Consider the following 115,343-nt stretch of genomic DNA (forward strand, 5'->3'; position numbering starts at 1 on the left):
CGAGGCGATTTAAGCCGGAACCAAGCCTCGCTTTAAACCCGCAGCCACGCCCTTGTCACCGTTCCTGAACGCACAGGGGAAATCGATCTACAGGTGAACGGAAAAAATATCGACTAACATTTATCGTCCCAGGACAGGCTCAAAGGATGATTAGGATACGAGCTAGTTCTGAACTGTAGAGAGCTTATCCTTTCTCTGCCTCCACCCCTCCCATCCTCCCCCAAATTAACCCGGAATGATGAGTGATAAAGCCTTATGCTGTGGCAAGGTGGCGTCATTTTTAAGCGATGGGAAAGTTACTATGTTGAATGCCTGGCACCTGCCGGTAACACCGTTTATCCAGAAACGGGAACAAAGCCTTGTCATCACTCTATGGCTGGCGGGGGATGACCTGCCGGAAAAAGTGATTCTGCGCGGCGAAAAAGATAACGAAGAGATTTCCCTGGCCATGACGCGCCAGAAACACGCGCCCCTGGAGGGCGTTGTCGCCTGGAAAGTCACCCTTGATACTGCCGAAGGGCAGCCGCGCCGTCGCTATAGTTTTAAGCTGCTCTGGCAGGACCGACAGCGCTGGTACACGCCCCAGGGCTTTCAGAAGACACCGCCGGCTCGTCTGGAACAGTTCGCTTTTGATACGCCGGATGATGGCCCGGACTGGGTGCAGGATCAGGTGTTTTACCAGATCTTCCCGGATCGTTTTGCGCGAGGATCGAATCGCCAGCCGGGGCAGGATAACGTTTATTTTCATCATGCGGCCGGGCGGGAGATCGTCCGCCGGGAATGGGATGAGCCTTTAACCGGGGAGGCCGGAGGGTCGACCTTTTACGGGGGCGATCTTGACGGCATCAGCGAGAAATTGCCTTACCTGAAGAAGCTCGGCGTGACGGCGCTTTATCTGAACCCTGTTTTCACCGCGCCCAGCGTGCATAAGTACGACACTCAGGATTACCGTCAGGTGGACGAGCAGTTTGGCGGTAACGCCGCTTTCCTGCGGCTGCGGGAAAACACGCGCAGGCAGGGGATGAAACTGATGCTGGACGGCGTCTTTAACCACAGCGGCGATACGCACGCCTGGTTTGACAGGCATCAGCAGAACGGCAGCGGCGCCTGCCATAACCCGCAGTCACCGTGGCGCGACTGGTACAGCTTCTCCGACGAGGGGCTTGCGCTGGACTGGCTGGGCTATTCCAGCCTGCCTAAGCTGGATTATCGCTCGGCTACTCTGGTGGACGAAATCTATCGCGGCGAGCAAAGCATTGTGCGGCACTGGCTGCGCGAGCCCTGGGGCATCGACGGCTGGCGTCTCGATGTGGTGCATATGCTGGGTGAAGCGGGCGGGGCGAAAAATAACCTGCTGCACGTCAGCGGCATTACCCGGGCGGCAAAAGAAACAAAAGCGAATGCTTACGTCCTGGGCGAGCACTTTGGCGATGCCCGGCAATGGCTGCAGGCCGATGCCGAAGATGCCGCCATGAACTATCGCGGTTTTACTTTCCCGCTGTGGGGATTTTTAGCAAACACCGATATCTCCTACGAGCCGCAGGATATTGACGCCCAAACCTGTATGGCGTGGATGGAAGAGCATCGTTCGGCGCTTTCCCATCAGCAGCAATTGCGGATGTTTAACCAGCTCGACAGCCATGATACCGCCCGATTTAAGTCGATTCTTGGTAAAGATGTTGCCCGCTTGCCGCTGGCCGTTATCTGGCTGTACGCCTGGCCCGGCGTGCCCTGTATTTATTACGGCGATGAGGTGGGGCTGGATGGCAACAACGATCCTTTCTGCCGCAAGCCTTTCCCGTGGAAGCAGCAGGATCAGGACTCAGACCTGCTGGCGCTCTATCAGCGTTTAGGCAAACTGCGTAAGCAAAGCCGGGCGCTCCGCCAGGGCGGCTGCCGGGTTATCTATGCGGAAGGTGATGTTGTGGTATTTGTTCGTGCTTATCAAAACGAGCGCGTGCTGGTGGCTATAAACCGCGGCAGCGAGGTTCAGGTAACGCTGCCGTGGGATGCCCTGCTGAGCGGCAGGGCCTGGACGCAGCTCGAAGGCGAGGCCGGTCTCGATAACCGTGAATTGACCCTGCCTGCCGTCAGCGCTGCCGTCTGGCGTAGCCTGTAGCCTAAAGCTCCGGCGGGTAGCTATTTAGCTATTCGCCGGGAGCTGATAAAGCGAATTCACTAAATCCCCTTCGATGATCTTCTCTCGCCACCAGCGAGCGGCCAGGCCTTCGCCACGGTTGTGCCAGCCGATGTAGGTCACGTCCGTCTGGCGGAACGATACAACCGGTTTTTCAATCAGTTTGCCGCTGTTCAGGAGCGGCTGGGCGATATGGCGGGGTAAAAATCCGCAGGCCAGACCGGCGACCAGAATCGCGACCTTACTGGGGAAGTCGTACACCACCACGCGCTCTTGCTCTTCAATGTAATTGGTATTGATGGGATGACAGTAGCGCGCCGTATCACCGATGATGGCCGCACGATGTCGGCAAACTTCGTCGCTGGAAAGCACGTGTTCAGCTTTTGCCAGCGTGTGACCTGGTGAGACGACAAAGACGTTGTCGAGCGTGCCCAGCATCTTGTAGGAATACTCAGAGGAGGTGGGCGGCTCGTTAATCGCGCCGAGAATAATGTGGGCGCCGTTATGGGTCAGCTCTTCCCATGCGCCAGCCAGCGTATGGTGGGTAAAATTGAGCGTGGTTTGCTGACCGAGGGCGTAGAACTCGTTCATCAGCGGCAGCAGCAAATGAAACGGAAACGATCCGTCCAGGGCGATGGTGAGCGTTTTTTCCCAGCCGGAGGTTGAGCGCAATGCCTGGCTTTCCAGATCCTTCGCAGCGCTGAGCACCATGCGCCCTTTTTCCAGCACGATCCTACCGGTGTCGGTGAATTTGGCTCTGTGCCCCGATCTGTCCAGCAGTTTGATATTCAGATCGTTTTCCAGCTTCTGCACCATATAACTCAGCGCTGCGGGGGTTTTAAACAGCGATTCAGCGGCGGCGGCAAAACTTCCGTGCTTGTCTAAAGCATCAAGAATAAGCAGAACATCTAAATTCACACGCATAGCGATAGTCCATTCAGGCCTTTTTCCCGCCAGAGTCTAGCACCAAAAAATTAAATAAGACGTTAGAAAATTCCGGCTATCAACCCTGCGCCTGTATGCAGAGAATAAGGGCGTCATCCAGAGATGGATACCTTAATAACTCATTGATAGCTGAGGGAATAAAATGTCTATTCGTGAATTGATTGACCCAAAAAACTCTGCCCTTATTTTTATCGATCACCAGCCGCAAATGGCTTTCGGCGTGGCGAATATCGATCGCCAGACCCTGAAAAATAACACCGTGGCGCTGGCGAAGGCGGGCAAAATATTTAACGTACCGACGATTTATACCTCCGTCGAAACCAAAAGCTTCAGCGGCTATATCTGGCCTGAATTGTTGGCCGTTCACCCTGAAATTAAGCCGATTGAGCGCACCTCGATGAATTCCTGGGAAGATAAAGCGTTTGTTGAGGCGGTGAAGGCAACCGGCCGTAAAAAGCTGATTATTTCTGCGCTGTGGACCGAAGTATGCCTGACCTTCCCGGCGCTGATGGCACTGGAAGAAGGCTTTGAAGTTTATGTGGTGACCGACACTTCTGGCGGGACTTCTGTGGATGCCCACGAGCGCGCTATTGACCGCATGGTACAGGCCGGTGCCGTGCCGGTGACCTGGCAGCAGGTCCTGCTGGAGTACCAGCGCGACTGGTCACGCAAAGAGACTTACGACGCGGTGATGAGCCTGGTTCGTGAGCACAGCGGGGCTTACGGCATGGGCGTCGACTACGCTTACACCATGATTCACGGCGCGCCGGAACGTAAAGCCTGATGAATCACTCCCGGAGCGGGTTCACCGCTCCGTTTTCTCTCCCCATTCTGACTCAGGAATTGCGGCATGGCCGACAACAATACCGTTACGCTGGTGATAACCCACGCAATCCGGCCCGGCGAGGCCGCTCGCTACGAGCAGTGGCTGGAAAAAATTATGCCGACCGCCGCCCGTTTCCCCGGCCACCTTGGGGTACACGTGATTCGCCCCACAACCGGGAACGACACCTATAACGTGGTGATTCGTTTCGACACGCTCGAGCATCTCAATGCCTGGACTGATTCCCCTGAACGCCATCGCCTTGTGGAAGAGATTAAATCCTCTCTCGCCGACGATGACAAAGTGCAGGTGCACACCGAAACCGCCTTCTGGTTTACCCCGGAGAGTGCCACGGTGAAGCGCCCGCCGCAGTGGAAGCAGTTCTTGATTACTTTACTGGTTATCTTCCCCAGCACCAACCTTGTGCCGTGGGTGACGGGCATGCTGTTCCCTGGTTTGCGCGGCACGCTCCCCGGACACCTGCTTAACGATGCCTGCGTGGTGGCGCTGGTGGTCTGGCTCTGGATGCCAATGGTGACGAAGCTGTTTGCCGGTTGGTTAAAAAAAGCATGATTTCTCAGGAGTACCTGATTATGTCTCAACATGCCTCACTGATTTTGACTAACGGCCAATTCCACACGCTGGATAAAGAGAATCCTCTGGCCGAAGCGGTAGCGATTAAAGACGGTAAAATTCTGGCGGCGGGCACCACCGCGTATGTGATGAGCTTTGCCGGAGAAGGCAGCCAGATGGTCGATTTGAAAGGCCACACGGTTATCCCCGGCCTGAACGATTCGCACCTGCACCTGATCCGGGGCGGCCTGAACTACAACCTTGAGCTGCGTTGGGAAGGCGTGCCTTCGCTTGCTGATGCCTTACGGATGTTAAAAGAACAGGCGCTGCGTACGCCATCCCCGCAGTGGGTTCGCGTGGTGGGCGGCTGGACAGAGTTCCAGTTTGCCGAACGCCGTATGCCAACCATCGAAGAGCTTAACGAGGCCGCGCCGGATACGCCGGTGTTCGTTCTGCATCTGTACGACAGAGCTTTGCTCAACCGCGCGGCCCTGAAAGCCGTAGGCTACACCAGAGAGACGCCGAATCCGCCGGGCGGAGAAATCGTTCGTGACGGCAACGGCAATCCTACGGGGATGCTGGTGGCGAAGCCTAACGCGATGATTCTTTATTCCACCCTGGCTAAAGGGCCGAAGCTGCCGCTGGAACTGCAGGTGAACTCTACGCGGCAGTTTATGCGCGAGCTGAACCGCCTGGGCGTGACCAGCGCGATCGATGCGGGCGGCGGTTTCCAGAACTACCCCGAGGATTACCAGGTCATCGACGAGCTGCACGGTAAAAAGCAGATGACGGTGCGCATTGCCTATAACCTGTTTACCCAGCGCCCTCAGCATGAGCTGGAAGATTTCGAAAAATGGACCGATATGCTGACGCCGGGGCAGGGGACTGATTTCTATCGCGCCAACGGGGCCGGTGAGATGCTAGTGTTCTCGGCGGCGGACTTTGAAGACTTCCTGCAGCCGCGCCCGGATCTGCCGGACGGCATGGAGCAGGAGCTTGAGCGCGTGGTGCGCCATCTGGTTGAACACCGCTGGCCGTTCCGCCTGCATGCAACCTACAACGAGTCCATCAGCCGCATGCTGGACGTGTTCGAAAAGGTGGACCGCGATATTCCGTTCAACGGCCTGCACTGGCTGTTTGATCACGCGGAGACGATTACCGAGCGCAATATAGACCGTGTTAAGGCGCTGGGCGGTGGGATCGCGGTCCAGCATCGTATGGCCTTCCAGGGGGAATATTATGCGGAGCGTTACGGGCTGGAGGCGGTAAAACAAACGCCACCGGTGGCGAAAATGCTTGCCGCAGGCGTGCCCGTAGGCTTGGGCACCGACGCCACGCGCGTGGCCAGCTACAACCCTTGGACGGCGCTTTACTGGCTAGTGTCCGGGCGCACGGTGGGCGGTATGCAGATGTACGACGAGAATAACCGTATGTCCCGCGATGTCGCCCTTGAGCTATGGACCGCCGGCAGCGCCTGGTTCTCTAACGAGCAGGGTAAGAAAGGGCGGATTCAGGCGGGACAACTGGCCGACCTGGTCGTGCTGTCTCAGGACTACTTCAGCGTGCCGGAAGAGGCAATCAAGGGTATTGAATCGGTAATGACCGTAGTGGATGGGAAAGTGGTTTACGCTACCGGCGCCTTTACTCCTCTGGCTCCGCCTGCCATTCCTGTTCTGCCTGACTGGTCACCAGTGGTGACCGTGCCGGGGCATTACCGTTCCGCCCCGCCTGCGGCGGCAAAAGTGGGGATGATGGCAGCGGTTCATCAGTGCTGCGGCAGCTGTAGCGTCCACGGGCATCAGCACGAGGTGGCACGGAACTCCTCGATTCCCGTTGGCGATGAGACGGCGTTCTGGGGCGTGATGGGCTGTTCCTGCTTCGCCTTCTGACAAAAACAAAAAAGGCCGCATTCGCGGCCTTTTCTTCGAGCTTGCTTAGCGATTACAGCTTAGCAACGTTCTCGCTCAGGTACTTAGCCACGCCGTCCGGAGACGCGTTCATGCCTTCTTTCCCTTTTTCCCACTGAGCCGGGCACACTTCGCCGTGCTCTTCGTGGAACTGCAGCGCGTCAACCATACGCAGCATTTCGTCGATGTTACGACCCAGCGGCAGATCGTTCACAACCTGGTGGCGAACGATACCGGCTTTGTCGATCAGGAAGGAGCCGCGCAGCGCAACGCCAGCTTCCGGGTGTTCGATACCGTAGGCTTGCTGGATTTCACGTTTGATATCAGCAACCATCGCGTATTTCACTTCGCCGATGCCGCCTTTATCAACAGGGGTTTTACGCCACGCGTTGTGCACGAACTCGGAGTCAAAAGATACACCAACGACTTCTACGCCGCGCTTCTGGAATTCTTCGTAACGCTTGTCGAACGCGATCAGTTCAGACGGGCACACGAAGGTGAAGTCCATCGGCCAGAAGAAGACCACGGTAGCTTTACCGTTGGTGTGTTTTTTGAAGTTGAAGTTTTCAACGATTTCGCCATTGCCCAGGACGGCAGCAGCGGTAAAGTCAGGGGCTGGACGAGTAACCAGGACCATATGTACTCCTGTTAATTTTGTTAAAGTGAATGTTAACGCAACGGGGGGAGTATAGGGGCTCCATTCCATGTAGCTCAATGGCATCTTGCCAATCAATCAGATAGGTTTTGGCTATCAAAAAGACGCATATATTGATGCCGGTAACCAAGATAGCCCTTTTTAGAAAAAGGGCAAGTTGTTCTAACGTGAACCGGGAACGATCACAAACTTTTTTGTTCGGCCATCGCCATCATGCGCGGGTAGAACTGCCAGAACAATTCCTCCAGCCGATCATAATGGGCGTCGAGATCGTGCCAGGAGTCTCGCAAGGCATCGAGTTTTGGTCTACGGCTCGCCATCCCGTTGAGAACGTTAGCAATAAAGTCCATGTCCTGGTAGCGTTCCAGCCAGCGTTCACGCCATAAATAGTTATTGAGGTTAATGAAACGCGGCGGCGTGTCGGCAAGCCTGGGCTCAATTTGCCCGCGTGCATAGGCGACAAAATCTTCAAGCTCGATATCCGGGCAGACTTTATCCCAGTGACGTGACAGGAAGTGGTCCCACATAACGTCCAGCGAAATAGGCGAAACGCGCCGCGTTTTGGGGCCAAACCAGCCTCGGGCGAGAGCGACCTCCGGCAGGCCGTCCGTGAGGGCATCCACCCGGCGGTGCATATAAATGCCGGCCACGACTTCGGGCGAAAAGCTGTCGTCCGGGTTGCCGCGCACGAAATCCGCCAGCAAATTTCCCAGCAGTGAACTTTGGGCCAGATGGGCAAGATGCAGGTGGGCGAGAAAATTCATCGAATAGTTATTCCATTTATGGCTTTAAAACGGCCTGAGCGGGGTAAACGTGTTGCAGGGAAAGCCCCCTGCCACTAGACTAAGCCGCCTGTTTTTAAGTCTGAGTGCTATACCATGCGCGTTGCTGATTTTTCCTTTGAACTGCCTGAATCCCTGATTGCTCATTATCCGCAAGCCGAGCGCAGCAGCTGTCGTTTGCTGTCTCTGGACGGGCCGACGGGCGCGCTGACGCATGGCACTTTCACCGATTTACTCGACAAGCTCAACCCCGGCGACCTGCTGGTGTTCAATAACACCCGCGTTATCCCGGCTCGTCTGTTTGGCCGTAAAGCCAGCGGCGGGAAAATTGAAGTTCTGGTCGAGCGTATGTTGGATGATAAACGCATTCTGGCACATATTCGCGCTTCTAAAGCGCCAAAACCCGGCGCCGAGCTGCTGCTGGGCGATGATGAAAGCGTACACGCCACCATGGTTGCACGCCACGATGCGCTGTTTGAAGTTGAGTTTAACGACGAACGCGCCGTGCTGGATATCTTAAATAACATCGGCCATATGCCGCTACCGCCGTACATCGACCGACCTGATGAAGAGGCCGACCGCGAGCTTTATCAAACGGTTTATAGCCAGAAGCCGGGTGCCGTTGCCGCGCCAACGGCGGGCCTGCACTTTGACGAGCCGCTGCTGGAAAAGCTGCGTAATAAAGGCATAGATATGGCGTTCGTCACGCTGCACGTTGGCGCTGGGACGTTCCAGCCGGTGCGCGTCGACAGCATTGAAGACCACATCATGCACTCTGAGTATGCCGAAGTGCCTCAGGATGTTGTGGACGCGGTGCTGGCCTGCAAAGCTCGCGGCAACCGCGTTATCGCGGTAGGGACAACGTCGGTACGTTCGCTGGAAAGCGCCGCTCAGGCGTCGAAAAACGATCTGATCGAGCCGTTCTTCGGCGATACCCAAATCTTCATCTACCCGGGCTATCAGTACAAAGTGATCGACGCGCTGGTGACGAATTTCCACCTGCCAGAGTCTACGCTGATTATGCTGGTCTCGGCATTTGCCGGATATAAAAACACAATGCACGCCTACCATGAGGCGGTGAAAGCGGAATATCGCTTCTTTAGCTACGGCGATGCGATGTTTATTACCTGCAATCCGCAGGCGATAAACGAACGCCCGGGGGAGTAATTTCCCCTCACCCTGACCCTCTCCCCAAGGGGGAGAGGGGATAATAAAGGGTCAACCTCTCTCCTGGGGAGAGGGAATAATGCAGGTCTTATTTTCTCCCTCTCCTTTCCAGGGAGAGGGTTGGGGTGAGGGTCAAACCTCCCCAATATTCCGCCGTGAGCCCCGCCCGCGGCGTTCATTTATTCACCAGACTGTTTCTCTGGTGCTGGAGGAAATGTGAAATTTGAATTAGATACCACCGACGGCCGCGCACGCCGCGGTCGCCTGGTCTTTGAACGTGGCACCGTCGAAACCCCGGCCTTCATGCCGGTGGGCACTTACGGCACCGTAAAAGGAATGACGCCGGAAGAAGTTGAAGCCACGGGCGCGCAGATTATCCTGGGCAACACCTTCCATTTATGGCTGCGTCCTGGCCAGGAAATCATGAAGCTGCACGGCGACCTGCATGATTTTATGCAGTGGAAAGGCCCAATCCTCACGGACTCCGGTGGTTTCCAGGTGTTCAGCCTTGGCGACATCCGTAAGATCACCGAAGCGGGCGTACACTTCCGCAACCCGATCAACGGCGATCCGATTTTCCTCGATCCTGAAAAATCCATGGAAATTCAGTACGATCTGGGTTCCGATATCGTGATGATCTTCGACGAATGTACGCCTTACCCGGCGGACTGGGATTATGCGAAGCGCTCCATGGAGATGTCCCTGCGTTGGGCCCAGCGTAGCCGCGATCGCTTTGATTCTCTTGAGAATAAAAATGCGCTGTTCGGTATTATTCAGGGCAGCGTTTACGAAGATTTACGAGATATCTCGGTAAAAGGTCTGGTAGAGATCGGCTTTGATGGCTACGCTGTCGGCGGCCTGGCGGTAGGAGAGCCGAAGGAAGACATGCACCGTATTCTGGAGCACGTCTGCCCGCAAATCCCTGCCGACAAACCACGTTACCTGATGGGCGTAGGTAAACCGGAAGACCTGGTTGAAGGGGTACGCCGCGGTATCGACATGTTCGACTGCGTCATGCCAACTCGTAATGCGCGTAACGGTCACCTGTTCGTGACGGACGGCGTAGTGAAAATCCGCAATGCTAAGCATAAAGATGACACCGCACCGCTCGATGCCGAGTGTGATTGCTATACGTGTCGCAATTATTCACGTGCCTACTTGCATCATCTTGACCGTTGCAACGAAATACTGGGCGCGCGTCTCAATACCATTCATAACCTGCGCTATTACCAGCGTTTAATGGCTGGTTTACGCAAGGCCATTGAAGAGGGTAAATTAGAGCACTTCGTGACGGATTTTTACGAGCGGACAGGTAAGCCGGTTCCACCTTTGAACGTTGATTAATTTAATAATGAGGGAATTTTAATGAGCTTTTTCATTTCTGATGCGGTAGCTGCAACAGGTGCTCCATCGCAGGGTAGCCCGTACTCTTTGATTCTTATGCTGGTGGTGTTCGGTCTGATTTTCTATTTTATGATCCTGCGTCCGCAGCAAAAGCGCACCAAAGAGCATAAAAAACTGATGGACTCCATCTCCAAAGGTGATGAAGTGCTGACCAACGGTGGTCTGGTTGGCCGCGTGACTAAAGTAGCTGAAACTGGCTACATTGCTATCGCGCTGAACGATACCACCGAAGTGGTTATCAAACGTGATTTCGTAGCTGCCGTTCTGCCGAAAGGCACCATGAAGGCGCTGTAATTTTCGTTTTCCCTAAGGGAACTACACGTGTTAAACCGTTATCCTTTGTGGAAGTACATCATGCTGATCGTCGTGCTGGCGATTGGCCTGCTGTATGCGCTTCCCAACCTGTATGGTGAGGATCCGGCCGTTCAATTAACTGGCGTGCGCGGTGCCGCCGCCAGTGAACAAACGCTGATCCAGGTCGAAAACACCTTAAAACAAGAAAAAATCACCGCTAAGTCTGTGGCGCTGGAAGAGGGCGCTATTCTCGCTCGCTTCGACTCTACCGATACCCAGCTGCGTGCGCGTGAAGCGCTGATGAGCGTGCTGGGCGACAACTATGTCGTGGCGCTTAACCTTGCTCCTGCCACTCCTCGCTGGATGTCGACTATCGGTGCGAACCCGATGAAGCTTGGCCTTGACCTGCGCGGTGGCGTTCACTTCCTGATGGAAGTGGATATGGACACAGCGCTTGGCAAACTCCAGGAACAAAATATCGATGGCCTGCGCAGCGATCTGCGTGACAAGGGCATTGCCTACACTAACGTGCGTAAAGCGGACAATTACGGCGTAGACATCGTCTTCCGTGATTCGAGCGCACGCGACTCCGCAAGAGATTACCTCTCCTCTCGTCATCGCGATCTGGTGTTCTCTAACCAGGGTAGCAATACGCTGCGTGCCGTGATGAGCGATGCTCGCCTGAGCGAAGCGCGTGAATACGCGGTACAGCAGAACATCAATATCCTGCGTAACCGTGTGAACCAGCTTGGCGTAGCCGAACCGCTGGTACAGCGTCAGGGTGCTGACCGTATCGTGGTTGAACTGCCGGGTATTCAGGACACCGCTCGCGCGAAAGAAATTCTGGGTGCGACCGCGACGCTGGAATTCCGTCTGGTTAACACGAATGTGGATGCCTCTGCTGCAGCCTCTGGCCGCGTGCCGGGTGACTCCGAAGTGAAGCAGACTCGCGAAGGTCAGCCGGTTGTGCTGTACAAGCGCGTGATTCTGACCGGTGACCACATCACAGACTCCACGTCCAGCATGGATGAATACAACCAGCCACAGGTAAACATTTCCCTGGACAGCGCTGGCGGTAACATCATGTCTAACTTCACAAAGGACAACATCGGTAAGCCGATGGCGACCCTCTTTGTGGAGTACAAGGACAGCGGTAAGAAAGACGCGAATGGCCGTTCTGTTCTGATGAAAGAAGAAGAAGTTATCAACGTGGCGAACATTCAGTCTCGCCTGGGTAACAGCTTCCGCATCACCGGGATCAGCAACCCGAATGAAGCCCGTCAGCTGTCTCTGCTGCTGCGTGCCGGTGCGTTGATCGCGCCAATTCAGATTGTTGAAGAACGTACCATCGGTCCAACGCTGGGTCTGGAAAACATCAAGCAAGGCCTGGAAGCATGTCTGGCGGGTCTGGTGGTGTCCATCATCTTCATGCTGTTCTTCTATAAGAAGTTTGGCCTGATCGCGACCACGGCACTGCTGGCTAACCTGGTGCTGATTGTGGGGATTATGTCTCTGTTGCCGGGCGCAACGCTGACCATGCCGGGTATCGCGGGGATCGTCTTAACCCTTGCGGTTGCGGTGGATGCCAACGTGCTGATCAACGAGCGTATCAAAGAAGAGATCAGCAACGGTCGTACGGTCCAGCAGGCGATTGATGAAGGCTACAAAGGCGCGTTCAGCTCCATTTTTGATGCCAACATCACCACGCTTATCAAAGTTATTATCCTGTATGCCGTAGGCACCGGGGCAATCAAAGGCTTTGCTATCACCACCGGTATTGGTGTCGCAACCTCGATGTTTACCGCAATTGTCGGGACTCGTGCCATTGTGAACCTGTTGTACGGCGGCAAACGCATCAACAAGCTGTCTATCTGAGGAGTGCGTTGTGGCACAGGAATATACTGTTGAACAATTGAACCACGGCCGTAAAGTCCACGACTTTATGCGCTGGGATTACTGGGCCTTTAGTATCTCCGGTATCCTGCTGATCCTTTCCGTCGTCATTATCGGCGTGAAAGGCTTCAACTGGGGTCTGGATTTTACGGGCGGAACGGTAATCGAAATCGGGCTGGAAAAACCAGCCGATCTTGATGCGATGCGTGCTTCCCTGCAGAAAGCAGGCTTTGAAGAGCCGCTGGTGCAGAACTTTGGCAGCAGCCGCGACATCATGGTGCGCATGCCGCCTGCCAAAGGTGAAGCAGGTGGTCAGGTGCTGGGCAGCAAGGTTGTGAGCGTGATTAACGAAGCAACCAACCAGAATGCCGCAGTGAAACGTATTGAGTTTGTTGGCCCGAGCGTCGGTGCCGATTTGGCTCAAAACGGTGCGATGGCGCTGCTGGTGGCGCTGATTTCCATCCTGGTTTACGTCGGTTTCCGCTTTGAGTGGCGCCTGGCAGCCGGTGTGGTTATCTCGCTTGCGCACGACGTGATTATCACGATGGGCGTGCTCTCGCTGTTCCACATCGAGATTGACCTGACTATTGTCGCGTCGTTGATGTCGGTTATTGGCTACTCGCTGAACGACAGCATCGTGGTTTCGGACCGTATTCGTGAAAACTTCCGCAAAATTCGTCGCGGGACGCCTTACGAAATCTTTAACGTCTCCCTGACCCAGACGCTGCACCGTACCTTGATCACCTCAGGCACCACGTTAGTGGTTATCCTGATGCTGTATCTGTTTGGTGGGGCACTGCTGAAAGGCTTCTCCCTGACGATGCTTATCGGTGTGACCGTCGGTACGGCTTCTTCTATCTACGTCGCCTCTGCGCTGGCGTTGAAGCTGGGCATGAAGCGCGAGCACATGCTGCAGCAAAAGGTAGAGAAAGAAGGGGCGGATCAGCCGTCCATTCTGCCGTAATAGCGTTTAGCGTTTGATGAAACCGCAGCCTTCGTGCTGCGGTTTTTTTTCATCCGGTGTTTTTCTCCTGACAGTATGCTGTCAGGAGGGGGTCAGTAGACTCGTGGTTACTGACAACACAGGAGAAAAACAATGAGCACACTCATCAACTGGTTTGAGATCCCCGTTTCCGATATGGAACGTGCGGTCGCTTTTTACCAACGAGTACTGAACGCTGAATTTCGCCGCGAGACGATGGCCGGCGTGGAAAATGCTGTATTTTCGTATGACCAACCTGCCACCGGCGGCGCTTTGGTGAAGGGAGATCGGTTTATCCCCTCAGATAAAGGCGCGGTGATTTACCTGTATACGCCCGATATCACCCTGGCATTGCAGCAGGTAGAAGCGGCGGGAGGCCGTCTGGACTTTGGTCCTCAGGTGCTGCCGTATGATATCGGCACGATTGCGTTAATGATTGATAGTGAGGGGAATCGGGTGGGGTTGCATCAGCCTGTTTAAGCCTCAATACTTAAAAACGCCTGCCGTTTTGGCAGGCTAATTTTTCCCGGAAACCCATGAGCCGAAGAGCCGACCGATTATTTCAGATAGTGCAAATCCTGCGCGGCAGGCGCCTGACAACGGCTGCACAGCTTGCCGAACGGCTGGAAGTCTCAGGGCGAACTATCTACCGAGACATTCAGGATCTCTCTCTATCCGGCGTGCCGATCGAGGGGGAGGCGGGCTGCGGCTATCGCCTGCTCGCCGGGTACGATCTTCCTCCGCTGATGCTGACGACAGGAGAGGTGGAGGCGGTGATTGCGGCGTTAAGAATGGTGCAAACCTGGAGCGGAGAATCGCTGGCCAAATCTGCCGAGTCCGTGCATGAAAAACTCCTCGCAGTGCTCACTCCGGAAAAGCGCCGGGTTGCCGAACGCAGTCGTATCATTTCGCCTAATTTTAATAAATTCCCGCAGGTGAAAGCCCGATTCGATCTGCTTCATGCCGCCATCGACAAATGCCAGATTGTTCATCTGCTGTACGAAGATGAAAAAGGGGAATTGACGGAGCGGGATATCCACCCACTGGGGCTGTCATTTTGGGGAGAGGTCTGGCTGCTGGTGGCCTGGTGCGAGGCACGGAATGATTATCGTAGCTTCAGGCTGGATCGCTGTCGGGATATTCATTTAACCGGGAATGTGTTTCAGGAGCGCCACGATCGTTCTCTGCAGGCTTTTATTACCCTTCAAAGGGCTAAAGGTTACCTGCCTGAGAAATAAAAAACCGGCCAGCGGGCCGGTTTTTTACAGGTGGTGGCGATTAGAAGTTGTAACCTACCACGAAGTAGCCACCCCAGCCGGTTGCGCGAACGGTTTCAGTCATCCAGTTCAGCTGGGTGCCGTCGTTCCACTGGCCGCCGTTATGGAAGTAACGGGCAACGATTGAGTAATGCAAGTGATCATAGTTCAGCGACAGGATGTGGCTGGAAGCGATGGAGTTGCTGGTACGCTGCTTCAGACCGTTAGTGCCGTAGTCGCTGTCTTTGCCCAGATCTGAACCCCAGTCAAAGTTGGTGAAACCGATATAGCTCAGGTTACCGCCCCACAGGGAAGTAATCGGCACGAAGTATTTCACCTTGAAGCGGTAGCCATCCCACTCGTTTTCGTTGGTCGCTTTATAGTTCTGCCACTGGTACTTGGCATACACGTTCAGGGACAGACTCATCGGCAGGCCGGTATCGATGTCGGTACCCAGACCCATGTACCAGGTGCTTTGGCGACCCGTTGCGTTGCGGCCCATGTCGTAAATGTAGTTGTTCGCGAAGTACCACTCTTTGAACGGACCAAAGCTCAGATCGGTCCCGGTCAGCTTATCGATGGAGAAGCGAGGTTCGATTTCCATAAACAGTGGGGAACCGTGGTTCCAGATGCCTTTCGCCTGGGTGTTACCGCCGAAGAAGACTGGCGCATCCATATAGCCGTAGAAATCGAACCAGTCTTTTTTGGCGAACGCTTCGTATTCCAGGTAGGTATCGTTACGCAGCTGCGGCCCGAAACGGGTGTGGTAGCTGCCGACAACGTTAACGCTCTGGTGCCACCAGTCGGAGAGGTATTCGCTGTTTTTTGCTTCTTCTGCGCTGGCAGAGAAAGAGCTGGAAAGCGCCAGAACGGTGCCGGCTGCCAGAATAATTTTTTTCATATTTTTAGCCACTGTTTACGTAATTTTGGTGCGATGCGGATGTGAGATGTCATCCCTGGCCGCCGGTCTCAGGGGAAGGACCATTGCAGCGCGACTATTATAGAAATCCCTGCTCACAAAAATATGTTCTATTTCACATTCTTCTCATATGCGTAATCGATTGCGTTCACGTTTGCGCACATTAAAAACGGCGTGATTGTACCTGCTTCGTCAAATTACGCAAACGTATGCCGGGTTGTTACATCTAAGTGTGACGCGGATCACGATAAAGACAGGGTGATAATAGGGGTTTTGCTTCACATATTGTGCGAGGCGTGTGAAAGAGTGTGACAAGCTCCCTCGCCTGGCAAGGGAGTTAAAGGCTATTGCGCTGGCGCTGGCCGTGCGGCAGAAACCGGCTGAATATCGTGTACCCGTACAAATCCTAATTGATCGGGCGTGATGCCGGACAGGCGCAGCGGAATCGACACATCGCTGGGGGCAAGGATGCTGGCCGGGGCGTCTATTTGCTGAGTCTGCACGTTAACTTCCTGGAAGCTGTCGGTGGTGCCCTGGATCTGCCCCCATTCTACTTTACCGCTGAATGCCGGCAGCGGATCGTTAGACTCCCCCTGAATCAGCAGGGTGGCACGGGTCCCGTTGGCTTCGGCCGCAATGTTGGTCAACGACATTTTCAGGTTACCAATCTGACTGTTAAGACGCGCGGCCGTGTTTGAACCTGGCAGCAGGTAAACGCCGCTAGTGGACTTCGCGTTCAGGGCATTTTGCTGAGTAAGCTTTACCGTTTGCTGGCTAAGTTTGGTCATTTCCTGATTTAACGAACCAATTTGACTGCGCATCTGACGCATTTCAGTTTGCTGGGCGCAAGCGGTCAGGCTCATCAGACTTGAAACCAGGATGATTCTTAAGTAAGTCTTTGTCATGGTTAGTTTTTCCTTGTTAAGGTTCGCTGATTTAAGCGTAGTTCTTCGTGCTTGAAAAGTCATATTTGATGTCGCGAGGTCGGTGCTGTCTTTGTACTCCCGCAACTTCGCGGTAAACTATTGTTCATCTTTATAATCCCAGCAGGAAACGCTATGCATTGCCCATTCTGTTTCGCCGTGGACACCAAAGTTATCGACTCTCGCCTGGTGGGGGAAGGTTCTTCCGTTCGTCGTCGGCGCCAGTGCCTGGTTTGTCACGAGCGCTTCACGACTTTCGAGGTTGCGGAGCTGGTGATGCCGAGAGTTGTGAAGAGCAATGAGGTACGCGAGCCGTTTAACGAAGACAAACTGCGCAGCGGTATCCTGAAAGCGTTGGAAAAACGTCCGGTCAACTCTGACGACGTGGAAATGGCCATCAGCCATATTAAGTCGCACCTTCGAGCAACTGGCGAACGTGAAGTCCCGAGTAAACTCATTGGCAACCTGGTGATGGAGCAGCTCAAAAAGCTGGATAAAGTCGCCTATATTCGCTTCGCTTCGGTCTACCGTAGCTTTGAAGATATCAAAGAGTTTGGTGAAGAAATCGCCCGTTTACAGGATTAATGCCGATGTCCCTTGATGAACAGTTTATGGCTCGTGCGCTGGAGCTGGCTAAGCGCGGGCGTTTTACTACTGCACCGAACCCGAATGTCGGCTGTGTGATTGTCAAAGACGGCAAGATTGTGGGCGAAGGGTTCCACTTTCGCGCCGGTGAACCTCATGCAGAAGTTCACGCTTTACGTATGGCAGGCGAGGATGCCCGGGGCGCAACGGCTTATGTCACGCTAGAACCTTGCAGCCACCATGGCCGCACGCCACCGTGCTGCGATGCTTTAATTGCCGCAGGCGTATCTCGCGTTGTTGCCGCCATGCAGGATCCCAATCCGCAGGTTGCCGGACGAGGCCTCTATCGTCTGCAGCAGGCGGGTATCGAAGTCAGCCACGGCTTAATGATGAACGAGGCCGAAGCGTTGAACCGTGGGTTCCTCAAGCGTATGCGCACCGGTTTTCCGTTTATCCAGCTTAAACTCGGCGCCTCGCTGGATGGCCGTACCGCAATGGCGAGCGGTGAGAGTAAGTGGATTACTTCTCCACAAGCGCGTCGCGACGTTCAACGCCAGCGTGCACAAAGTGCCGCTATTCTCTCAAGCAGCGCAACCGTGCTGGCAGATAATCCGTCATTAACGGTTCGCTGGGATGAACTGGATAGCGCCAGCCAGGCCATCTATGCTCAACAGGATTTGCGTCAGCCGATTCGTATTGTAGTTGACCGCCAAAACCTCGTGACACCGCAGCATCAAATTGTCGCTAACCCAGGTCAAACCTGGCTTGCCCGCAGCCATGCCGATGAGCAAAACTGGCAAGAAGGCGTTGAGCAACTGCTGGTGCCTGAACATAACGGCCATCTTGATTTGGTGGTGCTAATGATGCAGCTTGGCAAACGCCAGGTGAATTCTGTCTGGGTGGAGGCAGGGGCGACACTTGCCGGCGCCCTATTGCAGGCAGGCCTGGTGGATGAGCTTATTGTCTACGTCGCGCCAAAATTATTAGGCAATGATGCCCGCGGATTGTGCGAGCTTCCTGGCCTTGAAAAACTTGCTGATGTGCCGGAGTTCAGCTTTAGCGAAGTCCGCCAGGTCGGCCCTGATTTGTGCCTGCATTTGACGCCCATTTACGGACGCCAGTAAAACGTAAGCAGTCACGAAAAGATTATGATAAAATCCGCCCCCCTGCGGGGCTAAACAGAACCCGTAAAGGAAGATTATGAACATTATTGAAGCTGCCGTTGCTACTCCTGACGCTCGCGTCGCCATCACCATCGCGCGTTTTAACAACTTCATCAATGACAGCCTGCTGGAAGGTGCTATCGACGCCCTGAAACGTATCGGCCAGGTGAAAGACGAAAACATCACCGTCGTTTGGGTGCCGGGCGCTTACGAGCTGCCGCTGGCCGCTGATGCGCTGGCGAAAACCGGTAAATACGATGCCGTTATCGCGCTGGGAACCGTGATTCGCGGAGGCACTGCACACTTCGAATACGTTGCCGGCGGTGCCAGCAACGGTCTGTTAAGCGTAGGCCAGGACAACGGCATTCCCGTTGCCTTCGGCGTGCTGACCACTGAAAGCATTGAACAAGCCATCGAACGTGCTGGCACCAAAGCCGGTAACAAAGGTGCAGAAGCTGCACTGACCGCGCTTGAAATGATTAATGTATTGAAAGCCATCAAGGCCTGATTTTTTGTAAGGGGAAATCCGTGAAACCTGCTGCTCGTCGCCGCGCCCGTGAGTGTGCCGTCCAGGCGCTCTACTCCTGGCAGTTGTCTAAAAACGACATCGCTGATGTCGAATACCAGTTCCTGGCGGAACAGGACGTCAAAGACGTTGACGTTGTCTATTTCCGCGAGCTGCTGAGCGGCGTGGCTACTAACAGCGCGTATCTGGATGGGCTGATGAAGCCTTACCTGTCCCGTCTGCTGGAAGAGCTGGGTCAGGTGGAAAAAGCGGTACTGCGCATTGCGCTGTTTGAACTATCCAAACGTGACGATGTGCCGTACAAAGTGGCCATCAACGAAGCGATTGAGCTGGCGAAAACCTTCGGTGCCGAAGACAGCCACAAGTTCGTTAACGGCGTTCTCGACAAAGCCGCTCCAGCTATCCGTCCCCACAAGAAGTAATCTCCTGGCCGGGTTTTCCCGGCCTTCTTTTTTCTGCAACTGACATTCCTGAGGTATCACGCATGGCATGCGGTGAGTTTTCCCTGATTGCCCGTTACTTCGATCGCGTAACAAGTTCTCGTCGTGATGTGGAAGCCGGTATTGGCGACGACTGTGCGTTGCTGTCGGTACCCGAAAAACAACTGCTGGCGATCAGCACCGATACGCTGGTCAGCGGCAATCACTTCCTGCCGGATATCGATCCGCGCGATTTGGGCTACAAAGCACTGGCGGTGAATTTAAGCGATCTGGCCGCAATGGGCGCAGATCCGGCCTGGCTTACGCTTGCAATAACACTCCCTGAAGTGGATGAAGCGTGGCTGGAGGCATTCAGCGACAGTTTGTTCGAGCAGCTGGATTATTACGATATGCAGCTGATTGGCGGCGACACAACCCGTGGCCCACTTTCCTTGACGTTGGGCATTCACGGCATGATCCCTGCTGGACGGGCGCTCAAGCGCAGCGGTGCGAAGGCCGGAGACTGGATTTATGTCACCGGCACGCCGGGTGACAGCGCGGCTGGCCTGGCAATTTTGCAGCAACGTCTGCAGGTTGCGAATGCGCAGCATGCTGATTATCTGCTCAAGCGACATTTGCGCCCAACGCCGCGTGTTTTGCACGGCCAGGCGCTGCGAGATCTGGCTAACAGCGCTATCGATCTGTCAGACGGCTTGATTTCCGATCTCGGCCATATCCTGAAGGCCAGCGACTGCGGGGCTCGTATCGATCTCGATTTGCTGCCGTATTCCGAAGCGTTGCGCGAGCATGTCGAACCAGAGCAGGCCCTGAAATGGGCGATGTCCGGCGGCGAAGACTATGAGCTGTGCTTTACCGTGCCGGAGCTAAACCGTGGCGCGCTGGAAGTGGCTATCGGCAATCTGGGCGTGCCTTATACCTGCATTGGGCAGATTGTTTCTGCGTCTGAAGGGCTGCAGTTTACCCGCGAAGGGAAGCCGGTGACGCTTGAGATGAAGGGTTACGACCACTTTTCGTAATGGATGGTCATGACCCTCACCCAACCCTCTCCCTAAAAGGGAGAGGGAGCAAAACCCCAGCTGATAACGTTGACCAGCAAGGGGAGGGCATTATTTATATCCCGCCACGGGATGGCGCTGATAAAGCGTCTCCAGCTCGGCAATCTCCTGCGGTTTCAGCGTTAAATCTACGGCACCCAGTAAATCATCCAGCTGTTCCTGCCTTGATGGGCCGATAACAGGCGCGGCGATACCCGGTTTGCTGAGCAGCCATGCCAGCGCGACCTGCGCGCGTGAAGCGCCTTTATCGGCCGCGACGTTTGCCAGCCGTTCAGCGATAAGCGCGTCGTTTTCGTTATTCGTCTGGTACAGCGATTTCCCAACTTCATCTGAGACAGATCTTGCCGTGGTATCTCCCCACGGACGAGTCAGCTTGCCGCGCGCGAGCGGGCTCCAGGGGATCACCGCAATTTTTTCTTTGTAGCACAGCGGCAGCATTTCCAGCTCTTCTTCGCGGTAAATCAGGTTGTAATGATCCTGCATGCTAACAAAGCGCGCCCAGCCTGCCTGAGACTGCAAAGCCAGGGCCTGTGCGAACTGATCGCTGCGCATTGAAGAGGCGCCGATGTAGCGTGCTTTACCGGCCTTAACCACATCGTTAAGCGCCTCAAGCGTCTCTTCAATGGGCGTATCGTAGTCCCAGCGGTGGATTTGCAGCAGATCGACATAGTCGGTGCCGAGGCGTTTCAGGCTGTCGTCAATCGAACGCAGGATCTGTGGACGGGAAAGGCCCTGAGGCAAATCGCCAACTTTGTTGTAAACCTTCGTGGCAACCACAACGTCCTGGCGGCGGGCAAAATCGCGCAGCGCGCGACCCAAAATCTCTTCGCTGCTGCCGTCGGAGTAATTATTCGAGGTATCGAAGAAGTTAATCCCTTTATCCAGCGCGTGGCGGATAATTTCCCGGCTGCTCTCTTCGGGGAGCGTCCATGCGTGGCTGCCGCGATCGGGTTCGCCAAAGGTCATGCAGCCGAGGCAAAGACGAGAAACCTTAAGGTCGGTGGTGCCTAACGGGGTGTATTGCACGATGTCGCTCCTGCTTATGTTGTAGGGTTATCCTAAAAGCATAGCAGGCCGTACACGTCATACTTCAAACCACAGCGGTGTTGGCGGCGCTCTCATACCCGAATCACTTACCTGAGTAAGCTCATCGGGATATGTTCACTTGCCGTCGTGCTGTGGATTGAATTATTTAGTGTACGGATGAAGTTAACTTACCCAGCTCCGAATCTTAGCTTCGATCCCGGTGGCATCGAGGCCAATCGCGGCGCGTGCTTCTTCCTGGGTGCCCTGAGGAATGAAGAAATCAGGCAGGCCGAGGTTGAGTACGGGAACTGGTTTACGGTGCGCCATCAGCACTTCGTTCACGCCGCTGCCAGCCCCGCCCATAATGGCGTTTTCTTCAATCGTTACCAGTGAATCGTGGCCTGCAGCAAGCTCCAGAATCAGGGCTTCATCCAGCGGCTTAACAAAACGCATATCGACAAGCGTGGCGTTCAGCGCTTCGGCGGCGGCGGCGGCTTCAGGCAGCAAAGTCCCAAAGTTCAGCAGCGCAATTTTTTCGCCTTCGCGTTTCACTATCCCTTTACCAATCGGCAGTTCAGAAAGCGGTATCAGCTCTGCGCCGGTACCCGTGCCACGTGGATAGCGTACGGCGCTTGGGCCTGCGCTGTAGTGGTAGCCGGTATGCAGCATCAGGCGGCATTCGTTTTCATCGCTCGGGGTCATGATAACCATGTCCGGGATGCAGCGCAGGAAGGAGATATCAAAGGCGCCCTGGTGCGTCTGGCCGTCAGCGCCAACAATCCCGGCGCGGTCGATGGCAAACATCACCGGCAGCTTTTGAATGGCCACGTCGTGAATCACCTGGTCGTAAGCGCGCTGGAGGAAGGTGGAGTAAATAGCGACAACCGGCTTGTAGCCGCCGATCGCCAGGCCCGCCGCGAAGGTCACCGCGTGCTGCTCGGCAATCGCCACGTCAAAATACTGGGAAGGATACTGACGCGAAAACTCCACCATGCCGGAGCCTTCACGCATGGCCGGGGTGATGGCCATCAGCTTGTCATCGTGGGCTGCGGTTTCGCACAGCCAGTTGCCAAAAATCTTCGAGTAGCTCGGCAGGCCACCGGTGCTTTTCGGCAGCGTTCCGCTCTGAGGATCGAACTTCGGCACCGCGTGGAAACTGATCGGATCTTTTTCGGCTGGCGCGTAGCCACGCCCTTTTTTGGTCATGATATGCAGGAACTGCGGGCCTTTCAGGCTGCGCATGTTCTTCAGCGTATTCACCAGGCCAATCACATCATGGCCATCTATTGGGCCGATGTAATTAAAGCCGAGTTCTTCAAACAGCGTACCCGGCACGACCATGCCTTTGATATGTTCTTCGGTGCGCTTCAGCAGCTCTTTAATCGGTGGTACGCCGGAGAAGACCTTCTTGCCGCCTTCGCGCAGTGTCGAATAAAGCTTGCCGGAAAGCAGCTGCGCCAGATGGTTGTTCAGCGCGCCTACGTTCTCGGAAATCGACATCTCGTTATCGTTAAGCACGACCAGCATGTCCGGGCGAATATCGCCCGCGTGGTTCATCGCCTCGAAGGCCATACCGGCGGTGATTGCGCCGTCGCCGATCACGCAGACGGTTTTACGGTCTTTCCCTTCCTTTTCTGCAGCAACGGCGATCCCGATGCCTGCGCTAATGGAGGTGGAAGAGTGGCCCACGCTCAGCACGTCGTACTCGCTTTCCGCGCGCCACGGGAACGGATGCAGGCCACCTTTCTGGCGAATGGTGCCAATCTTATCGCGGCGGCCGGTCAGAATTTTGTGTGGGTAGGCCTGGTGGCCTACGTCCCAGATGAGTTGATCAAACGGCGTGTTATAGACATAGTGCAGCGCCACGGTCAGTTCGACCGTGCCGAGGCCGGAGGCAAAGTGCCCGCTGGAGCGGCTTACGCTGTCGAGCAGATAACGGCGCAGCTCATCGCAAAGCTTAGGTAAGCTCTCTTTAGGCAGCACTCGCAGATCCGGGCTGGCATCCACCAGAGCGAGGGTCGGGTATTTGGCGATATCAAAACTCATCAGAAATCTAAACTCATCGTTGTTATACGTTATTTATCACGGTGGATAATGTAGTTGGCTAACGCTTCCAGTGCCGCCGTGTCCAGCGACAACTCAGCAAGCTCGGCCAGAGCCTGCAGTGCTTCCTGATAAAGATCCTGCGCTTTTGCCTGCGCCTGTTCAAGCCCCAGCAGCGCCGGATAGGTACTTTTGCCCAACTGCTGGTCGGCGCCCTGGCGTTTGCCCAGGGTGGCTGTATCGCCGATCACGTCCAGAATGTCATCCTGAACCTGGAAAGCGAGGCCGATGCTTGCGGCATAGCGATCCAGAATCGGCAGGGCTTTCCGGCCTGCTTCACCGGCACTCAGCGCACCCAGGCGAACGGCGGCGCGAATCAATGCCCCGGTTTTATGGCGGTGAATACGCTCCAGGGAAGCCAGGTCTACTTGCTTGCCTTCGGCTTCTAAATCCAGCGCCTGGCCGCCACACATCCCGGCAACGCCGCTGGCGGTTGCCAGTTCTGAAACCATGGCTAAGCGATCGGCAATCTCAACGCCCGGCATTGGCGCATCACTCAGTATAGAAAATGCCAGCGTTTGCAGGGCATCGCCAGCCAGAATGGCGTTCTCTTCGCCAAATTTAATGTGGCAGGTTGGCTGACCGCGACGTAAATCATCGTTGTCCATCGCCGGTAAATCATCGTGGATCAGGGAGTAAGCGTGAATACATTCCACGGCAGCGGCTGGTGCATCCAGCGCTTCGTCCGCTACGCCAAACATTTCGCCGGTGGCGTACACCAGGAATGGACGCAGGCGCTTGCCGCCCAATAGTGCGCCATAGTGCATCGCTTCAACCAGTGGACTGTTCTGAAACGGCAGTGGCGCCAGAAAACGCGCAATAGCGTCGTTAACCCGCACAACATGGGCCTGAAGCTGTTGATTAAAATCCATATTACTCGGCGTCCGGGCTAAAGGGAGTCAGAGGGGCGTCTTCGCTGTCGCTCAGTAAGATCTGTACGCGCTGCTCTGCCTGCTGGAGTTTCACTTGCCCCTGGCGAGCCAGCTGCACGCCGCGCTCAAATTCGTTTAACGCCTCTTCAAGGGCGAGATCGCCGCTTTCCAGACGAGTAACTATTTGTTCCAGTTCGACCAGTGCGGTTTCGAAGCTGGCCGGAGATTCGGTTTTTTTCGGCATGGTGAATGTCTGACTCTGTTTTTATTCGACGCCGACATGGTAGCGGAGTCAATGTGATTATCAAGCAGGCTCGTGCAAGTCGGTTAAGGTGCGCAGTCTTTGTGGGATGGTGGTATACTTCCGCGCCTCGGATGCAGGTGGCATTACGCCGCTGCAAGTACTTCTTTTTATGCCCGCGTGCTGCGCAGTCAGCCCGGCTGACTAAACGAACCCTTACCGCCATGAAGTTTATCATTAAATTGTTCCCGGAAATCACCATCAAGAGCCAATCTGTGCGCATTCGCTTTATTAAGATGCTCACCGGGAATATTCGTAACGTTTTAAAACACTACGATGAGAGCCTGGCGGTTGTTCGCCACTGGGACAACATTGAAGTTCGCGCCAAAGATGAAAACCAGCGTATCACCATTCGTGAAGCGCTGACCCGCATTCCGGGTATCCACCACATTCTTGAAGTTGAAGATGTGCCGTACACCGACATGCACAATATCTTTGAGCAGGCGCTGGAACTGTACCGCGACAAGCTGGAAGGCAAAAGCTTCTGCGTGCGCGTCAAACGCCGTGGGAAACATGAATTTAGCTCCATTGAAGTTGAGCGCTACGTTGGCGGCGGCCTGAATCAGCACATCGAATCCGCGCGCGTTAAGCTCAACGATCCGGACGTGACGGTTAACCTTGAGATCGAAAACGATCGCCTGCTGCTGGTTAAAGGCCGCTATGAAGGCATCGGCGGTTTCCCTATCGGAACTCAGGAAGACGTACTGTCGCTGATTTCCGGTGGTTTTGACTCCGGCGTTTCCAGCTATATGCTGATGCGCCGCGGCTGCCGCGTGCATTACTGCTTCTTTAACCTTGGCGGTGCCGCGCACGAAATCGGCGTTAAGCAGGTGGCTCACTACCTGTGGAACCGCTTCGGCAGCTCTCACCGCGTGCGCTTCGTCGCGATCAACTTTGAGCCAGTGGTCGGCGAGATCCTCGAGAAAGTGGAAGATGGCCAGATGGGCGTGGTGCTGAAACGTATGTTTGTGCGTGCCGCCTCCCAGGTTGCCGAGCGCTATGGCGTTCAGGCTCTGGTGACCGGCGAAGCGTTAGGCCAGGTGTCCAGCCAGACGCTGACCAACCTGCGCCTGATCGATAACGTTTCCGATACGCTGATTCTGCGTCCGCTGATCTCTCACGATAAAGAGCACATCATCGATCTGGCGCGCGAAATCGGTACCGCGGATTTTGCCCGCACCATGCCGGAGTACTGTGGCGTAATCTCGAAAAGCCCAACCGTAAAAGCGGTGAAGGCGAAGATTGAAGAAGAAGAGCAGAAGTTCGACTTCTCTATTCTGGATCGCGTGGTTGCGGAAGCGACCAATATCGATATTCGCGATATTGCGACCCAGACCCAGCAGGAAGTGGTGGAAGTCGAAACGGTTAAAGCGTTTGGGCCAAACGAAGTGCTGCTGGACATCCGTTCTAACGACGAAGTGGACGAGAAACCTTTTATGCAGGAAGGCGTTGAGGTTGTGGCGCTGCCGTTCTACAAGCTGAGCACTAAGTTTGGCGATCTCGACCAGAGCAAAACCTACCTCCTGTGGTGTGAGCGTGGCGTGATGAGCCGCCTGCAGGCGCTGTACCTGAGCGAGCAGGGCTTTAAGAATATTAAGGTGTACCGCCCGTAAAGGACTGACCCTCACCCCGGCCCTCTCCCTAAAAGGGAGAGGAACACCGTTCTGGTTCCCTCGCCCCTTTGGGGAGAGGGTTAGGGTGAGGGGCTATTACTGATAATCCCTGAAGCTATAAATCCCTGCCGCCAGCACCAGCTGCTGCGACACTTCATGAGCCTTCTCGCGGCTCACCAGCAGGTCGATAATCTTCAACGCAAAATCAATCGCGGTTCCCGGCCCCTGGCTGGTGAGCAGATTAACTCGTGGGTCCCAGACAACGCGTTTGTCCTGCCATTGTCCTTCGGGAATCGTGTCCTTCAGGCCTGGAAAACCGGTCATGTTGCCTATCGGGAACAGCTCGTGCGGGACCAGCACCGTCCCGGCAGCCGCGCAAATCGCCGCCACAATACGGCCAGATAGATGAAACTGACGCACGGTCTCAACCAACAGCGGGCTATCGCGGAAGCATTCGGCACCTTTCAGGCCGCCGGGGAGCACCACGATGTCGAAGTCTCCATCGGCCACTTCAACCAGAGGCGCATCCGCCAGTAATTTCACGCCGCGTGAGCAAACAATTTTCAGGTCGCCGTCGGGGGCTACGCTTGCCGTCGTCACCTTGATTCCGGCGCGAACCAGCAGGTCAATAGTGGTGACCGCTTCGGTCTCTTCAGTGCCAGGTGCCAGGCAGACCAGCGCTTGTGCGCTCATATTCATTCTCCTTACGTTTAACCTGCTCATAGAGGCGGGCATTCACCGGCACAGGGACGCCGTGAGCTCTCGCTCTGCGCAGCAGATAGCCGGTGATATAGTCAATTTCCGTGTGGCGCTCCAGGCGGATGTCCTGCAGCATCGATGAGGTGTTTTCTGCCGTGCTTTCAATGACCTGCCCGACATAATCTAACAGGCTTTCGGGCGAGGTATGGTGGCCCTCACGCGTCATTACCTGCGCGACTTCTTCACAAATGCTGGCAATTTCTTCTGCGTGGTTTTTCAGTTCGCCGTTAGAACAGTCGTACAGCGCGGTCAGTGGGTTAATTACGCAGTTTACCGCAAGTTTGTTCCAGCTCGCCGGCTGGATATTATTGTGCCATGCGACGTCCGGCAGCGCGGCATGCAGCATATCTGCAAGGTAGCTGTAGTCGCTGGCTTTAGCGTTACCTGGGCCGATGTGGGTGATGCCGGAAGCGACGTGAACAATCACATTCCCGTCTCTTTTTGCCGCCTGAGTGGTTAACCCGAGCAACAACGGTTGGGGCAGCCCGCTTAGCTCATCCAGCGTTCCCATCCCGTTATGCAGCAGCAATATCGGGCAGCTTGAAGGTAGCTGGGTGGCAAGCGTGCGCACGGCATCGGAAACCTGCCACGCCTTAAGCGTCACTAACAGGAGATCGCTGGTCGCGAGAAATTCGGGATCGTTAGCCGTGAAGGACTCGTTAAAGACGCTGCCATCGGTGTGATCGAGCAGATTGACGTGGCAATACGGCTGCGGCACACGCAGCCAGCCCTGAAGCTCATGCCCTTGCTTGTGAAGTGCGGTCAACCAGAGCTGACCCAGCGCACCGCAACCCAGCACGGTAATTTTCATTATTGCCTCCCCATTCGCTCACTACGCGAATGCTAAACTTACTTTCTATTATAGCGTTATCGGCTTTCCGGCTCTTTAACAGGTTGTTTTGCGCAGCCCAGCGGGTATTATGCAACGCAAACCAGAGAGGGAGAAAACACATGCCATCTTTTGATATCGTTTCTGAAATCGACCTGCAGGAAGTGAACAACGCGGTAGAGAACGCCGAGCGCGAGCTGGCGACCCGTTTTGACTTCCGTAACGTGCCGGCGAGCTTTGAGCTGAATGAAAAAAATCAGACCATTAAAGTCGCCAGCGAATCTGACTTCCAGGTAAACCAGCTGCTGGACATCCTGCGCGCCAAGCTGCTGAAGCGCGGCATCGAAGGCAGCTCTATTGATGTGCCTGAGGAGTTTGTTCACAGCGGCAAAACCTGGAGCGTGGAAGCTAAGCTGAAACAGGGTATTGAAGCAAGCGTTGCTAAGAAAATCATTAAGCTGATTAAAGACAGCAAGCTAAAGGTTCAGACCCAGATCCAGGGCGAAGAGATCCGCGTGACGGGTAAAGCTCGCGATGATTTACAGGCCGTGATGGCGCTGATTCGTGGCGGTAATCTGGGGCAGCCGTTCCAGTTTAAGAACTTCCGCGACTGACGATTTGAGGGGCGTTTACGCCCCTTTCACCACCTGCTCAATTTCATATCTGTTCGTCAGCTTGCTGTCGATTTTCACATACGCGCTGCGTTCTTCCGGAATGATGTTCGCTTCGCTAACGCCTGGCTGAGCCAGCAGTCTTTCCCGTAAATTCTCGTCATTCACGCTGCTTTCCGGTAGCTCAATACGCAGGCTACTGACGTACGGCGGCTCCTGCATTGTCCAACTGACGAATAGCCAGACCATTGCGAGCACCGCGCCCGCCAGGAAGACGGTTTGTGAATCAAACAGCCCGTTAAGCCAGCCGCCGAGCGACCCGCCGATAGCCACGCCGATAAACTGGCTGGTGGAGTAGATACCCATTGCGGTGCCTTTGTAGCCCGCCGGGGATTCTTTGCTGATAAGCGAGGGCAGAATGGCTTCCATCAGGTTAAATGCCAGGAAGAACAGCTGCACGCCAATCACCAAATCCCAGAAATGCGGGCCGGCGCCCCAAAGCACGATCTCGGCAATTAGCAGGACCGCTACGCAGCCAACAAACACGTGCTTCATGCGGCGTTTAACTTCGGCATAGATGATAAACGGCACCACCGAAACAAACGAAATCAGCATGGTGCAAAGGTACACTTTCCAGTGCTGAGCTGCTGGGAAACCGGCCTGCTCAAGCTGGCCCGGCAGGGCGACAAAGGTGGACATCAGCATGATATGCAGGCACATGATGCCGAAATTCAGCTTCAGCAGCTTCGGCTCCATCATCACTTTGCGGAAGCAGCCTTTGACCATCCCCGACTCGCGGTTTAGCACGTGCGTTTCGGTATTCGGGACCAGCCAAATCGTAATCAGAATGCCGCAGGTGGCTAAGACGGCAATCATCCAGAACAGCGCCTGCAGGCCAAGCGCCTGAGTAATTATCGGGCCGAGCACCATCGCGATAGCGAACGTCACGCCGAAGCTGACGCCGATAAAAGCCATCGCTTTGGTGCGGTTCTGTTCACGTGTTAGATCGGAGAGTAACGCCATGACAGCGGCGGCGATTGCGCCAGAGCCCTGCAGCGCACGGCCTAAAATTACGCCCCAAATGGAGTCGCTTAGGGCGGCAATAACGCTGCCGAGCACAAAGATAGCCAGCCCACCGACGATCAGCGGCTTGCGGCCAATACGGTCAGAAAGCAGGCCAAACGGGATCTGGAAGACGGCCTGCGCGAGGCCATAGATGCCAATAGCAAGGCCAATCAGCGCTTCACTTGCGCCCTGCAGCGCCATACCCCAGGTGGTAAGAACCGGCAGTACCATAAACATGCCCAGCATGCGCAGGGAAAAGACGGTGCCTAAACCCCACGTCGCACGCAGCTCGACGGGCGTCATTTTGTAATCGTTCATTACCACCTCAGATAAAAAGTCGGCCTTAGTGTAGTGCGAGGGCAGGGGAGGGTAAATCGTTAGTTATTTAACAGATATTACAGGGCGGGTGCTTTGATGATACTGATAAAAAAGGGCACCGAGGTGCCCTTTTATGCTTTTCGCGACTTACCAGACGTAAGTCAGCAGATTATGTGAGTCTGGCACCATAAAATCGACCGACATCATGACGCTCAACGAGGTAATGGCCACGATAGAGAAGATGAACAGCTTGCGCGCCCAAACTTTATCGTCTTCCACTTTATAGCCCCGCAGCGCCATGCCCAGCCACCAGACGCTGACCGCCGCGGCGACGATCAGGTATTTGTATCCGGCATAACCGCCCAGAGAAAGCATCAACGTTGCCACCGCAAAAGCGATGATGTACAGCGTTATATGGTTCTTGGCGACGGAAATGCCTTTTACCACCGGCAGAACCGGGATGTTGGCGGCCTGGTAATCTTTAAAGCGGAAGATGGCAATCGCGTAGGAGTGCGGCATCTGCCACAGGCTAAAGATAGCCAGCAGGATAGCGGCGCCGGTGTCGAACTCGTTGGTCACGGCGCAGTAGCCGATAACCGGAGGAGCCGCGCCGGACAGGCTGCCGATGAGCGTGCCGTAGACCGAGTGGCGTTTCATGTAGAGGCTATACACCCCGACATACACCACGAAGCCCATTACGGCCAGCCACATCGCCAGCGGGTTAGCACCAAACCACAGCAGCATGAAGCCAGCAATACCCAACACGGTGGCGTACACCAGCGAAATTTTCGGTGAAATCAGGCCCTTAACCAGCACCCGATTCTTCGTTCTCTCCATCTTCTGGTCGATATCGCGGTCGATAAAGTTGTTATAGACACAACCCGATGCGACCACCAGTGATACGCCAACCAGCGTATAGAGGAACAGTGGGTAATTAATGCTGCCCTTCGAGGCCAGTAAAAATCCCCCAATGACAGAAATTAAATTACCGAAAATAATTCCTGGTTTCGTTACTTGCAGGTATTGCTTAATCATACATGCCGCTCTTAGTGAACCATCATGTTCAGGTTGAGGTTCCACATAATCCAGATCGAGCCGACCACCAGAATGGCAATAATCAGCACCGTAAAGGCAAAGGCCACCAGGTTCCAGCGCTCACTCGAAGAGGTGTTCAGATGCAGGAAGCACACAAGGTGCACCAGAATCTGGACAACTGCAGTCACCAGGATCACGGCAAGCATAGTGCCGTGAGAGGCCGTGCCTTCCATGACAATCCAGAACGGGATAGCCGTCAGGATGATAGACAGGATAAAACCTGTCATGTAGGTCTTCACGCTACCGTGGTGGGCGCCGCTGTGTTCAGTTGAATGACTCATTACATCGCCCCCATCAGATAGACTACAGAGAATACGCAGATCCAAACCACGTCAAGGAAGTGCCAGAACAGGCTCAGGCACATCAGACGCGCACGGTTGGTGCTGGTCAGGCCGCGACGGGAAACATGAATCATCATGAATGCCATCCACACCAGACCGGAAGTCACGTGCAGACCGTGGGTGCCAACCAGCGCGAAGAACGCTGACAGGAAGCCGCTGCGATCCGGGCCGAAGCCTTCTTTGATCAGGTGATGGAATTCATAGATTTCCATCGCAACGAAGCCCGCACCGCACAGGAAGGTCAGCGCCAGCCAGGAGATAACCTGGCTTTTGTTGCCTTTGTTCATGGCGATGATCGCCATGCCGTAGGTGATGGAGCTCACCAGCAGCAGGGCGGTTTCAACGGCCACGAACGGCAGTTCGAAGATGTCTTTCCCTGCCGGGCCACCTGCGGTGCCGTTCACCAGAACGGCATAGGTCGCGAACAAGCAACAGAACAGAATGCAGTCGCTCATCAGGTAGATCCAGAAACCAAAGACTTTATTGGTTCCTGCATCGTGGTGCCCGTGCTCCGCGGCGTGGGCGTTATTTACAGTCTCAGTTGCCATTTTTCAGCCCTGCTTTGGTGAGTTCTTCGAAATGCTGATTTTCCAGTTTTTCGACTTCAGCCACCGGAACATAGTAATCCACATCTTCGTCGAAGCTTTTCGCAATCCAGGTGATAACGATGCCGGCAAAGCCAACAATCGCCAGCCACCAGATGTGCCAGATCATGGCAAAGCCAAACACGGTGCTGAATGCAGCGATGATGATACCGGCTGCGCTGTTGCGCGGCATATGAATCTCTTCATAGTGCGCAGGCTGTTTGTACGCTTCACCTTTCTCTTTCATCTCCCAGAATGCATCACGCTCGTGAACGTGTGGCAGGTGGGCGAAGTTATAGAACGGAGGCGGAGAAGAGGTTGCCCACTCCAGCGTACGGCCACCCCATGGGTCACCGGTCAGATCGCGGTTCTGCTCGCGGTCACGGATAGAGACGTAGAACTGAATCAGCTGGCACAGAATGCCCAGAGCGATCAGCGCTGCACCACAGGCTGCAACAACCAGCAGGGTGTGGAACTGTGGATCGATCTGCTGGCTCAGACGACGGGTCATGCCCATGAAGCCCAGCACGTACAGCGGCATAAATGCCACGAAGAAACCGATAATCCAGAACCAGAAGGCGCGTTTGCCCCAGGTTTCGTTCAGCGTGAAGCCGAACGCTTTTGGCCACCAGTAGGTCAGACCTGCGAAGCAACCGAAGACCACGCCGCCGATGATAACGTTGTGGAAGTGCGCGATCAGGAACAGGCTGTTGTGCAGCACGAAGTCCGCGCCCGGCACCGCCAGCAGAACACCGGTCATCCCACCGATAGAGAAGGTGACGATGAAGCCAATGGTCCACAGCATCGCAGAGTTAAAGACGATGCGGCCCTGATACATGGTGAACAGCCAGTTGAAGATCTTCACCCCGGTCGGGATGGCGATAATCATGGTGGCAATACCGAAGAAGGCGTTTACGTTCGCACCGCTGCCCATGGTGAAGAAGTGGTGCAGCCAAACGATGAACGACAGAACGGTAATCGCGATGGTCGCCCACACCAGAGAGGTGTAACCAAACAGACGCTTTTTAGAGAAGGTTGCAACCACCTCAGAGAACACGCCAAACACCGGCAGCACCAGGATATAAACTTCCGGGTGGCCCCATGCCCAGATGAGGTTGATGTACATCATCATGTTGCCACCCATATCGTTGGTAAAGAAATGGGTGCCAAGGTAGCGGTCAAGGGTCAGCAGTGCGACGGTCACGGTGAAGATTGGGAACGCGGCGATAATCAGTACGTTAGTACACAGCGAAGCCCAGGTGAACACCGGCATTTTGAACATAGTCATACCTGGGGTACGCATGTTCAGAATGGTCACGAAGAAGTTAATACCTGTCAGTGTCGTACCGATACCGGACAGCTGGAGACTCCAGATCCAGTAATCGACCCCGACGCCCGGACTGTACTCAATTCCCGATAGCGGTGGATAAGCTACCCAACCGGTCTGTGCGAACTCGCCCACGCCCAGTGACAGGTTAACCAGCACCACGCCGACAACGGTGAACCAGAAGCTCAGGTTGTTCAGGAATGGGAAGGCAACGTCACGTGCGCCAATCTGCAACGGCACAACCAGGTTCATCAGGCCGATAACAAAAGGCATCGCCACGAAGAAGATCATGATAACGCCGTGGGCGGTAAAGATCTGATCGTAGTGGTGAGGCGGCAGGAAGCCTGCTTCGCCCGCGGAGGCGAGCACCTGCTGGCTACGCATCATGACCGCATCGGCAAAGCCGCGCAGCAGCATGACGATAGCGACGATAACGTACATTACGCCAAGGCGTTTGTGGTCAACGGAGGTTAGCCACTCTTTCCATAAATATTCCCACTTACCGAAGTAAGTGATAGCCGCAAGCAGCGCCAGTCCCCCGACGATGATTGCCGCAACCGTAACCATGACAATTGGCTCATGGTACGGGATTGCATCCAGTGTAAGTTTTCCGAACATCGTATTATTCCTCGGCCCCTTAGTGAGAGGTTTCCGCGTGACTCATGTCCATGCCTTCCATACCTTCCATGCCTTTCATATCGTCATGGGAAGCCTGTTCACCTTCCGGCTTGGCCATGTGCATGCTCCCGTGTCCCATAAATTTGTTAATAACGTCTTTAAACAAATCAGGTTTAACACTGGAGAAGTATTCGACTTTGTTGTATTCGCTTGGCGCGGCCAGTTTCTCGTAGGTCGCCATATCGTTCATGGCTTCTGGAGACTGTTTCGCTTTAGCAACCCATTGGTTGAAGGTGTCCATGTCCGGCGTGGCGATAGCCTTGAACTTCATGCCGGAGAAACCTTTACCGCTGTAGTTTGACGAAATACCGTCGTAGGTGCCGGCTTCATCTGCAATCAGGTGCAGTTTGGTCTGCATGCCTGCCATTGCGTAGATTTGGCTACCCAGGCGCGGAATAAAGAAGGAGTTCATCACCGAGTTAGAGGTGATTTTGAATTCCACTGGGGTATTGGCCGGGAAGGCGATTTCATTCACCGTTGCGATACCCTGCTCCGGATAGATGAAGAACCATTTCCAGTCCATGGCGATAACTTCGATGGTCACCGGCTTGGCTTCATGTTCCAGCGGGCGGCTAGGTTCAAGAGAGTGAGTGGTTTTCCAGGTCAGTACCGCGAGGAAGATAACGATAAGGATAGGAATCGTCCAGACTACAGCTTCCACTTTGTTCGAGTGCGACCAGTTAGGGCTGTATTTGGCGTCCTTGTTGGATGCCCGATATTTCCAGGCAAAACCGATAGCCATTGCAATTGCAGGGATAACGACAATCAACATCAGGCCGATGGCCGTCAGTATCAGTGAACGTTGTTCCAGTCCGATCTGTCCTTTGGGATCCAGGAGTGCAGAATCACAGCCACTGAGTAAAAATGCGCCTGCGATTAATGACAACCATCCCAAACTTTTATTGTATTTCCTGAGTCTCATTTAACGACCTCAATTCCAGGGAGCTCTATTGTCGTTTAAAGTGTGCCGGCATTTTACGGGAAGGTTACATTACTGTAAACATGAATGGCTCAGTGTCAGTAGGGTGTTACTGGGTTCTGCCTACGATGTCACACAGAATGCAACAAACTGTAAAATCTAGCGTTGGTGCGTGGGGGCCGCAGGTTATAACGAAAACCTATGTTGGCGGAAATAGTCCGGGGAAATGAGTATAACCAGCCAAATTGAAATACATTTAATTAACAATGCGGCATCATTTGTCACATATTACCAACAAATATTAATTTCTCACCGGGCTGAATCGTTAAGGATAATCTTTTAATGCTTATTGAACAAAGTAATTAAAGAAAACTGTATTTAATTACGATAAATAGTCCTCGACGGTAACACTTAACGACCTGAGTAATTAATAGACAATAAAAGTAACTATCCGGTATTAATTACTTCATCTTAATGACAAACATCGATGAATACGGCGGGATTGAGGGCGCTGAATATCCATCACTCTTCACAGGGATAAGGTAATGACAGGACACGTATCACCCATTATTGGCATCGATCTTGGCACCTCCAATAGCGCAGTCTCCTGGTTCAGCGAGGGCGCAGCGACGCTGGCTTTAGGCCAAAAAGGTGAGCGCTTAACGCCTTCCGTTGTTGGGCTTGATGATGAAGGGCATCTGCTGGTAGGCGAGGCGGCAAAGGCTCGACTGGTTAGCCATCCTCATCTGACGGTTGCCAGTTTTAAGCGCTATATGGGCACCGAGAAAGTTTTCACCCTCGGCAAACAGTCATTTCGTGCCGAAGAGCTTTCCGCATTAGTGCTGCGAAAATTAAAAGCCGATGCCGAAGTTGCGCTTGGTTGTGAAGTCACGCGTGCGGCTATTACCGTTCCGGCTTATTTCAATGACTCCCAGCGCAAAGCAGTTAAAGCCGCAGGGCAAATGGCCGGACTCGAGGTTGAACGCCTCTTAAACGAGCCTACTGCGGCAGCACTGGCCTACGGATTAGCCGACAGCCGCGAGCAAAAATTCCTGATCTTCGACTTAGGCGGCGGTACATTTGATGTTTCCATCGTGGATATGTTCGAGGGCGTGATTGAAGTTCGTGCCAGCAGCGGCGATGCCTGGCTTGGCGGCGATGATTTTACCGAAGCCCTGCGCCAGTGGATGCTGAGCTGCTATCCCCAGCTGACGCTGGATAACCCAGAGCTTGCCGCTGACCTGACCCGCCAGGCCGAATCCCTGAAACAGCAGCTCAGCAGTCAGGACAGAGCCAGCGCGAAGCTGGTTCATGCAGGGGAAGAATTTAGCTGGGATCTCAACGAAGAGACTTTCCAGAAGTGCTGCGGCGCGCTGCTGTCCCGCCTGAAAAAACCGGTTGTTCAGGCGCTGCAGGATGCGCAATTCGACGTTGCGCAACTCGATCACGTTATTCTGGTGGGCGGCGCAACGCGAATGCCTCTGGTACGCCAGTTGGTGACCCGAATGTTTGGTCGCTTCCCGCGTAATGAACTGAATCCCGATGAAGTTGTGGCGCTGGGGGCTGGCGTTCAGGCCGGGCTTATTGCAGAAGACAAAGCCCTGGACGACGTGGTGCTTACCGACGTCATGCCTTACTCACTGGGTATTGCCGTATCGCGTCGAAACGGCGACAGAGTCGAAGAAGGCTTTTTCTCGCCGCTGATCGAGCGTAATGCTTTTGTGCCGGTAAGCGTGATGCAGACCTTCAGCACCATGAACGACAACCAGCGGCAGATAGATATTGAGGTCTACCAGGGGGAATCGCGCAAAGTCAGCGACAACCTGCTGCTGGATAGCATGTCGATTAAGATCCCGACGCGCAAAGCGGGAGAGGTGAGCGTGGATGTACGCTTCACCTATACCCTCGACGGCATTCTGGAAGTGGAATGCAAGATTAGCGGCGAGCAAAGCGCCTCGACAATGGTGATTGAAAAAGCGCCGGGCACGCTCAGCGCCGAGGAAATTGCGAAGCGTTTAAAACAGCTTGATGCCCTTAAACAGCATCCTCGTGATGTGCCCGAAAACCGCCAGCTGGCTGCCGAGGCGTCAAAACGCTATGAGCAGACGCTGGGAGACAGACGCCAGATTATCGATCATTACGCCACGCAATTTGAACAAGCGCTGGACCGCCAGGACCTGCGAATTATTGCCGCCGCGCGGGACGAACTGCGTCGGGTGCTAGACCAGCTTAACGACGGACTGTAAACATGGCGACGATATGGGATGTGCTGGGCATTGAGCCCACAACGGATGAACGTGAAATTCGTCGCGCTTATGCCCGCGAGTTAAAGCTGCGACGGCCGGACAAAGATCCGCAGGGCTTTCAGGCGTTGCGCGAGGCGTTTGATAGTGCCAAACGCTATGCCAGTTCTACGCGAGAAACGCTCTGGATAGACGCGCGGGATACCGTGTTAGTCGATGAGCCTGGCCCTGAGTTTATTGAGGAAGACACCCCGCCTTCTACACAAGCTGAAGTGTCGGAGGAAGGCTGGAATAGAAATGAACTCTGGCAGCAGGCGCAGGTGTTCGCCGCGCTGTTACTCAGGGATGAAACCACGGGTTTTGGCGAGTTACACCACTACCTTGAGCAAGAGATTCCCGATTCACTGACGGCCGGGAAAACTTTTAGTCTGATGCTTGCCGAAGCGCTCAGCGAGCAGCCCTGGCTTTACCGCAGCCTGTTGAATGAAGTCTCTTCGATTATGGGCTGGCAGATTGATAACTACCGCTCATCTCAACTGCCTGACTGGCTGATACATGCTCTCGACGTCCAGATTGCCAATACCGAGCAAGAAAACTACTGGTTAATTCTGAGCCGGCAATACGATGGCGGTATGCTGGCCCAACTTAAATGGCGATTGTTAACAGAAAAGGGTGCCGGCATCCCCTGGTGGGCGTGGCTGGTACCGGATTTTATTCAGCAATTAAGAAATCAGGTTATCGAGGTGCGGCAGCGGTTTCCTTTATTACAGGAGCGGCTTAACCCTGCCCTGCTCGAGGCGGTTGATAAACCCAGACTGGTGCTCAGTTGGGAAACCATTATTACCGTGGTTTTCTGGGGGTATACGGCCTGGTTACCGGGTCATGAGTCGTTGAAAATGGCCGCGCATGCCGTGGCTATGTTGGGGGTTGTGGCTCTCTATCTCTGGGGATATCCGGCTTTAATGCGCCTTTGTAGGCAGCACCCGGGGCGATTAGAGAGGGTTGAGTCCTACTTTTGGCTGATTTCGTTAGTTATTCTGTTTTCCCCCTTTTATAAACTGTTCCATCACTTGTATTACTTAGATAACAAAGCCAGTTCAGGTCTGACGCGTGTGCTGATGGTGGCGGCTATTTTGCTGGTTCCACTGGGTTTTACTCTGTGGGAAAAACGTAGCCGCTGGAGGACGCTTCCGCAGAGCATTGTGAAGACTATTATCGTTTTCCCTGTCAAAGTCATTCGCGACCTTCCGCCGTTGGTTAATGTGCTGGCTGCGATATTGCTGCCCATGCTTTACGGCATCATTATCGAAATGGTCTATTTCATAAAATAAAAAAGCCCCCGGTATACGCCGGGGGCTTTCACATCAAGCGCCGTGCATCAGAACATCAGCACCATCCACGGATAGCTGATAAGCATCAGCGAACACAGGAAGATGGCGCCAAAGATGGTGCCCATTCGCCAGTAGTCTTTGGTTGGCAGGTAGCCGCTACCGTAGTAAATCGGGCTTGGGCCGGTGCCGTACGGAGTAATGATCCCCATCACGCCCAGTGACGTCACCATCATCAGGCAGAAGACCGGCATATTAATCCCCGGAATAGACGCGGCAATGGTCAGGGTCGCTGGCAGCAGGGCGGTGGTGTGCGCCGTGGTGCTGGCAAAAAGATAGTGCAGCAGGTAGAACGCCACCAGCAGCATCACCGCCGATACCTGTGGGTCGAAGCCGTGCAGCAGGGCGGCACCTTCTTTCCCCAGCCAGGCGATAAAGCCCACGCGTGCCAGACCATCGGCCAGCGCCACCAGGGTGGCAAACCAGGCAAAGGTATTCCAGGCTGGTTTATTGCTGATAATGTCGTTCCAGTTCAGCACGCCGGTCCACAGCATCAGGATGATAACCAGCAGGGCAGCCATCGCTGGCTCAATCCACGCGGCGGCAAAAATCCACATCAGCAGGGCGCTACACACGAACAGCAGCAGCAGGATTTCGTTGCGCGACAGTTTGCCCAGTTTTTCCAGCTCTGCGGCGGCCCATTTCGGCACTTCGTCATTCACCTTCACTTCCGGCGGATAGAACCAGTAGGCCAGCAGCGGCATGGTAAGGATCAGCAGCACGCCCAGCGGCAGGAAGGCCAGGAACCACATCCCCCAGGAGATCTCGAAGCCAATGATGCTTTTCACCAACGCCAGCGCCAGCAGGTTTGGTGCCAGCGCGGAGAGGAACATCGAGCTGGTGATACAGGCGGCGCTGATTGCGACCCACATCAGGTAAGAGCCAATTCTGCGCGAGCTTGGATCGTTCGGCAGAGAGCCATAAAGCGGCGGCAGGTTGGCAATAATCGGGTAGATGGTACCCCCGCTGCGTGCGGTGTTAGACGGCGTGAACGGGGCGAGCAGCAGGTCGGCGAAAGTTATTGCGTAGCCCAGCGTCAGGCTGCGTCGGCCCAGATACTTCACCAGAATCAGCGCCAGTCGACGGCCAAACTGCGTTTTGTCGTAGCCAGCGGCAAACATAAAGGCGCCGAAGATCAACCACACGGTGGAGTTGCTAAAGCCGCTGACCGCCCACTGGAAGGACTGGCTGGCAAGCTTAAATTTAGGATCAGCCAGCTCGGCCGGGCTGAACAACAGCCACTGGCTGAACAGCGCAATAACCACGATGCCCGTCAGCCCGATAACTGCCCCAGGTAACGGTTCGAAGATCAGCCCGACAATCACGCCGACGAAAACGGCAAAGAAGTGCCATGCATAGGGTTCTAGCCCCGCAGGAACCGGAAGCAATAATATAATGATGCTGATCAGGATCGGTAAAAATAGCAGTATCAAGCGCTTTTTATTCCCCGCATCTGGAGGCGGTGCTTTCGCTGTCGCGCTTATTGTTGAGGTGTTAGTCATAGCCTGTGCCTTAGAGTTATCATGATGAATTCGATTAATATTCCCTGCAAAACCTGTTTCCCGACTTTTATTTCCACCTCATCTTTTATAGGCAGAATTTTATGCATTCATGATAGTTTTTTTAACCGGTGCAAATCTGACCGCTCATCGCACCCGATCCCAGCCCCCATATAACCTTATATTTATTGAGTGATAAGCGATTGTTTCTTTAATCCTTCATCATACTGAAACAATGGGGGATTATCCCTTCTTTTGCGTTCCTATTGGCCGTGCCAGGTATTTGATTTTGGTTTCTGTATAGCAAAAAGCCAACGTTTTTATTTAACTAAAAAATTCGCATCATTTATATCCATAGTCTTTAGGTGGTTAAAGATCAAATCGTAACCTGATGTAAATAAGCCGCTTCGTTGATTGCCACCGACTATTCAGCATAAGCAAAGCGATATAAACCTTTTGTTATTTATGGTTATTATTTGTATTTGCTTTTTTTAAGGCGTTGACTAACATTCGAAAAATATATTCCGCAAAATTGCCGTTTCTGTTCCCTAATTCAAATTACGTTACTCCCTGATAATTGTGTTGCCTGCCGGGGCTATTCATTGAGTGCCGGACAATGTCGACCTCACCTGCTGGAATGATAAAGAATGAACTCCAAAACTCCGATCCTGAAGCCACTCACCTTGCCCAACGGCGCGGTGCTGAAAAACCGCCTGATCATGGCGCCTATGACCACCTGTACCGGTTTTTACGACGGTAGCGTGCCGAGTGATTTGGTTGAGTATTACCGCGAACGTGCGGGTACCATCGGCACCGTTATCGTCGAATGCTGCTTTATCGATCCTAAAGGCCCCGCTTTCCCCGGCGCGCTGGCTATCGACAGTGACAACAAAATTCCTGGCCTGGCGCGAATTGCCAGCGCAATTAAATCCCGGGGTTCTAAAGCCATTCTCCAGATTTATCACGGCGGCCGAATGGTTGAGCCGGAGCTGATTGGCGGCAAGAAGCCCGTCGCGCCAAGCGCCATTGCCGCGCCGCGTGAAGGGGCCACGACGCCAGAAGCCCTGACCGCTGAAGAAGTGGATGTGATGATCACCAAATTTGGTGACGCCGTGAACCGTGCCATTAAAGCCGGGTTTGACGGTGTGGAGATCCACGGTGCAAACACCTACCTGATCCAGCAGTTCTATTCACCAAACTCCAACCAGCGTGACGATAAATGGGGCGGTAGCCGCGACAACCGCGCTCGCTTCCCGCTGGAAGTGCTCGAAATCACCCACAAAATGGCCAGCCGCTTCGCCGATGCTTCCTTTATTATCGGTTACCGCTTCTCGCCGGAAGAGATTGAGGTACCGGGCATTCGCTTTGACGACACCATGTACCTGCTGGAAAAGCTGGCGGAAAGGGGCGTGGATTACCTTCACTTCTCCGTGGGCTATTTCAAGCGCGCTTCGATAGTCGATACTAAAGACCCGACTATGCTGATCAACAAGTATCTGACCATGCGTTCTGAAACGCTGGCGAAAGTGCCGGTTATCGGGGTGGGTGGGGTTGTTAACCGCAGCGATGCCGAAGAAGCGCTGGGCCTGGGTTACGACCTGATTGCCGTCGGTAAAGCCTGTATTGCCTATCCGGACTGGGCCGATCGCATCCTGAAAAACGAAACGCTGGATCTGTTCATCGACAGCACCAGGCGCGAAGAGTTGTTGATCCCCGAGCCGCTTTGGCGCTTCTCGCTGGTCGATGCCATGATCCGCGACACCAGCACCACTGGCCGCAAATACAAAGCCGGGGTCTTCCAGGAAAAAGTGGAGGCCGAAGCGCTCAAACTCAAAATCAGCGTCACCCTCGACACTGACCGTATCACCGACATTACCCTGGTGCAGGATGATTCGGTGGATGTTGATTTCACTCCAAGCTTCGAGATCCTGCGTTCTCGCATGCTGGTGGCCAACAGCCCGTATGTTGATGCGGTGACCGGGGCAACGGCGCAAAGTGAGGCCCTGAAGAAAGCGGTATCACGCGCGATGACTACCTCCAGCAAAGAGCACGTTATCGAAGAAGGCGGCAATCCGGACGCGCCGCAAAGCTACGACGTGGCGGTAATCGGCAGCGGCGGTGCAGGCCTGGCGGCGGCGATTCGTGCCTCTGATGCCGGCGCCCGCGTGGTGATTATTGAGAAGATGCCAACCATCGGCGGGAACACCATTAAAGCCTCCGTGGGCATGAACGCCGCGGAAACTCGCTTCCAGGCGATGAAGGGCATCAAAGACAGCAAAGAGCTGTTCTACGATGAGACGCTGAAAGGCGGTAAGTTCAGAAACAATACCGAGTTGCTGAAAGAGTTCGTCGAGCGCGCGCCTGGCGCCATTGACTGGCTGGCAAGCCTGGATATCGTTCTGAACGACATCACCATCACCGGCGGGATGAGCATCGATCGTACCCACCGTCCTGCAGATCGTTCGGCGGTAGGCGGCTTCTTAATCAGTGGTCTGGTGAACAACGTTAACCAGCGCAGCATTGACGTTCTGCTGGATACCACCGTGGAAGAGATCCTGCATGAAAACGGCGTGGTAACCGGGGTTAAAGTCGCTAACGAATATAACGAACACCATATTCTGCTGGCGAAAAGCGTCGTTGTGGCCACCGGCGGCTTCAGCGCCAACCGTAAAATGGTGGTCCACTACCGTCCTGAGCTGAAAGGCTTTGTGACCACCAACCATAAAGGTGCAACCGGGAGCGGTATCGCTCTGCTGGAGAAGATCGGCGCAGGTACGGTGGACATGGATCAGATCCAGATCCACCCGACCGTGGAGCAAACCACTTCTTATCTGATCTCCGAGTCCATTCGCGGCGGCGGGGCTATCCTGGTTAGCCAGGAAGGGCAGCGTTTCTTCAACGAACTGGAAACGCGTGACAAGGTTTCGGCGGAGATCATCGCCCTGCCTGAAAAGAGCGCCTGGATCCTGTTTGATGAGCAGGTACGCCAGAACAACAAAGCGGCGGATGAATACATTGCCCGCGGGTTTGTGATAAGCGCCTCAACGGCGGAAGAGCTGGCGGTGAAGCTGAATATGGATGCTCACGCGCTGCAGCAAACGCTGGATCGCTACAACGGCTTTGTGAAACAGAAAAAGGACGAGGACTTTGGGCGTACCACCGGGATGCGTTTCCCGCTGGACACCGGGCCTTACTACGCGATCCGCATTGCGCCGGGGGTTCACCACACGATGGGCGGTGTCACTATTAACACCAGCGCAGAAGTGGTAACCGAACAGCATCAGGTGATTCAGGGCGTCTGGGCTGCGGGTGAAGTGGTGGGCGGTATTCACGGTGCCAACCGCATCGGCGGTAACGCGGTCGCCGATATCATCATCTTCGGTACGCTCGCCGGGCAAAACGCGGCGGCACACGCGCTGACTTAAGGCGATAAAAAAGCCGGCAGGGATAACCTTGCCGGCTTTCTCAGCCCGGTTTTTTTATTCTTATCAGATAAGCGCCGTTTTGCGCAGGGCGAGGAAGTCCAGCACGCCGCCAAACAGAATCCCACCGATGGCGAACAAAGCGCCCCATTCCAGAAGCTGTAAATCAAACGCCCACTCGGTTAACCCCAGCGCATTACAGATAATCACTACCAGCCATGCCGCCAGCAGCAGGCAGCCAAAGCTTAGAGTACGCAGCGCCAGGCGATAGGCCGGAGCAAATTCACTGCGCGACATAAAGGTTTCGGTTTGTTGAGTGAATTCCAGCGTGCTTTTGCACACCAGCAGTAAAAGGATCCCCGGCACCGCCGCAACGACCGAAAACAGGTAGAAGGTTGGCCAGCCGTGCGCCTCTACAAACCAGCCGGCAATCGGGCCGACATAGACGCGCCCCACGGCGGACAGCGCAGAAAGCAGCGCAAACTGGGTGGCGGAAAATGACTTATTGCACAGCGTCATCAGCAGCGCCACGAAGGCTGCAGTGCCCATGCCGCCGCAAAGATTCTCGAAGAACACCGCGCTCGCCATGGTAATCATGTCCTTATCCGTTACCGACAGCAGCCAGTAACCGGCGTTGGACACGCCCTGCAAAATGCCAAAAATCAGCAGCGCGCGGAACAGCGTCAGCTTTTGCATCAGCATTCCGCCAAGCAGCGCCCCGATAATGGTGGCACACAGCCCAAGGGTTTTATTCACCATACCCACTTCACCGGCATCAAAGCCGACGCCGCGAATCAGAAACGTCGTAGTCAGGCTCATGGCAAAGGCATCGCCCAGCTTATAAAGCACGATCAGCAGCAAAATTAGCCAGGCGTTGTTGCGGCCAAAGAAGTCACGCAGCGGCTCAACGACGGCGCGTTCCAGGCTTTTAGGCACCGGGATTGCGTTCGTTGGTTCAGGCGCTAAAAAGGTGGCGATAATGCAAGGTACCAGCAGGGCTGCCATCAGCCAGTAGGTTGCCTGCCAGCCTAAATAGCGGTCCGCAATCCATAGCGCAAGGCCGCCGGAAACCAGCATCGCCAGACGGTAGCCCAGCACGCTGATGGCGGCGCCGGTGCCGCGCTCTTCGGCAGACAAAACGTCGGTCTTCCAGGCATCAAAGACGATATCCTGAGAGGCTGAACAGAAGGCGATGATCACCGCCAGGGCAGCCATCCAGCGCAGCTGAGAGGTGGGTTCAAGGAACCCCATGGCGGCAATCGCCACCAACAACAGAATTTGCGTAATTAACAGCCAGCCGCGACGACGCCCGAGCAGCGGCGGGGTGTAGCGGTCCATTACCGGCGACCAAAGAAACTTAAAGACGTAGGCCTGGCCCACAAGCGAGAAGAAACCGATGGTTTTCAGGTCGATATTTTCGACGGTCATCCAGGCCTGAAGCGTGCCTGAAGTCAGGGCTAAAGGCAGACCGGACGCAAAGCCCAGAATCAGTAAAATGGCTGATTTCGGCTGCTGAAAGATGCGCAGATAATGATTGGACATAGGGGAATTGTACAAACTCTGTTGTTGGCCCGCGTGAGCAGGCCAACGGGGTAAAAATTAACGAGCGTTCTGCTTAACGAAGTCGTGAACGCTGGTGTCCTGAGCCATATCCGCAATGGTATCGGTCAGCACGGAGTTAACCGCGTCAGCGATATTTTTATTGGTAGCCTGGAACGCGCCTTCGACGTTATAGCTGGAGCGGTAGTTCTTGGTCATCTTGTTGCCGTTCTTCGCGGTCGCAATGATGGAGATATCCGCTTTGGTGGCGATGTTGTAGCGCACGTTACCCTGGGAAACGTCGGCGTACAGCTGGTTAACGATGATCTGCAGGTCAACCGGGCTGTTCGGCCCAATCATATAACCGCGAGCGGTCATCTGCTTCTCCAGCACTTCCTGCAGCAGGAAGCGCAGATCGCGGGATGGCGTCAGCGTGACAAGCTGATTGTCGCGGGTCACTTTCGCCAGCGCCTGGCTGGTACGCTGATCGGCACCGTTGATGCTTAGCGTAACGCCCATCAGGCTTGGATCCTGCTGTGGCAGGGTGATTTTTGGCGACACTTCAATAGTGGTTGGCGGTGTTGCACAGCTGGCCAGCATAAACATGGCAACCAGCGGGAAAAGTAATTTTTTTAACATGTTCGCTTTCTCAATGTACTCAAAGGGCAGGCTGATAAAAAATCACGCCATCATAACACTGCGGCCGTTCAGGGGAAGTGCTTAACGCACGGAATTTCATCGCGTTGCCATTTTTCCGGGCCTCAGCAAAACCTTCTGACACTTTTCATTCGGTTTAGTGCCTTAACCCTATGAACGTTCTGATTACCGGGTGAGGAACCGCCCGCGAAAGTTAAATTTTTGTTGTGTTCAAAGCAAAATCTGGCTAAAAGCGGCTAACATTTAAAGGGATGAGTGGCATCTCTACGTTGTCGAGGAGAAAGTTCATGCTGATACGCGAGCAGATAGAAGAGAAGTTAAAAGCCGCCTTTACCCCCGCGTACCTGGAAGTCGTGGATGAAAGCTATCGTCACAATGTCCCGGCGGGCTCTGAAAGCCATTTCAAGGTGGTGCTGGTTAGCGATCGTTTTACCGGCGAGCGCTTTTTAAACCGGCACCGTATGATTTATGGCACGTTGAGTGAGGAACTGGCAGGCCCGGTACACGCGCTGGCGCTGCATACCTATACCGTAAAAGAGTGGGAAGGTCTGCAGGACACGGTGTTTGCCTCCCCAAACTGCCGTGGCGCGGGCAGCATCGCTTGATTTACCGCTAAGCGTTTGCAACTAAGGGAACTTTTCCGTTATGTTGCGGTATGTATACTGCGTTTCCAAAAACGGCCTGCGGGCCGTTTTGTTTTGTCTGCCTCTTCAAGAGAGCGGGCAAAAAAGAATAAATGACAAAGAAGTGTGAAAAAGGCCGCAGCCGAGCGCTATTGCCGTTCTCGACTCACCCCAGCGATGCCGCTATAATGCTGCGTCTTATTTTTTGAATGTCTTCGGGATGATTCTGACGACAGGGAATGTGTTTCTGATTCAGAGAACATCCTGGTTCTGTGAAGCCAGCCGGGCTTCCAGAGTTGACCGAGCACTGTGATTTTTTGAGGTAACAAGATGCAAGTTTCAGTTGAAACCACTCAGGGCCTTGGCCGCCGTCTCACGCTTACCATCGCTGCAGACAGCATCGAAACCGCTGTAAAAAGCGAGCTGGTCAACGTGGCTAAAAAAGTACGTATCGACGGCTTCCGTAAGGGTAAAGTGCCGATGACCGTAGTTGCTCAGCGTTATGGCGCATCTGTACGCCAGGACGTGCTGGGTGAACTGATGAGCCGCAACTTCATTGATGCGATTATCAAAGAGAAGATCAATCCGGCTGGCGCACCTAACTACGTGCCGGGCGAATACAAACTGGGCGAAGACTTCACCTACGCGGTAGAGTTCGAAGTGTACCCAGAAGTTGAGCTGCAGGGTCTGGAAGCCATCGAAGTTGAAAAACCGGTTGTTGAAGTGACCGACGAAGACGTTGATGCCATGCTGGACACCCTGCGCAAGCAGCAGGCGACCTGGAAAGACAGCGACGCTGCAGCGACCGCAGAAGATCGCGTCACCATCGATTTCACCGGCTCCGTTGACGGCGAAGTGTTCGAAGGCGGTAAAGCCTCTGACTTCGTGCTGGCAATGGGTCAGGGTCGTATGATCCCTGGCTTCGAAGACGGCATCGTTGGCCACAAAGCGGGCGAAGAATTCACCATCGAAGTGACCTTCCCTGAAGAATATCACGCTGAAAACCTGAAAGGGAAAGCAGCGAAGTTCGACATCGTGCTGAAGAAAGTTGAAGCACGCGAGCTGCCAGAATTCACCGAAGAGTTCATCAAGCGTTTCGGCGTTGAAGATGGTTCCGTTGCTGGTCTGCGTACCGAAGTTCGTAAAAACATGGATCGCGAACTGAAAGGCGCGGTGCGTAACCGCATCAAGTCTCAGGCAATCGACGGTCTGGTTAACGCTAACAACATCGACGTGCCAGCTGCGCTGATCGACGGCGAAATCGACGTTCTGCGTCGCCAGGCTGCACAGCGTTTCGGTGGCAACGAGAAACAGGCTCTGGAACTGCCACGTGAACTGTTCGAAGAGCAGGCTAAACGTCGCGTTGTTGTTGGCTTGCTGCTGGGCGAAGTGATTCGTACCCACGAGCTGAAAGCTGACGAAGAGCGTGTTAAAGGTCTGATCGAAGAAATGGCTTCTGCCTACGAAGATCCGACTGAAGTCATCGAGTTCTATGGCAAAAACAAAGAGCTGATGGACAACATGCGCAACGTTGCGCTGGAAGAGCAGGCTGTTGAAGCCGTTCTGGCTAAAGCGAAAGTGTCCGAAAAAGCGACCACTTTCAGCGAGCTGATGAACCAGCAGGCATAAGTGCTTTTGGCTAATTAGCCAAAAACCGCTGTATCAGGCCCGTCACCTTTTGGTGGCGGGCTTTTTTTATTGCTAAATCACACGATAAGCCATCAATAAATCCCTATTTCAGGGTTAGCGTAACAACAAAAGGTTGTTATGCTTGAAACAGGGCAAATCATCCCCATTATTCGGGTGAGGTTCCATTAACAATCCCTGACTGACTCCGTCCAGAATCGGCGCAAGGAACATAGTCAATATCCTGCGTCTCAAGTAGAATCAGTACAGTAGGCTTAATTACTCCAGGAGACGGACATGTCATACAGTGGCGAACGAGATCAATTAGCACCCCATATGGCCCTGGTGCCGATGGTTGTTGAACAAACATCCCGCGGCGAACGTTCATACGATATCTATTCTCGTCTGCTTAAGGAGCGCGTCATCTTCCTGACCGGTCAGGTAGAAGATCATATGGCTAACCTGATTGTGGCGCAGATGCTGTTTCTGGAAGCAGAAAACCCGGAAAAAGATATCTATCTTTACATCAACTCTCCGGGTGGCGTAATTACGGCCGGGATGTCGATTTACGACACCATGAAGTTTATTAAGCCGGACGTCAGCACCATTTGTATGGGCCAGGCTTGCTCTATGGGTGCATTCCTGCTGACCGCTGGGGCAAAAGGTAAGCGTTTCTGCCTGCCTAACTCCCGCGTCATGATTCACCAGCCGCTGGGCGGCTATCAGGGCCAGGCGACGGATATCGAAATCCACGCTAAAGAGATCCTGAAAGTAAAAGCACGTATGAACGAACTGATGGCGGAACATACGGGCAAATCGCTTGAACAAATCGAGAAAGACACCGAGCGCGATCGTTTCCTCTCCGCAAGCGAAGCGGTAGAGTACGGTTTAGTTGATTCGATCCTGACTCACCGTAACTAATGCCCGAAGCTTTGGGCCGCTATACTATAGTCAAAGTAGCGGCCTGACTTAACGCTTCACTACCGGCTGCGCCGTAGAATGGCACTTGTGCTACCGGTGGTAGCACACAGAAAAGAGAAGAGGTTTTACTGATGACAGATAAGCGCAAAGACGGTTCAGGCAAACTGCTGTACTGCTCTTTTTGCGGCAAAAGCCAGCATGAAGTGCGCAAGCTGATTGCCGGGCCGTCAGTGTATATCTGCGATGAGTGCGTCGATTTATGTAACGACATCATTCGCGAAGAGATTAAAGAAGTTGCGCCGCATCGTGAACGCAGTGCGTTGCCAACGCCGCACGAAATTCGCCACCATCTTGACGATTATGTCATCGGCCAGGAGCAGGCAAAAAAAGTGCTGGCGGTGGCGGTTTACAACCACTACAAACGTCTGCGTAACAGCGATACGTCCAACGGCGTTGAACTGGGTAAAAGCAACATTCTGCTGATCGGCCCGACCGGTAGCGGTAAAACGCTGCTGGCAGAAACGCTGGCTCGCCTGCTGGATGTGCCATTTACCATGGCGGACGCGACCACGCTGACCGAAGCAGGTTACGTGGGCGAAGACGTTGAAAACATCATTCAGAAACTGCTGCAGAAATGCGACTACGACGTACAGAAAGCCCAGCGCGGCATCGTGTACATCGATGAGATCGATAAAATTTCCCGCAAATCTGATAACCCGTCCATCACCCGCGACGTTTCCGGTGAAGGCGTGCAGCAGGCGCTGCTGAAACTGATTGAAGGCACCGTGGCTGCCGTTCCACCTCAGGGCGGCCGTAAGCATCCGCAGCAGGAATTCTTGCAGGTTGATACCTCCAAGATTCTGTTTATCTGCGGCGGCGCATTTGCTGGCCTGGATAAAGTTATCGCTAACCGCGTGGAAACGGGTTCCGGTATCGGCTTTGGCGCAACGGTAAAAGCGAAATCTGAAAAAGCGAGCGAAGGCCAGCTGCTTGGCCAGGTAGAACCAGAAGATCTGATCAAGTTTGGTCTGATCCCTGAGTTTATCGGCCGTCTGCCGGTGGTTGCTACGCTCAGCGAATTGAGCGAAGACGCGCTGATTCAGATCCTGAAAGAGCCGAAAAATGCCCTGACGAAGCAGTATCAGGCATTGTTCAATCTGGAAGGCGTAGAGCTGGAATTCCGTGATGAAGCGCTGGATGCCATTGCCAAGAAAGCGATGATCCGTAAAACCGGTGCTCGCGGCCTGCGTTCCATCGTGGAAGGCGCGCTGCTGGACACCATGTACGATCTGCCCTCTATGGATGACGTGGAAAAAGTGGTCATTGACGAGTCCGTCATCGCTGGCCAGTCCAAGCCGCTATTAATTTATGGTAAGCCGGAAGCGCAACAGGCATCCGGTGAATAATTCGCCAGAATAACCAGTCAGTTAATAAGAAAATGGGGGATTTTATCCCCCATTTATTTTTCCTGCATTCCCACAGTTGAATGTCCGGGAAACAGCCCCATATACTGATTTACTTGTTGGTGGAGCGGAAGCGTTCACCAAATCACCTGGCGGACATTAAACTAAGAGAGAGCTCTATGAATCCTGAGCGTTCTGAACGCATTGAAATCCCCGTATTGCCGCTGCGCGATGTGGTGGTTTATCCGCACATGGTTATTCCACTGTTTGTCGGGCGTGAAAAATCCATTCGCTGCCTGGAAGCTGCAATGGACCATGATAAGAAAATCATGCTGGTGGCGCAGAAAGAGGCTTCGACGGATGAGCCAGGTGTTAACGACCTGTTCACTGTAGGTACCGTTGCTTCAATTCTGCAGATGCTGAAACTGCCGGACGGCACGGTAAAAGTGCTGGTTGAAGGCCTTCAGCGCGCGCGCATCACCAAGCTGTCTGACAACGGCGAGCATTTCTCAGCACAGGCTGAGTACCTGGAATCGCCGGCGATTGAAGAGCGCGAGCAGGAAGTGCTGGTCCGCACCGCAATCAATCAGTTTGAAGGCTACATCAAGCTGAACAAAAAAATTCCGCCGGAAGTGCTGACGTCGCTGAACAGCATCGACGATCCTGCACGTCTGGCCGATACCATTGCCGCCCATATGCCGCTGAAGCTGTCGGACAAGCAGTCTGTGCTTGAAATGTCCGATATCAACGAGCGTCTTGAATACCTGATGGCGATGATGGAATCGGAAATCGATCTGCTGCAGGTTGAGAAACGCATTCGCAACCGCGTCAAAAAGCAGATGGAAAAAAGCCAGCGCGAGTACTATCTGAATGAGCAGATGAAGGCCATTCAGAAAGAACTGGGCGAAATGGACGACGCGCCTGATGAAAATGAAGCGCTGAAGCGCAAAATTGACGCGGCGAAAATGCCGAAAGAAGCGCGTGAGAAAACCGAAGCCGAGCTACAAAAGCTAAAAATGATGTCGCCGATGTCTGCGGAGGCCACCGTTGTGCGCGGCTACATCGACTGGATGGTTCAGGTTCCGTGGAACGCCCGCAGCAAGGTCAAAAAAGATCTGCGTCAGGCGCAGGAAATCCTCGATACCGACCATTACGGCCTGGAACGTGTGAAAGATCGTATTCTGGAATATCTCGCAGTCCAGAGCCGCGTGAACAAGCTGAAAGGGCCAATTCTTTGCCTGGTTGGGCCGCCGGGGGTGGGTAAAACCTCGCTGGGCCAGTCCATCGCCAAAGCCACAGGCCGTAAATACGTGCGTATGGCGCTGGGCGGCGTGCGTGACGAAGCGGAAATCCGCGGTCACCGCCGGACTTACATCGGTTCTATGCCGGGTAAACTGATTCAGAAGATGGCAAAAGTCGGGGTGAAAAACCCGCTGTTCCTGCTGGATGAAATCGACAAGATGTCTTCCGACATGCGCGGTGACCCTGCATCTGCTCTGCTGGAAGTGCTTGATCCAGAACAGAACGTGACTTTTAACGATCACTATCTGGAAGTGGACTACGATCTCAGTGACGTAATGTTTGTGGCGACCTCTAACTCCATGAACATCCCGGCACCGTTGCTGGATCGTATGGAAGTGATTCGCCTGTCGGGTTATACCGAAGACGAAAAACTGAACATTGCCAAACAGCACCTGTTGCCGAAGCAAATTGAGCGCAACGCCCTGAAAAAAGGCGAGCTGAAGGTGGATGACAGCGCCATTGTTGGCATTATCCGCTATTACACTCGTGAAGCAGGCGTCCGTAGCCTCGAGCGTGAAATCTCCAAGCTTTGCCGTAAAGCGGTGAAACAGCTGCTGCTCGATAAATCGCTCAAACACATCGAAATCAACGGCGATAACCTGAAGGATTACCTTGGGGTACAGCGCTTTGATTACGGCCGTGCCGACAGTGAAAACCGCGTAGGCCAGGTGACCGGACTGGCGTGGACGGAAGTGGGCGGCGACCTGCTGACCATCGAAACCGCCTGCGTACCGGGTAAAGGTAAGCTGACTTATACCGGTTCTCTCGGTGAAGTCATGCAGGAGTCCATCCAGGCGGCGCTGACCGTTGTCCGTGCTCGTGCGGAAAAACTGGGTATCAACGGTGACTTCTACGAAAAACGTGATATTCACGTTCACGTACCGGAAGGGGCGACGCCGAAAGACGGCCCAAGTGCAGGTATCGCAATGTGTACCGCGTTGGTGTCCTGCCTGACGGGAAACCCGGTTCGCGCCGATGTGGCAATGACCGGTGAAATTACCCTGCGTGGCCAGGTGTTGCCGATTGGTGGCCTGAAAGAGAAGCTGCTGGCAGCGCATCGTGGCGGCATCAAAACCGTGCTTATCCCGGACGACAACAAGCGCGATCTGGAAGAAATTCCGGACAACGTGATTGCTGACCTGACTATTCATCCTGTGAAGCGTATTGAGGAAGTTCTGGCCCTCGCGCTGCAGAATGAGCCTTCTGGCATGCAGGTGGTCACCGCAAAATAGTGACCTGACGCAAATACAGTCAATAAAATTAGGGCTGGTAAGTGAATTGTCACTTGCCAGCTTTTTTTTGTGTCGCTAATTTAGTTGCTGGCTGAGCTTATCGTCCACAACTCCTGTTGTAAGGGCATGACGAGCCTGTTATAACTGCTGCGCGGTCGCACCTGAGGGATATCAGGTGCGATATAAATTATAAAGAGAGGAAGAGAAGAGTGAATAAATCTCAACTGATAGACAAAATTGCCGCAGGTGCTGATATTTCTAAAGCCGCGGCTGGACGTGCGTTAGATGCTGTTATTGCTTCTGTTACTGAATCTCTGCAGTCCGGGGAAGACGTAGCACTGGTAGGTTTTGGTACCTTTGCTGTTAAAGAGCGTGCTGCCCGTACTGGCCGCAACCCTCAAACCGGTAAAGAAATCACCATCGCCGCAGCAAAAGTACCAGGCTTCCGTGCTGGTAAAGCGCTGAAAGACGCTGTTAACTGATTTATTAGCCCCGACTGACTGGGGTAGATGGTGTCAGGTATCGCAGGGGCGCATCGTTTGATGTGCCTTTTTTATTGCCTGAAGCCGAATTTTACGCAGGTGTTGATGATTTGCAGCGGGTTTCTTGTCACAATACGCCTTTGCGCGCAGCACAGGGCAGCTTGAATCATTAAGGATGCCAGCTTAGCGCCTGCGCAGGTTTACCAAGTCATACTACAGCGGAGTGTTGTTACACCATGATGGACAATTTACGAGCGGCGGCTAACCATGTCGTGCTCAAGATCATTCTGGGTTTGATTATCTTGTCATTCGTTCTGACTGGCGTAGGTAGCTACCTGACTGGCGGTAACAATAATTATGCCGCAAAAGTAAATGGCCAGGAGATTGCGCGTGGTCAGTTCGAAAACGCGGTGGCGAACGAGCGTAATCGCCAGCAGCAACAGCTGGGCGATCAGTTCTCCGTTCTCGCGGGTAACGAAGGCTACATGAAGCAGATGCGTCAGCAGGTGCTCAACCAACTGATTGATGAGGCGCTGCTCGATCAGTACGCCAAACATCTGGGCCTCGGCATCAGCGACGAGCAGGTGAAAATGGCGATCTTCAGCCAACCTGCCTTCCAGAATAACGGTAAGTTCGATAACGCTCGCTATAACGCAATCATCGGCAACATGGGATTAACTGCCGACCAATATGCACAAGCGCTGCGCAATCAGCTCACCACCGACCAACTGATTAAAGCCGTGGTCGGCACCGACTTTATGCTCAACGGCGAAACCGACGAGCTGGCGGCATTGGTCTCCCAGCAGCGCGTCGTGCGCGAAGCCACAATCGACGTGAAAGCGCTGGCCGCGAAGCAAGACGCTACCGAGCAGGAAATCAACGCCAACTACGAGCAGAACAAAAACCGCTACATCACCCCTGAACAGTTTAAAGTCAGCTACATCAAGCTGGACGCCGCTTCCATGCAGGAAGAGGCCAGTGATGCGGACGTACAGGCATACTACGACCAGCACAAAGATGAATTCACCCAGCCGCAGCGCAACCGCTACAGCGTGATTCAGACTAAAACCGAAGACGAAGCGAAAGCGATTCTCGACGAGCTGAACAAGGGCGGCGATTTTGCCGCGCTGGCTAAGGCGAAGTCTGCTGACATTATCTCTGCCCGTAACGGCGGCGACATGGGTTGGCTGGAAGCGTCCACTACGCCTGACGAGCTGAAAAATGCCGGCCTGAAAGAAAAAGGCCAGCTGTCCGGCGTCGTTAAATCCTCCGTTGGCTTCCTGATTGTTCGCCTGGACGATATCCAGCCTGCCGTTGAAAAACCGCTGGCGGAAGTCCGCGACGGCATCGTGGCTAAAGTGAAGCAGGAAAAAGCCGTTGATGCTTACTATGCACTGCAGCAGAAAGTCAGCGATGCCGCGAGCAACGACAACGAATCTCTGGCAAGCGCCGAGAAAGTTGCCGGTGTTAAAGCGGTTGAAACCAGCTGGTTCGGCCACGACAACCTGCCTGAAGAACTGAACTTCAAACCGGTTGCCGATGCTATCTTCAGCGGTGGTTTGGTGGGTGAAAATGGTTCACCGGGCAGCAACTCCGATATCATTACCGTCGATGGCGACCGTGCTTTTGTGCTGCGCGTCTCCGAGCATAAAACCGAAGCGGTTAAACCTCTGACTGAAGTGCGTGACCAGGTTATTGCCGCCGTGAAGCAGCAGAAAGCGGAGCAGCAGGCGAAACTGGATGCCGACAAACTGCTGAGCGCGCTGAAACTGGGCAAAGGCGCTGACGAAATGAAAGCGGCGGGCCTGAGCTTCGGTGAAGCGAAGACGCTGAGCCGTACCGGGCAGGATCCTATCAGCCAGGCCGCCTTTGGGTTGCCTCTGCCGGCGAAAGATAAGCCGAGCTTTGGCGTCGCCAATGACATGCAGGGCAACGTAGTACTGCTGTCGCTGGATGAAGTGAAAGCGGGCTCAATGCCGGACGAGCAGAAAAAAGCGATGGTGCAGGGTATCACTCAGAACAATGCCCAGATTGCTTTCGAAGCGCTGATGTCCAACCTGCGTAAAGAAGCGAAGATCAAACTGGGCGATATCATCGACCGGCAGCAGTAACCCTCGCAAATTTTTGCAACGCAGTGTAATTCCTGAAGGCCGCTTTCGCGGCCTTTTCCACATTTAAAACCTGGCATTTGTTCCTGATTTTTATCCTCGTTATGGTGACTGGGCTGTCAACACACATGGAGGACACAGCATGACATCAGGAATCAAAGCATTTTCACTTTCACTCGTTCTGGCCGGTTTACTCGGCTGTGCACCAGCGCATGCTGCTACAGAAAAAGCAGGTTCGCCCCCGGCAAGCGCTGCAGCAGTGCAGTCTAAAGCTGCCCCTGCCAAAGCGATGGGGCAAGGGGAGGGGCTGGTGAGTATCAATAGCGCCCCGGCGGAAGAGCTTGCCCAGAAAATGAACGGTGTGGGATTGAAAAAGGCGCAGGCCATCGTCAGCTACCGTGACGAATTCGGCCCGTTTAAAACGTTGGATCAGCTGCAGGAGGTCCCGGGCATTGGCGCATCGCTGGTAGAACGTAACCTGGCTCGCATAAAACTTTGAGTTTACGTGCTCAGGCTTCCACCTGAAGAGGAAAGTTTGCTACGCTGAGTTAGAGGTCATACCAGTTGCTGGTATGGCCTCGCTTACCTTCACCTGATGACAACAAAAACAGTACAAGGGCCTCGCGCTATGCAGACACATATCAAAGTTCGTGGATATCACATGGACGTCTACCAACACGTTAACAACGCTCGTTATCTTGAGTTTCTCGAGGAGGCCCGCTGGGAAGGGCTGGAAAAAACGACGGGTTTCCAGTGGATGACGGAACACAACATCGCTTTCATCGTGGTGAACATCAATATCAGCTATCGCCGCCCGGCGGTGCTTGGCGACCTGCTTCGCATTGATAGCAAACTGCAGCAGATTAACGGTAAAAGTGGCGTGTTGAGCCAGGTAGTGACGCTGGAGCCCGAAGGCGAAGCCGTGGCCGACGCGCTGCTGACTTTCGTCTGCATTGATTTAAAAACGCAAAAGGCCGTTCCGTTAGAAGGTGAATTGCGTGAGAAACTGGAACAGATGATGGGTGCCTAAAATTGCTGGCAAAGAGGGAAAAAGCGTGGTTTTTCCCTCTTTGTGATTATCAGCCGAAAATCAATAAATTGATTTTCCTGTCTTTTTACGAACCGTTCGGTGTTTGTTCTATCAACAGAGATTTGTCACCACGCCGTTATGCCTTACTTCAGGCCAGTTTTTTGCTTCATTGCGGCCATGACCGCGGATTTGTTGGCCAGATAGTGGTTCAGGCCATTAGCACGCAGGTTGCAGGCGGCGCATTCGCCACAGCCGTCTCCCTGAATGCCGTTGTAGCAGGTCAGCGTCTCCTGACGGACTGTTTCCAGACTCTGCCAGTAATCGGCCAGCGCCCAGGTTTCCGCTTTGTCCAGCCACATCAGCGGCGTTTCAAACCGGATGTCTCTTGCCATCCCGAGGCTTACCGCGTGGTTCAGCGCTTTAACAAACTCGTCGCGGCAGTCCGGGTAGCCGGAGAAGTCCGTTTCGCAAACGCCGGTTATCACGGATTCCGCTTCAACCTGGTAAGCGTAAATCGCCGCCAGGGTCAGGAACAGGATATTACGGCCAGGTACGAAAGTACTTGGGATGCCTTTATCCTCAGGGTTGTAACCCGGTACCGGAATGCTGTCTCGCGTCAGGCTACTTACCGCCAGTTCGTTCAGCAGGGTAACGTCCAGGACTTTATGCGCACGTGCGCCAAGCTTCAACGATAGCTTTTGAGCGACGTCGATTTCTGCCCGATGGCGCTGACCATAATCAAAGGTTACGCAGTGGACTTCATCGTATTGCTGTAAGGCCTGGATCAGGCAGGTGGTGGAGTCCTGTCCGCCGCTGAAAACCACGACTGTACGTTTCATTCTCTAATCCTGTCGTTCATAAGAGTGTCTGGAAAAGGGTATGGTAACGCCCCGCCAGGCCGCGAGCCAGCTTCTTCACGCCATTCCCGGCGGTGGGAGCCAGGCTTCACAAAAATCAAACCAGCCCCAGGCATTCAATTCAATGCCGTTCACGCCGGGTGGGGCGCTTATCTGGTAGCGATAATTAAATAGCGGTGTGACTATGGCCTCCCGCATCAGGCCGTGAAAGACTTCTTTCAGGCCTTCATTACGTTCATGAGGATAAGGGTAAGCCTGCACGGCATCCAGCGTGGCCTGCAGGTGGGCGTAATGCCCGGCGCTTAATAAATTTGGCCACAGCACATCGCTACGAAGCCATTGCTCCAGGGTGTATTCCGGGGCCTCACCAATCAGCCTGTCGCCCATCACGATATCTGCCTGGCCTAAATCCCCGCAGCCAGCCCAGGTTTTGGCATCGTGAAAAATCACCGTCAGTTCGCAATCGCGCTCTGCTAAATAGCGCTTGAGCTGAAGGGCCATGGCGTGAAGCTCAACCGGTAAATGGTAAACCAGTGTGAGCTTTTTCGGTAACGCTACGGCTTTGTGTGCACCCCAACCGGGAATTTGCCAGCCAGGAATCATCTCTCGATTGGGGGTGATCAGCTCGCTGTTAAGCGGCAGCGTGGCGATCATCTCCGGTTCCCGGACAATTTGCATGATGGTTCTGGCCTGCGCGGCGCTGAGCCTTCCCTGTGGGCGGATCCCCAGATAGCAGAAGCCCAGGCTGATGCTGCTGCTCACCGGGCGCAGATTCTCCAGCTCATCCTGTTGACCGATGGCGATTTGCACCGGATGCAGGCAGCTTGTACCGAGTGCAGTTTCGAAAAGCTGCGGCGTTATCCAGTATTCAATGGCTTTCAGCAGCGGGTGTTTCAGGTGGTAGCTTTCAAAACTTTCCAGCCGCACCAGATTTGGCTTAAAACTGGCGATGCGGAACGGGCCGCAGCCCAGCTGAGTATCCTGTGGATGCGCCAGGCGGCTGCAATAGCTCGCCAGCCGGTGCGCGAGCCAATAGTCAGGCCGATGCAAAATAAAGCGCAGGCACTGCGCGTGCGGGATCTCGATGCGTTTGACGCTGATAAACAGCCGCCGGAGAGCGGGCAGTTCCAGCAACATCATCAGGCGCTGCTGGAGCTGGTGAGTTTCGACGGGTTCGCCGCTGTGCCAGTGAAGCGTTGAGCGAATAAAAAAGTCCCAGCACAGGCCCTTGTTTGATACTTGCCAGTGATGGGCGAGGTCAGGCTGGGGCTCCGGTCTTTCACGAGTAAAACGCGTGAGGCCGGAAAACACCTGCCCGGCGAGATGCTGTTCGGCCCGGCCCGGCAGAAAACCAGGGGCAACGGGATCGAGAGGGCGGTAATAAGGAATGCGCAGCGTTGGAACGTCGTTTTGCCACTGGCCGCCAAGGAACGGCTGTAATAGCTGGCGTAGCTGTTCCGGCGCAAGCTGGGCCAACTCCAGCGCGTTCTGATGCTGGCCCTTATCGAGAACCTGCTCCATCATGCCGGACCTGACGTTTTCCGGAGAAACCAGAAACGTCAGGTCACCGCGTTTACCGCGGCCAGACTGCGCGCGCCAGCGCAACCAGCCCGCGTCTTCAAGCTGATTAAGCAGCGTCCTGACGTGACGGTCGCTACAAAAACAGCGTTCGGCCAGCTCGGCAACGGTCACCTGCTGCGGTTCCCCGCCGGAAGGCTGCCATAAACGCTGGAACTGATTGAGTCGATTCAGAAGCCGCATAATAAACCCGGAACATTTTTTCCCAAGTATTCACTATTAGTTCCGTATATTCCAGAGGATACTTTTGCCTGTCACGTAACTTCTGGAGTAACCATGGCTCGTCTGGCTGCATTTGATATGGACGGCACGCTGCTGCTGCCCGACCATCACCTTGGGGACGCTACCCTGAACACGCTGAAGCGCCTGCGTGAAGAGCGGCAGATAACTCTGGCTTTTGCCACCGGCCGCCACGAGCTGGAGATGCGCCATATTCTCGGCAAGATCGATCTCGAAGCTTTTCTGATCACCGGTAACGGCACACGCATTCACAGCATGGAAGGTGAATTAATGCACCGTAACGATCTCTCGCCGTGGGCGGTAGAGACGGTATTGCACGGTCACTGGGACACGGAAGCCAGCATGCATGCCTTTAATGATTCAGGTTGGCTCACCAGCCATGAAATCCCGGAAATGCTTCATGCGCACGTATACAGCGGTTTTCGGCCGCATATCGTCGATCTTCGTACTTTACCGGCTCACGAAGTCACCAAGATCTGCTTCTGCGGCGATCATGACGATCTGTGTCGCCTGCGCATTCAGCTTAATGAAGCGCTGGGCGATCGGGCATTTATTTGCTTCTCGGCAATGGACTGCCTGGAAGTGCTGCCGGTGGGCAGCAACAAGGGCGCGGCGCTTGGCGTACTGAGCTCGCATTTAGGTTTCACACTGCAGGATTGCATGGCATTTGGCGACGCGATGAACGACCGCGAAATGCTCTCGGCGGTAGGGCACGGCCTGATTATGGGCAACGCCATGCCGCAGCTAAAAGCGGATTTACCCCATCTGCCGGTTATCGGCCACTGCCGTAATCAGGCGGTCTCGCACTATTTGACGCACTGGCTGGACACTCCACATCTCACCTATTCCCCCGAATATTGAGACCTTACAGCGCCGGGCATTTAGCCCGGTTTTTTTATACCCGTCATACTTCAAGCCGCAGGTGCGTTGACTGCACCCGTTCACCTCAGTCACATAGTTACCTATGCTCCTGAGGATTCACGGTCTTGCCGCCTTCCTGCAACTCGAATTATTTAGGGTATTGATATGAGACGAGCAATTTCAGCCTTAAACGGGGCAAGATCGCCGATATGATCGTTCACCCAGGCAGAGTTGTAGTAGGACTCAAGATAGCGTTCGCCGCTGTCGCAAAGCAGCGTCACGATAGAACCACTCCGGCCTTCCTCACGCATTCTCGCGGCAAGTTGCAGCACGCCCCACATATTGGTGCCGGTTGAGGCGCCCACTTTGCGGCCAAGCTGGGATTCCAGCCATTGCATAGTGGCGACGCTGGCGGCATCCGGAACGCGCATCATCTCGTCAATCACATCAGGAATAAAAGAAGGCTCACAGCGTGGGCGTCCAATACCTTCGATTTTGCTGCCGACATCGCTTTTCAGGCTGCAGTCACGCTGCTGCCAATAATCAAGAAATACTGAATTCTGCGGGTCGACGACCATTAGCTTAGTATCGTGTCCCTGGAAGCGAAGATAACGGCCAATGGTAGCTGAAGTTCCGCCGGTACCCGCGCTCATCACGATGTAATCCGGTACCGGGTGTGGCTCATGGGTCATCTGGCGGAAAATACTGTCGGCGATGTTGTTATTGCCGCGCCAGTCGGTTGCCCGTTCGGCGTAGGTGAACTGATCCATATAATGACCGTTCAGCTCGCGAGCGAGCATTTCCGAAGCGGCATAGATCTCGCAGGCGCTGTCTACAAAATGGCAGCGGCCGCCGTAGAATTCAATTTGTTCAATTTTGCGTTTTGCGGTGCTGGCTGGCATCACGGCGATAAACGGCAAGCCGAGCAGGCGAGCAAAATAGGCTTCAGATACCGCCGTTGAGCCAGAAGAGGCTTCGATAATCGTGGTGCCTTCTTTTATCCAGCCGTTACACAGCCCGTAAAGAAACAGCGAGCGCGCCAGGCGGTGCTTCAGGCTGCCGGTCGGGTGAGTACTCTCATCCTTCAGATACAGCTGAATACCCGGAAAAGCGGGCAAAGCCAGGCGGATAAGATGCGTATCCGCAGAGCGTTGATAGTCGGCATTGATCTCGCTGATGGCGTTGGTTACCCAGGTGCTGGTCATGGAAAATTCTCATTTATCAATTTGTGCTTAGCGTAATCTAAAGTCAGGATAAAAAAGTTGCCATTTTGCCTGTTTAGCGCTTCCATTAGAGAAAATATTTCTCTCTGGTGGTCCTGTGATAGATAAAATTGACCAAAAGCTGCTTGCGATGCTGCAGCAGGACTGTACCCTGTCTTTGCAGGCGCTGGCAGATGCCGTTAATCTGACCACCACCCCGTGCTGGAAACGCTTAAAACGCCTGGAAGACGAAGGCTATATTCGCGGCAAAGTTGCGCTGCTGGATCCGGAAAAACTTGGCCTTGGTCTTACGGCGTTTGTACTGATTAAAACCCAGCAGCACAGCAGCGAGTGGTACTGCAAATTTGTCTCGGTGGTGGAGGCCATGCCCGAAGTCCTGGGGTTCTGGCGCATGGCCGGCGAATATGACTACCTGATTCGGGTTCAGGTGGCTGATATGAAGCGGTACGACGACTTTTATAAGCGGCTGGTGAACGGCATCCCGGGATTAAGCGATGTCACTTCGAGTTTTGCCATGGAACAGATAAAATACACCACAGCATTACCTCTAACTTCCTGATTCCGCACTGTGCGGAACAGTAGCCTCTACTCTTTTGCCCTGGCCGGCAGGCAGCATTTCAGGACTTAAACTTCGTGCGATTATTTGCTCAATTAAGCTGGTACTTCACCCGCGAGTGGCGACGCTATCTCGGCGCGGTGGCATTGCTTATTATCATCGCCATTCTGCAGCTCGTGCCGCCGAAAGTGGTGGGCGTGATTGTGGATGGCGTAGTGCAGCAGCGTCTTTCTTCTCAGCAGGTGCTGATGTGGGTTGGCGTGATGCTGATTATTGCCGTGGTGGTTTATCTGGTGCGCTACGTCTGGCGCGTCCTGCTGTTTGGGGCGTCTTACCAGCTTGCGGTTGAGCTGCGGGAAAATTATTACCGCCAGCTAAGCCGGCACCATCCTGAGTTTTATCTCCGCCACCGCACCGGTGACCTGATGGCGCGCGCCACTAACGATGTCGATCGCGTGGTATTTGCCGCGGGGGAAGGGGTGCTAACGCTGGTGGATTCGCTGGTCATGGGCCTGGCGGTGCTAATCGTCATGTCCACCCAAATCAGCTGGCAGCTTACTCTGCTGGCGCTGTTGCCGATGCCGATTATGGCCGTGGTGATCAAACGCGACGGTGCCCGTTTGCATGACCGCTTCAAAGTAGCTCAGGCGGCATTCTCGGCCTTAAACGATCGCACGCAGGAAAGCATGACCAGCATCCGTATGATCAAGGCGTTTGGCCTTGAAGATCGGCAGTCGGCGCTGTTTGCCGCAGAAGCCCAGGATGCAGGGGCGAAAAACATGCGAGTCGCTCGCATTGATGCGCGTTTCGATCCCACCATTTATGTGGCGATTGGGGCAGCAAACCTGTTAGCCATCGGCGGCGGAAGCTGGATGGTTATCGACGGCACGCTTACCCTCGGGCAGCTCACCAGCTTTGTGATGTATCTTGGCCTGATGATTTGGCCGATGCTTGCGCTGGCCTGGATGTTCAATATTGTTGAGCGTGGAAGTGCGGCCTACAGCCGTATCCGTGCGATGCTGGAAGAAGAGCCGGGCGTGGTTGACGGTGATAAAACGCTGCCGGACGGGCGGGCTGAACTGGTGGCCTCGATTCGCCAGTTCCACTACCCACAGACTGCTCAGCCCACGCTGCAGAACGTCAACTTCACCCTTAAGCCTGGGGAAATGCTTGGCCTGTGCGGGCCAACGGGCTCGGGGAAAAGCACCATTCTCTCTCTGATTCAGCGTCATTTCGACGTGGAAGAGGGGGATATTCGCTACCACGATCTCCCGCTCACGGCGCTGAAAATTGACGGCTGGAGAAGCCGCCTGGCTATCGTTAACCAGACGCCATTCCTGTTCTCTGACACCGTTGCCAGCAACATTGCGCTGGGTAAGCCGGGCGCCACGCAGGAGGAGATTGAGCATGTCGCTCGTCTGGCAAGCGTCCATGAAGATATCCTGCGCTTGCCTCAAGGGTACGACACCGAAGTAGGCGAGCGCGGCGTGATGCTTTCCGGCGGGCAAAAACAGCGCATTTCCATTGCCAGGGCGCTGCTGCTGGACGCCGAGATCCTGATTCTGGACGATGCACTTTCCGCCGTTGACGGCCGTACCGAGCACCAGATTCTGCATAACCTGCGCCAGTGGGGCGAACACCGCACGGTCATTATCAGCGCGCACCGCCTGTCTGCGCTAACGGAAGCCAGCGAAATTCTGGTGATGCAGCACGGGCATATCGCCCAACGCGGCAGCCACGATAACCTGGCGTCTCAGCCGGGTTGGTACCGTGATATGTACCGTTATCAGCAGCTGGAGGCCGCGCTGGACGAGGCCCCGGAGCAGGAAGAAGTCAGGGAGAGCGCCAATGAGTCGTAAACAACAGTGGCCTACCATTAAGCGCCTGCTGGCTTACGGATCGCCGTGGCGCAAACCGCTGGGCGGAGCGATGCTCATGCTTTGGGTCGCGGCTGCCGCGGAGGTTTGTGGCCCGGTGCTGGTGAGCTATTTCATTGATAACCTGGTGGCGAAAAACCAAATGCCGCTTGGCCTCGCGGCCGGGCTGGCGGTGGCTTATATCCTGCTGTCGATTAGCGCCGCGGGGCTGCACTATCTTCAGGCGCTGCTGTTTAACCGGGCGGCGGTAGGCGTGGTGCAAAAACTGCGTACCGATGTGATGGATGCCGCGTTGCGCCAGCCGCTGAGCGCATTTGACACGCAGCCGGTCGGGCAATTGATCTCTCGCGTGACGAACGATACCGAGGTGATCCGTGACCTGTATGTCACCGTTGTAGCAACGGTGCTGCGCAGCGCGGCGCTGATTGGTGCCATGCTGGTGGCGATGTTTACGCTCGACTGGCGTATGGCGCTGGTGGCGATAACCATCTTCCCGGCGGTGATCGTCGTGATGTTTATCTACCAGCGTTACAGCACGCCGATTGTGCGCCGGGTCCGCGGCTATCTGGCGGACATCAACGACGGGTTTAACGAAGTTATCAACGGCATGAGCGTGATTCAGCAGTTTCGCCAGCAGGCCCGCTTCGGCGAACGCATGGGGCAGGCGAGCCGTTCTCACTATCTGGCGCGTATGCAAACCCTGCGGCTCGATGGCTGGCTTCTGCGGCCGCTGCTGAGCCTGTTTTCGGCGATGATTCTGTGCGGCCTGCTGATGCTGTTTGGCTTCACTTCTCGCGGCACTATCGAAGTCGGCGTGCTGTATGCCTTTATTAACTACCTTGGCCGACTGAACGAACCGCTTATCGAGCTGACCACCCAGCAGTCGATTCTGCAGCAGGCGGTGGTTGCCGGGGAGCGCGTGTTTGAGCTGATGGACGGCAAACGCCAGGATTACGGCAACGATAACCGGCCCCTCGCCAGCGGCGCTATCAGCGTCGACAATGTATCGTTTGCCTACCGTGGCGATCGTCTGGTGCTGCAGGACATTAATCTGGAAGTGCCTTCGCGCAGCTTTATTGCGCTGGTCGGGCATACCGGTAGCGGGAAAAGCACCCTGGCCAACCTGATGATGGGCTATTACCCGCTCACAAAAGGGGAAATTCGCCTTGATGGGCGGCCGCTGGACTCCCTCAGCCATGAAACGCTGCGCCGCGGCGTGGCGATGGTGCAGCAGGATCCGGTGGTGATGGCCGATTCGTTCTTTGCCAACGTTACGCTGGGGCGGGATATCAGCGAAGAGTCGGTCTGGCAGGCACTGGAGACGGTTCAGTTGGCCGAACTGGCGCGTGCGCTGCCGGAAGGTATCCATACTCGCCTGGGTGAGCAGGGGAACAATCTCTCGGTTGGCCAGAAGCAGCTACTTGCCCTGGCGCGCGTGCTGGTTGAAGCGCCGCAGATCCTGATCCTTGATGAGGCTACGGCGAACATTGACTCCGGCACCGAGCAGGCTATCCAGCGGGCGCTGGCGGCGGTACGTCAGCACACCACGCTGGTAGTGATTGCCCACCGCCTGTCCACCATTACCGACGCCAACACGATTCTGGTGCTGCATCGCGGCCTGGCCGTGGAACGCGGTACGCACAGCGAACTGCTGGCGCAGCAGGGTCGCTACTGGCAGATGTATCAGCTCCAGCTTGCCGGGGAGGAACTGGCCGCTTCAGCACAGGAAGAATCACTGACGGCCTGATGCACCACAACCATGCAACAGGCCGCATAAAAACCACCGCTTCTCCGCGTTGGTGCAAAACGAAAACGCATCCTGCACTGCAGTGGTGCGTTTTTTCTTTTCAGACTAATCCCGCCCGATCTCGCTCCCTGACCCGGCTTTCCGGTAACCCGCCTGAAACCTGAAAACGTGCTGAATCACGCGGTTTTTTTATTCCTGGCATGGGCTTTGCTTTGCTCTCTACGTGCAGGTAACGACCTAATTCTGAGTGGAGAGAATTTATGAAGCTGGTAACCGTGGTAATCAAACCGTTCAAGCTTGAAGACGTGCGTGAAGCGCTCTCTTCAATCGGTATTCAAGGGCTCACCGTTACTGAAGTTAAAGGTTTCGGTCGCCAGAAAGGCCATGCGGAGCTTTACCGTGGCGCCGAGTACAGCGTCAACTTTCTACCGAAAGTAAAAATTGATGTTGCTATTGCTGACGACCAGCTCGATGAAGTTATCGACGTGATTAGCAAAGCCGCCTACACCGGCAAAATCGGTGACGGGAAAATCTTCGTTGCAGAACTGCAACGCGTTATTCGTATTCGTACCGGCGAAGCCGACGAAGCCGCTCTGTAACTGCTGGCAAGCCTTGATTGGGATGGGAAAAATGAAAAAATTAGCTGCACTCCTTGGTTTAGGCGCCCTGGCATTACTGCCAACGCTCGCCTTCGCTGCGGACGCGCCTGCGGTCGCGGACAAAGCTGACAACGCCTTTATGATGATATGCACCGCGCTGGTGCTATTTATGACCATCCCAGGCCTTGCGCTCTTCTACGGTGGTCTGATTCGCTCCAAAAACGTGCTGTCGATGCTGACACAAATCTCCGTCACTTTCGCGCTGGTTTGCGTACTGTGGGTCGTCTATGGCTACAGCCTGGCATTTGGCACCGGGAACAACTTCTTCGGCAGCTTTGATTGGGTGATGCTGAAAAATATCCAGCTGAAAGCGCTGATGGGCACCTTCTATCAGTACATTCACGTTGCCTTCCAGGGCTCCTTCGCCTGTATCACCGTCGGACTGGTCGTCGGCTCTCTCTCCGAGCGCGTACGTTTTTCTGCGGTGGTGATTTTTGCTGCCGTCTGGCTGACGCTTTCCTATGTGCCGATTGCGCACATGGTGTGGGGCGGCGGTATTCTGGCTACACATGGCGCGCTGGACTTCGCGGGCGGTACCGTGGTGCACATTAACGCCGCTGTTGCAGGCCTGGTAGGTGCTTACCTGGTAGGCAAACGCGTTGGCTTCGGCAAAGAAGCGTTCAAGCCGCACAACCTGCCAATGGTGTTTATCGGCACCGCGATCCTGTACTTTGGCTGGTTCGGCTTCAACGCCGGTTCTGCTAGCGCGGCAAACGAAATCGCAGCTCTGGCGTTCGTCAATACCGTTGTTGCCACTGCCGCTGCAATTCTCTCGTGGGTCTTCGGCGAGTGGGCGCTGCGCGGTAAACCTTCTCTGCTGGGTGCCTGTTCCGGTGCCATCGCTGGTCTGGTTGGTATTACCCCTGCGTGTGGATACGTTGGCGTAGGCGGTGCGTTGCTGATTGGCCTGGTTGTGGGTCTGGCTGGCCTGTGGGGCGTGACGACGCTGAAAAAATGGCTCAACGTTGATGACCCATGTGATGTGTTCGGCGTGCACGGCGTCTGCGGCATCATCGGCTGTATCATGACCGGTATCTTCGCGGCAACGTCTCTGGGCGGCGTAGGTTATGCAGAAGGCGTGACCATGGGGCATCAGCTTCTGGTTCAGCTTGAAAGCGTGGCTATCACCATTGTCTGGTCTGGCGTGGTGGCGTTCATCGCCTTCAAGATTGCTGACCTGACCGTCGGTCTACGCGTACCAGAAGAGCAGGAACGCGAAGGTCTGGACGTCAACAGCCACGGCGAAAATGCTTACAACAACTAATTAGTCATGAGTTCTGAAAACCTCGCCTGGTCGGCGAGGTTTTTTTATTTCAGCGTTAACTACCCGCGATGGCGCATGACGCCTTCCTGAACCGTCGACGCGACCAGCACCCCATCCTGCGTATAAAACTCACCGCGAACAAAGCCGCGAGCGCTCGAAGCCGACGTACTTTCAACGCTATAAAGCAGCCATTCGTTCATGTCGAACGGACGGTGGAACCACATTGAGTGATCGATAGTCGCGACCTGCATCCCCGGCTCCAGGAAACCTACGCCATGCGGCTGTAAGGCGACCGGCAAGAAATTGAAGTCGGAGGCATAGCCGAGCAGGTACTGATGCACACGCAGATCCTGCGGCATGCTGCCGTTTGCGCGGATCCACACCTGGCGGGCCGGCCGATCGACGTGGCCTTTCAGCGGGTTGTGGAACACCACCGGGCGGATCTCCAGCGGCTTCTCGCTAAGGAACTTTTCTTTCGCATGCGGCGGCAGGAATTTCTCCAGCGAGCGGGCGATGTCTGTTTCGGACACCAGCCCGTCCGGTTTCGGTGCTGGGGGCATATCTTTCTGGTGCTCATAGCCAGATTCAGGCGCCTGGAATGACGCGGTCATGTAGAAGATAGGTTTGCCGTTCTGCACCGCAGCGACGCGGCGGGCGCTAAAACTGTTGCCGTCGCGCAGGGTTTCTACGTCATAAACAATCGGTTTTTGGCTGTCGCCTGGGCGTAAAAAATAGCTGTGGAAAGAGTGGACGAGACGGTCTTCCGGCACGGTTTCTTTTGCCGCGTAAAGCGCCTGGCCGACCACTTGCCCGCCGAATACCTGGCGTAAGCCTAAATCCTCGCTTTGGCCACGGAACAATCCCTCTTCGATTTTTTCCAGGTTAAGTAACGCCAATAAATTGCTGAGCGCCTGACTCATAAAATGTCCTCAATAAAAGGGAGATGTGGCAGATTTCCACGATTATAACATGCCCGCAAACGGCGTATTTGATGAGCCGATGCTGGGAACATTCCTGGTTTTGAGCAGAATTCAGTGATCTGTGCCACACTTAAAGCGTTAAGCGCGTTTTTCAGCGGGGTTCGTCCCCGGCGCTACATTGATAATAAGGAGAAAAAATCAATGAAACTTGTGCCTATGTTAAGTGCTTTGGCCATCGCGGCTGCTGTTGCAGGTTGTTCACATAAGAGTGCTGATGTGCCGACTCCTGCGCCGAGTGCGTCCGCCGGGGCTGCATCTGCCCAGCAATCCAACATCGCATTACCTAACGTCTCCGGTACGGCATGGATCCGTCAGCGCGTTGCTCTGCCGCCAGATGCTGTGCTGACTGTCACCGTTTCCGATGCCTCACTGGCCGATGCTCCTTCTAAAGTCATTGCCCAGAAAGTGACGCGTACCGAAGGTAAACAGGCGCCTTTCAGCTTCGTGATCCCGTTCAACCCGGCTGATATTCAGCCGAACGCGCGTATCCTGCTGAGCGCAGCCATTACCGTGGACGGTAAGCTGATGTTTATCACCGATACCTTCCAGCCGGTGATCAACCAGGGCGGGACAAAGGCCGACCTGACGCTGGTACCGGTACAAAATACGGCTATTCCGCTTCAGCAAGGCGGTGGGGCAGCAAGCACGGTGCCGTCAACCTCGCCGACTCAGGTAACGCCATCTTCGGCGGTGCCTGCGCCAACAACGTACTAAAACGAAACGCCCCCGAATGGGGGCGTTTTAATATTTCCAGCGGTAACGGAGCATATCGATATGCCCGTCTCCTGACACCATGACCCCTTCAGAAAGCAGCGCCTGGCGCTGACGCTGGAGATCCGGCCCTGTCAGTGAAATGATACCCTGTCGGTTCACCACCCGGTGCCACGGCAAACGGCTACCTTCCGGCAGGCTCTTAAGCACGCCTCCAACCTGGCGAGCGGCTCTCGGCGACCCGGCAAGCGCGGCAATTTCACCGTAGGTGGTAACGTAACCTTCGGGAATGGCGGCAACAATTTGGTAAACCCGCTGCGGGAAGGAATCGTGATTATCCATAGTGAACTCCTGACAAAATCGCTTCTAAGGATAATCGGCGGTGGGGAAAGCACCAAGTTAAACCGTTGATGCGCAATAAACCAACACCTGACCGCCGCTGGCTTGCAATTGCCGGGGTCTATGTGGATAATGCGCCAGCGCGTTGGATAACAACGCTCTCAATGGGGGCCCTGTTGGTTCTCCCGCAACACTAACTTGTGAACTCGGTCAGGTCCGGAAGGAAGCAGCCGCAGCAGGCGTCGTGTGTGCCGGGATGTAGCTGGCAGGGCCCCCACCCAATTCTGCCGTCGGCAAAAATTTTCCCCTCATAACCTTCTTATGCGTTCCGCTGGCTTATCAGCACATTATTCACGATCCGCAAGAATCAAACCGCCCGATACAGCACCAGTCATTCTTTTCATAACGATATAGTGACTCCGTATGTCCCGGAATTATCCACCTTGTCTCTTCGCCTGGTGGGCAGCTCAGGTAAATACACAGCCCGCATTGCCTGTGCAGCTGGCGTGGGATATCCGCTATACGGAAGGTCATCCCTTCGGCCTGCAAAGCTTTGCGGGTCTGAATCACCCCGAGTGTTGAATGGAATAAAAACAGAAAGTCGGCCATTAGCGCCTGCCTTTTTGTTGGCCAATCAGCGCGGCGCCTATGGCTCCTGCAAGCTGGGCGTCCGGGTGTGTGCGAACCTGCGTGCCTACATAACTTTCCAACATTCGGGTAAACGTATGGCTATGGCTGACGCCGCCGGTAAATAAAACCGGCCCCTCAGAAGCCAGCCGCCCGATAAAATTAGCGCTGCGCCGGGCCATGGCGTTAATGATTCCCGCCAGAATCGCTTCAGGAGGAACGCCCGCAGAGCGCAGGCTTATTACCTCGGATTCGGCAAACACCGTACACATGCTGGTTATGGCATGTGGTTCAACGCCTTCTGTAATGGTATCCAGCGTCTCCACGCTGGCGCCAAGCGTGCGGGATATGACTTCCAGAAAACGCCCCGTGCCTGCAGCGCATTTGTCGTTCATCAGGAAGTCGGTCAGGCTACCTTTTTCATCCAGCTGAATGACTTTACTGTCCTGACCGCCTATGTCGATAACGGTGCGGGTGTCTGGTGCCAGAAAGCGAGCCCCCAGCCCGTGGCAGGAAATCTCCGTCACCTGCTTATCGGCAAAATCGATCAGCTGGCGGCCATATCCGGTGAGGGTCAGAAAAGGGCGATTATCCAGCCCTGCGCTGAGGCGTTCCCAGGCACTGTTTATCGCCTCTGCCGGGCGAAAAGGCGTGGGGCACATAAAGCGGTCAACAATAACGCCATCTACCAGCAGAACGCCTTTTGTGGTGGTTGATCCGGAATCAATGCCTACTGAATAGTTCACCCGTGCTCCTTACAGCATTTCAATAAATGCCGCGACTCGGGTAGCCAGTTGCCCGACATCTGACGTGGAATAATCCGTTTCAATGGCGATGTAGGGGATGTCGTGTCGTTGGCGGACATGCCGTTTAATCGCAAGAGATTCAACGGCATAGGTATGGCAGGCCTGCAGTATAACGTCCACTACGCCGTCCGCCTGGTACTCTTCCACCATCTGGCTAAGTAACGTTAAACGTTGATCGTTGGGGGAAATACAGGAGCAGCCAATGGCGAGATATTTGTTAACCAGCGCGTCGTAAACATCTCCTGTCTCTTCCACGCAGTGCTCGGTGGCCTTCGCTCCGGTGCAGTTTTCAAAGCCGACGACCCAGCCGCCGTTTTCTTCAATGGCGCGGACAACCTTTTCTGCTGCGCCGCCAATGGGGCAGCCGGTGATGAGAATACGAGGACGCGAGTCCAGCCTTTTGCCTTCCTGCCATGCCTGATGAACATGCCCGGTCATCTCATCAAGCTCATCTATCAGTACTTCCTTATCAAAACGGAAGGTGGCGCCATAGACAACTTTCAGGATGTCGCTGCCGCTGAGCGCCGGGGGATTTAGCTGGCCCGTACGGTAGAAATTTGCCAGCGCGCGTCGTTCACGGTTCTTAAGAATAATGGCTTCCCGCAGCGCGGTTTCACTCACCGGTTTACCAAACCGATTCTCAATGGCCTGCTGTAAACGCAGAATTTCAGCTTTCCAGAGTGCCCTGGAAGCGGGGTCATCGACGCTGTTTGGCAGCTGCATGACGTGTACTGCTTTAAATTCCGCCATGTATTCGTACATCTTCTTTTTACCGTCGCAGGTGGTCTCTCCCACTACCAGATCGGAAAAATAAAAGTACGGGCACTTATCCGTTTTGCCAAAACCGTAGCTGCTTTTGATCAGCGGGCAGAGGTTGCGAGGCAGGTCTTTTTCCGCCTCTTCGATGGTTTCATCAGACGTTGAGCAGAGTGAAACCACAACCGCACCAGCCGCGAGGGCAATTTCCTGCGGCATAAAGGTGCAGTAAGTTCCCACCAGCGGAATGCCTTGCTCCTTGAGCTCCATTACCGTGACAAAGCCTTTTTGGCGGGCCTCTGAGAATTGGTTAAAGAGGGTGGGCAGGTTGGTAATCAATGACATGGTTTTTCCTTCCCCGTAACACGGGAGATGATGAAAAGACCACGCATTATAACCATGCTAATTAAGTGGTTATGTGATGGTTAGCAATTAAACATCATTCATTTATCTTCAAGACCGGTGACTATATGTCGGCCTGAACTAGCTCTTCGCCAGCACTGTTTTAGCCCTGCGCTTTTCTCCCCAACCCAAATTGATCCCCGCTGCAGCCAGCAGAATCATTGCGCCGCCGACAAACTGTATCGGGCTCAGGCTGTGATCAAAGACAAAGCGATCCACTATTACCGCCACAATCGGGTAGATAAACGAGAGTGAGGCGGTAATCGACGTCGGCAGCTTCTGAATCGCGCCGTACAGCAGCTGGTACATAATGCCGGTATGAACGATGCCCAACATGGCCACAATTCCCCAATGGGTGAACGTCATGTGTTGCTGGAAATCCACCAGCGGCAGCAGCAGAAGGGTACCCACGGCTACCTGAACCAGGGCGATTTGCTGTGGCGGAACGCCTTTCAGCTGGCGGGTGATAAGCGCCGTCAGGGCATAAAAGAAAGCGGCACCGAGCGCCATTACAATGCCCAGCAGCCAGCCGCCGTTGCCGTCATGGTTTAGCCCGCTCGATAGCACAAGCAGCATGCCGACAAATGACGCACCCAGCCAGAGCCACTTGCTGCGGCTGACTTTCTCTTTCAGGATAAAAACGCCCATCCCCACCAGCATCAGCGGCTGCGTATTGTAGAGTACCGTAGCCAGTCCAATGGACGTTCGTGAATAGGCGGCGAACAGCAGCAGCCAGTTAACAACCAGCGCCACGCCGCCGAGGGCGGCGATCAAAACAACCTTGCGGGTCAAATGGCTGCGCCAGTTGCCGCTCATCAGGCCCAATATGAACAGCGTGATGGTTGCAAAAACGCAGCGCCAGAATACGACGTTGGCGATAGGTTGCTGAGAAATTACCACCAGCGCGCCGATGGTGCCGGAGATGAGCATCGCCGCAATCATTTGCAGGCTGCCGGTTCTTATCTCACGAGTCATTTTGTCTCTCCAGAATAAAGAGCTTTATTTTGAGCACTGTGTTGGGCACATTGAAGTGCTAAAATTAGGTCATTAAATTCTTTTGCCTTTATAAATGAGATAAAAATGAATGATTACCTTCCTGATGATATCGACAGGCATATTCTGACTATTCTTGCGGCAGATGCCCGTATCTCGCTCAAAGTATTGAGCGGAAAAATTGGTCTCTCTTCGCCAAGTACCGCAGAACGGGTCAAGCGGCTGGAGGAACGCGGCGTGATCAACGGCTACACCATGAATGCCAACCTGGAGGCTCTGGGCTACACGCTGCAGGGGCTGGTGCGCATGAAGCCTTTGCCGGGCATGCTGCACAAAGTGGAGAAGATGATTCAGGCGATTCCCGAATGCATTGAATGCGATAAAATTACCGGTGAGGATTGTTTCATTATCAGGCTGGTGATTCGCTCTATCGGGCAACTGGATGAAATCCTTGATGAGCTGGCCGAGTTCGCCCAGTGCAACACTTCTATCGTCAAAAGCACGCCGGTGAAGCGCAGGTTGCCTCCTTTGTAATGGCGTAATCCGGATATATTTTCCGGGTATTTGAATTATGACAGAAATATTAAATTTATCGTGCTGGCTGGATCTTATTTATTCTCTATAGTATTAAACACCAACCTCTGTTTAAGCATTAAGGATTTGCAATGACGACGGCTACGCTGAACGTAAAAATAAGTATCGAGTTAAAAGAGAAGATTCGTCACTATGCGGAAGAAAATAGTGAAACCCTGGCAAGCGTAACGGAGAGACTTCTGTCAAAAGCTTTTGATGATCTCGACGGTGATGTGGGCGTCGACGAAGATGACGTAGACAGCCAGCACACTTCAGAGACTCGCGTAACGCCATTAAACGATCGTGAGATCAAGGCATTGCGTAAACTACTGAAGAAGAAAAAATGAACGCCGGTACGGACAGTACCGCCCACGACTATCAGCAAGCCTGTGAATTATTGCGCTCGGGCTACCTGAAAAAAGTGAAACTGGGCTGGAATATTGGCAGCGATGAGTTTTTCCGCATCGCTTCAGACTGGTGCGATACCGGGGCCAGTATTAAAAAAGAGGGTGAGTATTTCACCATTACCCTAAAAGGGTTTGCCATTCCTCGAATTTCACAGCATTAATTTTTAGCGTCGGCTTATTGCTATTCTGACAGAATATTATTTCCCTCTTTTATTTTAGAGGGAAATAATCCGCGTTCTAAAATACCATTCCCCGTAGACTTTCATTTCTTGTTGCCGCCAGGTGCTGCCATAGCGGCTGCAGCCGCTGGAGCGCCAGCTGCATCTCCTTGGGCTCGAGGCTAAAGGGCAGGCGTAAAAAGCGTTCAAAGGCTCCCTCGACGCCAAACCGAGGCCCGGCGCCGATGCGAATTCCCTGGCTCTCGGCCGCGGCGGCAAAAATTGTGGCCAGCGGCTTCGGTAATTCCACCCACCATGACAGCCCGCCCTCCGGGGGCGACGTTTGCCAGTCCGGGAACAGCGTTTGCATGGTGGCGAAGCTGGTTTCACAGCGTTGGCGAAGCATTTCTCTACGCTGGGGCAAGAACTGCGCCGCATCGTTAAACAATTGAGTGGCAGCCAGCTGCTCCAGCAAAGGCGTCCCTAAATCGAAGGTATTGCGGATTTGTATCAGCGAACTGATGGTTTTGCCCGAAGCCCTTATCCAGCCAAGCCGCAGCCCGCCCCAGAAACTTTTCCCGGCTGAGCCCAGCGAGATGGTGTGTTCCTCGGGGCCAAAAGCGGCCAGGGGAGGAGGGGGCGGCGCGTCAAACCAGAGATCTGCCATTGTCTCATCCACAACCAGCGTTGTGTGGCTGCGGGCGGCAATCTCGTTCACTCGTTGGCGCGTAGTGGCGTCCATACAGCGGCCGGTTGGGTTATGGAAATCTGGAATCAAGTAAGCCAGCCGGGGAGAGGTCTGGGCGATAGTCGCCGCCAGGCCGTCAACGTCCCAGCCGCTGGCGGGCAGGCTGACCGGCACAGGTCGACAGGAGGCGCCGCGAATGGCCGCTAACGCCATCGGGTAAGTAGGATGATCGACCACCACGCGATCGCCCGGGCCGGTGAATAGCCGGAGGATCAGCCCCAGGCCGCTGACGGCGCCGTTGACTACCATGATTTGGTCAGGCGTGGTGGGTAATCCACGGGACGCATAGTGGCGCGCTATAGCTTCTCTCAGCTCCGGCAACCCCTGACTCTCATAGCCGGTAGAGGATAAATGTTCCGGCAGGAAAGTGAGCGCGGTGGAATAGGCCCGATGAATCTCCGGCCCGGCGCTGAGGGCGGCAGTGGACAGATCCAGTACCGGAGCATTGCCGGGCAAAGGGGAAATGGCCGGGCTGCTTTCGGGCAGCATGGTGACGGAGCCTGAACCCTGTCGGCTCAGCAGGTAACCCTCCTCACGCAGCTGCGCCAGCGCGGAGGCGACGGTGGTGCGGCTCACGCCCAGTGCGCCAGAAAGCTCTCTTTCCCCCGGCAGCCTGCTGTCGAGCGGTAAGCGGCCATCCAGGATCAGCAGCCGCAGCCCATCGGCCAACTGGCGATAGACCGGCGAACGGGATGACGCCTGATGCCAGTGGCCCAGCAGGCGTGTTAAAGATGAAATTCCGATTCTGCGCAGCGTCATAGCAGTCCACTTTCTGATAACTGGACCTTAATACTAAGTCCATTTTGCGAGAGGGTATAGCCATAAAAACACAATGAGGATCTTTGTCATGATGGCTCGTCGCCTGCTGCAGCTTTATACCGGCCTGGTTTTTTATGGTATTTCAACCGCGATGTTTGTTCGTGCCGATCTGGGGGCCGATCCCTGGAACGTTTTCCACCTCGGCGTGGCGAGGCTGTTCTCTTTAAATCTTGGCCTGGTGATGATTATCGTTGGCGCGCTGGTGTTGCTGTTGTGGATCCCACTGCGTCAGCGGCCCGGGCTCGGCACCATCAGCAACGTGATAGTTTTAGGGCTGGCGGCGGATGCCACGCTGGCGCTAATGCCGCCGCTGGAATCGCTTCTCGCTCGTTCCGTTTTGCTGGGCGGCGCTTTGGTGGTTAATGCTCTGGCGACGGGCATGTATATCGGCGCGGGTTTTGGCGCCGGGCCACGAGACGGGCTAATGACCGGGATCCATGCCAGAACGGGCTGGTCGGTACGCAGCGTGCGTACCGCCATCGAGGTGACCGTGCTGATTTCCGGCTGGTTGATGGGCGGCAGTTTCGGCGTGGGTACCGTGCTTTATGCTTTAGCCATCGGGCCGCTTATCCAGCTTTGCCTGCCGTGGTTTCGCGTTAAGCCGCGGAATAACGCAGTGACAGTTGCACCGGAAACTACATCCTGACTCTCTGACTGTGCTAAACAGTATCTTCCGCAGAACAAAATTCGCTTAACGGGAGAGAGCATGCGGCACGAGATTGTGAGTAAACCGGCGCTTAACTGGAACAGCTTTCAGCTGGCAGAGATATTAACCCACTGTTTTGAACAGTACGTGGTGCCTTTCCGCCTGGAAGGCGAAACGTTCGGCTGGAGATTTGCTTCTGAAGATTTTTTCCCCGGCGACAGCCTCGTCTGGCTTGATCGTGGGGAACCTAAAGCGATGGCGCTGGTGACACGGCGCGGGCGAACCTGTCGCCTTGCCGCGTTTGCTATTCGGCCGGAGCTTCGCGGGCAAGGGCTTGGCAAAATCTTCATTCAGCAACTGATTGACGAAGCGCGGGCTCGCGGCGATCGGCAGTTTTTTCTGGAAGTGATTCTGGGCAACGAGGGCGGGCTGGCGCTGTATGAGCGAATGGGCTTTGTGCGCCAGCAAACGCTGGTGGGCTTTCACTCCTCTGGCGTTCCCGAAGGTGAGGTTAACGGCGAGCTGCTGGAAGTCGACCCGCTGCAAATGACCCGAAGAATGATGGCCAGCCCCGATGCGCCACTGCCCTGGCTTTGCGCGGCTGAAACGCTGTATAAACTGCCTGGTACGGCTTTTGTGCTGGATGAAGTGGCTTATGCGATGGTGGTTCCTGGTGAGATACCGAAGCTCAGAGGGCTGTTTGTTGAGCCACATGCGCGACGTTCGGGGAAGGCGAAAAAACTGCTGGCTTTACTTCAGCGCCGGTTCCCTGGATTAGTAACTATTCCGAGCCTGCCCGAGGCCGTTGCGCCGTTATTTTTAAGCAGCGGTTTTACTCAGGATACGCTCCAGCAATATGAAATGAAGCTTACTTTATAGATGAGAATAAGTGAGGGCGAAGGCCCTCACCGCGTAGGTTACAGCACGCCCTGAGCCAGCATTGCGTCCGCAACTTTGACAAAACCGGCGATGTTCGCGCCGCGAACGTACTGCGTTTGTTTCCCTTCTCCGCCGTAATCCACGCAGGCCTGATGAATATCAAGCATGATGTGGTGCAGGCGAATATCCACTTTTTCGGCCTTCCAGCTCAGACGGGCCGCATTCTGCGCCATCTCCAGGCCCGAAGTGGCCACGCCGCCTGCGTTTGCCGCTTTGCCTGGTGCAAACAGCACGCCGGCTTCCACAAACAAATCCGTCGCGGCGATCGTGGTTGGCATATTTGCCCCTTCGGCTACCGCCTTCACGCCGTTGGCGATGAGCGTTTGTGCCGCCTCGACGTCCAGTTCGTTTTGAGTTGCGCATGGCAGAGCAATATCAACCGGCACGCTCCACGGCTGCTGGCCTTCCAGATAAGTGAGGCCAAATTCTCGGGCATAATCTGCTACGCGGCCGTCGCGGCTGGCTTTGATTTCGCACAGGCGGGCCAGTTTCTCAGCGGTAAAGCCTGCTTCGTCGACCACGGTGCCGTTGGAGTCAGAGGCCGTGACCACGCGAGCGCCGAGCGACATGGCTTTTTCAATCGCATACTGAGCCACGTTGCCGGAGCCGGAAACCGCCACGCGCATGCCTTCGAAGCCCAGACCGTGACGCTGCAGCATGGCGTCGGTGAAGTAGATCAGTCCGTAGCCGGTGGCTTCAGGGCGGATCAGGCTGCCGCCGAACGACAGTCCTTTGCCGGTAAACACGCAGGCGGTGTTGTTGGAGAGCTTTTTCATCATCCCGGCCATGTAGCCGACTTCACGGCCGCCTACGCCGATATCGCCCGCCGGAACGTCGGTATCCGGGCCCAGATGGCGGTACAGCTCAAGCATCAGCGCCTGGCAAAAACGCATGATTTCACCTTCGCTTTTGCCTTTAGGGTTAAAGTCGCTGCCGCCTTTACCGCCGCCCATCGGCAGGGTGGTGAGGGCATTTTTAAAAGTCTGTTCAAAGCCAAGAAACTTCAGGATCGACAGATTAACGGAAGGGTGGAAGCGCATTCCGCCTTTGAACGGGCCAATGGCCGAGTTGAACTGCACGCGCCACGCCCGGTTTACCTGCACCTGATTGTTGTCATCCACCCAGGCAACGCGAAACTGGATCACGCGCTCCGGCTCGACCAGGCGTTCGAGCAGCGCCTGCTGGCGATATTGCGGATTGCTTTCCAGAAACGGCCACAGCGTGCTCATAACTTCGCGAACCGCCTGAGCGAATTCAACCTGATGCGGGTCGCGTGACTGTACTGAGGTTAAAAAGTCTTCGAGAGATAATGCTTGAGCCATCAGAGGTAACTCCTTGTTGAAGGTCGTGTTGTATGCGTTTTTTGTATGGTTTTTTTTCGACTATAACATTTTCTTATGAACGGGCATCAAGCGATTTTTTCACCAGGATGGCAATAAAGAAGGGAAGCGTTTAGTCAGACTATTTACCCTAAAAAAATCTAAAATCCGGTCTAATAACAGTCAATAAAGCGTGTTCTCTGACTGTTTCTTACCCCTTTGGGAGGCTGGTTAGCCTCCCGGGCAGAGGTTAGAAGTGCGTGTTGACGCTCATGTAATACGTGCGGCCAGACTCGTTGTAAGTCTCGGCGCCCGCGCCATACATATAAGCGTTGGTGGTGGCATTCCCGGTGGTCTGGGCGTTACCCGCGCGCCAGTGGCGCTTATCCAGCAGGTTATCAATGCCGGCGGTTAAGCTGACGTTTTTGGTCGCGTCCCAGGTCGCGCTCATGCCAATGATGCTATAAGGGCTGACCTCGTTGGTGTCGCTGCCGGTGACAGGTTCGCCCTTGTAGTTGTACTTCTTCGGTGCCTGTTTGCCGTACCACGTCAGCGTGCTTTGTAGCGAAATGTCCGGGTGAACCTGCCAGCTCAGCGTGGAGTTAAGCGTATATTCAGGGATGATCGACAGGCGATCGCCAGTTTCTTTGTTTTTGCTTTGCAGCATATAAGTCAGGTTGTTGTTCCAGCTCACGGTCTCCGTCAGCGGCAGATTAATGGTGCCTTCAAGACCTTCCACCACGGCTTTAGGCACGTTGCCCCACTGGTAGATATCGGTCTTCTTACTGTTAGAGGCAATAGGCGAATAACCGGATTCAATCTTATTGTGGTAATCGTTCCGGAACCAGGTGATCCCGGCCTGATAGCCGTCCCGCTTGAACTCCAGGCCAATCTCTTTGTTGACGCTGGTTTCGGCCTTCAGGTCCTCATTCCCCATCAGATAGCACGCCCCGGCACTGGCTGCGCAACCCTGCCCGCGGCTGTAGAGAATGTAGTTCGGGTTGGTCTGATACAGACTTGGCGCTTTATAAGCCCGGGCAATACCAAGCTTAAGCGTTAGATCTTCCACTAACTCCTGGCTCAGGTTCAGCGACGGGCTCCAGTTATTTCCTACGATGGAGTGATGATCAAAGCGCAGCCCCGGCGTCAGAATAGTACTGCTGGTTAACTCCATGTTGTTTTCAGCGAACAGGGAGAAGATCTCCGCTTTAGAGTAAGGGCTACGGCCAGTGGATGAGAGACCCGGAATCGGCCCGCCTTCGCTTAACGACTGGGTGTTAGACGAACCGTCTTTCATGCGCTGCTGGTTCCATTCGCTGCCGACGGTGAGGTTTTGATTCACCAACAGATTAAACGGAATGCTTGCTTCGCTATGCAGCATGACATCGCTGAGATCGATATCCGAGAACTGGTTGTTGGAGAAGATCCCCTCTGTGCCGCCTGCCAGGCCTTCGTTCATGCGCGAGTTGCGGGTGTGTTCGTATTGCACGTACGAGTTAGTGGTGACGCCGTTATCCCAGCCGCCGGTCCAGGTGACGGCATAGTTCTGGCGGTAGAGGCGATTGGTCTCTTTGCCGTAGTTATCCTTCACCAACTGGCTGGTATTCGTATTTTGTGTATCGCCTGAGTAGAGGTTGCCCTGGCGGCTGTAGCCGGTTTCAAACTCCAGCGCCTGCATGGGGGCAAATTCCCAGCGGATCATCCCGTTAAGATCTTTATGGATAACGCCTTCGCGGCCGGCAGGTAGCGTGTTGGCGTAAGATCCGGTCCGCAGGGACTGGTGCCCCTGGTTGATGTCCCAGGCGTCCGCCTGCGTTTTATCGAGGTTGCCGTAGAGGCGGAAGCTGACGTCATCCCCCAATGGCCCCGTCAGGCTGAAGTTGGTGCGTTTGGTCGATCCTTCGTCTTTGTGTTCCGGCGCATTGAAATAGGTATTCCAACTGCCGTGGAACTCGTTACTGCTGCGTTTGGTAATGATGTTCACCACGCCGCCCGCCGCACCATTGCCGTAGCGGGCTGCTGCCGGACCACGCAGGACTTCAATGCGCTCGATCATTTCCGGTGGAACCCAGGATGCGTCACCGCGGGTATCGCGCTCGCCGCGCCAGCCCAGACGAACGGAGTTACGGCTGGTGACCGGTTTACCGTCAACCAGGATCAGCGTGTTTTCCGGCCCCATGCCGCGAATATCGATTTGGCGACCGTTGCCGCGCTGCCCGCTGGTGGAGTTGCCGGTCAGGTTAACTCCAGGCATGGTGCGAATGATTTCAGAGACATCGCGCGCGACCGGGTGTTTCTTTAATTCCTCGGAGGTAATCACCGACACGCCGGGCGCCTGCAGCGTTTGCTGGGCCGCTGTGACCACCAGCGTGTCTTCATTTTCTACGAGGGCCGTCTCTGCCGCCGCCGAAAAGGCAGTGCCGTAGAGGCCCAGACTCACCAGTGTGGCGAGGGAGTACGATAATGTATTGTTCATTATTTATCCTGAGTGTCACCGCCTGCGTCCCGTAAACTCCTTTCCCAAATGAGGAAGGACGCGGCAAAAGTGCCTGGAGTTGAAAGTGCGGAAACACGCTATTGCAAATGAAAATAATTATCAATATCTTTCTCTGTTGACATTTTAAACCAATTAATTCCGCTAATTAATCATCCCTGGTTATCAATCTCCGCGTTAACCATTCACCAACCTGATACTCCACAGTTGACCTGCCGACTTTACTGTTGCGATACATATTTAGGTGATCTCATTAACAAACTCAGGTAAATGCCCCGCGTTTTGCCCCCTTCGGATTGTGAGAACCGCTATTCCAGGCTAGATACAAAATGTAACAACTCTCGGTATCCACTTAGAAAACGGACAAAATTGATGGATAGATTTGGGAAACACCTCGTCTGGGTCGTGCTTGCTTTGATAGGCGCATTCGCCCTCGGCTATATCGCACTGAATCGCGGTGAGCAGATAAATGCGCTGTGGATTGTTATTGCCTCAGTCTGTATCTACCTGATCGCCTATCGCTACTACGGTTTGTTTATCGCTAAACGCGTGCTGACGGTGGATGCCACGCGCATGACGCCGGCCGTGCGGAACAATGACGGCCTTGATTACGTCCCAACGGATAAAAAAGTGCTGTTTGGCCATCACTTTGCCGCCATCGCCGGAGCGGGGCCGCTAGTAGGGCCGGTGCTTGCCGCGCAAATGGGCTACCTGCCGGGCATGCTTTGGCTGCTGGCGGGCGTGGTGCTGGCAGGGGCCGTGCAGGACTTTATGGTGCTGTTTGTCTCAACGCGTCGCAACGGACGCTCGCTGGGGGAATTGGTTAAAGAAGAAATGGGCAACACCGCGGGCGTTATCGCGCTGGTAGCCTGCTTTATGATTATGGTGATTATCCTCGCCGTGCTGGCGATGATCGTGGTGAAGGCGTTAACCCACAGCCCGTGGGGCACGTACACCGTGGCCTTTACCATCCCACTGGCGCTGTTTATGGGCATCTATATTCGCTATTTGCGCCCGGGGCATATCGGCGAAGTATCGGTGATTGGCCTGGTGATGCTGGTGTTTGCCATTATTTCCGGTGGTTGGGTTGCAGAGAGCCCAACCTGGGCTCCGTACTTTGACTTCACTGGCGTACAGCTAACGTGGATGCTGGTGGGCTACGGTTTTGTAGCTTCTGTGCTGCCGGTGTGGCTGCTGCTGGCGCCGCGCGACTACCTCTCCACCTTCCTGAAAATTGGCACCATCATCGGGCTGGCGATCGGCATTTTGATCATGCGCCCGACGCTGCAGATGCCATCATTAACAAAATTCATCGATGGGACTGGCCCGGTCTGGAGCGGGGATCTGTTCCCGTTCCTGTTTATCACCATCGCCTGCGGGGCCGTTTCTGGTTTCCACGCGCTGATTGCTTCCGGCACCACGCCGAAAATGCTGGCGAACGAAAATCAGGCCTGTTTCATTGGCTATGGCGGCATGCTGATGGAGTCCTTTGTGGCGATCATGGCGCTGGTGGCGGCCTGTGTTATCGACCCTGGCGTGTACTTCGCGATGAACAGCCCGATGGCGGTGCTGGCACCTGCGGGCACGGCGGATGTTGTGGCTTCAGCCGCGCAGGTGGTGAGCGGCTGGGGCTTCCATATTACCCCGGAAACGCTAACCACTATCGCCAGTGAAGTCGGCGAGCAGAGCATTATCTCTCGCGCAGGCGGGGCACCGACGCTTGCCGTCGGGATGGCGTACATTCTGCACGGCGCGATGGGCGGGCTGATGGACGTCTCGTTCTGGTACCACTTTGCCATCCTGTTTGAAGCATTGTTCATCCTGACGGCGGTAGATGCCGGGACTCGTGCGGCGCGCTTCATGCTGCAGGACCTGCTGGGCGTGATTTCTCCGGGGCTGAAACGGACGGATTCGCTGCCGGCCAACCTGCTTGCGACCGGGCTTTGCGTACTGGCGTGGGGCTATTTCCTGCATCAGGGCGTGGTCGACCCGCTGGGCGGCATTAACACGCTGTGGCCGCTGTTCGGTATTGCCAACCAGATGCTGGCGGGCATGGCGCTGATGCTGTGCGCAGTGGTGCTGTTCAAAATGAAGAAGCAGCGTTATGCCTGGGTTGCGCTGATGCCGACCGCATGGCTGCTGGTTTGTACTTTAACGGCAGGCTGGCAAAAAGCGTTCAGTTCGGATGCAAAAGTGGGCTTCCTCGCTATCGCCAACAAATTCCAGGCGATGATCGACAGCGGCAATATTCCGGCGCAATACACGCAGTCGCAGCTTAGCCAGCTGGTGTTTAACAACCGCCTGGATGCGGGATTGACCATCTTCTTTATGGTGGTGGTTGTGGTGCTCGGCTGGTTCTCGCTGAAAACTGCGCTCAAGGCGCTGAAGTCTGAGCAACCAACGTCGAGTGAAACTCCGTATGAGCCTATGCCTGAGAATTATCAGGAGATCGTGGCGCAGGCGAAGAGCGTGCATTGATTTTTACCCTCACCCTAACCCTCTCCCTGGAAGGGAGAGGGGATAGATTAGGCTTCTTTATTCAGCCCATCCCCTTTGGGTAAGGGGTTAGGCTGGGTTTCTTTATTCCCCCTTTGGGGAGAGGGCCGGGGTGAGGGGCAACCTGCTGGAGACACTATGTTCGACAATCTAGCCAAAGCCGGGAAATACCTCGGCCAGGCCGCAAAAATGATGATTGGCGTACCCGACTACGACAACTACGTGCAGCACATGCGCCTGACGCATCCAGAGCAGACGCCGATGACCTACGAAGAATTTTTTCGCGAGCGTCAGGACGCACGCTACAGCGGTAAGGGCGGCGGACGCTGCTGCTAAAACTTAGCATTTAACAAAAATGTGACATTTCGCCCGTTTTTTAGCGGCCAGCAAAAATCCTGTTGTGCGAAACCGGCGAGTGTGATTTTATCAATGACGACTTTTAACACTGATTCAGGAAACCCATGACCCATTCCCTGCAGACTTCGACCCTACTAGTTACCGCGCTACCAGCCGCGGTGGTCGTCGTGCGTGTGGTGGTGGTCGTCGGCAATGCGCCGTAGGGACTGAATCAACGCATCGATTCCAAACCCCGCCGGCGCAAACCGGGCGGGGTTTCTTGTTTTAAGTGCCTGCCCAGAAGCGAACCGGCTAATTAGAAGGACTGGAGCATGGCAATTTCGGACACACCCTCACAGCGCATCACCGGTGCCCAGCTGATTGTAAAAATGCTGGAACATCATGGAATTACAACGGTTAGTGGCATTCCTGGTGGCACCGTTCTGCCGCTCTACAATGCCCTGAGCCAAAGCACCCGCATTCGCCACGTACTGGCTCGTCACGAGCAGGGCGCGGGATTTATGGCGCAGGGCATGGCGCGTACCAGCGGCAAACCGGCGGTCTGTATCGCCTGCAGCGGACCGGGCGCCACAAACCTTGTCACCGCCATTGCCGATGCGCGTCTCGACTCCATTCCGCTGGTTTGTATCACCGGCCAGGTACCGACTTCAATGATTGGCGCCGATGCTTTCCAGGAAGTGGACACCTACGGAATTTCGATTCCTATTACCAAACATAACTACCTGGTGCGCAGCATTGACGAGCTGCCGCAGGTGATTACCGACGCCTTTCGCATTGCGCAGTCTGGCCGCCCTGGCCCGGTATGGATCGATATCCCTAAAGACATTCAGACCGCTGAAATCGACATCGCCGAACTCCCTGCAGTGGCCTCGCCTTCGGCCGCGCCGGCCTTTGACCATCAGGACATAGCCCTTGCGGCGGCGATGATCAACGAAGCCAAACGCCCGGTGCTTTACCTGGGCGGCGGTATCATCAGCGCAGGCGCAGCGGAGCAGGCCCGTGAGCTGGCTGAGCGTGCCGGGCTGCCAACGACCATGACGCTGATGGCGCTGGGGACGATCCCCGCCCGACACCCGCTTTCCCTGGGAATGTTGGGGATGCACGGGGCGCGCAGCACCAACTTTATCCTTCATGAAGCCGATCTGCTGATCGTGCTTGGCGCTCGCTTTGACGACCGCGCAATTGGTAAAACCGAAGAGTTTTGCCCGAATGCAAAAATTATCCACGTCGATATCGATCGCGCCGAGCTGGGCAAAATTAAGCAGGCGAATGTGGCTATTCGCGGCGACGTGCGCGATGTCCTGAGCCAGCTTACCCCACAGACCAAAAATGCCCAGCGCAGCGAGTGGCTGCAAACGGTGAGCGATTTGCAGCGCGAGTTCCCGTTTGCCACACCTGGCGCGGACAACCCGCTGATGCCTTACGGGTTAATCAAAGCCGCTGCGGCCTGCGTAGACGATGAAGCTATTGTCACTACTGACGTAGGCCAGCACCAGATGTGGGTGGCTCAGGCTTATCCACTCAACCGCCCGCGCCAGTGGCTGACGTCCGGTGGCCTGGGCACTATGGGCTTTGGCTTACCGGCTGCGGTTGGCGCGGCGCTGGCCGAACCCGGTCGTAAAGTGCTGTGTTTCTCCGGTGACGGCAGCCTGATGATGAATATCCAGGAAATGGCGACCGCCGCTGAAAACAATCTGGATGTGAAAATTATTCTGATGAACAACCAGGCGCTGGGGCTGGTACACCAGCAGCAGACGCTGTTCTACCAGCAGAATATTTTCGCCGCGACCTACCCCGGCATGACGGATTTTCTGACCATCGCCCGCGGCTTTGGCCTGGCAACCTGTGACCTGAACCAGGCGGAAGATCCGCAGGCCGCGCTGCAGGAAGCGATTTCTCGTCCCGGGCCTTGCCTGATTCACGTTCGCATTGACGCCGATGAAAAAGTTTACCCAATGGTACCGCCGGGTGCCGCCAACACTCAGATGATTGGAGAGTAATTCATGCAGCAATCAATCACTAAACAGTCAACAGTCATTCTGGAACTCACGGTGCGCAACCACCCGGGCGTGATGTCACATATCTGTGGCCTGTTTGCCCGCCGTGCGTTTAACGTGGAAGGCATCCTTTGTTTACCTTTACCGGAAGGCGATCAGAGCCGTATCTGGCTGCAGGTAGCAGACGATCAGCGCCTGGAACAAATGGTTAGCCAGGTCGATAAGCTAGAGGATGTGGTGCAAATCATTCGCCACGCCGACGACCCTGGCATCTTTAACCGCCTGACCGTATTTGTGCAGTAAGTCAATGAAACCGGGGCTTTCATGCATATTTTTGAAAGCCCCTTGCCCGGATGCATAAACCCCGGAAGCTGCGCCGCAATCCCGGCATGCCAAAGAACGATTTCAACCAACCTCAAGTAAAAATCCGTTAGCCTGCCCTGAGAAAAATAAGCTGACTAAATTTTGTTCGTGCTTATTTGTTGCTTTAAAGCTACACTCAAGGAGTCAAGGATGAACATGATTACGTTCTTCGAAACAAGTAGTGGCTTGAGCATATAAGGAAGAAAAAATGAAATTTAGCGAATTTGATCAAACGGTTATTGATATGCTTCGCGAAGATCACGCCTTCGCCGTGGACTATCTTAAAGAAGCCTTTATTGGGCTGGACGGTGAAGATGGCGAAGCGATGTTTCTTATTGCTATGCGCCGCCTGGTGGAGGCCAGAGGCGGGTTTACGGAGATTGCCAGAGCGGCAAACCTGAACCGCGAAACGCTTTATCGCACGCTGTCAGAGCGTGGAAACCCCACCATCAAAACCACCAAAAAGGTACTGCACGCGGTGGGGATCCACTTCTCAGAGATTGCGGGCTGACCGTACGTTATAAACCCTGGCGAACCAGCAAGTCAGGCGTAATTTCGGCAATAGATTTCGCGCCGGTCAGCGTCATCGCCACGCGCATCTCTTTCTCCATTAAGTTCAGCAGATTGCTGACGCCGGCTTCGCCGTGGGTCGCCAGCGCATACAGGAAAGCGCGTCCCAGCAGCACCGTGTCGGCACCCAGCGCAATCATACGCACCACGTCCAGGCCGTTGCGGATGCCGCTGTCAGCCAGAATCGTAATATCGCCTTTCACCGCATCGGCAATAGCGGGCAGGGCGCGAGCGGAAGAGAGCACGCCGTCCAGCTGGCGGCCGCCGTGGTTAGACACCACGATCCCGTCGGCGCCAAAACGCACCGCATCGCGGGCGTCTTCCGGGTCGAGGATCCCTTTAATCACCATCGGGCCGTCCCAGAACTCGCGGATCCACTCCAGATCTTTCCAGGAAATGGACGGGTCAAAGTTGTTCGCCAGCCAGCCGATATAATCTTCCAGCCCGGTCGGTTTGCCGAGATAGGCGGAGATATTGCCCAAATCATGAGGGCGGCCGTTTAAGCCGACATCCCATGCCCACAGCGGGTGCGTTACGGCCTGAAGATAACGGCGCATCGCTGCGTTAGGGCCGCTCATGCCTGAGTGTGCATCACGATAGCGAGCGCCCGGCGTTGGCATATCGACGGTAAACACCAGCGTAGAGCATCCGGCGGCTTTCGCCCGCTCCAGCGCATTGCGCATAAAACCGCGATCTTTCAGGACATAAAGCTGGAACCACATCGGGCGGCTGATGGCGGGGGCGACTTCTTCAATCGGACAAACGGACACCGTCGACAGAGTAAAGGGAATGCCTTTCGCCGCGGCGGCTTTTGCGGCCTGAACTTCTCCCCGGCGCGCATACATGCCACAAAGCCCCACGGGGCCGAGGGCCACCGGCATAGACAACGTTTCGTTAAACAGCCTGGTTTCCAGACTCAGCGCCGACATGTTTTTCAGTACGCGCTGCTTGAGCGCCACCTGTGCCAGGTCTTCCACATTGCGCTTCAGCGTATGCTCGGCATAGGCCCCACCGTCAATGTAGTGGAATAAAAAGGGCGGCAGAATGCGCTCGGCGGCGGCACGGTAGTCGGTTGCTGCGGAAATAATCATCGTTTCTTTTCCCTTATTTCATCACTTGCTTCGTCCGGGAGGCGGGTAACGCGTGCCTGACGGGCTTCGTCTTCCTGCAATGTCTTGATGGTGGCGTGGACGTAACCGAGGTGAGACTGGGCGGCTCGCCTGGCGCGCTCGGCGTCACCGGCCAGAATCGCCTGCAATAGTTCGTCGTGCTGCTCGGTTAGCCCGGCAAAAATGGACGGGACGGTATACATGCGCTGGCGGCTATGGAGTACCGAGGATTGCAGCAGGTCAAAGAACCCGCGCATGGTCTGCAGCAGCACGATATTGTGGGAGGCTTCGGCAATCGCCAGGTGAAACCTGACGTCGGCCTGGGCGGCCAGATCCGGGTCGTCGCTTTCTTTAAATTTGAGCGTGGCATCAAAACAGGCGATCAGCTTTTCTTTGTCGGCCTGCGTCGCCCGCATAGCCGCGTACCAGGCCGTGCTGCCTTCAATGGAATGCCTCGCTTCGAGGATATCCAACTGGTAATTGGGATCGCCCTCAACCAGCGTTTTCAGCGGCTGCACGATGCGTTGTTCCGACCATTGTTCGGTCTGGTAGCGTAGATAAGTGCCGCCACCGCGTCGGCTGGCCAGCACGCCTTCGCCAATCAGCTTCTGAATCGCCTCGCGTAAAATCGAGCGCGAACAGCCCAGTTCTGCGGCCAGCTGGCGCTCGGCGGGCAACCGCATGCCCGCCTCCAGATTACGTTCTTCAATCAGCGCCTTTACACGTTCAACCATCTGGTCGGCTAGGCGCGGTACGGCTTGGGTCATGGGATCATCCAGGTTAAAACATAGGCCTGCAGCGTGGTAATTACGCCCACCATGCAGGTGAAAATCAGGCTGTGCTTCACGGTGAAGCGGAACAGGTCTGACTCTTTGCCCACCAGCCCCACCGCCGCACAGGCAATAGCAATCGACTGCGGCGAAATCATCTTGCCGGTGACGCCGCCGGTGGTATTGGCCGCCACCAGAAGCAAGTCAGACACGCCAATCTGCTGCGCGGTGGTTGCCTGTAGGGCAGCAAACAGGGCGTTAGAAGAGGTGTCCGACCCGGTCAGGAACACGCCCAGCCAGCCAAGGAACGGCGAGAAGAAGGTAAAAGCATGGCCGGTGTGTGCCAGCGCCAGGGCAAGCGTTGCCGACAGCCCGGAATAGTTGGAGATAAAAGCAAACGCCAGCACCATGCCGATGGAGTAAATCGGCAGCGCCAGCTCCTTCAGCGTTTCCCCAAAGGTTGCCAGCGCCGCTTTTGGCTTCATGCGCAGGTAGACAATAGAGATCAGCGCCGCGACCAGAATTGCCGTGCCGGTGGCTGACAGCCAGTCGAACTTAAATACCGCCGCGTAAGGTGCACTGGCGGCAACGACCGGCGGCATTTTGGCGACCAGGTTATCCAGGAACGGTACCGAGAAATTATAGACCCAGTCCGCCATCGCGCCGCCTTTAGCGAACAGCGCTTTAAACGGAGGAATACTCCACAGCGTGACCGTGGCCGTTAAGAACAGGAACGGCATCCAGGCTTTGACAATCTGCCCGGTAGTATATTTTTGCGAAGACGGCTCTTGCACGGTTTCAGCCGCACCCTCGCTATCAAAGCGGAAAATACGCACCGGCTTCCAGACCCGCAGGAACGCCGTCAGACACACCAGCGACACCAGCGATGAGATGATGTCTGGCAGCTCAGGGCCGATAAAGTTGGAGCTGAGATACTGCGCGATAGCAAACGAACCGCCCGCCACGATCACCGCCGGCCAGGTTTCTTTGATGCCGCGCCAGCCGTCCATAATCGCCATGATCCAGAACAGGACGATGATCGTCAGGAACGGCAGCTGGCGCCCTACCATCTGGCCAATCTCGAAGCTGTCCAGGCCGGTGACCTGCCCGGCAACGATAATCGGGATCCCCATCGCGCCAAAGGCGACCGGCGCGGTGTTCACGATCAGGCACAAACCGGCGGCATAAAGCGGTTTAAAGCCGAGGCCGACGAGCAAGGCGGCGGTAATGGCAACCGGCGCACCAAACCCGGCGGCGCCTTCGAGAAATGCCCCGAAAGAGAAGCCGACAATCAGCATTTGCAGGCGCTGGTCCGGCGTAATCGACAGGATAGAGGAGCGAATAATGTCGAACTGGCCGGTCTTTACCGAGATCTTGTAGACGAACACCGCGGCGACGATTATCCAGGCAATCGGCCACAGACCATAGAAGAAGCCATAAACCACTGAAGCAAGCGCTCTGTCCACCGGCATACGGTACAGAAACAGTGCGACGAGCAGCGCAAGCAATACCGTCAGCGTCGCGGCTTTGTAGCCCTTCATGCGCAGCTTAATCAGCGCGAAAAAGAAGAACAGGATCGGGATCGCGGCAATCAGGCTCGACAGCCAGATATTCCCGAGCGGATCGTAGAGTTGTTGCCAGACTTGCATGCAGGTGTTCTCCAGGGTGAGGCGTTTATCGTTTTTTATTAGATTGGTAGGACCAATTTTGCTTTGTAGAGCAAATGATGGCTAATGGTTAATCTTGTGTTAATGAATGGCAACGGTCTGGCGAGCCTTTATCGGCATTTTGTAGAAAAGGGCACGTTTTTAGTGAAATTGGTAGGACCAAAAAGCCTCTCCTCCGGGCGGAAGAGAGGGCGAAATGTTAAAGCTCCTGGCGAGTAGGGCGGAACAGAATTTCGTTAATGTCGACATCCTCTGGCTGACTGATGGCGAAGGCGACCACGCTGGCAAACGACTCGGCGGAGATCGCGACATCATCGTAAAACTGTTGGATATTAGCCGCCACGTCCGCTTCGGTAATGCTGGTCACCAGCTCACTCTCAACTGCACCCGGCGAAATAATTGTCGTGCGGATGTTGTAAGGTTTTACCTCCTGACGCAGCCCTTCAGATATCACCCGCACCGCCGTTTTGGTGGCCGCGTAAACCGCGCTGCCCGCGCGGACTTTGTGACCCGCGACAGAAGAGGTATTGATGATGTGGCCGCTTTTTTGCTGCTGCATGTAGGGCAGAGCCGCGGCAATGCCATACAGCACGCCCTTAAGGTTGACGTCGATCATCGCATTCCAGTCATCAAACTTTTTGCGATCGAGCAGCGAATGCGGCATCAGACCCGCATTGTTGACCATGACATCCACTCGTCCGTACAGCGACACGGCCTTATCTACCAGCGCCTGCACCTGCTCGGGCTGAGTGACGTCGGTCTGCACCGCTGCTTCCGGGCTCAGGTTAAGATCCTGCGCCAGTTTTTTTAGCCGATCGAGACGGCGAGCGCCCAGCACGAGCTTAGCGCCGTCTTTAACCAGGCGACGCGCCAGGGCCTCACCCAGGCCACTGCTGGCGCCGGTGATCACCACAACTTTATTTTCAATGCCTTGTGTCATGTAACCCCCATCGCTATTTTTTGTATTGCTCATCGCTGACTTTTTCCAGCCATTCAACCGGGCTGCCGTTCAACGACTCGGCAATCGCGATATGCGTCATTGCCGTTTCTGGCGACGCCCCGTGCCAGTGTTTCACCCCTTCGGGGATCCAGGCGATATCGCCCTGGTTCAGGTCCTGAATCTCTCCACCCCATTCCTGCAGCCAGCCGCGCCCTTGAGTAACAATCAGCGTTTGACCAAGCGGGTGCGTATGCCAGGCCGTGCGTGCGCCGGGTTCAAAGGTGACGGTAGCCCCACCTACACGTGCGTTTTCCGTGCCGCTAAATGGCGCATCAATGCGCACCGTGCCGGTAAAATAACTCTCCGGGCCTCGCTGAGAAGGTTGAGATCCGCTGCGGGTAATTTTCATGTTGTACTCCAGATAGCGCATTCATTGATCGTAGAAATACAGTAGACGCGATTGGCGCAGGGGACTAGCCGGTGAAATGTACAAGAGCTTATGAATTTGGCTCATGAATCTCGCTATACTTTAGGGATTCCGTTACTGATTGAGGCGCGTTCGCCCATGCTAAAAGAGAACTTTCACGATCTAATGTCATTTATGGCAGTGGCGCGCGAACGAAGTTTTACCCGGGCAGCGGCTAAACTTGGCGTTTCCCAGTCGGCCTTAAGCCACGCGATTCGCGGACTTGAAGAGCGCCTCCAGCTTCGCTTGCTAACCCGCACGACGAGGAGCGTTGCGCCGACCGAAGTCGGTGAAAAGCTGCTTGCCAGCCTGGCGCCTCGTTTTGCCGATCTGGAGAACGAACTGGCCGTTCTGAGTGAAATGCGCGAACGCCCGGCGGGCAATATTCGCCTTAATGCGGCGGAACATTGTGTGCAGTCGGTTCTATGGCCGGTATTGCAAACCTTTCTGGTCGACTACCCGGACATTAACGTAGAAATTAGCGTCGACAACGCGCTGACCGACATTGTTAGCGGTCAGTTCGATGCAGGAATTCGTCTCGGCGAGCAGGTGGCAAAAGATATGGTAGCCGTGCGCATTGGCCCGGAGCTCAGCATGTCGGTAATTGGCTCGCCCGCTTATTTTGAAAAACACGGTTACCCGGCCACGCCGCAGGATCTCCAGCAGCATAACTGCATCAATATGCGTCTTCCTACTTTCGGTGGACTGTATGCCTGGGAGTTCGAAAAAGATGGGCGCGAGCTAAAAATTCGTGTTGAAGGGCAATTGACGTTCAATAGCCTTCGCCAGCGCATTGATGCTGCGTTGCTCGGCCTGGGGCTGGCTTTTGTCCCGAGCGATACGGTAACCGACAAGATTGCCGAAGGACGACTGGTGCGGGTGCTTGAGGCCTGGTGCAAACCGTTTCCCGGTTATTATCTTTATTACCCCAGCCGCAAGCAGCATACGACAGCCTTCTCCCTGCTGGTGGATGCGCTGAGATATTCGTCCTCACCCACAGATGATTAATGGATTATCGATGAGTTTTTCCGAACGATTTGCGAGTCGTTGCTGAAAATTCACCGATGCCGAAGCCTGAACGTTCCCAGACCCTTTTTTTAGCCCTGCTCGTAACTTATTGATTTGTCGATTATGCGCCGTTGCCCCTAAAAAAAGGGTGTGAAGTGGGAAAGAGATGGTTTTACCTATTGCAACAGAGGGTTAGCTGTGAAAAGCTCTGGTTCACTGCCGTACAGGCAGCTTAGAAAAGTCCCGCTGGAGCAGTGGTGCCTGGCTGGCCGTTCACTGCCGTACAGGCAGCTTAGAAAGCAATAACGCTGATTAAACCTAACACTGGCACGTTCACTGCCGTACAGGCAGCTTAGAAATGTGCAACTTCCTCAATGCTGAACCCGGCCTCGTTCACTGCCGTACAGGCAGCTTAGAAATACCACCGGACGGACGTCACGCTCAGCCTGACGTTCACTGCCGTACAGGCAGCTTAGAAAAGATTACCTGAATATCTCAAGCCTGCAGATATGTTCACTGCCGTACAGGCAGCTTAGAAAACTTCGCCGCCGCCGCTCTCTTCGCTGCCGCACAGTCAACACACATCTTGAGATGATGGAGCTGTTTAAATAACGTTCACGTCTGTAGCCCAATTGGGCTACAATATCTATACCAGTTAATGAAGTGAAGGAGGATTTATGAGTATCAATGCCGTGGTACGTGCCCGGATTGACCCTGCTATTCGTGATGAGGCTACAGAAGTATTGGCTCAGTTTGGCATGACCATAAGTGACGTTATGCGGATGACCTTAGCGTATGTCGCTAAAGAGCGCGCATTGCCTTTCGAAATGCGCCTGAATGCAACGACTATCGAGACGATTGAAAAGGCCGAGGCGGGAATAGAGGTTCATCGCGCTAGTGATGCCAAAGATTTGTTCGACCAACTGGGGATGTAATTCATGCCCCAAAGGGAGATCAGTTACACCGGACAGTTTAAGCGTGATTTGAGGTTGGCCCAAAAAAGAGGATGCGATATCCCAAAGCTGCAGGGCATCATGATGCAGATGATGAATGACCAGTTCCCATTACCTGCAGCCTTGTTAGACCATCCTCTGACTGGGAATTACAAAAAACACAGGGAATTGCATGTTGAGCCTGACTGGCTCCTGATTTATAAGATTTCCAATACTGAACTGCAGTTTGTCAGAACAGGCTCACATTCGGATTTATTCAAAAGCTAATATACCCGTATTGGAAACTTCATAAGTAGCTCCACAATCAGGTGGCCTTCACTGCCGTACAGGCAACTTAGAAATGATATATTCATGAAAATTATATGTCCTGGCTCATTCATTCTCGTGTTGATGGTTTTTGTTATTTCGTTTTCGTGCTTGAGAGTGAAATGAAAGCTGCTCTCTCAGGTTGATGATCCTTTTGTATTACTTATCTTGAATTATTTCTCAGTGTTTAAGTAAAAAAGCGTTATGATGTTTTCCAGAGTGCGTTGTATTCAATTGCATGGATGTAATCTTTATGTTAATGCCTTCTGATTTAAAAACTATTCTGCATTCCAAACGAGCTAATATTTATTACCTTCAATACTGCCGGGTGCTGGTTAACGGCGGGCGAGTGGAATATGTCACGGATGAGGGAAAGTCTTCGCTCTACTGGAATATCCCCATCGCGAATACCACGGTGGTGATGCTGGGTACCGGAACTTCAGTCACGCAGGCTGCAATGCGAGAGTTTGCAAGGGCTGGCGTATTAGTTGGCTTCTGCGGCAGTGACGGCACACCTCTTTATTCTGGTAACGAAGTTGATATTGACGTGTCATGGATCACCCCGCAAAGTGAATATCGCCCTACAGAGTATCTACAGGACTGGGTGTCATTTTGGTTTGATGAAGATAAACGGTTGATGGCCGCTAAGCGTTTTCAACATATTCGTTTGCAGCAAATAGAGCGTAACTGGTCTGGGGCCAGAATACTGCGAGAAACACGTTTTAATCCTCAAGCCACAATATTAAAAGATAAACTAGAGCGTTTTCATATCGGAATAGAAAATGCGGCCAGCCATAATGAGTTGATGCTGCAGGAGGCGCAGCTCACCAAAGCCCTTTATAAATTAGCCAGTGATGCGGTGCAGTACGGTGACTTTACGCGTTCTAAACGTGGCGGCGGAACCGACAGCGCAAACCGTTTATTAGATCAAGGTAACTATTTGGCATACGGGCTCGCTGCGGTAGCAACCTGGGTGACGGGAATACCGCATGGCCTCGCGGTGCTACACGGCAAGACGCGGCGCGGTGGGCTGGTGTTTGACCTGGCTGATTTGATCAAAGATGCACTGATATTGCCGCAGGCCTTTATTGCCGCCATGGAAGGCGAGGACAACCAAACTTTTCGCCAGCGCTGTATTACCGGGTTTCAGCAGTCTGCCGCGCTGGATTTAATGATTGAAACGCTCCAGGAAACAGCTGCTGCATTAAAAGGCGAGCAAAAATGAACGTCCTGATTGTCTCGCAGTGCAGCAAAAAAGCGCGAGAGCAAAGCTGTCAGATCCTCGACCAGTTTGCGGAACGCAAAGGGGACGGCTGCTGGCAAACGATGATTACGCAGCAAGGGCTGGATACGCTAAGGCGTTTACTTCGTAAGAGCGCCCGCCGAAATACGGCCGTGGCCTGCCATTGGATTAAGAAAAGCGGGCAAACGGAACTGCTGTGGATTGTCGGCAATCTTCGCCGGTTTAACGTCCACGGCTCGGTGCCAACTAATCGTACTTCGAGAGATATTCTGCGCAGTAAGCATGAATCTGGCTGGCGCAGCATCGAGTCCATTGCCGTGCTGGCCGCCATTGCCGGTCTGTTTCATGATTTTGGCAAAGCGGGGGCTTTATTCCAGAAAGGATTAAAAAACGCCTCAGCCCGCGGCTACCAGCCGTTTCGCCACGAGTGGTTATCCGTACGGCTGTTTCAGGCGCTGGTCGGGCAGCAAACCGATGAACAATGGCTGGCGCAGCTCGGCGAACTGAAACCCGCTGATGAAAAAACGTTGCTGGCGCAGCTTTACAAAGATACGCAGGAACGAACGGAAAGCCCGTTTATTAGTTTGCCTCCGCTGGCGCAGGTTGTGGCATGGCTAATTCTGTCCCATCACCGTTTACCACAATACTTAAGGAAAGATGCTCCCCCCAGCTTTGAACAGGATAACTGGCTGACGGCGCAGCTTAATGCCAACTGGAACTCATGTAATCACCTCAAGGATGGCTGGTCAGCCCGGGATTTTAAAGACGTCTGGCGCTTTCCTGGGGGAACGCCTTTGCAGAGCAGCACCTGGCGCGAGAAGGCCCGGCAGTTGGCAAAGCGGGCCGCGCACGCGGTCTCTGTTTATGAATTTGGGAGCCTGGATCAGGTTTTCACCTTACATATGGCGCGCCTGTCGCTCATGCTTGCCGATCATTTTTACTCTTCGCAGATGCCTCTCACTGCGTGGCAGGATGCGGCTTATGCCGCCTGGGCGAACACCGAACGGGCAACGGGGCAGCTCAAGCAGAAGCTGGATGAGCACAATATTGGCGTCGCACATCATGCGTTTTTATTAGGCAGAACGCTCCCCGTGCTGCGCGAGCATTTACCGGCGATTACCCGGCATAAGGGTTTTCGTGAACGGGCGAAACATCCTCGTTTTCACTGGCAAAACCGCGCGTGGGATGTGGCCCAAGGGCTGCGCGAACGAGCTGATAGGCAGGGTTTTTTCGGTATCAACATGGCTTCAACAGGCTGTGGCAAGACCTTCGCTAACGCACGAATTATGTATGCCTTATCTAATGAGGATAAAGGCTGCCGCTTTACCGTCGCACTGGGGCTGCGCACCCTGACGCTACAGACCGGAGATGCGCTTCGGGAAAAACTGAATCTGGGTGAGGACGATCTTGCCGTGTTAATCGGTTCTTCCGCCGTGCGTGAGCTGCATGACGATAAAAATAAAGAAGAAGATGATATCGACCGCAGCAGCGCTTCAGAAGATGCGTTATTCGAAGGGCATCAGTATGTTCATTATGACGGCGTGATTAACCAGGGGCCGCTGCGTCAGCTGCTGGATCGCGATCCAAAGCTCAGCAAGCTTATCAACGCCCCGGTGCTGGTCTCGACAATCGACCATATTATGCCTGCGACAGAAGGAACGCGCGGTGGGAAGCAAATTGCGCCCATGCTGCGCCTGCTCACCAGCGACCTGGTGCTTGATGAACCCGATGATTTTGATATTGCCGATCAGCATGCGCTTTGCCGCCTGGTGAACTGGGCGGGAATGCTGGGCAGCCGGGTGCTGCTCTCATCCGCGACGCTGCCGCCGTCGTTGGTATTGGCGCTTTACAGTGCTTATCTCTCCGGGCGAAAAGCCTTCCAGCAGGCCTGTGGGGAACCGGGGCAGCCGCTAAATGTCTGCTGTGCCTGGTTTGATGAGGATGAATCCTGCCCCGCTGAGTTTGGGTCTGCGCAGTCTTTCTATGAGCACCATAATCAGTTCGTGCAGCGTCGGGCTAAAAGGCTGGCGGTGAAGCCGGTTATCCGGGAAGCGAAACTGCTTCCCGTTGAGGCGGCCGAGGGGGAAACAACGTCGCTGGCTGCCACGCTGCAGCGCGAAATTCTTAGTTTGCATACCAGCCACCATCAAACGCACCCCAACGGAAAGACGGCCTCACTGGGGCTGATGAGAATGGCGAATATTAATCCTCTGGTGGCAACGGCCAGGGCGCTGATGTCGCTCCCTTCGCCGGAAGGATATTGTATTCATTACTGTATTTATCACAGCCAGCACCCGCTGCTGTTTCGTTCGCATATTGAAAAACGCCTGGACGCGGCGTTTTCTCGCCATGATGAACAGTCGCTGTGGCGGCAGCCCGAAATTCAGAAAGCCATTGAGCATAATCCTGCGATGAATCACATATTTGTCGTGCTGGGGACTTCTGTCATTGAGGTTGGCCGGGATTGGGATGCGGACTGGGGCATTGCAGAGCCCAGCTCAATGCGCTCGATTATCCAGTTTGCCGGCCGCATTCAACGGCACCGGCAGCAAAAGCCGAACAGCGCCAATCTTCTGATCCTCAGTAAGAATATGCGTGCACTGCGTCCGGGTGCCCAAAAAGCGGTCTACTGCAAGCCCGGCTTTGAAAACGAGACGTACAGGCTGAGCAGCCACGATCTCGCCGATATCCTTCGCCCTGAGCAATATCAATTTGTAAATTCGGTGCCGCGCATTCTTGAGCCCGCCGAAAATTATCGCAAAACGAAGCCTTACCATAATCTCAGCACCCTTGAGCACGGGCGCAGCTATGGCGATCTGCTGGGAGCCATAGAGGCTAATAAACGGCCTCCGGCCGCAGCGTGGTGGCGCAAAAAAATTAGCTGGAGCAGCGAGCTGCAAAGGTTGACGCCATTCAGGCAGTCTCAGTCCGAAGAGCAGCTGTTTTTGTTTATGGCAGAAGAAGAGGACGAACCGACTTTCTGTGTGCTGGATGATAAGGGCTGGAAGGAGGCGGGGGGAATCGACCCCGTTGAGCTGCCGCTTGCAGAGGGGGTTTGTTCCTGGCTGGAAAGTGATTATGCCACGGCGATGCTCGAGCTGGCGGAGCGTAAAAGCATGGAACTTCAACAGGTCAGCCGCTTCTATGGCGAAATTAATTTACGGGTTAGTGAGCCGGGTTCACCCACCTGGCTTTATCACCCTTTATTGGGCGTGTTTCGCGCCCTCGATTGAGGGCGCGAGCTGCCTGTACGGCAGTTAACTAGCTACAAGCCACACGGGTTATATATATTTCTAAGCTGCCTGTACGGCAGTTGCTGAAGTTTAAGGGGGTTAGTCAAATATAACAAGATTGGATTTTAATCCTATATATAATCAGTATGACTTGTAATTTTTTGTTGACGTGAATTAATTTTACGCGCATTCTCTGGCATATGTAAACAAACCTGGATACTGAGATGAGAGATTTTAGGATTCTTTCATGTGCTTTTTTACTATTTATGACTACAGCGATGCTGCCTCGACCTGAGTCCGTCGCTATTAGCCAGAACTTTAATGGCCCTGGAGTAAAGGTTGTTAACTCATTAATAAGTTTGCATTTAAGGTGATTTTATCGTAACCGGAGGGATGATGATGTCTACACGGATAAGTGCATTTGTTGTTGAATACATCGCAGGACGACGGCAAACCAAACTCGATGCCTTCAACAAAGATGCCGCTAAGCGCCTGGCGGCAGATAGCGCGCTAGAAAGTGAAATATTGCAGGAGCGCCGCGAGCTTGAGTTACGCTATGCGCCCGGTAACTGGCTAACGGATGCGGCAAAGCGGGCGGGGCAAATCAGCCTAGTCACGCACGCCGCTAAATTCACCCACGGTGATTCCAAAAGCAGCAGTATTTTTACCGAAACCGGTGCTGTAGAAGGTTACCTTTCAACTTCAACGTTGAATAACCCTGCGGCTGATGCAGTGGGCAATGCTGCGGCGCTGGATATAGCGAAGTTGCTGCAAACCGAAGTGGACGGCGATTCTCTGCTGGCCTGCCTGAAGCGCAACGATGACTCACCGCTGGCGGCGCTGGCTGAAAGTCCACAGCAGCTTGCCGAGTGGCTGGAAGGCTTTTCGCGAGCGCTGACGATAAAAGATCCCGTTTCCCACAAACTGGCGAAGCAGATATATTTCCCCGTCGCCGGTGGCTACCACCTGTTGAGCCCGCTGTTTTCCAGCTCTCTGGCTCAGGCCATGCACCAAAAAATGGTTGCTCACCGCTTTAGCGAAGAGGCGAAAGCCGCCTGGAAGGCGCGCGGTAAAAATGAGTGGCATCCGGAAACTCTGGTGATGTTTCCCAACACTGCCGTGGTCAATTTTGGCGGTACAAAGCCGCAAAATATTTCTTTATTAAACAGTGTTCGAGGTGGGCGTACATTGCTGCTTCCTGCCCAGCCCCCCGCCTGGGAAGTTCAGGATAAAAAGCCGCTTGGCATGATCACCATCTTTGCTCCCGGTGCCTTTGAACGTGTGACAAGGCATGCCCGTCGACAGCTGATTCATCTGTTGGCGAGCACCGGAGAAACAAAAAACGTTCGCATTCGTCGGCAGCGCGACCGCTACATCGATGAGATTATCGATCTGCTCTTCAATATTGCCGCAGGTATTCAGCGTGAAGAGTGGGCGGGTTGGACTCAGGACTCAGAATGTAAATTATCTGAACATCAGCGGCTGTGGCTCGATCCTTATCGGGCTGTTACCGACGAAGCTTTCCGTGCCACGCGCGAGAAGGGTGACTGGCAGATGGATGTGGCGAATGATTTTGCCCGCTGGCTGAACGGAAATCTTAAGGCCGGAGGGATAGGCGCTGAGCTGACAGAGCAAAAAGAGTGGCGAACAAAACCGCTGTTCCGCCAGCGCCTGCGCGAGATGGAACGCGCTTTCAGGAGATATCGCCATGAGTAAGCTTATCGTTTTACATCGCCTGAAGGTTGAAAATGCCAACGCCATTGCGGGGCTGACCTGGGGCTTTCCGGCAATAACTCACTTTCTTGGTTACACGCATGCGCTTTCCAGAAAGCTTGAGGCCAGCCATGGGTTAACGCTGAGCGGGTGCGGCGTGGTTTGCCACAGCCATCAGGTTCATGCCCATACCTCCGGGCGCGACTACCAGTTTGCGCTGACCCGTAACCCGCTGACTCGCGAAGGAAAAACGGCCGCTTTTAATGAAGAAGGCCGTATGCACATGACGGTCTCTCTGCTGTTGGAATGCCACGGCGAGATTGCCAACGGCGATGCGGGATTCCGGGCTTTGGAAGAGCACATCGAAACGCTGTGCCAGACGCAAAAGCTGGCCGGTGGATCCATCACGGGGATGCGTAACGTCCGCGTTCATGCGCTGACTGCTGCTAAGGACATATGGCGAGAGGTTCGCTATAGCCTGATGCCGGGCTTTGCTCTTCTCGACCGCTCGTCCTTGCTGGAGGCTCACTTCCAGCAGCTGCAACAGCAGCAGCCAGACGCGGACAAGCTTGATGCCTGGCTCGATTTCGCGGCGCTCAAAATGAAATCTGACGAATCAGGAAACTGGCAATACCAGCCAAAACCAGGGGCGGGTGGCTACCTGGTTCCGCTGATGACCGGCTGGCAGCGAATATCTCCTCTTTATGACGCCGGTACAGTCGCCAATGTGCGTGATGCCGAGTCGCCGTTCTGCTTTGCCGAAGCGGTTTACGGCGTGGGGGAATGGCGTGGTATGCACAGGATTGCGACGCCTGAAGACGCATTCTGGCGCTATCGCACCACGGAAACCGGCTACTACTGCTGCGGCCCGCTCGTTCAAGAAGATGATGATCTGGACACCGATGCAGAGCTGGAAGCAGATGAACCTATTATTTTTGATGACATTTAAGGGACTATATCATGGCGAAAAATACGACGATTAAAACGGCTTCTGTACTGGCCTTTGAGCGCAAACTGGCGAACTCTGACGCACTGTTATTTGCTGGCAGCTGGCAGGGTAACAGCTGGCAGCCGGTAAAAGTTCAGGAGAAAGCCGTGCGGGGCACCATCTCCAACCGCTTAAAAAATGCGGTAGCCAGCGATCCTGCAAAGCTGGACGCCGAAATCCAGAAAGCCAACCTGCAGCGTGTGGATGTGTCTGCATTACCTGCGGATGCCGATACCTTAAAAATGGCCTTCAGCCTCCGCATTTTGGGCAACCTGGCCACGCCGTCGGTTTGTAACGATCGCGCTTATCAGGCTGAGCTTGAAGACGTGATCAATGGCTATATCGCGGAAAACGGTTTTGCTGAACTGGCGCTGCGTTACGCCTCAAACCTGGCCAATGGCCGTTTCCTGTGGCGTAACCGTGTGGGTGCAGAGCAGGTGAGAGTGGTCGTTAAAGGGAGTAAAACCTGGGAATTTAACGCCCATGATTACTCGCTGCGTGACTTTGGCAACAAGGACGAATCGCTGAACGCGCTGGCGGCAGAAATCGAACTCGGCCTGAAGGGTGAAAGCTTTGTGCTGCTGAATGTTGAAGCCTATGTCCGCCTGGGGCAGGGGCAAGAAGTGTTCCCTTCTCAGGAACTGGTGCTGGATAGCAACAGCAGCAAGAGCAAAGTGCTGTATCAGGTGGACGGCGTCGCGGCTCTGCACTCCCAAAAGGTGGGCAACGCGCTCAGAACTATTGATACCTGGCACCCGCAGGTAGAAGCGCTCGGCGCTATTGCGGTAGAACCGTACGGCTCAGTCACCAGCCGTGGTGTGGCCTGCCGTCAGCCAAAAGAGAAAATGGACTTCTACACTCTGCTCGATAACTGGGTGACAAAAGGTGACAAGCCGTCGGTTGAACAGCAGCACTTTGTGATGGCCGTGCTTATCCGTGGTGGCGTATTCGGCGAGAAAGCAGACTAAGGGCGGGCCTATGGACAGCTATCAGGATATCCGGGTTCTTCCGGACCCAGAGTTTAAGTCAACGATGCTGCTCTCAGCCTTATTCGCCAAACTGCATCGGGCGCTTGCGGCTCGCGAAACAGGTGACATCGGCGTTAGTTTTCCTGGGCACAGCAAAACGCCGGGCGAGGTGCTGCGTTTGCACGGTGAACGCGCGGCACTTGAGGCTCTGGAGGCAACTGGCTGGCGCGCAGGCCTGAACGACTATTGCTTCAGCTCAGGCGTGCAAGCCGTTCCGGAAGTTAAGGGCTGGCGATGCGTTTCCCGTGTGCAGGTCAAAAGCAGCGCAGACAGGCTGCTGCGCCGCTCCGTTCGCAAGGGGTGGATCACCGAGGAAGAAGCACAGATGCGTATTTTAAATCAGCAGGATCAAAGCTCCGATCTGCCTTTTATACAGATGAAGAGTTTATCCTCTAAGCAGGCATTTCGGTTATTCATCCTGCACGGGGAGCTATTGCCCTCTCCGGTAGAGGGCAAATTTAGCCTCTACGGTTTAAGTGCCAAAGCGACCATTCCCTGGTTTTAATCTGCAATCCGGGCGGGAAACCGCCCGGTTTTTTCTTCAGAGTATTAATAGTTAACGCAGTTTGGATTTGAATGAGGAGCTCTTTATTTCATTCACTGCTGTGAGGATAGTTTAGAAACCGCCGTAGATCGTTGTGTAGTAAAGCGTAGCAATGTTCACCCTTTGAATGTAGGGGAACATCGTGAGTGCTCATGTGTTTTATTTGCATCGTATTCATTACAATTTTTGATTTTAAGCCCTATTATGTAACGTATAGGTTACTGGGGGCTTAAATGAAAATCACTATTACCATGTCTGATTTAGCGATAGCTAAAGAACTTTATGAACGTCTCGAAGGCCTAAGGAAAGCAAAAGGGTTGTCTCAAGATGCTTTGGTAGAGAACCTTGGTATTAGCAGGCCGACCTATGCAAGGCTTAAAAGAGGAACCTGTAGTCTTGGAACGTTTATCGGTGTGCTGCGTGAACTCAATCTACTTGAGAGTTTGGAGGCTCTGGTCCCGGCTCCTACTGTGCGCCCCTCTGAAATAATCAAGGCCAAAACGGGCAGAAAAAGAAATCACCGGCAGTCTATTCTTAAGACTTCTGGCGCAAAGACGGAATATCGTTCAGTGAAAGATATGCTTGCTAATCGTAAAAAAAATAAGGTTACGGAATGATAGCGAATTCTTGTGAGGTTCTGTTCGATGGAATTCTTATAGGGTATCTGGCATACACCGATGATAGCGGGATGGCTACGTTTGAATACACCAAAGAATGGCAAAAAGATGGATTTAGCCTGTCGCCGTTATACATGCCCTTGAGCGATGCCACTTTCACCTTTCCTGCACTTTCGTGGGACACGTATCGTGGTTTACCTGCTGTATTTGCAGACTCTTTACCTGATGATTTTGGTAATGCCTTGATCAATGCCTGGTTGGCCGCTGAAGGTATGGATAAATCACAGTTTCAAGCAATAGATCGGTTGTTATACACGGGCACTCGTGGAATGGGGGCGTTAGAGTACCAGCCAACAACTGGCCCTCAAGATGTTCAAAGTGAACCCGTATTGATCACCGAACTTATAAGCATCGCCCAAAAAGTACTGGACGCGCGAGATGAACTTCAATTAACCGATCGTGAAGAATCTTCCATGGCTAAGCTGCTCCAGATTGGTACCTCTGCAGGTGGTGCAAGGGCAAAAGCCGTGGTGGCAATAAATGAAAGTAGAACTGAGATTCGCTCTGGTCAGGTTGAGGCTCCGGAGGGGTTTCAGCATTATCTGCTGAAGTTTGATGGTGTGGTTGAACACAGGTCTGATACGCAAACCTTTGGTGATCCCAGAGGATATGGTGTGATGGAGTATGTTTACTACCTGATGGCCACTCAGGCTGGCATAAAAATGTCGCATTGCGAATTACTGAGGGAAAAACAGAGTAACAGAGCTCACTTCATGACTGAGAGGTTCGATCGGTTTGGTGGCCAAAAATATCATGTGCTTAGTTTGTGCGGAATAGCCCATGCTGATTTCAGGAAACCTGGAATATACAGCTATGAAGAAATGCTGTCCGTTGCGCGACAACTAGAGCTTTCTTATAAAGAGCAGGAGCAACTTTACCGGCGAATGGTCTTCAATGTCATTGCGCGAAACCATGATGACCATACAAAAAACTGGTCCTTCATGGTTAATGATGATTTTAAATGGACGTTAGCTCCCGCTTTTGATGTTGCATGGAGCTACAAAGAAAATTCTCCGTGGGTGAATACCCATCAATTATCAATAGCCGGGAAACGTGATAATTTTCATATAGATGACATGTTGTCTGTGGCTAAAAATATCACTGGTCTTCGTCCTTCCAAAGCCAGAAGTATCATTGAAGAAACAATCGCTGTCGTGTCTCAGTGGCGTGAGTTAGCTGAATCCGAAGGGGTTCCTGAGACTTTGCGTGATGAAGTATGGAACTCACTTCGTCTTAAATGGTAATGTTTACGATGCAAGATATGCTTAAAATGCCATTTTTGTATCGTATTCGATGCGGGTTGTTGCGTAGTGGTAATGCATTAAATGCCAGAACTCAAATGTTAAAGCATTCGCTGTGAAATGCTCTTGTTTACTGTCGCACAGGCAGAGTTGAAGTAGTCGCGATGAGCATTCTTAGGAGATTTCACCGCCGCATAGGTTATGAGCGACCATAAAACCAGGGATCTTGCCGTCTGATTTTTCCAAGCCTGTTCGTTGCCCCTGCCTGTTCGTCATCCAAAAAATGGGTTTGAAGCACGGATTACAGCTGAATAACCATCGATGCTAAAAGCCGAACGTTCGCAAACCCTATTTTTATCTCAGCTCGTAACCTATTGATTTATAGATTCTGTGCCGTTGCACCTAAAAAAGGGTGTGAAGTCAAAAAGAGGCGGTTTTGTTTCTTGCAACAAAGGGTTAGCTGTGAAAAGCTCTTGTTCACTGCCGTACAGGCAGCTTAGAAACAGAATTGATGCGGCATGGATATTAAGGCCATGTTCACTGCCGTACAGGCAGCTTAGAAATTTGTGACTCAAGCTCTTCGATGCGCTTCTCTGTTCACTGCCGTACAGGCAGCTTAGAAAATCACCGGCGACTTTAAGTGGCTCGACACCTTGTTCACTGCCGTACAGGCAGCTTAGAAATGCCTGGTACACGGCGGAAGATAATGCTCTTACGTTCACTGCCGTACAGGCAGCTTAGAAACGCTAGGTGCCAGAGAAGGCTGCGGGTCGGCATGTTCACTGCCGTACAGGCAGCTTAGAAATGAAGTCTGCGAACGAAATCTTCGCTACCTCTGTTCACTGCCGTACAGGCAGCTTAGAAACATCCATCCGGCAAGACCACAGGAAGCGCCCAGTTCACTGCCGTACAGGCAGCTTAGAAATACAGATGACGCTAAGAGTCAGGGAATAACTGGTTCACTGCCGTACAGGCAGCTTAGAAATACGTCTCTGGCGGTACCGGGCAGGAATTGATGTTCACTGCCGTACAGGCAGCTTAGAAAATCATTAAAAATATTGTTGATGTGCTTGATGAGTTCACTGCCGTACAGGCAGCTTAGAAATTTGATATGAGCCCTTGAGGAAGTCAGTTAGTGTTCACTGCCGTACAGGCAGCTTAGAAAGAACACAGATAACACGGTATCTCTGACCGTCGGTTCACTGCCGTACAGGCAGCTTAGAAAACAACGTAGTTATTCCGTCCGATGAAGCTGAAGTTCACTGCCGTACAGGCAGCTTAGAAAAGAACCTGACCGCCGTCCTTGTAGACGCGCATGTTCACTGCCGTACAGGCAGCTTAGAAAGGATGGGCGATCACTAAAGGCGGCTATGCGGTGTTCACTGCCGTACAGGCAGCTTAGAAATCTTTTGTATCGAGCCCCGGCACACCGAGAATGTTCACTGCCGTACAGGCAGCTTAGAAAATTCGTCAGCGTAAGTGTACCTTGAGCCATATGTTCACTGCCGTACAGGCAGCTTAGAAACGTATATCCCGCACCATGAACGTTGTGCTGAAGTTCACTGCCGTACAGGCAGCTTAGAAATCTAAAGACTGGCTAATCACTGCTGGTGTTATGTTCACTGCCGTACAGGCAGCTTAGAAAATCACCAGATCGTCGGTTGTCTTTGAGCCAGTGTTCACTGCCGTACAGGCAGCTTAGAAACTCTGCTACCCACGGATCCAAAAATTCTGCAATGTTCACTGCCGTACAGGCAGCTTAGAAATCGCCAGTTACGACGGAGAAATCGTTACGGTTGTTCACTGCCGTACAGGCAGCTTAGAAATCCGCTACGCCATTAAGCACGTTGATGCTGTTGTTCACTGCCGTACAGGCAGCTTAGAAATGGTGAGATTCATCTGTGAAGCGATCGGGGAAGTTCACTGCCGTACAGGCAGCTTAGAAATGTGAAATCGGCATCTTGTTACCATCGGCATCGTTCACTGCCGTACAGGCAGCTTAGAAAATGTTGTTGTTCAATCCGTAACAAATACCGGCGTTCACTGCCGTACAGGCAGCTTAGAAAGCTGACTTTGGCCAGATCCTGCGCCGTGATTTGTTCACTGCCGTACAGGCAGCTTAGAAAACGCAGGCTTTCAACATCAATCGCTTTAACCAGTTCACTGCCGTACAGGCAGCTTAGAAATGAAGAGAAGGCCGGGGCTGCTTAGGAGTTGGTTCACTGCCGTACAGGCAGCTTAGAAAACGTCCGCCAGCGGTTGCGCCAGTTCCACGCGGTTCACTGCCGTACAGGCAGCTTAGAAAACCATTTGTGATCCCCCAGGTCGCCAGCGGGCGTTCACTGCCGTACAGGCAGCTTAGAAAGGTCGGCAGCGCGGCGGCGGTAGCCTGCCCGGGTTCACTGCCGTACAGGCAGCTTAGAAAAGAAAATATATTGCTATCGGGAAATAATCATGCGTTCACTGCCGTACAGGCAGCTTAGAAACTGTTTCGATACAGTTCACTGCCGCACAGGCAGCAGGCGAGGTACGATAAAATTAAGTGTCTCGCCTGCATTCCCTCACGCCAGCCCCAGAACCCTGTCCAGCGACCAGCGGCCTGCTCCACGGGCGAGGACTAGCAGCAGCAATCCGCCCCAAATCAGGTGCGTTGGCCATGCATCCGGGTAGACAAAAATCTCAATCACCAGGGTCATAAACAGCAACCCCGTGGCGGCGAAGCGTGAAAACAGACCCAGCACCAGCAGAACAGGGAAGGTGTGTTCGGCGAATGTGGCGAGGTGCGCGGCGATGTTATAGGGGATAAGCGGCAGCGCGTATTCGGTGCGGAACAGCTCGTAGGTGGACGGTTTCAGCGTCATAAATCCGGTCACTTTGGTGCGGCCAGACAGGAAGAACACGGCGGCAATGCCCATGCGGGCTATCAACAGCAGCAAATTGTCACCAATACTTCTCTGGATCCTACCCCAGAGTCTATTCCACAGCGCTCTCGCGCCTTGTTCCGTCGTTTTTTGTTCAGATACTTTCATCATTTAACCTCAAAAAGTGTGATTAAGATGCGGCGAACACGCCGCTGCTGAGCAGGTTGCTGAAAAAAGGGCCGAGGGCGAGGGTTGGCTCGGCAACCAGCGCCTGTTCGCTGGCCTGGTCAAGGGTTGCTCCCTGGCGGCAGGCGGTCAGAAAAACGGCTCCGCCCTGGCTTAAGGGCTCGGCAAAAATGCGCTGCTGACGGCGAACCAGCAAAGTGCCTTCGCCCTGCCAGTGAATCGTCTCCGGCGCAGCTGCTTGCTCACGGTTGAATGCCCAGAGCGTGAACACCGGCAGCGTGGGGTGCCAGTACCAACGAACGCTGTCCCTCAGCCGTAATGATGTGGTGCTCAACGCGTCCGCCGTGGTATTGGTCAGCGCATGGACATCCAGCGGAGCCGAGGGCGGGGCGCAAAACACCTCTAGCCACAGTTTGTCCAGCTCCGCCACCGCGCTTAAATACGGCAGTTCTCTGGCCGGAGGGTAAGCGCTAATGAAGAGAGGGAAGGCGTCGCCGTAGCGAACCAGTTCGCTTCCGTGTGGAGGCCGCTCAAGCGCATAGCCGCGCGCCATTTCACGGAAAAAGTCGCTGCCGGTAAGCCGCGAAACGCTGGGGAAGTTCGCCTCCAGAGCGTCAACGCAGGCTTTGATCACGCCGTTACGGTAAACGGCAAGTCCGGATTGCGTCTGGAAATGGCTAAGTTCAGGCCGTGCTTCGCCATACAGCAGGCCAATAAATGCCTCGTGGAAGCGGCTTAAGGAGTTACTCATGCAGTGGCTCCCAGCGTGTCGAGGATGTGCTGCGCGCGCTGCTGTTCGGCCAACAGCTCATCAAACGACGGCAGGTTGTCATCCCGTTCGATAAGCGTGGGTTTCGCTCCCGCGCGCTGGATCAGATGCGCATAAAGTAACCAGACTTCTTCGGAAACCGACCGATCGTGGCTATCAATCAGCAAATGGCTACCGCCTTCGTCGGGGCTAAAGCCCGCCAGGTGGATCTCGGTGACGCGTTCGACCGGGAAACGGCTCAGCCAAGCTGCAGCCTCAAAGCCGAGATTGTGGGCGCTGAGCCAGACGTTATTCAGGTCGAGCAGCAGCCCGCATCCGCTCTGGCGGCTGACTTCGTCGAGAAACTCAATCTCGTCCCACTCATGTTCCGGCATCTGCAAATAATGTGTAGGGTTTTCCAGCGATATTTGGCAGCCCAGCGCGTCCTGCGTGCGCTGAATATTGTCGATAACGCGGTGCATCAACCTTGTCGTCCTTGGCACTGGCAGCAGGTCGGGGTAATAAACCCCGTTCCAGCGCGACCAGGCGAGATGCTCGGAAACAAGCGCCGGTTTGATGTCAGCCACTAACGCTCTTAGCTGCGCGAGCAATTGAGCGTCCGGCGGTTCGTCTGCAGCCAACGAAAGCGAAACGCCGTGCAGGGATATCTGATGCTGCTGGCGGATAGCCGCCAGCCAATCTCTGCGCGGGCCACCCGCCATGAGATAATTTTCACTGTGAACCTCGAACCAGAGGGTTGATGGACTGGCCCAGGCGTCGGCGTAATGCTCGGGCTTAAGGCCTAATCCGGCGCCTAAAGGATGTGTCATCGTCATGGGAGTGGCCCTTTTATTAACCTTCGGTCAGCGAGCCGTGGCCATTTGGCGTTTGGATCGATGTGCAGGTGCCCGCCGGTACCATTTTGTAGGCATTTTTTTGGTAATCGACTTTAGAGGTCCCTGCGCAGGTGGTGCCCGCACCGGCCTTGCAGTCGTTGTCTGCGGCCTTGGCAATACCAAAACAGCGCTCAAGGTTTGGCCCGGTTAATTCGGCGGCAAAGGAAGCCGCGCTGAAAGAAACCAAAGACAGGGCAATAGCGGACATAGCAATACGGTTCATCATGTTCTCCAGATCGTTAAAATGAATTTAGGGGCGGTAAATAATCGGCTATTTATTGAGAGCGTTATTTCCTCCTTATTGAACAAGGCGTGTTAATTTCCCGAAGTAATATTCACGGCTTTAAATATCGTGCGGGCGACATTTCTCGGGTCGTAAAGCATCGGCACGTGGCTGACCGGTAGCTCCGTGACGTGAGCGTGAATTTTCTTCGCCATCGCTCGTTCCAGGTCCGGGTTAATCATCCGGTCGTTGCTGCCGACCAGGAACCAGCTCGGTTTTTGCTGCCAGGCGGCGGTGGTCACTTTTTCGGTAAAGCTTGCGGCGGCGATCGGCATCTGCGTGATGCCAATAATGTTCTGCGCCTCAGGCGTCGCATCCTGGGCAAAATCGGTGGCGACGGCCTGCGGATCGAGACTCAGGAAGCCGTCCGCACCCTTGATGATTTTTGCGCTGCCCGGTGGTGCAGGGAAGCTGTTAGCCAGATCCGCCGTTGACTGGCCTGGCGACGGCGCAAAGGCGTTGATGTACACCAGCCCTTTCACTTTCGGGTCGTTGCCCGCCTCGGTAATGACCGTGCCGCCCCATGAATGGCCGACCAAAATAACGTCGCCTTTGGCGCGGGCGATGGCGCGTTTGGTTGCCGCTACGTCATCTTTCAGCGACGTGAGCGGGATTTGCGCGGTGATGATTTCGTAGTGGCGCGTTTGCAGCACGGGGATCACCTGCTCCCAGCTGCCGGTGGCATCGGCGAAGGCGCCGTGCACTAACACGATGGTGTGCTGCGTTTCCGCCTGGGCGGCAAATCCGGTCATCAGGCCAGCCGCAGCCAGCGCCAGCAGCGTTTTACGCGTGGGTTTCATTTTATTTTCCTGTTTTAGGAGGAGGGAATAAATCAGCGGTAAATATCGGCGCTGCCGAAGTAGCTGTTGTTGCCGCCAGCGGAGACCACTCGCCAGGCGCTGGCCCCGGCTTTCTCGGCTTTCTGAGCCAGTTTTTCATTGAGCTGGTCGAGAGACAGCGTGGTGCTCTCGCTTTCGGTAACGGTGCCAATTTTTACCAGGCCCTGGGCGCTATGAACTTCTTTGGCAGCAAAAGAGGGTGCGACAGCAGCGGCAAGCACGAGTGGGAGAATAACGTTGCGGAACAGTTTCATCATAAGCCTCACATATCAGGTCGTTGAACACGTTGCCGCCTTGTCGGTGGCGGATGCGCTTATTTAACGCCTGGTTTGTATGTGGGCTGTGTCAGGTGGCGGGGAATTTGTTTTGTTGTTTAGCTGAACGCGGTGTGGATACAAAACAACACAATTCTTTTGCGTTTCGTAGGATGACCCCCTCTTCCTGGGCGGAAGAGGGGGAGCGAGCGGTTACTTCAAGCCTTCGCGATTCTCTTTTTTGGCCTCTTCGGCCTCGATAGCGCGATACCAGCGTGGGTGGTGCTTCTTGGCCCAGCGGCGGCTGACTTTGCCGACGATCATGCCTTTAACCGAGCCTTTCACCCAAAACGCCATATACATATGGATCAGGATGGCGTGGATCAAAATAATGGCAGCAGCAGCGTGGATCAGCAGGCTGTAGCGAATCATCCACATCGGGAAGTAGTGCGCAAACCAGGGCCGCCAGATAATAATCCCGGTCACCAGCAGCACGAAAATCATGCTCATAATGCTCCAGAACATCATCTTCTGCCCGGCGTTGTACTTGCCCACGTCTGCCACTTTATGCTCGTTGCCTTTCAGCACCTCAACAATGCCTTTTAGCCAGGGGAGATCCTGCTTATCGGGAATGTTGTGATGCACGAAGCGCACGAACATAAACATCAGCGCCACAAAAATAGCCACGCCGAAGAACGGATGCAAAATGCGCCCCATCTGCGGCGTGCCGAAGGTTTCCGTCAGCCATTGCAGCGTCGGGAAGAACAGCGCGATGCCGGACAGCGACACGAGGAAGAAGCAGATCACCACCGTCCAGTGGCAGGCACGGTCGATGAATTTCGTTCTGACAATCATCTTACTCATGCTTATCCTCCTCGTCTTCGTCCACCTCTTCGTTCGGGCCAATGCCGATATAGTGGAAAATCAATGCGCCGAAGGTGGCGACAAAACCCGCCGCCGACAGCGGTTTCAGAATGCCTTTCCACAGGTTGATTGGGGTATCAATCTTCGGCTCTTTCGGCAGGTTGTGGTACAGCTCAGGCCTGTCGGCATGGTGCAGCACGTAAACCACGTGCGTGCCGCCAACGCCCTGCGGGTTATAAACGCCCGCATGTTCAAAGCCGCGTTTTTTCAGCTTCTCAACGCGCTGGTCTGCCATTTCCAGCATCTCTTTGCGGGTGCCAAAGCGAATCGCGCCGGTTGGGCAGGTTTTCACGCAGGCAGGCTCCTGGCCGACGCTCACGCGGTCAACGCACAGGGTGCATTTATAAACGCGGTTATCGTCTTTGTTCAGGCGAGGCACGTTGAACGGGCAGCCCGCGATGCAATAGCCGCAGCCGATGCAGTGCTCGGACTGGAAGTCTACGATGCCGTTGGCGTACTGAATAATCGCCCCGGCGGACGGGCAGGCCTTGAGGCAGCCCGGATCCTCGCAGTGCATACAGCCATCTTTGCGGATCAGCCATTCCAGCTTGCCGTTTTCACGGGTTTCTGAAAAACGCATCAGCGTCCAGGACTTGGCGCTCAGGTCGGCGGGGTTATCGTACACCCCCACGCAGTGGCCGACTTCGTCGCGGATGTCATTCCACTCCGAGCAGGCAACCTGGCAGGCCTTGCAGCCGATACAGCTTGTGACATCGATGAACTTGGTGACTTCTTCCTTGAAGTCACGCGCCCGCGGCGGCGGCGTGAAGCCGTTGGTCGCCGAGCGTTTGATAATATCCTGAGATTGCATGGACATTGTTTTCTCCCTTACGCCTTCTCAATGTTGACCAGAAACGCCTTGTACTCCGGCGTTTGCGAGTTGGCGTCGCCTATCGACGGCGTCAGGGTGTTGGCGAGATAGCCCTTGCGTGCCACCCCTTCAAAGCCCCAGTGCAGCGGAATACCGACGGTTTCGATTTCCTGGCCGCCCGCCCGCAGGGTTTGCAGGCGCGGCGTCACCACGGCCACGGCTTTAATAAAGCCGCGCTTGCTGCTGACTTTCACCCGGTCGCCGTGCGCAATGCCTTTGGCCTTCGCCAGCCCTTCGCTGATTTCAACGAACTGCTCCGGCTGCACGATGGCGTTAAGCCGCGCGTGCTTGGTCCAGGTGTGGAAGTGCTCGGTCAGGCGATAAGTGGTGCCGACATACGGGAACTGTTGCCTGCGGCCCATGCGCTTCGCGTCCGCTTCGTACAGGCGTGCCGCCGGGTTGGAAACCACGTTCGGGTGCAGCGGGTTGGTGCCCAGCGGCGTTTCGAACGGCTCGTAGTGCTCCGGGAACGGTCCTTCGGCAAGCTTGTCGAGCGCAAACAGGCGCCCAAGGCCTTCCTGCTGCATGATGAACGGCCCCACGCCGCTGTCCGGGGCGGCGGTGCTGAAGTCCGGAATATCGTTCCCGACCCATTTAGTGCCGTTCCACTGAATCAGCATGCGTTTGGCATCCCACGGTTTGCCCTGCAGGTCTGCGGAGGCGCGGTTATACAGCACGCGGCGGTTCATCGGCCACGCCCACGCCCAGCCCAGCGTATTGCCCAGCCCGGACGGATCCGCGTTATCGCGGTTCGCCATCTGGTTGCCTTTGCTGGTCCAGCTCCCGGCGTAAATCCAGCAGCCGGAGGCGGTAGAGCCGTCGTCACGCAGCAGCACGAAGGAGTCCAGCAGTTGGCCTTTTTTCGCCAGCAGGTTGCCGTTGCCGTCAAACAGATCTTCCAGCGCGTAGCCGTTGCTCTCTTTGGCGATCTCTTCAGACTCAGGATGATCCGGCTGGTGGTAGTCCCAGCGCATTTTCATCAGCGGCTCCATGCCTTTGCCGCCTTCGGCCTGGTACATCTGGCGCAGGCGGTGGTAAAGCCCGGCAAGAATTTCGCCGTCGTTAAGCGCTTCGCCCGGTGCATCCGCGCCTTTCCAGTGCCACTGCAGCCAGCGGCCGGAGTTTGCTATGGAGCCGTCTTCTTCCGCAAAACAGGTGGACGGCAGGCGGAACACTTCGGTCTGGATCTTCGTCGGGTCGACGTCGTTCATCTCGCCGTGGTTCTGCCAGAAGTTGGAGGTTTCCGTCACCAGCGGGTCGATAACCACCATGTACTTCAGCTTGCTCAGGCTGGCGACAACCTTGTTTTTATCCGGGAACGAGGCGACGGGGTTAAAGCCCTGACACAGGTAGCCGGTCACGAGATTGCGATCCATCATGTCGAAGTACTTCAGCACGTCGTAGGCCTGATCCCACTTCGGCAGCCAGTCAAAGCCCCAGCCGTTTTCCTTCTGCGCTTCGTCGCCATAGAACGCTTTCATCAGGCTGACGAAGAACTTCGGATAGTTACCCCAGTAGTTCACCTGGCCCGGCAGCGTGGCTTTTGCCGTGTTGGCGGTGAGGTAGCCTTCGAGCGTGGTTTGCTTATCGGATGGCAAAGACAGGTATCCCGGCAGGCTGGTGGACAGCAGGCCGAGGTCGGTCAGACCCTGAATGTTGGAGTGACCACGCAGCGCGTTGACGCCACCGCCCGCCATGCCCATGTTGCCCAGAAGTAGCTGGATCATCGCCATGGTGCGGATGTTCTGCGCGCCCACGGTGTGCTGAGTCCAGCCCAGCGCGTAAAGGAACGTGGTGGTGCGGTCGACCGCGCTGGTTGAGGCCAGCACTTCGCAGACTTTCAGGAAGTCTGCCTGCGGCGTGCCGCAAATATCCTCGACGACGTCTGGCGTGTAGCGGGAAACGTGCTCTTTGAGCAGGTTCCACACGCAGCGTGGGTCGGTCAGCGTGTCGTCACGTTTCGCAAAGCCGTTTTCGTCGAACTGGTAGTTCCAGCTGGTTTTGTCGTACTGGCGCTTTTCTTCGTCGTAGCCGCTGAACAGGCCGTCGTCGAAGCTAAAGTCCTCACGCACCAGCAGGGCCGCATTGGTGTAGTGTTTGACGTACTCGGCGTTGATTTTGTTGTTGGAAATCAGGTACAGAATCACGCCCGACAGGAAGGTAATGTCGGTGCCGGAGCGGATTGGCGCGTAGATATCCGCCACCGAAGCGGTGCGGGTAAAGCGCGGGTCGACCACAATCAGCGTGGCATCGTTGTTGTTTTTGGCTTCCATCGCCCAGCGGAAACCGACCGGGTGGGCTTCAGCGGCGTTGCCGCCCATCACCATCACCACGTTGGCGTTTTTGATATCAACCCAGTGGTTGGTCATCGCACCGCGACCAAATGTTGGAGCAAGACTTGCTACCGTTGGTCCGTGTCAGACGCGCGCCTGGTTATCTACCGCCAGCATGCCCAGCGAGCGGGCAAACTTCTGGGTTAACATGCCGGTTTCGTTGCTGGCCGCCGAGGCGCACAGCATGCCGGTGGAAAGCCAGCGGTTAACCGTCACGTCCTGCTCATTTTTCTCGATGAAATTGGCATCGCGGTCGTCTTTCATCAGACGCGCAATGCGGGAGAAAGCCTCTTCCCAACTGATTCGCTGCCATTTGTCTGATCCTGGCGCGCGGTATTCCGGGTAGCGCAGGCGATTATCGCTGTGAATGTAGTCGAGCAGTCCTGCGCCTTTCGGGCACAGCGCGCCGCGGTTGACCGGATGATCCGGGTCCCCTTCGATATGGAAAATGCTGGATTTGGCGTTTTTCGAGCCATCTCCGAGGCTATACATCAATAAACCACAGCCAACAGAACAGTAAGTACAGCTATTGCGAGTCTCTTTTGCGCGCAGCAG

General features: G+C 54.6%; 105 protein-coding genes, 1 other RNA gene and 2 CRISPR repeat arrays (1 of these 108 running past the window's edge). Of the genes, 60 read left to right on the forward strand and 46 right to left on the reverse strand.

Going from position 1 to position 115,343, the window contains the following annotated elements; genetic code table 11:
• The first annotated feature begins 301 nt into the window (after nt 1-301).
• Nucleotides 302-2,119 carry a maltodextrin glucosidase gene (gene malZ / locus CNE01S_RS09125; RefSeq protein WP_061275355.1) on the forward strand — a complete coding sequence of 606 codons (1,818 nt, stop codon included), beginning with the start codon at nt 302-304 and terminating at the stop codon, nt 2,117-2,119.
• A 24-nt stretch (nt 2,120-2,143) separates the two neighbouring features.
• Here malZ and CNE01S_RS09130 read toward each other — a convergent pair whose 3' ends face one another.
• Entirely contained in the window at nt 2,144-3,061 is a 918-nt protein-coding gene (locus CNE01S_RS09130) for a LysR family transcriptional regulator (protein WP_061275357.1), read from the reverse strand.
• A 163-nt stretch (nt 3,062-3,224) separates the two neighbouring features.
• On the opposite strand from CNE01S_RS09130, the gene CNE01S_RS09135 reads away from it, so the two are divergent.
• The 3 genes from CNE01S_RS09135 (at nt 3,225) to CNE01S_RS09145 (ending at nt 6,367) form a co-directional block, all read left to right on the forward strand.
• Nucleotides 3,225-3,866 carry a hydrolase gene (locus CNE01S_RS09135; protein ID WP_061275359.1) on the forward strand — a complete coding sequence of 214 codons (642 nt, stop codon included), beginning with the start codon at nt 3,225-3,227 and terminating at the stop codon, nt 3,864-3,866.
• Between the two features lie 66 nt (nt 3,867-3,932).
• On the forward strand, nt 3,933-4,478 hold the full coding sequence (locus CNE01S_RS09140) for an antibiotic biosynthesis monooxygenase (RefSeq protein WP_061275361.1): 546 nt from the start codon (nt 3,933-3,935) through the stop codon (nt 4,476-4,478).
• Nucleotides 4,479-4,498: 20 nt separating this feature from the next.
• Nucleotides 4,499-6,367, forward strand: coding sequence for an amidohydrolase (locus CNE01S_RS09145; protein ID WP_061275507.1), 1,869 nt, complete (start codon nt 4,499-4,501; stop codon nt 6,365-6,367).
• A gap of 52 nt (nt 6,368-6,419) precedes the next feature.
• On the opposite strand, the gene CNE01S_RS09150 is transcribed toward CNE01S_RS09145, so the two are convergent.
• Nucleotides 6,420-7,022: a peroxiredoxin C gene (locus CNE01S_RS09150; protein WP_008454530.1), complete on the reverse strand. Its 603-nt coding sequence runs from the start codon at nt 7,020-7,022 to the stop codon at nt 6,420-6,422.
• 200 nt (nt 7,023-7,222) lie between these two features.
• Nucleotides 7,223-7,804 (reverse strand): ACP phosphodiesterase, encoded by a 582-nt coding sequence (gene acpH / locus CNE01S_RS09155; protein WP_061275363.1) that lies wholly within the window; start codon nt 7,802-7,804, stop codon nt 7,223-7,225.
• Nucleotides 7,805-7,918: 114 nt separating this feature from the next.
• Here acpH and queA point away from each other — a divergent pair, with 114 nt between their 5' ends.
• From queA to CNE01S_RS09190, 7 genes are all read left to right on the forward strand, one after another.
• Nucleotides 7,919-8,989 (forward strand): tRNA preQ1(34) S-adenosylmethionine ribosyltransferase-isomerase QueA, encoded by a 1,071-nt coding sequence (gene queA / locus CNE01S_RS09160; RefSeq protein WP_061275365.1) that lies wholly within the window; start codon nt 7,919-7,921, stop codon nt 8,987-8,989.
• Between the two features lie 216 nt (nt 8,990-9,205).
• Nucleotides 9,206-10,333, forward strand: a complete 1,128-nt coding sequence (gene tgt / locus CNE01S_RS09165; RefSeq protein ID WP_038475127.1) for a tRNA guanosine(34) transglycosylase Tgt — start codon at nt 9,206-9,208, stop codon at nt 10,331-10,333.
• A gap of 21 nt (nt 10,334-10,354) precedes the next feature.
• A complete protein-coding gene (gene yajC, locus CNE01S_RS09170) occupies nt 10,355-10,687 on the forward strand; it encodes a preprotein translocase subunit YajC (RefSeq protein WP_039290737.1) in 333 nt (110 codons plus the stop codon).
• A gap of 27 nt (nt 10,688-10,714) precedes the next feature.
• Nucleotides 10,715-12,562 carry a protein translocase subunit SecD gene (gene secD, locus CNE01S_RS09175; RefSeq protein WP_072279123.1) on the forward strand — a complete coding sequence of 616 codons (1,848 nt, stop codon included), beginning with the start codon at nt 10,715-10,717 and terminating at the stop codon, nt 12,560-12,562.
• Between the two features lie 10 nt (nt 12,563-12,572).
• Complete coding sequence (gene secF, locus CNE01S_RS09180) at nt 12,573-13,544, forward strand: protein translocase subunit SecF (protein WP_061275369.1); 972 nt, start codon at nt 12,573-12,575, stop codon at nt 13,542-13,544.
• Nucleotides 13,545-13,676: 132 nt separating this feature from the next.
• Nucleotides 13,677-14,042 (forward strand): VOC family protein, encoded by a 366-nt coding sequence (locus CNE01S_RS09185; protein ID WP_061275371.1) that lies wholly within the window; start codon nt 13,677-13,679, stop codon nt 14,040-14,042.
• Between the two features lie 56 nt (nt 14,043-14,098).
• Nucleotides 14,099-14,800: a helix-turn-helix transcriptional regulator gene (locus CNE01S_RS09190; protein WP_061275373.1), complete on the forward strand. Its 702-nt coding sequence runs from the start codon at nt 14,099-14,101 to the stop codon at nt 14,798-14,800.
• Between the two features lie 40 nt (nt 14,801-14,840).
• Here CNE01S_RS09190 and CNE01S_RS09195 read toward each other — a convergent pair whose 3' ends face one another.
• Together CNE01S_RS09195 and CNE01S_RS09200 are read right to left on the reverse strand one after the other, a co-directional pair.
• Nucleotides 14,841-15,719, reverse strand: a complete 879-nt coding sequence (locus CNE01S_RS09195; protein WP_038475117.1) for a nucleoside-specific channel-forming protein Tsx — start codon at nt 15,717-15,719, stop codon at nt 14,841-14,843.
• Nucleotides 15,720-16,081: 362 nt separating this feature from the next.
• The gene (locus CNE01S_RS09200) at nt 16,082-16,642 is read right to left on the reverse strand and encodes a SadB/YajI family lipoprotein (RefSeq protein WP_061275375.1); all 561 of its coding nucleotides are present in this window, start codon (nt 16,640-16,642) and stop codon (nt 16,082-16,084) included.
• A gap of 153 nt (nt 16,643-16,795) precedes the next feature.
• On the opposite strand from CNE01S_RS09200, the gene nrdR reads away from it, so the two are divergent.
• From nrdR to thiL, 5 genes are all read left to right on the forward strand, one after another.
• A complete protein-coding gene (nrdR, locus tag CNE01S_RS09205) occupies nt 16,796-17,245 on the forward strand; it encodes a transcriptional regulator NrdR (RefSeq protein ID WP_016535162.1) in 450 nt (149 codons plus the stop codon).
• A 5-nt stretch (nt 17,246-17,250) separates the two neighbouring features.
• Nucleotides 17,251-18,369 carry a bifunctional diaminohydroxyphosphoribosylaminopyrimidine deaminase/5-amino-6-(5-phosphoribosylamino)uracil reductase RibD gene (gene ribD / locus CNE01S_RS09210; RefSeq protein WP_061275377.1) on the forward strand — a complete coding sequence of 373 codons (1,119 nt, stop codon included), beginning with the start codon at nt 17,251-17,253 and terminating at the stop codon, nt 18,367-18,369.
• A gap of 76 nt (nt 18,370-18,445) precedes the next feature.
• Nucleotides 18,446-18,916, forward strand: a complete 471-nt coding sequence (gene ribH / locus CNE01S_RS09215; RefSeq protein ID WP_038475111.1) for a 6,7-dimethyl-8-ribityllumazine synthase — start codon at nt 18,446-18,448, stop codon at nt 18,914-18,916.
• Between the two features lie 20 nt (nt 18,917-18,936).
• Entirely contained in the window at nt 18,937-19,356 is a 420-nt protein-coding gene (nusB, locus tag CNE01S_RS09220) for a transcription antitermination factor NusB (protein WP_008454563.1), read from the forward strand.
• Between the two features lie 62 nt (nt 19,357-19,418).
• Nucleotides 19,419-20,390 carry a thiamine-phosphate kinase gene (gene thiL, locus CNE01S_RS09225; protein ID WP_061275379.1) on the forward strand — a complete coding sequence of 324 codons (972 nt, stop codon included), beginning with the start codon at nt 19,419-19,421 and terminating at the stop codon, nt 20,388-20,390.
• Between the two features lie 90 nt (nt 20,391-20,480).
• Here the strand turns inward: thiL and CNE01S_RS09230 are convergent, their stop codons facing one another.
• From CNE01S_RS09230 to xseB, 4 genes are all read right to left on the reverse strand, one after another.
• Complete coding sequence (locus tag CNE01S_RS09230) at nt 20,481-21,455, reverse strand: aldo/keto reductase (RefSeq protein ID WP_061275381.1); 975 nt, start codon at nt 21,453-21,455, stop codon at nt 20,481-20,483.
• 183 nt (nt 21,456-21,638) lie between these two features.
• Nucleotides 21,639-23,501 carry a 1-deoxy-D-xylulose-5-phosphate synthase gene (gene dxs, locus CNE01S_RS09235; protein ID WP_061275383.1) on the reverse strand — a complete coding sequence of 621 codons (1,863 nt, stop codon included), beginning with the start codon at nt 23,499-23,501 and terminating at the stop codon, nt 21,639-21,641.
• A 29-nt stretch (nt 23,502-23,530) separates the two neighbouring features.
• The gene (ispA, locus tag CNE01S_RS09240; RefSeq protein ID WP_061275386.1) at nt 23,531-24,430 is read right to left on the reverse strand and encodes a (2E,6E)-farnesyl diphosphate synthase; all 900 of its coding nucleotides are present in this window, start codon (nt 24,428-24,430) and stop codon (nt 23,531-23,533) included.
• A gap of 1 nt (nt 24,431) precedes the next feature.
• Complete coding sequence (gene xseB / locus CNE01S_RS09245; RefSeq protein ID WP_061275388.1) at nt 24,432-24,674, reverse strand: exodeoxyribonuclease VII small subunit; 243 nt, start codon at nt 24,672-24,674, stop codon at nt 24,432-24,434.
• 221 nt (nt 24,675-24,895) lie between these two features.
• Between xseB and thiI the strand changes: the two genes are divergently transcribed.
• The gene (gene thiI, locus CNE01S_RS09250) at nt 24,896-26,344 is read left to right on the forward strand and encodes a tRNA uracil 4-sulfurtransferase ThiI (RefSeq protein WP_061275509.1); all 1,449 of its coding nucleotides are present in this window, start codon (nt 24,896-24,898) and stop codon (nt 26,342-26,344) included.
• 96 nt (nt 26,345-26,440) lie between these two features.
• Here the strand turns inward: thiI and yajL are convergent, their stop codons facing one another.
• Together yajL and panE are read right to left on the reverse strand one after the other, a co-directional pair.
• The gene (yajL, locus tag CNE01S_RS09255) at nt 26,441-27,037 is read right to left on the reverse strand and encodes a protein deglycase YajL (RefSeq protein ID WP_008454578.1); all 597 of its coding nucleotides are present in this window, start codon (nt 27,035-27,037) and stop codon (nt 26,441-26,443) included.
• A complete protein-coding gene (panE, locus tag CNE01S_RS09260) occupies nt 26,997-27,914 on the reverse strand; it encodes a 2-dehydropantoate 2-reductase (RefSeq protein ID WP_061275390.1) in 918 nt (305 codons plus the stop codon). The genes yajL and panE overlap by 41 nt, the downstream gene beginning before the upstream one ends.
• Before the next feature lie 140 nt (nt 27,915-28,054).
• On the opposite strand from panE, the gene CNE01S_RS09265 reads away from it, so the two are divergent.
• Entirely contained in the window at nt 28,055-28,546 is a 492-nt protein-coding gene (locus CNE01S_RS09265; RefSeq protein ID WP_008454581.1) for a YajQ family cyclic di-GMP-binding protein, read from the forward strand.
• A 15-nt stretch (nt 28,547-28,561) separates the two neighbouring features.
• Here the strand turns inward: CNE01S_RS09265 and CNE01S_RS09270 are convergent, their stop codons facing one another.
• The 6 genes from CNE01S_RS09270 to cyoA all read right to left on the reverse strand — a co-directional run bounded on the left by CNE01S_RS09270 (nt 28,562) and on the right by cyoA (nt 34,873).
• Nucleotides 28,562-29,926, reverse strand: coding sequence for an MFS transporter (locus CNE01S_RS09270; protein WP_061275392.1), 1,365 nt, complete (start codon nt 29,924-29,926; stop codon nt 28,562-28,564).
• 147 nt (nt 29,927-30,073) lie between these two features.
• Nucleotides 30,074-30,961: a heme o synthase gene (gene cyoE, locus CNE01S_RS09275; protein WP_008454592.1), complete on the reverse strand. Its 888-nt coding sequence runs from the start codon at nt 30,959-30,961 to the stop codon at nt 30,074-30,076.
• Nucleotides 30,962-30,972: 11 nt separating this feature from the next.
• On the reverse strand, nt 30,973-31,302 hold the full coding sequence (locus CNE01S_RS09280; RefSeq protein ID WP_045781551.1) for a cytochrome o ubiquinol oxidase subunit IV: 330 nt from the start codon (nt 31,300-31,302) through the stop codon (nt 30,973-30,975).
• Nucleotides 31,302-31,910: a cytochrome o ubiquinol oxidase subunit III gene (locus CNE01S_RS09285; protein WP_061275394.1), complete on the reverse strand. Its 609-nt coding sequence runs from the start codon at nt 31,908-31,910 to the stop codon at nt 31,302-31,304. Before CNE01S_RS09285 ends, CNE01S_RS09280 begins: the two co-directional genes overlap by 1 nt.
• Entirely contained in the window at nt 31,900-33,891 is a 1,992-nt protein-coding gene (cyoB, locus tag CNE01S_RS09290; RefSeq protein ID WP_061275396.1) for a cytochrome o ubiquinol oxidase subunit I, read from the reverse strand. Before cyoB ends, CNE01S_RS09285 begins: the two co-directional genes overlap by 11 nt.
• Before the next feature lie 19 nt (nt 33,892-33,910).
• Complete coding sequence (gene cyoA / locus CNE01S_RS09295) at nt 33,911-34,873, reverse strand: cytochrome o ubiquinol oxidase subunit II (RefSeq protein ID WP_045781553.1); 963 nt, start codon at nt 34,871-34,873, stop codon at nt 33,911-33,913.
• 542 nt (nt 34,874-35,415) lie between these two features.
• On the opposite strand from cyoA, the gene CNE01S_RS09300 reads away from it, so the two are divergent.
• Both CNE01S_RS09300 and CNE01S_RS09305 read left to right on the forward strand, forming a co-directional pair.
• Nucleotides 35,416-37,116, forward strand: a complete 1,701-nt coding sequence (locus CNE01S_RS09300; protein ID WP_061275398.1) for a molecular chaperone HscC — start codon at nt 35,416-35,418, stop codon at nt 37,114-37,116.
• Between the two features lie 2 nt (nt 37,117-37,118).
• Nucleotides 37,119-38,444 carry a J domain-containing protein gene (locus CNE01S_RS09305; protein ID WP_061275399.1) on the forward strand — a complete coding sequence of 442 codons (1,326 nt, stop codon included), beginning with the start codon at nt 37,119-37,121 and terminating at the stop codon, nt 38,442-38,444.
• Nucleotides 38,445-38,491: 47 nt separating this feature from the next.
• Here CNE01S_RS09305 and CNE01S_RS09310 read toward each other — a convergent pair whose 3' ends face one another.
• Nucleotides 38,492-40,003, reverse strand: coding sequence for an anion permease (locus CNE01S_RS09310; RefSeq protein ID WP_045781556.1), 1,512 nt, complete (start codon nt 40,001-40,003; stop codon nt 38,492-38,494).
• Between the two features lie 644 nt (nt 40,004-40,647).
• On the opposite strand from CNE01S_RS09310, the gene CNE01S_RS09315 reads away from it, so the two are divergent.
• Nucleotides 40,648-43,425 (forward strand): flavocytochrome c, encoded by a 2,778-nt coding sequence (locus CNE01S_RS09315; RefSeq protein ID WP_061275401.1) that lies wholly within the window; start codon nt 40,648-40,650, stop codon nt 43,423-43,425.
• A 63-nt stretch (nt 43,426-43,488) separates the two neighbouring features.
• Here the strand turns inward: CNE01S_RS09315 and ampG are convergent, their stop codons facing one another.
• Together ampG and CNE01S_RS09325 are read right to left on the reverse strand one after the other, a co-directional pair.
• Nucleotides 43,489-44,964 carry a muropeptide MFS transporter AmpG gene (gene ampG / locus CNE01S_RS09320; RefSeq protein WP_061275403.1) on the reverse strand — a complete coding sequence of 492 codons (1,476 nt, stop codon included), beginning with the start codon at nt 44,962-44,964 and terminating at the stop codon, nt 43,489-43,491.
• Nucleotides 44,965-45,021: 57 nt separating this feature from the next.
• The gene (locus tag CNE01S_RS09325) at nt 45,022-45,600 is read right to left on the reverse strand and encodes a lipoprotein (RefSeq protein ID WP_008454604.1); all 579 of its coding nucleotides are present in this window, start codon (nt 45,598-45,600) and stop codon (nt 45,022-45,024) included.
• Nucleotides 45,601-45,905: 305 nt separating this feature from the next.
• Between CNE01S_RS09325 and bolA the strand changes: the two genes are divergently transcribed.
• The 9 genes from bolA (at nt 45,906) to CNE01S_RS09370 (ending at nt 56,345) form a co-directional block, all read left to right on the forward strand.
• Entirely contained in the window at nt 45,906-46,223 is a 318-nt protein-coding gene (gene bolA / locus CNE01S_RS09330; protein WP_008454607.1) for a transcriptional regulator BolA, read from the forward strand.
• A 348-nt stretch (nt 46,224-46,571) separates the two neighbouring features.
• Nucleotides 46,572-47,870, forward strand: coding sequence for a trigger factor (tig, locus tag CNE01S_RS09335; protein WP_039290784.1), 1,299 nt, complete (start codon nt 46,572-46,574; stop codon nt 47,868-47,870).
• Nucleotides 47,871-48,164: 294 nt separating this feature from the next.
• On the forward strand, nt 48,165-48,788 hold the full coding sequence (gene clpP, locus CNE01S_RS09340) for an ATP-dependent Clp endopeptidase proteolytic subunit ClpP (RefSeq protein ID WP_008454616.1): 624 nt from the start codon (nt 48,165-48,167) through the stop codon (nt 48,786-48,788).
• A gap of 131 nt (nt 48,789-48,919) precedes the next feature.
• Entirely contained in the window at nt 48,920-50,194 is a 1,275-nt protein-coding gene (gene clpX, locus CNE01S_RS09345) for an ATP-dependent protease ATP-binding subunit ClpX (RefSeq protein ID WP_061275405.1), read from the forward strand.
• A 176-nt stretch (nt 50,195-50,370) separates the two neighbouring features.
• Entirely contained in the window at nt 50,371-52,725 is a 2,355-nt protein-coding gene (lon, locus tag CNE01S_RS09350; RefSeq protein ID WP_061275406.1) for an endopeptidase La, read from the forward strand.
• A gap of 209 nt (nt 52,726-52,934) precedes the next feature.
• A complete protein-coding gene (hupB, locus tag CNE01S_RS09355; protein WP_008454620.1) occupies nt 52,935-53,207 on the forward strand; it encodes a nucleoid-associated protein HU-beta in 273 nt (90 codons plus the stop codon).
• Between the two features lie 236 nt (nt 53,208-53,443).
• Complete coding sequence (gene ppiD / locus CNE01S_RS09360) at nt 53,444-55,318, forward strand: peptidylprolyl isomerase (protein ID WP_061275408.1); 1,875 nt, start codon at nt 53,444-53,446, stop codon at nt 55,316-55,318.
• Between the two features lie 139 nt (nt 55,319-55,457).
• A complete protein-coding gene (locus tag CNE01S_RS09365) occupies nt 55,458-55,814 on the forward strand; it encodes a ComEA family DNA-binding protein (protein ID WP_061275410.1) in 357 nt (118 codons plus the stop codon).
• A 129-nt stretch (nt 55,815-55,943) separates the two neighbouring features.
• The gene (locus CNE01S_RS09370) at nt 55,944-56,345 is read left to right on the forward strand and encodes a YbgC/FadM family acyl-CoA thioesterase (RefSeq protein WP_061275411.1); all 402 of its coding nucleotides are present in this window, start codon (nt 55,944-55,946) and stop codon (nt 56,343-56,345) included.
• A gap of 143 nt (nt 56,346-56,488) precedes the next feature.
• Here the strand turns inward: CNE01S_RS09370 and queC are convergent, their stop codons facing one another.
• Nucleotides 56,489-57,184, reverse strand: a complete 696-nt coding sequence (queC, locus tag CNE01S_RS09375) for a 7-cyano-7-deazaguanine synthase QueC (protein ID WP_061275413.1) — start codon at nt 57,182-57,184, stop codon at nt 56,489-56,491.
• 75 nt (nt 57,185-57,259) lie between these two features.
• Nucleotides 57,260-58,963, reverse strand: a complete 1,704-nt coding sequence (locus tag CNE01S_RS09380) for an SgrR family transcriptional regulator (protein WP_061275414.1) — start codon at nt 58,961-58,963, stop codon at nt 57,260-57,262.
• Nucleotides 58,964-59,056: 93 nt separating this feature from the next.
• Between CNE01S_RS09380 and cof the strand changes: the two genes are divergently transcribed.
• Nucleotides 59,057-59,881 carry an HMP-PP phosphatase gene (gene cof / locus CNE01S_RS09385; protein ID WP_061275416.1) on the forward strand — a complete coding sequence of 275 codons (825 nt, stop codon included), beginning with the start codon at nt 59,057-59,059 and terminating at the stop codon, nt 59,879-59,881.
• A 152-nt stretch (nt 59,882-60,033) separates the two neighbouring features.
• Here the strand turns inward: cof and CNE01S_RS09390 are convergent, their stop codons facing one another.
• Nucleotides 60,034-61,086, reverse strand: coding sequence for a PLP-dependent cysteine synthase family protein (locus CNE01S_RS09390; protein ID WP_061275418.1), 1,053 nt, complete (start codon nt 61,084-61,086; stop codon nt 60,034-60,036).
• A gap of 115 nt (nt 61,087-61,201) precedes the next feature.
• On the opposite strand from CNE01S_RS09390, the gene CNE01S_RS09395 reads away from it, so the two are divergent.
• The 5 genes from CNE01S_RS09395 (at nt 61,202) to amtB (ending at nt 67,207) form a co-directional block, all read left to right on the forward strand.
• Nucleotides 61,202-61,663, forward strand: coding sequence for an Lrp/AsnC family transcriptional regulator (locus CNE01S_RS09395; protein WP_039290800.1), 462 nt, complete (start codon nt 61,202-61,204; stop codon nt 61,661-61,663).
• Nucleotides 61,664-61,737: 74 nt separating this feature from the next.
• Nucleotides 61,738-63,519: a SmdA family multidrug ABC transporter permease/ATP-binding protein gene (locus CNE01S_RS09400; RefSeq protein WP_061275421.1), complete on the forward strand. Its 1,782-nt coding sequence runs from the start codon at nt 61,738-61,740 to the stop codon at nt 63,517-63,519.
• A complete protein-coding gene (locus CNE01S_RS09405) occupies nt 63,509-65,284 on the forward strand; it encodes a SmdB family multidrug efflux ABC transporter permease/ATP-binding protein (RefSeq protein WP_061275424.1) in 1,776 nt (591 codons plus the stop codon). The genes CNE01S_RS09400 and CNE01S_RS09405 overlap by 11 nt, the downstream gene beginning before the upstream one ends.
• Nucleotides 65,285-65,544: 260 nt before the next feature.
• Nucleotides 65,545-65,883: a P-II family nitrogen regulator gene (gene glnK, locus CNE01S_RS09410; protein WP_002891893.1), complete on the forward strand. Its 339-nt coding sequence runs from the start codon at nt 65,545-65,547 to the stop codon at nt 65,881-65,883.
• A gap of 31 nt (nt 65,884-65,914) precedes the next feature.
• Complete coding sequence (amtB, locus tag CNE01S_RS09415) at nt 65,915-67,207, forward strand: ammonium transporter AmtB (protein ID WP_008454653.1); 1,293 nt, start codon at nt 65,915-65,917, stop codon at nt 67,205-67,207.
• A gap of 59 nt (nt 67,208-67,266) precedes the next feature.
• Here the strand turns inward: amtB and tesB are convergent, their stop codons facing one another.
• Nucleotides 67,267-68,127 (reverse strand): acyl-CoA thioesterase II, encoded by an 861-nt coding sequence (gene tesB, locus CNE01S_RS09420; protein WP_061275425.1) that lies wholly within the window; start codon nt 68,125-68,127, stop codon nt 67,267-67,269.
• A gap of 201 nt (nt 68,128-68,328) precedes the next feature.
• Between tesB and CNE01S_RS09425 the strand changes: the two genes are divergently transcribed.
• On the forward strand, nt 68,329-68,901 hold the full coding sequence (locus CNE01S_RS09425; protein ID WP_061275427.1) for a YbaY family lipoprotein: 573 nt from the start codon (nt 68,329-68,331) through the stop codon (nt 68,899-68,901).
• A 27-nt stretch (nt 68,902-68,928) separates the two neighbouring features.
• Here CNE01S_RS09425 and CNE01S_RS09430 read toward each other — a convergent pair whose 3' ends face one another.
• Nucleotides 68,929-69,240, reverse strand: a complete 312-nt coding sequence (locus CNE01S_RS09430; RefSeq protein ID WP_061275429.1) for an MGMT family protein — start codon at nt 69,238-69,240, stop codon at nt 68,929-68,931.
• Nucleotides 69,241-69,411: 171 nt separating this feature from the next.
• Between CNE01S_RS09430 and ffs the strand changes: the two genes are divergently transcribed.
• An RNA gene (ffs, locus tag CNE01S_RS09435) (signal recognition particle sRNA small type) lies at nt 69,412-69,508 on the forward strand.
• Nucleotides 69,509-69,588: 80 nt separating this feature from the next.
• Here the strand turns inward: ffs and CNE01S_RS24360 are convergent.
• The 4 genes from CNE01S_RS24360 to CNE01S_RS09450 form a co-directional block, all read right to left on the reverse strand.
• Nucleotides 69,589-69,846 (reverse strand): putative Se/S carrier protein, encoded by a 258-nt coding sequence (locus CNE01S_RS24360; protein ID WP_072279124.1) that lies wholly within the window; start codon nt 69,844-69,846, stop codon nt 69,589-69,591.
• Complete coding sequence (yjiL, locus tag CNE01S_RS09440; protein ID WP_061275431.1) at nt 69,846-70,610, reverse strand: putative 2-hydroxyacyl-CoA dehydratase activator YjiL; 765 nt, start codon at nt 70,608-70,610, stop codon at nt 69,846-69,848. Before yjiL ends, CNE01S_RS24360 begins: the two co-directional genes overlap by 1 nt.
• Nucleotides 70,611-70,619: 9 nt before the next feature.
• The gene (locus CNE01S_RS09445; RefSeq protein ID WP_061275433.1) at nt 70,620-71,771 is read right to left on the reverse strand and encodes a double-cubane-cluster-containing anaerobic reductase; all 1,152 of its coding nucleotides are present in this window, start codon (nt 71,769-71,771) and stop codon (nt 70,620-70,622) included.
• A gap of 138 nt (nt 71,772-71,909) precedes the next feature.
• Entirely contained in the window at nt 71,910-72,803 is an 894-nt protein-coding gene (locus CNE01S_RS09450; protein WP_061275435.1) for a DMT family transporter, read from the reverse strand.
• 105 nt (nt 72,804-72,908) lie between these two features.
• Between CNE01S_RS09450 and CNE01S_RS09455 the strand changes: the two genes are divergently transcribed.
• The 3 genes from CNE01S_RS09455 (at nt 72,909) to CNE01S_RS09465 (ending at nt 73,962) form a co-directional block, all read left to right on the forward strand.
• The gene (locus CNE01S_RS09455) at nt 72,909-73,355 is read left to right on the forward strand and encodes an Lrp/AsnC family transcriptional regulator (RefSeq protein ID WP_061275437.1); all 447 of its coding nucleotides are present in this window, start codon (nt 72,909-72,911) and stop codon (nt 73,353-73,355) included.
• A gap of 131 nt (nt 73,356-73,486) precedes the next feature.
• Nucleotides 73,487-73,741 carry a hypothetical protein gene (locus tag CNE01S_RS09460; RefSeq protein ID WP_038475018.1) on the forward strand — a complete coding sequence of 85 codons (255 nt, stop codon included), beginning with the start codon at nt 73,487-73,489 and terminating at the stop codon, nt 73,739-73,741.
• Nucleotides 73,738-73,962 (forward strand): hypothetical protein, encoded by a 225-nt coding sequence (locus tag CNE01S_RS09465; protein WP_061275439.1) that lies wholly within the window; start codon nt 73,738-73,740, stop codon nt 73,960-73,962. Before CNE01S_RS09460 ends, CNE01S_RS09465 begins: the two co-directional genes overlap by 4 nt.
• Nucleotides 73,963-74,038: 76 nt before the next feature.
• Here the strand turns inward: CNE01S_RS09465 and yczR are convergent, their stop codons facing one another.
• Nucleotides 74,039-75,466: a MocR-like transcription factor YczR gene (gene yczR / locus CNE01S_RS09470; RefSeq protein WP_061275440.1), complete on the reverse strand. Its 1,428-nt coding sequence runs from the start codon at nt 75,464-75,466 to the stop codon at nt 74,039-74,041.
• Nucleotides 75,467-75,557: 91 nt separating this feature from the next.
• Here yczR and yczE point away from each other — a divergent pair, with 91 nt between their 5' ends.
• Nucleotides 75,558-76,172, forward strand: coding sequence for a membrane protein YczE (gene yczE, locus CNE01S_RS09475; protein ID WP_061275511.1), 615 nt, complete (start codon nt 75,558-75,560; stop codon nt 76,170-76,172).
• Between the two features lie 60 nt (nt 76,173-76,232).
• Nucleotides 76,233-77,051 (forward strand): GNAT family N-acetyltransferase, encoded by an 819-nt coding sequence (locus CNE01S_RS09480; RefSeq protein ID WP_061275442.1) that lies wholly within the window; start codon nt 76,233-76,235, stop codon nt 77,049-77,051.
• Between the two features lie 38 nt (nt 77,052-77,089).
• Here the strand turns inward: CNE01S_RS09480 and gdhA are convergent, their stop codons facing one another.
• Nucleotides 77,090-78,433, reverse strand: coding sequence for an NADP-specific glutamate dehydrogenase (gdhA, locus tag CNE01S_RS09485; protein WP_061275444.1), 1,344 nt, complete (start codon nt 78,431-78,433; stop codon nt 77,090-77,092).
• 247 nt (nt 78,434-78,680) lie between these two features.
• Nucleotides 78,681-80,906, reverse strand: a complete 2,226-nt coding sequence (locus CNE01S_RS09490) for a TonB-dependent siderophore receptor (protein ID WP_061275446.1) — start codon at nt 80,904-80,906, stop codon at nt 78,681-78,683.
• Nucleotides 80,907-81,296: 390 nt separating this feature from the next.
• On the opposite strand from CNE01S_RS09490, the gene cstA reads away from it, so the two are divergent.
• The 6 genes from cstA to CNE01S_RS09515 all read left to right on the forward strand — a co-directional run bounded on the left by cstA (nt 81,297) and on the right by CNE01S_RS09515 (nt 86,648).
• Nucleotides 81,297-83,402: a pyruvate/proton symporter CstA gene (cstA, locus tag CNE01S_RS09495; RefSeq protein WP_061275448.1), complete on the forward strand. Its 2,106-nt coding sequence runs from the start codon at nt 81,297-81,299 to the stop codon at nt 83,400-83,402.
• A gap of 156 nt (nt 83,403-83,558) precedes the next feature.
• Complete coding sequence (locus tag CNE01S_RS09500; RefSeq protein WP_061275450.1) at nt 83,559-83,756, forward strand: YbdD/YjiX family protein; 198 nt, start codon at nt 83,559-83,561, stop codon at nt 83,754-83,756.
• A 125-nt stretch (nt 83,757-83,881) separates the two neighbouring features.
• Nucleotides 83,882-83,980 carry an ilvB operon leader peptide IvbL gene (ivbL, locus tag CNE01S_RS25220; RefSeq protein WP_071842708.1) on the forward strand — a complete coding sequence of 33 codons (99 nt, stop codon included), beginning with the start codon at nt 83,882-83,884 and terminating at the stop codon, nt 83,978-83,980.
• A 108-nt stretch (nt 83,981-84,088) separates the two neighbouring features.
• Nucleotides 84,089-85,777 (forward strand): acetolactate synthase large subunit, encoded by a 1,689-nt coding sequence (ilvB, locus tag CNE01S_RS09505; RefSeq protein ID WP_061275452.1) that lies wholly within the window; start codon nt 84,089-84,091, stop codon nt 85,775-85,777.
• 3 nt (nt 85,778-85,780) lie between these two features.
• Nucleotides 85,781-86,077: an acetolactate synthase small subunit gene (gene ilvN / locus CNE01S_RS09510; RefSeq protein ID WP_061275454.1), complete on the forward strand. Its 297-nt coding sequence runs from the start codon at nt 85,781-85,783 to the stop codon at nt 86,075-86,077.
• Nucleotides 86,078-86,345: 268 nt separating this feature from the next.
• Nucleotides 86,346-86,648, forward strand: a complete 303-nt coding sequence (locus CNE01S_RS09515; RefSeq protein WP_038474998.1) for an addiction module antidote protein — start codon at nt 86,346-86,348, stop codon at nt 86,646-86,648.
• Between the two features lie 7 nt (nt 86,649-86,655).
• Here the strand turns inward: CNE01S_RS09515 and lldD are convergent, their stop codons facing one another.
• The 5 genes from lldD to CNE01S_RS09540 form a co-directional block, all read right to left on the reverse strand.
• Nucleotides 86,656-87,798, reverse strand: coding sequence for an FMN-dependent L-lactate dehydrogenase LldD (gene lldD, locus CNE01S_RS09520; protein WP_061275456.1), 1,143 nt, complete (start codon nt 87,796-87,798; stop codon nt 86,656-86,658).
• Complete coding sequence (lldR, locus tag CNE01S_RS09525) at nt 87,795-88,583, reverse strand: transcriptional regulator LldR (RefSeq protein WP_061275458.1); 789 nt, start codon at nt 88,581-88,583, stop codon at nt 87,795-87,797. Before lldR ends, lldD begins: the two co-directional genes overlap by 4 nt.
• Nucleotides 88,580-90,235, reverse strand: a complete 1,656-nt coding sequence (gene lldP, locus CNE01S_RS09530) for an L-lactate permease (RefSeq protein WP_061275460.1) — start codon at nt 90,233-90,235, stop codon at nt 88,580-88,582. The genes lldR and lldP overlap by 4 nt, the downstream gene beginning before the upstream one ends.
• Nucleotides 90,236-90,452: 217 nt before the next feature.
• Nucleotides 90,453-91,193 (reverse strand): SDR family oxidoreductase, encoded by a 741-nt coding sequence (locus CNE01S_RS09535; RefSeq protein ID WP_061275462.1) that lies wholly within the window; start codon nt 91,191-91,193, stop codon nt 90,453-90,455.
• A gap of 13 nt (nt 91,194-91,206) precedes the next feature.
• Nucleotides 91,207-91,602: a (R)-mandelonitrile lyase gene (locus CNE01S_RS09540; protein WP_061275464.1), complete on the reverse strand. Its 396-nt coding sequence runs from the start codon at nt 91,600-91,602 to the stop codon at nt 91,207-91,209.
• Nucleotides 91,603-91,758: 156 nt separating this feature from the next.
• Here CNE01S_RS09540 and CNE01S_RS09545 point away from each other — a divergent pair, with 156 nt between their 5' ends.
• The 11 genes from CNE01S_RS09545 to CNE01S_RS09595 all read left to right on the forward strand — a co-directional run bounded on the left by CNE01S_RS09545 (nt 91,759) and on the right by CNE01S_RS09595 (nt 104,596).
• Nucleotides 91,759-92,667 (forward strand): LysR family transcriptional regulator, encoded by a 909-nt coding sequence (locus CNE01S_RS09545; protein ID WP_061275513.1) that lies wholly within the window; start codon nt 91,759-91,761, stop codon nt 92,665-92,667.
• Between the two features lie 211 nt (nt 92,668-92,878).
• A CRISPR array of direct repeats spans nt 92,879-93,206; the repeat unit is 28 nt; unit sequence GTTCACTGCCGTACAGGCAGCTTAGAAA.
• Nucleotides 93,207-93,344: 138 nt separating this feature from the next.
• Nucleotides 93,345-93,602, forward strand: coding sequence for a type II toxin-antitoxin system RelB/DinJ family antitoxin (locus tag CNE01S_RS09550; RefSeq protein ID WP_061275466.1), 258 nt, complete (start codon nt 93,345-93,347; stop codon nt 93,600-93,602).
• Nucleotides 93,603-93,605: 3 nt separating this feature from the next.
• Nucleotides 93,606-93,887, forward strand: coding sequence for a type II toxin-antitoxin system YafQ family toxin (locus CNE01S_RS09555; RefSeq protein ID WP_061275468.1), 282 nt, complete (start codon nt 93,606-93,608; stop codon nt 93,885-93,887).
• Nucleotides 93,888-94,164: 277 nt separating this feature from the next.
• Nucleotides 94,165-95,151 (forward strand): type I-F CRISPR-associated endonuclease Cas1f, encoded by a 987-nt coding sequence (gene cas1f, locus CNE01S_RS09560; RefSeq protein WP_061275470.1) that lies wholly within the window; start codon nt 94,165-94,167, stop codon nt 95,149-95,151.
• Entirely contained in the window at nt 95,148-98,402 is a 3,255-nt protein-coding gene (gene cas3f / locus CNE01S_RS09565) for a type I-F CRISPR-associated helicase Cas3f (RefSeq protein ID WP_061275472.1), read from the forward strand. Before cas1f ends, cas3f begins: the two co-directional genes overlap by 4 nt.
• Before the next feature lie 396 nt (nt 98,403-98,798).
• Complete coding sequence (csy1, locus tag CNE01S_RS09570; protein WP_061275474.1) at nt 98,799-100,118, forward strand: type I-F CRISPR-associated protein Csy1; 1,320 nt, start codon at nt 98,799-98,801, stop codon at nt 100,116-100,118.
• The gene (gene csy2 / locus CNE01S_RS09575; protein ID WP_061275476.1) at nt 100,111-101,064 is read left to right on the forward strand and encodes a type I-F CRISPR-associated protein Csy2; all 954 of its coding nucleotides are present in this window, start codon (nt 100,111-100,113) and stop codon (nt 101,062-101,064) included. The genes csy1 and csy2 overlap by 8 nt, the downstream gene beginning before the upstream one ends.
• An 11-nt stretch (nt 101,065-101,075) precedes the next feature.
• A complete protein-coding gene (csy3, locus tag CNE01S_RS09580) occupies nt 101,076-102,071 on the forward strand; it encodes a type I-F CRISPR-associated protein Csy3 (protein WP_061275478.1) in 996 nt (331 codons plus the stop codon).
• A gap of 10 nt (nt 102,072-102,081) precedes the next feature.
• Nucleotides 102,082-102,636, forward strand: a complete 555-nt coding sequence (gene cas6f / locus CNE01S_RS09585; protein ID WP_061275479.1) for a type I-F CRISPR-associated endoribonuclease Cas6/Csy4 — start codon at nt 102,082-102,084, stop codon at nt 102,634-102,636.
• A 272-nt stretch (nt 102,637-102,908) separates the two neighbouring features.
• Nucleotides 102,909-103,292: a helix-turn-helix domain-containing protein gene (locus tag CNE01S_RS09590; RefSeq protein ID WP_061275481.1), complete on the forward strand. Its 384-nt coding sequence runs from the start codon at nt 102,909-102,911 to the stop codon at nt 103,290-103,292.
• A complete protein-coding gene (locus CNE01S_RS09595) occupies nt 103,289-104,596 on the forward strand; it encodes a type II toxin-antitoxin system HipA family toxin (protein ID WP_061275483.1) in 1,308 nt (435 codons plus the stop codon). The genes CNE01S_RS09590 and CNE01S_RS09595 overlap by 4 nt, the downstream gene beginning before the upstream one ends.
• Nucleotides 104,597-105,068: 472 nt before the next feature.
• A CRISPR array of direct repeats spans nt 105,069-107,079; the repeat unit is 28 nt; unit sequence GTTCACTGCCGTACAGGCAGCTTAGAAA.
• A gap of 75 nt (nt 107,080-107,154) precedes the next feature.
• Here CNE01S_RS09595 and CNE01S_RS09600 read toward each other — a convergent pair.
• The 9 genes from CNE01S_RS09600 to fdnG all read right to left on the reverse strand — a co-directional run.
• Nucleotides 107,155-107,625 carry a DoxX family protein gene (locus CNE01S_RS09600; RefSeq protein ID WP_072279125.1) on the reverse strand — a complete coding sequence of 157 codons (471 nt, stop codon included), beginning with the start codon at nt 107,623-107,625 and terminating at the stop codon, nt 107,155-107,157.
• Between the two features lie 19 nt (nt 107,626-107,644).
• On the reverse strand, nt 107,645-108,391 hold the full coding sequence (locus tag CNE01S_RS09605) for an HvfC/BufC N-terminal domain-containing protein (protein ID WP_061275486.1): 747 nt from the start codon (nt 108,389-108,391) through the stop codon (nt 107,645-107,647).
• Nucleotides 108,388-109,224 carry an MNIO family bufferin maturase gene (gene bufB, locus CNE01S_RS09610; protein WP_174522178.1) on the reverse strand — a complete coding sequence of 279 codons (837 nt, stop codon included), beginning with the start codon at nt 109,222-109,224 and terminating at the stop codon, nt 108,388-108,390. Before bufB ends, CNE01S_RS09605 begins: the two co-directional genes overlap by 4 nt.
• 16 nt (nt 109,225-109,240) lie before the next feature.
• A complete protein-coding gene (locus tag CNE01S_RS09615; protein ID WP_245874313.1) occupies nt 109,241-109,510 on the reverse strand; it encodes a BufA1 family periplasmic bufferin-type metallophore in 270 nt (89 codons plus the stop codon).
• An 89-nt stretch (nt 109,511-109,599) separates the two neighbouring features.
• Entirely contained in the window at nt 109,600-110,367 is a 768-nt protein-coding gene (locus tag CNE01S_RS09620) for an alpha/beta fold hydrolase (protein WP_061275488.1), read from the reverse strand.
• 32 nt (nt 110,368-110,399) lie between these two features.
• Nucleotides 110,400-110,663, reverse strand: coding sequence for a YdgH/BhsA/McbA family protein (locus tag CNE01S_RS09625; RefSeq protein ID WP_245874311.1), 264 nt, complete (start codon nt 110,661-110,663; stop codon nt 110,400-110,402).
• Between the two features lie 210 nt (nt 110,664-110,873).
• Complete coding sequence (gene fdnI / locus CNE01S_RS09630; RefSeq protein ID WP_061275519.1) at nt 110,874-111,530, reverse strand: formate dehydrogenase-N subunit gamma; 657 nt, start codon at nt 111,528-111,530, stop codon at nt 110,874-110,876.
• The gene (gene fdxH, locus CNE01S_RS09635) at nt 111,517-112,401 is read right to left on the reverse strand and encodes a formate dehydrogenase subunit beta (RefSeq protein WP_061275490.1); all 885 of its coding nucleotides are present in this window, start codon (nt 112,399-112,401) and stop codon (nt 111,517-111,519) included. Before fdxH ends, fdnI begins: the two co-directional genes overlap by 14 nt.
• Nucleotides 112,402-112,412: 11 nt before the next feature.
• A protein-coding gene (gene fdnG, locus CNE01S_RS09640) for a formate dehydrogenase-N subunit alpha (protein ID WP_138089285.1) crosses the window boundary here: on the reverse strand, nt 112,413-115,343 show its 3' portion. 117 nt of this gene lie beyond the right edge of the window; 2,931 of the gene's 3,048 nt are visible here — the last part of the coding sequence; its start codon lies beyond the right edge, outside the window — the gene reads right to left on this strand; its stop codon occupies nt 112,413-112,415.

Origin of the sequence: Cedecea neteri NBRC 105707 = ATCC 33855 (assembly GCF_001571265.1) — a bacterium.
Taxonomy (GTDB): domain Bacteria; phylum Pseudomonadota; class Gammaproteobacteria; order Enterobacterales; family Enterobacteriaceae; genus Cedecea; species Cedecea neteri.

Coding starts and splice junctions, on each gene's coding strand:
- CNE01S_RS09625 (WP_245874311.1), bottom strand. CDS start 110,663: ATGATGAAACTGTTCCGCAACGTTATTCTCCCACTCGTGCTTGCCGCT.
- CNE01S_RS09145 (WP_061275507.1), top strand. CDS start 4,499: ATGTCTCAACATGCCTCACTGATTTTGACTAACGGCCAATTCCACACG.
- nrdR (WP_016535162.1), top strand. CDS start 16,796: ATGCATTGCCCATTCTGTTTCGCCGTGGACACCAAAGTTATCGACTCT.
- CNE01S_RS09620 (WP_061275488.1), bottom strand. CDS start 110,367: ATGAAACCCACGCGTAAAACGCTGCTGGCGCTGGCTGCGGCTGGCCTG.
- lon (WP_061275406.1), top strand. CDS start 50,371: ATGAATCCTGAGCGTTCTGAACGCATTGAAATCCCCGTATTGCCGCTG.
- panE (WP_061275390.1), bottom strand. CDS start 27,914: ATGAAAATTACCGTGCTGGGTTGCGGTGCGCTGGGTCAGCTCTGGTTG.
- amtB (WP_008454653.1), top strand. CDS start 65,915: ATGAAAAAATTAGCTGCACTCCTTGGTTTAGGCGCCCTGGCATTACTG.
- CNE01S_RS09550 (WP_061275466.1), top strand. CDS start 93,345: ATGAGTATCAATGCCGTGGTACGTGCCCGGATTGACCCTGCTATTCGT.
- CNE01S_RS09280 (WP_045781551.1), bottom strand. CDS start 31,302: ATGAGTCATTCAACTGAACACAGCGGCGCCCACCACGGTAGCGTGAAG.
- yajL (WP_008454578.1), bottom strand. CDS start 27,037: ATGAGCGCACAAGCGCTGGTCTGCCTGGCACCTGGCACTGAAGAGACC.
- CNE01S_RS09190 (WP_061275373.1), top strand. CDS start 14,099: ATGAGCCGAAGAGCCGACCGATTATTTCAGATAGTGCAAATCCTGCGC.
- csy1 (WP_061275474.1), top strand. CDS start 98,799: ATGATGTCTACACGGATAAGTGCATTTGTTGTTGAATACATCGCAGGA.
- CNE01S_RS09390 (WP_061275418.1), bottom strand. CDS start 61,086: ATGACCAGCACCTGGGTAACCAACGCCATCAGCGAGATCAATGCCGAC.
- cyoB (WP_061275396.1), bottom strand. CDS start 33,891: ATGTTCGGAAAACTTACACTGGATGCAATCCCGTACCATGAGCCAATT.
- CNE01S_RS09305 (WP_061275399.1), top strand. CDS start 37,119: ATGGCGACGATATGGGATGTGCTGGGCATTGAGCCCACAACGGATGAA.
- CNE01S_RS09455 (WP_061275437.1), top strand. CDS start 72,909: ATGAATGATTACCTTCCTGATGATATCGACAGGCATATTCTGACTATT.
- CNE01S_RS09140 (WP_061275361.1), top strand. CDS start 3,933: ATGGCCGACAACAATACCGTTACGCTGGTGATAACCCACGCAATCCGG.
- ilvB (WP_061275452.1), top strand. CDS start 84,089: ATGGCAATTTCGGACACACCCTCACAGCGCATCACCGGTGCCCAGCTG.
- ilvN (WP_061275454.1), top strand. CDS start 85,781: ATGCAGCAATCAATCACTAAACAGTCAACAGTCATTCTGGAACTCACG.
- CNE01S_RS09490 (WP_061275446.1), bottom strand. CDS start 80,906: ATGAACAATACATTATCGTACTCCCTCGCCACACTGGTGAGTCTGGGC.
- CNE01S_RS24360 (WP_072279124.1), bottom strand. CDS start 69,846: ATGGCCGACTTTCTGTTTTTATTCCATTCAACACTCGGGGTGATTCAG.
- CNE01S_RS09540 (WP_061275464.1), bottom strand. CDS start 91,602: ATGAAAATTACCCGCAGCGGATCTCAACCTTCTCAGCGAGGCCCGGAG.
- queC (WP_061275413.1), bottom strand. CDS start 57,184: ATGAAACGTACAGTCGTGGTTTTCAGCGGCGGACAGGACTCCACCACC.
- cof (WP_061275416.1), top strand. CDS start 59,057: ATGGCTCGTCTGGCTGCATTTGATATGGACGGCACGCTGCTGCTGCCC.
- CNE01S_RS09500 (WP_061275450.1), top strand. CDS start 83,559: ATGTTCGACAATCTAGCCAAAGCCGGGAAATACCTCGGCCAGGCCGCA.
- yajC (WP_039290737.1), top strand. CDS start 10,355: ATGAGCTTTTTCATTTCTGATGCGGTAGCTGCAACAGGTGCTCCATCG.
- csy2 (WP_061275476.1), top strand. CDS start 100,111: ATGAGTAAGCTTATCGTTTTACATCGCCTGAAGGTTGAAAATGCCAAC.
- bufB (WP_174522178.1), bottom strand. CDS start 109,224: ATGACGATGACACATCCTTTAGGCGCCGGATTAGGCCTTAAGCCCGAG.
- glnK (WP_002891893.1), top strand. CDS start 65,545: ATGAAGCTGGTAACCGTGGTAATCAAACCGTTCAAGCTTGAAGACGTG.
- CNE01S_RS09605 (WP_061275486.1), bottom strand. CDS start 108,391: ATGAGTAACTCCTTAAGCCGCTTCCACGAGGCATTTATTGGCCTGCTG.
- CNE01S_RS09425 (WP_061275427.1), top strand. CDS start 68,329: ATGAAACTTGTGCCTATGTTAAGTGCTTTGGCCATCGCGGCTGCTGTT.
- cstA (WP_061275448.1), top strand. CDS start 81,297: ATGGATAGATTTGGGAAACACCTCGTCTGGGTCGTGCTTGCTTTGATA.
- ribD (WP_061275377.1), top strand. CDS start 17,251: ATGTCCCTTGATGAACAGTTTATGGCTCGTGCGCTGGAGCTGGCTAAG.
- CNE01S_RS09310 (WP_045781556.1), bottom strand. CDS start 40,003: ATGACTAACACCTCAACAATAAGCGCGACAGCGAAAGCACCGCCTCCA.
- CNE01S_RS09545 (WP_061275513.1), top strand. CDS start 91,759: ATGCTAAAAGAGAACTTTCACGATCTAATGTCATTTATGGCAGTGGCG.
- queA (WP_061275365.1), top strand. CDS start 7,919: ATGCGCGTTGCTGATTTTTCCTTTGAACTGCCTGAATCCCTGATTGCT.
- clpX (WP_061275405.1), top strand. CDS start 48,920: ATGACAGATAAGCGCAAAGACGGTTCAGGCAAACTGCTGTACTGCTCT.
- dxs (WP_061275383.1), bottom strand. CDS start 23,501: ATGAGTTTTGATATCGCCAAATACCCGACCCTCGCTCTGGTGGATGCC.
- CNE01S_RS09325 (WP_008454604.1), bottom strand. CDS start 45,600: ATGTTAAAAAAATTACTTTTCCCGCTGGTTGCCATGTTTATGCTGGCC.
- CNE01S_RS09450 (WP_061275435.1), bottom strand. CDS start 72,803: ATGACTCGTGAGATAAGAACCGGCAGCCTGCAAATGATTGCGGCGATG.
- tesB (WP_061275425.1), bottom strand. CDS start 68,127: ATGAGTCAGGCGCTCAGCAATTTATTGGCGTTACTTAACCTGGAAAAA.
- CNE01S_RS09445 (WP_061275433.1), bottom strand. CDS start 71,771: ATGTCATTGATTACCAACCTGCCCACCCTCTTTAACCAATTCTCAGAG.
- thiL (WP_061275379.1), top strand. CDS start 19,419: ATGGCATGCGGTGAGTTTTCCCTGATTGCCCGTTACTTCGATCGCGTA.
- CNE01S_RS09285 (WP_061275394.1), bottom strand. CDS start 31,910: ATGGCAACTGAGACTGTAAATAACGCCCACGCCGCGGAGCACGGGCAC.
- CNE01S_RS09150 (WP_008454530.1), bottom strand. CDS start 7,022: ATGGTCCTGGTTACTCGTCCAGCCCCTGACTTTACCGCTGCTGCCGTC.
- ampG (WP_061275403.1), bottom strand. CDS start 44,964: ATGTCCAATCATTATCTGCGCATCTTTCAGCAGCCGAAATCAGCCATT.
- lldP (WP_061275460.1), bottom strand. CDS start 90,235: ATGCAAGTCTGGCAACAACTCTACGATCCGCTCGGGAATATCTGGCTG.
- CNE01S_RS09315 (WP_061275401.1), top strand. CDS start 40,648: ATGAACTCCAAAACTCCGATCCTGAAGCCACTCACCTTGCCCAACGGC.
- CNE01S_RS09135 (WP_061275359.1), top strand. CDS start 3,225: ATGTCTATTCGTGAATTGATTGACCCAAAAAACTCTGCCCTTATTTTT.
- CNE01S_RS09515 (WP_038474998.1), top strand. CDS start 86,346: ATGAAATTTAGCGAATTTGATCAAACGGTTATTGATATGCTTCGCGAA.
- xseB (WP_061275388.1), bottom strand. CDS start 24,674: ATGCCGAAAAAAACCGAATCTCCGGCCAGCTTCGAAACCGCACTGGTC.
- yczE (WP_061275511.1), top strand. CDS start 75,558: ATGGCTCGTCGCCTGCTGCAGCTTTATACCGGCCTGGTTTTTTATGGT.
- CNE01S_RS09600 (WP_072279125.1), bottom strand. CDS start 107,625: ATGATGAAAGTATCTGAACAAAAAACGACGGAACAAGGCGCGAGAGCG.
- clpP (WP_008454616.1), top strand. CDS start 48,165: ATGTCATACAGTGGCGAACGAGATCAATTAGCACCCCATATGGCCCTG.
- ispA (WP_061275386.1), bottom strand. CDS start 24,430: ATGGATTTTAATCAACAGCTTCAGGCCCATGTTGTGCGGGTTAACGAC.
- CNE01S_RS09460 (WP_038475018.1), top strand. CDS start 73,487: ATGACGACGGCTACGCTGAACGTAAAAATAAGTATCGAGTTAAAAGAG.
- bolA (WP_008454607.1), top strand. CDS start 45,906: ATGCTGATACGCGAGCAGATAGAAGAGAAGTTAAAAGCCGCCTTTACC.
- CNE01S_RS09595 (WP_061275483.1), top strand. CDS start 103,289: ATGATAGCGAATTCTTGTGAGGTTCTGTTCGATGGAATTCTTATAGGG.
- cas1f (WP_061275470.1), top strand. CDS start 94,165: ATGGATGTAATCTTTATGTTAATGCCTTCTGATTTAAAAACTATTCTG.
- tig (WP_039290784.1), top strand. CDS start 46,572: ATGCAAGTTTCAGTTGAAACCACTCAGGGCCTTGGCCGCCGTCTCACG.
- CNE01S_RS09130 (WP_061275357.1), bottom strand. CDS start 3,061: ATGCGTGTGAATTTAGATGTTCTGCTTATTCTTGATGCTTTAGACAAG.
- fdxH (WP_061275490.1), bottom strand. CDS start 112,401: ATGTCCATGCAATCTCAGGATATTATCAAACGCTCGGCGACCAACGGC.
- gdhA (WP_061275444.1), bottom strand. CDS start 78,433: ATGGCTCAAGCATTATCTCTCGAAGACTTTTTAACCTCAGTACAGTCA.
- acpH (WP_061275363.1), bottom strand. CDS start 7,804: ATGAATTTTCTCGCCCACCTGCATCTTGCCCATCTGGCCCAAAGTTCA.
- CNE01S_RS09590 (WP_061275481.1), top strand. CDS start 102,909: ATGAAAATCACTATTACCATGTCTGATTTAGCGATAGCTAAAGAACTT.
- ivbL (WP_071842708.1), top strand. CDS start 83,882: ATGACCCATTCCCTGCAGACTTCGACCCTACTAGTTACCGCGCTACCA.
- CNE01S_RS09430 (WP_061275429.1), bottom strand. CDS start 69,240: ATGGATAATCACGATTCCTTCCCGCAGCGGGTTTACCAAATTGTTGCC.
- CNE01S_RS09365 (WP_061275410.1), top strand. CDS start 55,458: ATGACATCAGGAATCAAAGCATTTTCACTTTCACTCGTTCTGGCCGGT.
- cyoA (WP_045781553.1), bottom strand. CDS start 34,873: ATGAGACTCAGGAAATACAATAAAAGTTTGGGATGGTTGTCATTAATC.
- CNE01S_RS09380 (WP_061275414.1), bottom strand. CDS start 58,963: ATGCGGCTTCTGAATCGACTCAATCAGTTCCAGCGTTTATGGCAGCCT.
- CNE01S_RS09265 (WP_008454581.1), top strand. CDS start 28,055: ATGCCATCTTTTGATATCGTTTCTGAAATCGACCTGCAGGAAGTGAAC.
- CNE01S_RS09195 (WP_038475117.1), bottom strand. CDS start 15,719: ATGAAAAAAATTATTCTGGCAGCCGGCACCGTTCTGGCGCTTTCCAGC.
- CNE01S_RS09535 (WP_061275462.1), bottom strand. CDS start 91,193: ATGACACAAGGCATTGAAAATAAAGTTGTGGTGATCACCGGCGCCAGC.
- CNE01S_RS09615 (WP_245874313.1), bottom strand. CDS start 109,510: ATGATGAACCGTATTGCTATGTCCGCTATTGCCCTGTCTTTGGTTTCT.
- cas6f (WP_061275479.1), top strand. CDS start 102,082: ATGGACAGCTATCAGGATATCCGGGTTCTTCCGGACCCAGAGTTTAAG.
- ribH (WP_038475111.1), top strand. CDS start 18,446: ATGAACATTATTGAAGCTGCCGTTGCTACTCCTGACGCTCGCGTCGCC.
- csy3 (WP_061275478.1), top strand. CDS start 101,076: ATGGCGAAAAATACGACGATTAAAACGGCTTCTGTACTGGCCTTTGAG.
- CNE01S_RS09555 (WP_061275468.1), top strand. CDS start 93,606: ATGCCCCAAAGGGAGATCAGTTACACCGGACAGTTTAAGCGTGATTTG.
- CNE01S_RS09465 (WP_061275439.1), top strand. CDS start 73,738: ATGAACGCCGGTACGGACAGTACCGCCCACGACTATCAGCAAGCCTGT.
- CNE01S_RS09200 (WP_061275375.1), bottom strand. CDS start 16,642: ATGACAAAGACTTACTTAAGAATCATCCTGGTTTCAAGTCTGATGAGC.
- CNE01S_RS09370 (WP_061275411.1), top strand. CDS start 55,944: ATGCAGACACATATCAAAGTTCGTGGATATCACATGGACGTCTACCAA.
- CNE01S_RS09300 (WP_061275398.1), top strand. CDS start 35,416: ATGACAGGACACGTATCACCCATTATTGGCATCGATCTTGGCACCTCC.
- CNE01S_RS09480 (WP_061275442.1), top strand. CDS start 76,233: ATGCGGCACGAGATTGTGAGTAAACCGGCGCTTAACTGGAACAGCTTT.
- thiI (WP_061275509.1), top strand. CDS start 24,896: ATGAAGTTTATCATTAAATTGTTCCCGGAAATCACCATCAAGAGCCAA.
- cyoE (WP_008454592.1), bottom strand. CDS start 30,961: ATGATTAAGCAATACCTGCAAGTAACGAAACCAGGAATTATTTTCGGT.
- yczR (WP_061275440.1), bottom strand. CDS start 75,466: ATGACGCTGCGCAGAATCGGAATTTCATCTTTAACACGCCTGCTGGGC.
- ppiD (WP_061275408.1), top strand. CDS start 53,444: ATGATGGACAATTTACGAGCGGCGGCTAACCATGTCGTGCTCAAGATC.
- malZ (WP_061275355.1), top strand. CDS start 302: ATGTTGAATGCCTGGCACCTGCCGGTAACACCGTTTATCCAGAAACGG.
- lldD (WP_061275456.1), bottom strand. CDS start 87,798: ATGATTATTTCCGCAGCAACCGACTACCGTGCCGCCGCCGAGCGCATT.
- CNE01S_RS09405 (WP_061275424.1), top strand. CDS start 63,509: ATGAGTCGTAAACAACAGTGGCCTACCATTAAGCGCCTGCTGGCTTAC.
- cas3f (WP_061275472.1), top strand. CDS start 95,148: ATGAACGTCCTGATTGTCTCGCAGTGCAGCAAAAAAGCGCGAGAGCAA.
- CNE01S_RS09185 (WP_061275371.1), top strand. CDS start 13,677: ATGAGCACACTCATCAACTGGTTTGAGATCCCCGTTTCCGATATGGAA.
- lldR (WP_061275458.1), bottom strand. CDS start 88,583: ATGACCCAAGCCGTACCGCGCCTAGCCGACCAGATGGTTGAACGTGTA.
- CNE01S_RS09270 (WP_061275392.1), bottom strand. CDS start 29,926: ATGAACGATTACAAAATGACGCCCGTCGAGCTGCGTGCGACGTGGGGT.